Annotated in this window: 80 protein-coding genes (2 of these 80 only partly in view); 36 read left to right on the top strand and 44 right to left on the bottom strand. The window is 40.1% G+C overall.

Annotation, left to right across the window (positions count from 1 at the left end):
- The 5 genes from R3E32_10455 to R3E32_10435 all read right to left on the bottom strand — a co-directional run.
- On the bottom strand, positions 1 to 884 hold the 5' portion of the coding sequence (locus R3E32_10455) for a phosphotransferase family protein (GenBank protein ID MEZ4885136.1). 202 nt of this gene lie to the left of the window's left edge; the window shows 884 of its 1,086 coding nt (coding positions 1-884); the start codon lies at positions 882 to 884; the stop codon falls past the left edge of the window.
- A 176-nt stretch (positions 885 to 1,060) separates the two neighbouring features.
- On the bottom strand, positions 1,061 to 1,792 hold the full coding sequence (locus tag R3E32_10450) for a histidine phosphatase family protein (protein ID MEZ4885135.1): 732 nt from the start codon (positions 1,790 to 1,792) through the stop codon (positions 1,061 to 1,063).
- Between the two features lie 91 nt (positions 1,793 to 1,883).
- Complete coding sequence (locus tag R3E32_10445; GenBank protein MEZ4885134.1) at positions 1,884 to 2,660, bottom strand: enoyl-CoA hydratase-related protein; 777 nt, start codon at positions 2,658 to 2,660, stop codon at positions 1,884 to 1,886.
- Positions 2,661 to 2,835: 175 nt separating this feature from the next.
- Complete coding sequence (locus tag R3E32_10440) at positions 2,836 to 5,757, bottom strand: TonB-dependent receptor (protein ID MEZ4885133.1); 2,922 nt, start codon at positions 5,755 to 5,757, stop codon at positions 2,836 to 2,838.
- A gap of 384 nt (positions 5,758 to 6,141) precedes the next feature.
- On the bottom strand, positions 6,142 to 7,179 hold the full coding sequence (locus R3E32_10435; protein MEZ4885132.1) for an SMP-30/gluconolactonase/LRE family protein: 1,038 nt from the start codon (positions 7,177 to 7,179) through the stop codon (positions 6,142 to 6,144).
- 508 nt (positions 7,180 to 7,687) lie between these two features.
- Between R3E32_10435 and R3E32_10430 the strand changes: the two genes are divergently transcribed.
- Entirely contained in the window at positions 7,688 to 9,466 is a 1,779-nt protein-coding gene (locus R3E32_10430; protein MEZ4885131.1) for an N-6 DNA methylase, read from the top strand.
- Positions 9,456 to 10,538, top strand: a complete 1,083-nt coding sequence (locus R3E32_10425; protein MEZ4885130.1) for a DNA adenine methylase — start codon at positions 9,456 to 9,458, stop codon at positions 10,536 to 10,538. The genes R3E32_10430 and R3E32_10425 overlap by 11 nt, the downstream gene beginning before the upstream one ends.
- Here the strand turns inward: R3E32_10425 and R3E32_10420 are convergent.
- The 4 genes from R3E32_10420 to R3E32_10405 all read right to left on the bottom strand — a co-directional run bounded on the left by R3E32_10420 (position 10,535) and on the right by R3E32_10405 (position 14,789).
- Positions 10,535 to 11,578, bottom strand: a complete 1,044-nt coding sequence (locus tag R3E32_10420) for a hypothetical protein (GenBank protein ID MEZ4885129.1) — start codon at positions 11,576 to 11,578, stop codon at positions 10,535 to 10,537. The two genes, R3E32_10425 and R3E32_10420, sit on opposite strands and share 4 nt — an antisense overlap.
- A gap of 37 nt (positions 11,579 to 11,615) precedes the next feature.
- Positions 11,616 to 12,392 (bottom strand): glucose 1-dehydrogenase, encoded by a 777-nt coding sequence (locus tag R3E32_10415; GenBank protein MEZ4885128.1) that lies wholly within the window; start codon positions 12,390 to 12,392, stop codon positions 11,616 to 11,618.
- Positions 12,393 to 12,493: 101 nt separating this feature from the next.
- Positions 12,494 to 13,675, bottom strand: a complete 1,182-nt coding sequence (locus tag R3E32_10410) for an acetyl-CoA C-acyltransferase (GenBank protein MEZ4885127.1) — start codon at positions 13,673 to 13,675, stop codon at positions 12,494 to 12,496.
- Positions 13,676 to 13,964: 289 nt separating this feature from the next.
- Complete coding sequence (locus R3E32_10405; GenBank protein MEZ4885126.1) at positions 13,965 to 14,789, bottom strand: class II aldolase/adducin family protein; 825 nt, start codon at positions 14,787 to 14,789, stop codon at positions 13,965 to 13,967.
- Between the two features lie 95 nt (positions 14,790 to 14,884).
- Here R3E32_10405 and R3E32_10400 point away from each other — a divergent pair, with 95 nt between their 5' ends.
- The 3 genes from R3E32_10400 (at position 14,885) to R3E32_10390 (ending at position 19,042) form a co-directional block, all read left to right on the top strand.
- The gene (locus R3E32_10400; protein MEZ4885125.1) at positions 14,885 to 15,529 is read left to right on the top strand and encodes a TetR/AcrR family transcriptional regulator; all 645 of its coding nucleotides are present in this window, start codon (positions 14,885 to 14,887) and stop codon (positions 15,527 to 15,529) included.
- A 193-nt stretch (positions 15,530 to 15,722) separates the two neighbouring features.
- Positions 15,723 to 17,723: a hypothetical protein gene (locus R3E32_10395; protein ID MEZ4885124.1), complete on the top strand. Its 2,001-nt coding sequence runs from the start codon at positions 15,723 to 15,725 to the stop codon at positions 17,721 to 17,723.
- A 167-nt stretch (positions 17,724 to 17,890) separates the two neighbouring features.
- The gene (locus R3E32_10390; GenBank protein MEZ4885123.1) at positions 17,891 to 19,042 is read left to right on the top strand and encodes an RICIN domain-containing protein; all 1,152 of its coding nucleotides are present in this window, start codon (positions 17,891 to 17,893) and stop codon (positions 19,040 to 19,042) included.
- A gap of 13 nt (positions 19,043 to 19,055) precedes the next feature.
- Here the strand turns inward: R3E32_10390 and R3E32_10385 are convergent, their stop codons facing one another.
- On the bottom strand, positions 19,056 to 19,187 hold the full coding sequence (locus R3E32_10385; protein MEZ4885122.1) for a hypothetical protein: 132 nt from the start codon (positions 19,185 to 19,187) through the stop codon (positions 19,056 to 19,058).
- Positions 19,188 to 19,432: 245 nt separating this feature from the next.
- On the opposite strand from R3E32_10385, the gene R3E32_10380 reads away from it, so the two are divergent.
- Entirely contained in the window at positions 19,433 to 20,833 is a 1,401-nt protein-coding gene (locus R3E32_10380) for a HAMP domain-containing sensor histidine kinase (protein MEZ4885121.1), read from the top strand.
- A gap of 4 nt (positions 20,834 to 20,837) precedes the next feature.
- Positions 20,838 to 21,518 carry a response regulator transcription factor gene (locus tag R3E32_10375; GenBank protein ID MEZ4885120.1) on the top strand — a complete coding sequence of 227 codons (681 nt, stop codon included), beginning with the start codon at positions 20,838 to 20,840 and terminating at the stop codon, positions 21,516 to 21,518.
- 64 nt (positions 21,519 to 21,582) lie between these two features.
- Here the strand turns inward: R3E32_10375 and R3E32_10370 are convergent, their stop codons facing one another.
- Both R3E32_10370 and R3E32_10365 read right to left on the bottom strand, forming a co-directional pair.
- Positions 21,583 to 24,795 carry a two-component regulator propeller domain-containing protein gene (locus R3E32_10370; protein ID MEZ4885119.1) on the bottom strand — a complete coding sequence of 1,071 codons (3,213 nt, stop codon included), beginning with the start codon at positions 24,793 to 24,795 and terminating at the stop codon, positions 21,583 to 21,585.
- 80 nt (positions 24,796 to 24,875) lie between these two features.
- Positions 24,876 to 25,529: a hypothetical protein gene (locus R3E32_10365; GenBank protein ID MEZ4885118.1), complete on the bottom strand. Its 654-nt coding sequence runs from the start codon at positions 25,527 to 25,529 to the stop codon at positions 24,876 to 24,878.
- Positions 25,530 to 25,757: 228 nt separating this feature from the next.
- Between R3E32_10365 and R3E32_10360 the strand changes: the two genes are divergently transcribed.
- Together R3E32_10360 and R3E32_10355 are read left to right on the top strand one after the other, a co-directional pair.
- A complete protein-coding gene (locus tag R3E32_10360) occupies positions 25,758 to 26,759 on the top strand; it encodes an alpha/beta hydrolase (protein ID MEZ4885117.1) in 1,002 nt (333 codons plus the stop codon).
- 12 nt (positions 26,760 to 26,771) lie between these two features.
- Complete coding sequence (locus tag R3E32_10355; protein ID MEZ4885116.1) at positions 26,772 to 27,605, top strand: sulfurtransferase; 834 nt, start codon at positions 26,772 to 26,774, stop codon at positions 27,603 to 27,605.
- 82 nt (positions 27,606 to 27,687) lie between these two features.
- Here R3E32_10355 and R3E32_10350 read toward each other — a convergent pair whose 3' ends face one another.
- Both R3E32_10350 and R3E32_10345 read right to left on the bottom strand, forming a co-directional pair.
- The gene (locus R3E32_10350; protein MEZ4885115.1) at positions 27,688 to 28,335 is read right to left on the bottom strand and encodes an SdpI family protein; all 648 of its coding nucleotides are present in this window, start codon (positions 28,333 to 28,335) and stop codon (positions 27,688 to 27,690) included.
- A gap of 33 nt (positions 28,336 to 28,368) precedes the next feature.
- Positions 28,369 to 28,635, bottom strand: a complete 267-nt coding sequence (locus R3E32_10345; GenBank protein ID MEZ4885114.1) for an autorepressor SdpR family transcription factor — start codon at positions 28,633 to 28,635, stop codon at positions 28,369 to 28,371.
- Positions 28,636 to 28,919: 284 nt separating this feature from the next.
- Here R3E32_10345 and R3E32_10340 point away from each other — a divergent pair, with 284 nt between their 5' ends.
- Together R3E32_10340 and R3E32_10335 are read left to right on the top strand one after the other, a co-directional pair.
- Positions 28,920 to 29,513, top strand: coding sequence for a sigma-70 family RNA polymerase sigma factor (locus R3E32_10340; GenBank protein MEZ4885113.1), 594 nt, complete (start codon positions 28,920 to 28,922; stop codon positions 29,511 to 29,513).
- Positions 29,514 to 29,520: 7 nt separating this feature from the next.
- Complete coding sequence (locus R3E32_10335) at positions 29,521 to 30,153, top strand: hypothetical protein (protein MEZ4885112.1); 633 nt, start codon at positions 29,521 to 29,523, stop codon at positions 30,151 to 30,153.
- Positions 30,154 to 30,232: 79 nt separating this feature from the next.
- On the opposite strand, the gene R3E32_10330 is transcribed toward R3E32_10335, so the two are convergent.
- The 6 genes from R3E32_10330 to R3E32_10305 form a co-directional block, all read right to left on the bottom strand.
- On the bottom strand, positions 30,233 to 30,934 hold the full coding sequence (locus R3E32_10330) for a hypothetical protein (protein MEZ4885111.1): 702 nt from the start codon (positions 30,932 to 30,934) through the stop codon (positions 30,233 to 30,235).
- A gap of 339 nt (positions 30,935 to 31,273) precedes the next feature.
- Positions 31,274 to 31,531, bottom strand: coding sequence for a hypothetical protein (locus R3E32_10325; GenBank protein ID MEZ4885110.1), 258 nt, complete (start codon positions 31,529 to 31,531; stop codon positions 31,274 to 31,276).
- Positions 31,532 to 32,068: 537 nt separating this feature from the next.
- Positions 32,069 to 32,974, bottom strand: coding sequence for a PorP/SprF family type IX secretion system membrane protein (locus R3E32_10320; GenBank protein ID MEZ4885109.1), 906 nt, complete (start codon positions 32,972 to 32,974; stop codon positions 32,069 to 32,071).
- Positions 32,975 to 33,112: 138 nt separating this feature from the next.
- Positions 33,113 to 42,490 carry a cadherin domain-containing protein gene (locus tag R3E32_10315; GenBank protein MEZ4885108.1) on the bottom strand — a complete coding sequence of 3,126 codons (9,378 nt, stop codon included), beginning with the start codon at positions 42,488 to 42,490 and terminating at the stop codon, positions 33,113 to 33,115.
- Between the two features lie 274 nt (positions 42,491 to 42,764).
- Positions 42,765 to 52,127 (bottom strand): LamG domain-containing protein, encoded by a 9,363-nt coding sequence (locus R3E32_10310; protein ID MEZ4885107.1) that lies wholly within the window; start codon positions 52,125 to 52,127, stop codon positions 42,765 to 42,767.
- Between the two features lie 738 nt (positions 52,128 to 52,865).
- The gene (locus R3E32_10305) at positions 52,866 to 53,255 is read right to left on the bottom strand and encodes a helix-turn-helix transcriptional regulator (GenBank protein ID MEZ4885106.1); all 390 of its coding nucleotides are present in this window, start codon (positions 53,253 to 53,255) and stop codon (positions 52,866 to 52,868) included.
- Between the two features lie 112 nt (positions 53,256 to 53,367).
- Here R3E32_10305 and R3E32_10300 point away from each other — a divergent pair, with 112 nt between their 5' ends.
- Positions 53,368 to 56,577: a CHAT domain-containing tetratricopeptide repeat protein gene (locus R3E32_10300; GenBank protein MEZ4885105.1), complete on the top strand. Its 3,210-nt coding sequence runs from the start codon at positions 53,368 to 53,370 to the stop codon at positions 56,575 to 56,577.
- 21 nt (positions 56,578 to 56,598) lie between these two features.
- Here R3E32_10300 and R3E32_10295 read toward each other — a convergent pair whose 3' ends face one another.
- Complete coding sequence (locus R3E32_10295; protein ID MEZ4885104.1) at positions 56,599 to 57,300, bottom strand: response regulator transcription factor; 702 nt, start codon at positions 57,298 to 57,300, stop codon at positions 56,599 to 56,601.
- Between the two features lie 162 nt (positions 57,301 to 57,462).
- Here R3E32_10295 and R3E32_10290 point away from each other — a divergent pair, with 162 nt between their 5' ends.
- Positions 57,463 to 58,749: a DUF6624 domain-containing protein gene (locus tag R3E32_10290; GenBank protein MEZ4885103.1), complete on the top strand. Its 1,287-nt coding sequence runs from the start codon at positions 57,463 to 57,465 to the stop codon at positions 58,747 to 58,749.
- A 14-nt stretch (positions 58,750 to 58,763) separates the two neighbouring features.
- On the opposite strand, the gene R3E32_10285 is transcribed toward R3E32_10290, so the two are convergent.
- From R3E32_10285 to R3E32_10255, 7 genes are all read right to left on the bottom strand, one after another.
- Positions 58,764 to 59,453, bottom strand: coding sequence for a sulfite exporter TauE/SafE family protein (locus tag R3E32_10285; protein ID MEZ4885102.1), 690 nt, complete (start codon positions 59,451 to 59,453; stop codon positions 58,764 to 58,766).
- 142 nt (positions 59,454 to 59,595) lie between these two features.
- On the bottom strand, positions 59,596 to 59,904 hold the full coding sequence (locus R3E32_10280; GenBank protein MEZ4885101.1) for an isoamylase early set domain-containing protein: 309 nt from the start codon (positions 59,902 to 59,904) through the stop codon (positions 59,596 to 59,598).
- Positions 59,905 to 60,057: 153 nt separating this feature from the next.
- Positions 60,058 to 60,603 (bottom strand): methyltransferase, encoded by a 546-nt coding sequence (locus R3E32_10275; protein MEZ4885100.1) that lies wholly within the window; start codon positions 60,601 to 60,603, stop codon positions 60,058 to 60,060.
- 308 nt (positions 60,604 to 60,911) lie between these two features.
- Positions 60,912 to 61,637 (bottom strand): carboxy-S-adenosyl-L-methionine synthase CmoA, encoded by a 726-nt coding sequence (gene cmoA, locus R3E32_10270; protein ID MEZ4885099.1) that lies wholly within the window; start codon positions 61,635 to 61,637, stop codon positions 60,912 to 60,914.
- Positions 61,638 to 61,665: 28 nt separating this feature from the next.
- Positions 61,666 to 62,253, bottom strand: coding sequence for a 3-isopropylmalate dehydratase small subunit (gene leuD, locus R3E32_10265; GenBank protein ID MEZ4885098.1), 588 nt, complete (start codon positions 62,251 to 62,253; stop codon positions 61,666 to 61,668).
- Positions 62,254 to 62,460: 207 nt separating this feature from the next.
- A complete protein-coding gene (gene leuC, locus R3E32_10260) occupies positions 62,461 to 63,873 on the bottom strand; it encodes a 3-isopropylmalate dehydratase large subunit (GenBank protein ID MEZ4885097.1) in 1,413 nt (470 codons plus the stop codon).
- Between the two features lie 425 nt (positions 63,874 to 64,298).
- Complete coding sequence (locus R3E32_10255; protein MEZ4885096.1) at positions 64,299 to 65,468, bottom strand: 2-isopropylmalate synthase; 1,170 nt, start codon at positions 65,466 to 65,468, stop codon at positions 64,299 to 64,301.
- 297 nt (positions 65,469 to 65,765) lie between these two features.
- On the opposite strand from R3E32_10255, the gene R3E32_10250 reads away from it, so the two are divergent.
- The gene (locus tag R3E32_10250; protein MEZ4885095.1) at positions 65,766 to 67,313 is read left to right on the top strand and encodes a hypothetical protein; all 1,548 of its coding nucleotides are present in this window, start codon (positions 65,766 to 65,768) and stop codon (positions 67,311 to 67,313) included.
- 37 nt (positions 67,314 to 67,350) lie between these two features.
- Entirely contained in the window at positions 67,351 to 68,532 is a 1,182-nt protein-coding gene (locus R3E32_10245; GenBank protein MEZ4885094.1) for a porin family protein, read from the top strand.
- 3 nt (positions 68,533 to 68,535) lie between these two features.
- Here the strand turns inward: R3E32_10245 and R3E32_10240 are convergent, their stop codons facing one another.
- From R3E32_10240 to R3E32_10215, 6 genes are all read right to left on the bottom strand, one after another.
- The gene (locus R3E32_10240; GenBank protein ID MEZ4885093.1) at positions 68,536 to 70,116 is read right to left on the bottom strand and encodes a hypothetical protein; all 1,581 of its coding nucleotides are present in this window, start codon (positions 70,114 to 70,116) and stop codon (positions 68,536 to 68,538) included.
- A gap of 3 nt (positions 70,117 to 70,119) precedes the next feature.
- Positions 70,120 to 71,532, bottom strand: a complete 1,413-nt coding sequence (locus R3E32_10235; protein ID MEZ4885092.1) for a Mov34/MPN/PAD-1 family protein — start codon at positions 71,530 to 71,532, stop codon at positions 70,120 to 70,122.
- A 209-nt stretch (positions 71,533 to 71,741) separates the two neighbouring features.
- Positions 71,742 to 72,416, bottom strand: coding sequence for a ubiquitin-conjugating enzyme E2 (locus tag R3E32_10230; protein ID MEZ4885091.1), 675 nt, complete (start codon positions 72,414 to 72,416; stop codon positions 71,742 to 71,744).
- Positions 72,417 to 72,451: 35 nt separating this feature from the next.
- Positions 72,452 to 73,693 (bottom strand): hypothetical protein, encoded by a 1,242-nt coding sequence (locus R3E32_10225; GenBank protein ID MEZ4885090.1) that lies wholly within the window; start codon positions 73,691 to 73,693, stop codon positions 72,452 to 72,454.
- 322 nt (positions 73,694 to 74,015) lie between these two features.
- Positions 74,016 to 74,300 carry an EsaB/YukD family protein gene (locus R3E32_10220; GenBank protein ID MEZ4885089.1) on the bottom strand — a complete coding sequence of 95 codons (285 nt, stop codon included), beginning with the start codon at positions 74,298 to 74,300 and terminating at the stop codon, positions 74,016 to 74,018.
- Between the two features lie 51 nt (positions 74,301 to 74,351).
- Positions 74,352 to 75,650: an MltA domain-containing protein gene (locus R3E32_10215; GenBank protein ID MEZ4885088.1), complete on the bottom strand. Its 1,299-nt coding sequence runs from the start codon at positions 75,648 to 75,650 to the stop codon at positions 74,352 to 74,354.
- 627 nt (positions 75,651 to 76,277) lie between these two features.
- Here R3E32_10215 and R3E32_10210 point away from each other — a divergent pair.
- The 4 genes from R3E32_10210 to R3E32_10195 all read left to right on the top strand — a co-directional run bounded on the left by R3E32_10210 (position 76,278) and on the right by R3E32_10195 (position 83,726).
- The gene (locus tag R3E32_10210; protein MEZ4885087.1) at positions 76,278 to 78,287 is read left to right on the top strand and encodes a T9SS type A sorting domain-containing protein; all 2,010 of its coding nucleotides are present in this window, start codon (positions 76,278 to 76,280) and stop codon (positions 78,285 to 78,287) included.
- Between the two features lie 66 nt (positions 78,288 to 78,353).
- The gene (locus tag R3E32_10205; GenBank protein MEZ4885086.1) at positions 78,354 to 79,871 is read left to right on the top strand and encodes a hypothetical protein; all 1,518 of its coding nucleotides are present in this window, start codon (positions 78,354 to 78,356) and stop codon (positions 79,869 to 79,871) included.
- A gap of 101 nt (positions 79,872 to 79,972) precedes the next feature.
- Positions 79,973 to 82,819: an excinuclease ABC subunit UvrA gene (gene uvrA / locus R3E32_10200; protein MEZ4885085.1), complete on the top strand. Its 2,847-nt coding sequence runs from the start codon at positions 79,973 to 79,975 to the stop codon at positions 82,817 to 82,819.
- A 133-nt stretch (positions 82,820 to 82,952) separates the two neighbouring features.
- On the top strand, positions 82,953 to 83,726 hold the full coding sequence (locus tag R3E32_10195; GenBank protein ID MEZ4885084.1) for a VCBS repeat-containing protein: 774 nt from the start codon (positions 82,953 to 82,955) through the stop codon (positions 83,724 to 83,726).
- Positions 83,727 to 83,770: 44 nt separating this feature from the next.
- Here the strand turns inward: R3E32_10195 and R3E32_10190 are convergent, their stop codons facing one another.
- Positions 83,771 to 84,178 carry a hypothetical protein gene (locus tag R3E32_10190; GenBank protein ID MEZ4885083.1) on the bottom strand — a complete coding sequence of 136 codons (408 nt, stop codon included), beginning with the start codon at positions 84,176 to 84,178 and terminating at the stop codon, positions 83,771 to 83,773.
- A 271-nt stretch (positions 84,179 to 84,449) separates the two neighbouring features.
- On the opposite strand from R3E32_10190, the gene R3E32_10185 reads away from it, so the two are divergent.
- From R3E32_10185 to R3E32_10170, 4 genes are all read left to right on the top strand, one after another.
- Positions 84,450 to 85,778, top strand: a complete 1,329-nt coding sequence (locus R3E32_10185) for a S8 family serine peptidase (protein ID MEZ4885082.1) — start codon at positions 84,450 to 84,452, stop codon at positions 85,776 to 85,778.
- 33 nt (positions 85,779 to 85,811) lie between these two features.
- Positions 85,812 to 86,045 (top strand): Kazal-type serine protease inhibitor domain-containing protein, encoded by a 234-nt coding sequence (locus tag R3E32_10180; GenBank protein MEZ4885081.1) that lies wholly within the window; start codon positions 85,812 to 85,814, stop codon positions 86,043 to 86,045.
- A gap of 189 nt (positions 86,046 to 86,234) precedes the next feature.
- Complete coding sequence (locus R3E32_10175) at positions 86,235 to 86,732, top strand: hypothetical protein (protein ID MEZ4885080.1); 498 nt, start codon at positions 86,235 to 86,237, stop codon at positions 86,730 to 86,732.
- A 72-nt stretch (positions 86,733 to 86,804) separates the two neighbouring features.
- On the top strand, positions 86,805 to 87,677 hold the full coding sequence (locus R3E32_10170) for a UbiA family prenyltransferase (GenBank protein MEZ4885079.1): 873 nt from the start codon (positions 86,805 to 86,807) through the stop codon (positions 87,675 to 87,677).
- Here the strand turns inward: R3E32_10170 and R3E32_10165 are convergent.
- Positions 87,674 to 89,272 (bottom strand): AAA family ATPase, encoded by a 1,599-nt coding sequence (locus R3E32_10165; GenBank protein MEZ4885078.1) that lies wholly within the window; start codon positions 89,270 to 89,272, stop codon positions 87,674 to 87,676. The genes R3E32_10170 and R3E32_10165 overlap by 4 nt on opposite strands.
- A gap of 102 nt (positions 89,273 to 89,374) precedes the next feature.
- Here R3E32_10165 and R3E32_10160 point away from each other — a divergent pair, with 102 nt between their 5' ends.
- The 4 genes from R3E32_10160 (at position 89,375) to R3E32_10145 (ending at position 96,501) form a co-directional block, all read left to right on the top strand.
- Positions 89,375 to 92,614, top strand: coding sequence for an HAD-IB family hydrolase (locus R3E32_10160; protein ID MEZ4885077.1), 3,240 nt, complete (start codon positions 89,375 to 89,377; stop codon positions 92,612 to 92,614).
- A 186-nt stretch (positions 92,615 to 92,800) separates the two neighbouring features.
- A complete protein-coding gene (egtB, locus tag R3E32_10155; GenBank protein MEZ4885076.1) occupies positions 92,801 to 94,060 on the top strand; it encodes an ergothioneine biosynthesis protein EgtB in 1,260 nt (419 codons plus the stop codon).
- Positions 94,061 to 94,110: 50 nt separating this feature from the next.
- Positions 94,111 to 95,100, top strand: a complete 990-nt coding sequence (gene egtD / locus R3E32_10150; GenBank protein MEZ4885075.1) for an L-histidine N(alpha)-methyltransferase — start codon at positions 94,111 to 94,113, stop codon at positions 95,098 to 95,100.
- 6 nt (positions 95,101 to 95,106) lie between these two features.
- The gene (locus R3E32_10145) at positions 95,107 to 96,501 is read left to right on the top strand and encodes a hypothetical protein (GenBank protein MEZ4885074.1); all 1,395 of its coding nucleotides are present in this window, start codon (positions 95,107 to 95,109) and stop codon (positions 96,499 to 96,501) included.
- Between the two features lie 148 nt (positions 96,502 to 96,649).
- Here R3E32_10145 and priA read toward each other — a convergent pair whose 3' ends face one another.
- From priA to rlmN, 3 genes are all read right to left on the bottom strand, one after another.
- Entirely contained in the window at positions 96,650 to 99,109 is a 2,460-nt protein-coding gene (priA, locus tag R3E32_10140) for a primosomal protein N' (protein ID MEZ4885073.1), read from the bottom strand.
- A gap of 145 nt (positions 99,110 to 99,254) precedes the next feature.
- On the bottom strand, positions 99,255 to 100,028 hold the full coding sequence (locus R3E32_10135) for a class I SAM-dependent methyltransferase (GenBank protein MEZ4885072.1): 774 nt from the start codon (positions 100,026 to 100,028) through the stop codon (positions 99,255 to 99,257).
- 367 nt (positions 100,029 to 100,395) lie between these two features.
- Positions 100,396 to 101,433 carry a 23S rRNA (adenine(2503)-C(2))-methyltransferase RlmN gene (gene rlmN, locus R3E32_10130; protein MEZ4885071.1) on the bottom strand — a complete coding sequence of 346 codons (1,038 nt, stop codon included), beginning with the start codon at positions 101,431 to 101,433 and terminating at the stop codon, positions 100,396 to 100,398.
- 106 nt (positions 101,434 to 101,539) lie between these two features.
- Between rlmN and R3E32_10125 the strand changes: the two genes are divergently transcribed.
- The 3 genes from R3E32_10125 to apaG are packed head-to-tail and all read left to right on the top strand — an operon-like array spanning position 101,540 to position 103,487.
- Entirely contained in the window at positions 101,540 to 102,415 is an 876-nt protein-coding gene (locus R3E32_10125; protein ID MEZ4885070.1) for a YicC/YloC family endoribonuclease, read from the top strand.
- 47 nt (positions 102,416 to 102,462) lie between these two features.
- On the top strand, positions 102,463 to 103,080 hold the full coding sequence (gene gmk / locus R3E32_10120; GenBank protein MEZ4885069.1) for a guanylate kinase: 618 nt from the start codon (positions 102,463 to 102,465) through the stop codon (positions 103,078 to 103,080).
- Positions 103,081 to 103,097: 17 nt separating this feature from the next.
- A complete protein-coding gene (gene apaG, locus R3E32_10115; GenBank protein MEZ4885068.1) occupies positions 103,098 to 103,487 on the top strand; it encodes a Co2+/Mg2+ efflux protein ApaG in 390 nt (129 codons plus the stop codon).
- A 74-nt stretch (positions 103,488 to 103,561) separates the two neighbouring features.
- Here the strand turns inward: apaG and R3E32_10110 are convergent, their stop codons facing one another.
- Positions 103,562 to 104,386, bottom strand: coding sequence for a hypothetical protein (locus tag R3E32_10110; GenBank protein ID MEZ4885067.1), 825 nt, complete (start codon positions 104,384 to 104,386; stop codon positions 103,562 to 103,564).
- A gap of 303 nt (positions 104,387 to 104,689) precedes the next feature.
- Complete coding sequence (locus tag R3E32_10105) at positions 104,690 to 105,160, bottom strand: FKBP-type peptidyl-prolyl cis-trans isomerase (protein MEZ4885066.1); 471 nt, start codon at positions 105,158 to 105,160, stop codon at positions 104,690 to 104,692.
- A gap of 208 nt (positions 105,161 to 105,368) precedes the next feature.
- On the opposite strand from R3E32_10105, the gene R3E32_10100 reads away from it, so the two are divergent.
- Both R3E32_10100 and R3E32_10095 read left to right on the top strand, forming a co-directional pair.
- Entirely contained in the window at positions 105,369 to 106,925 is a 1,557-nt protein-coding gene (locus tag R3E32_10100; GenBank protein MEZ4885065.1) for a glycosyltransferase family 39 protein, read from the top strand.
- Between the two features lie 54 nt (positions 106,926 to 106,979).
- On the top strand, positions 106,980 to 108,182 hold the full coding sequence (locus R3E32_10095; GenBank protein MEZ4885064.1) for an MFS transporter: 1,203 nt from the start codon (positions 106,980 to 106,982) through the stop codon (positions 108,180 to 108,182).
- 78 nt (positions 108,183 to 108,260) lie between these two features.
- On the opposite strand, the gene R3E32_10090 is transcribed toward R3E32_10095, so the two are convergent.
- A complete protein-coding gene (locus R3E32_10090) occupies positions 108,261 to 108,845 on the bottom strand; it encodes a hypothetical protein (GenBank protein ID MEZ4885063.1) in 585 nt (194 codons plus the stop codon).
- A gap of 100 nt (positions 108,846 to 108,945) precedes the next feature.
- Here R3E32_10090 and R3E32_10085 point away from each other — a divergent pair, with 100 nt between their 5' ends.
- The 3 genes from R3E32_10085 to R3E32_10075 all read left to right on the top strand — a co-directional run bounded on the left by R3E32_10085 (position 108,946) and on the right by R3E32_10075 (position 113,543).
- On the top strand, positions 108,946 to 111,111 hold the full coding sequence (locus tag R3E32_10085) for a tetratricopeptide repeat protein (protein MEZ4885062.1): 2,166 nt from the start codon (positions 108,946 to 108,948) through the stop codon (positions 111,109 to 111,111).
- Positions 111,112 to 111,203: 92 nt separating this feature from the next.
- Positions 111,204 to 112,280 carry a TIGR03032 family protein gene (locus tag R3E32_10080; GenBank protein ID MEZ4885061.1) on the top strand — a complete coding sequence of 359 codons (1,077 nt, stop codon included), beginning with the start codon at positions 111,204 to 111,206 and terminating at the stop codon, positions 112,278 to 112,280.
- A gap of 186 nt (positions 112,281 to 112,466) precedes the next feature.
- Positions 112,467 to 113,543, top strand: coding sequence for a TIGR03032 family protein (locus R3E32_10075; protein ID MEZ4885060.1), 1,077 nt, complete (start codon positions 112,467 to 112,469; stop codon positions 113,541 to 113,543).
- Positions 113,544 to 113,650: 107 nt separating this feature from the next.
- Here the strand turns inward: R3E32_10075 and R3E32_10070 are convergent, their stop codons facing one another.
- Positions 113,651 to 114,070, bottom strand: coding sequence for a hypothetical protein (locus R3E32_10070; protein MEZ4885059.1), 420 nt, complete (start codon positions 114,068 to 114,070; stop codon positions 113,651 to 113,653).
- 55 nt (positions 114,071 to 114,125) lie between these two features.
- Complete coding sequence (locus R3E32_10065) at positions 114,126 to 115,154, bottom strand: DUF4846 domain-containing protein (protein ID MEZ4885058.1); 1,029 nt, start codon at positions 115,152 to 115,154, stop codon at positions 114,126 to 114,128.
- Between the two features lie 34 nt (positions 115,155 to 115,188).
- On the opposite strand from R3E32_10065, the gene R3E32_10060 reads away from it, so the two are divergent.
- On the top strand, positions 115,189 to 115,343 hold the beginning of the coding sequence (locus R3E32_10060; GenBank protein MEZ4885057.1) for a TlpA disulfide reductase family protein. The gene runs 1,204 nt beyond the window's last position; only the first 155 of its 1,359 coding nucleotides appear in the window; its start codon is at positions 115,189 to 115,191; its stop codon lies off the right edge, out of view.

Raw genomic sequence — 115,343 nt, 5'->3', positions numbered from 1 at the left:
CTTTTTTCGGCATACAATTGCAGCATCCCTTCCCTCGATGGATTGCCCTTCAAAATCGAAGGATTCGGAAAAGCATTTCGCATGATAGAAGGGTCATCGTGATTCATCCAATATGCCATCGTTGTACCTAAGTCCATCAAAGGATCGCCGATTGTACTCATTTCCCAATCCAAAATCGCCACAATTTTGGTCAAATCGCTGGCAGCCAATACTACATTGTCGTGTTTGAAATCGTTGTGAATCAAGGATGCACCTGTTTCTTTGGGGATGTTGTTGTTGAGCCATCTTGCAGCCTGTTCAATGACAGGCATCTCATCGGTTTGGGCTTTGAAGTAGCGTCTTGTCCAACCTTCCACTTGTCGGGTCACATAGCCCTCGGGTTTCCCCAAATTGCTGAGACCTATTTTTTCATAGTCCAAAGCATGAAGTTCTACCATCGTATCCATCAACGAATCTGCAATCTTGAAAATTTCTGTTTCCTCCATTTTCTTTGCAGGCCCGCCGTCGCCTCGAAGTATTACCCCTTGTACCCGTTCCATTACATAAAACTCTGCTCCAATGATGCTTTCGTTATTTGTGTAAATCAATGGTTTGGGAGCTTTTTTGTAGGATTTTGACAAGGCAGACAAAACCTTGTATTCTCGGCTCATATCGTGTGCTGATTTCACATTTGCACCAAAAGGAGGTCGCCTCAAGACCATCTGCTGCTCGCCTAATTTGAGGAGATAGGTCAAATTGGAAGCTCCACCAGGAAATTGTTCTATGGTCAATTCACCGCTCACCTCCTCCAAATTTGCCAATAGGTATTTTTGGAGAGAGGGAATATCAAGTTCTTCCCCTTGACGGATGTTTGTAGCTTGGTCTATTAAGTTTGTTTGTTGCATTGTTAGCATGGATTTATGGCTTCATGGTTGTATGGTCACATGGTTTTATGGTTTTATGGTCGCATGGTTTTATGGTCGCATGGTTTTATGGTCACATGGTTTTATGGTCACATGGTTTTATGGTCGCATGGTTTTATTTTCTAAATCAACCATTTAACAATTTAGTCATTCATCAATTAAACAAATGTGACGAGTTCTTTCTCCTTCAAATGTGGAACTGTATTGAAGGACTTCAATCCAATTTTGCCTTTTGAAAACATAAATTCGGTAATAGCCGTATTTTGAACTGCACTGTTCAATTCCATTATTTTTTCTTCCTTTCCCATCTGCAAAACTTCACCCGTTGCAGCCGAAACCGTGCCGCCAGAAGTAAAAGCTCCAATGGTCAAACCCCGTCCGTCTTCGTTGTCCTTCAGTATTTGCTGCAAACCACGCCTTACCATCTCTCTAAAGTCTTGCCAAGATTGTAGGTGTTCGGGGTGATTGCCATTGAAGTCACCCCTCGCCCAAAGTTCCAGCGTGTGGTGAAACATTCTGAGGTGGTTTCGTTTCAACATTTTTGGATTTGCTTTCACTTCAGCATCCCATATTTGCAGTTTTTCATCCGTTTCCAGTAAGGTTGGAAGCATGTGCCGATAAACGGCAGGGCCTCGGTGTTCAATCAATTCGGGCATCAAAATCGGTTCGGGAATGTGAATACCTTTTTCTTGATACGCTTCTTGCACCATTTGCAAGGTTTGGTGGTGCCGCTTCAATGGGCCGACATAAATTTTGTCAAATCGCACACCTTCTGCCACCAAATATTCTCCCAAAACCTTTGATTGACGGTAGCCCAAATCTGATAACTGGTCGTAGTTTTTCGCCATGAAAGAGGCTTGGGCGTGTCGTATAAATAGTAGTTTGCTCATTTTGTTAAGACGAAAGATTTTAGACGAAAGACAGAAGATTTGAGTAGTAAGTAGAGAATCTCACGTCTTACATCTTGTGTCTTGTGTCCGATTATTCTCCTTTAAAGTTCGGTTTGCGTTTTTCCATAAATGCTTTACCGCCTTCTTGAAAATCATGGCTGGATAATCCAATCACCTGCTGTTCGGCTTCATAAGCGATGGTATCTAATAGACTGTGATTGGCTGCAAATCGAAGGGTTTTTTTGGTCAGCGCAAAACCAAGCGTTGGGCGATCTGCCCATGTGTTGGCAAATGTCATTGCAGTTTCCATCAATTCATCTTCTGGTACTACTTTGGTTGCCAAGCCCAATCGCTGACATTCTGATGCGGAAATTTTTTCTCCTCCTGCTGCAATTTCCATGGCTTTTGCCAACCCTACTGCTCTTACCAAAAACCACGAAGAACCTGCATCTGGGGTCAAGCCAATATTGATAAACGCATAGCGAATATTAGCGGTGTCTGCCATGATTCGAAAATCACACGCCAATCCAAAACCAATGCCTGCTCCTGCCATCGAGCCATGAACCGCAGCAATGACAGGTTTTTCCATCTCTGCCAAACGACGAACCACATTGCCATAGTTCATATTGAGGTGATCCCGCACTTGTCTCGGACTGCGCTCTAATCCGCTACCCAAATCTGCTCCCGCACAAAAACCTTTTCCATTGCCATATATGACTACTGCTCTTACTTCTTTGTCTATCATTGCAGCATCGAGAGCTTCTCCAAAGTCGGATAATAATTCATCTGTAATAGCATTGTAGTTATTCGGACGATTGAGGGTAATGATTCCCACTTTGCCTTCTTTTCGGTAGAGAGCTGTTTTCATGTTGGTGTTTGTTTCTTTTAGGAGAAGCGAATTTAGTACAAAAATACTAAAAATGGCGGTTTTCACCTTACATTTTGCAGAATAAAAAAGCCCCTGAAAAATATTTACTTTTCAGGGGCTTAAGGAATCATTTGACTTCGAGAAAGAGGCTCTTTCGTCTAAAGTCTAACATAAACTATTTGTTTCCAAAAGTATAAGTCAATTTAGCCAATACCCTTCTACCAATTTTTGGCATGTTGGTCCAGTATCGGTATTCGTTGTTGAACAAGTTGGTAGCGGTCAAATCAACGGCAAGACCATTGGTAAATTTGTAGCCAACTGCTGCATCTATTAAGTTTCTCACTTCTGTATCTCCTGCAAATTGTCCTGCATCTGCAAAGTAAGAATCATCATGCTGAAAAGCTATGTTTCCTCTGATTCCTGACTCAGGAGTATAGGTAACACCCAAACGGTATTTGTTCTTAGGAATATTCAAATAAGTTGGCAATGCATCGCCTTCTACACCTATTACATTCTGCATAAACGAATTGGTACTAAGCCAAGAATAGTTAAAAAACGCAGACAAATCTTGATCAAAGTAGTATTCTAAGCCCAAATCTGCCCCCCAATAGTCTCTTTCATCAAAGGTACGGTATCCTGCTGCTAAGTGAGTTATTCCATTATCTGGTACTTGATCAGTTTGAGCAGTTGCATGGAAAGGCAAAGCTGCAAAAACTTGTGCCAAGGAAGCACCACCAAAAGCAGCACTAGGAGTATTGATAGCTCCGTCACCGCCTTGTGTATAAGCACCTGCAATAACTGGGGTCAGCTGTCCTGTAATAAATGCTGCTTGTCCGGCTGCTTGCGCTTCTGGTAAACCTGCACCTATTAGAGCAGCAGTCAATGCAGCTTCTAAGGGGCCGCCAGCTCCACCAACACTTGCAGAAACGGCTGTTCCCAAATCACCAGGTAGTTGATCCAAGCCAGAGAATCTATAGGCAGGGGAAATAGCAGTAAATTGAGAATTATTTTTCTCTTTAATGTAGTAAAGGTCAAATGTGACACCTAATTTGTTTGCCACCAAACCTTTGTAGCCAAATTCCCAAGTATCTTGAACTGCAATCGTCGAAATTGGAGCATCAATCAATCCCAATGGAGAGCCATTGAAGATATTGAATCCTGGAGACAACGATCCAGTTGTTCCCAAAGTTGCAGGATTGACATTATTCAATACTCCCTCAATAACAGGTATAAATGGAGCTAAATCAGGAAAACCTGCTGCTATACCAGCAGAAAGTCCAGCTACTACTTGGTCATTTACCAAAGCATAAGGAACTCCCAAAGGCAATCCTGGTGTACCTACAGGTACGTCAGGAAGCGCACCATTGAACCAAGAAATCATACCATTGTTAAAGGTTTGTGGTGTTTTGTTGCCATACAACCAAATATCAAAAGAACGAGGAATGATAGTGGACAATGGGAAGTCAATGTTCAATTGAAGATTGGAAACTGTAGAGTTTGCTTGGTTGTAAGAAGCTCTGAAAGTATGTGCTGCACTTGCTTTATAAACCAAAGCTGCTCTTGGAGCAAATGCGCTCTCGTCAATAAAGTTGAATTGGTCAAAACGTCCTGCCACTACCATATCGAGTTTATCTGCCAACTTGAGTTTTCCTTGTAAGTATCCACCTATTACTGAAAAGTCGTCATCGTCTTCGTTTCTACCATAAACCAAGTTTTCGGTATCCTGTCCTGCATAACGATAGTCAAACCCTGCTGTCCAATTGGAATTCAACAAATTGGGCATATCAAAGTTGTATTGTAATTGTGCTTCCAATTGAGTTCTACCAATAGGAGAGGTGTTTCCTGTTTGGTACAGAAAGGTTGGGTTTTCATCGCTTCCGCCATCATTGTTTACAAAAAATACCTGTCCAAACAACCCACCAGCTTGTACTCTTGCTTGAGACCAAATTTCAGTTGCTTGTGCCAATCCTTCACCTTGCTCATTGTAGAAAACAGAAGAAGCTTGATTGAAACCACCAGAAACAAACACACTCAAATTATCTTTAGGTCTAAATTCTAAAGTAGCATTAGCAGACGTATTGAACCAATCATTTTGCATAGGATTGCCATCACCATCATCATCTAAGTCATCAAGCGTCAATAAGACTGTTGGTGTACCAAAAGCATCTACAATATCATTACTAATAGCTGGTTTAACGATAGTAGTCTGGAATTTTGCGATTTGTGCAGCATCATCAGGATCATTTGGGTCTAGTGTAAACTCATCTCCTCTTTGGTAACGAGCGTTGATTTTATAACCAAATTTGCCTGATTCATTTCTACCTGCATGGCGAACATTCATTCCATAGGTAGCCAATGAACCTCCTACAACTTCTACCGATGTGCCGGGAAAATCAATCGGATTTTTGGTGATGAAGTGAACTACTCCTTGTGTAACACCAGGACCATACAATGCAGAACCTGGACCACGAACAACTTCAATTCTTTGGAGGTCAATGTTACTGATACCACTGTTGTCTGTCTGGAAAGTTCCAATACCAGGGCCTACTAAACTACGGTAATCCATAATTGGGAATACCGAAGTACCAAACAAACCCGCACCGCCACGCATAGAGATGTTGATTCTATTGGCAGACTGCTGTTGGATTTGCACACCCGGCGTATTAATCAAGTTACGAGTTGGATCCGTAGCATTCGCACTGACCTCCAATTTCCGAGCAGTCAATACAGACACTGAAGCAGGAGCTTCTTGTACCTTTTCACGTTTACGAGAAGCAGAAATCACTACCTCTTGTCCAAGCATAAGACCTTCAACTAAACTGATATTTAGTTTGGTATTAGGAGCGGTAACATTGACAGTTTGTGCTTCATAGCCTACATAACTGACTTCAACCTCCCAAGGTAGAGGTTTGCTATTGGTCAAAGAAAAATTACCGTCAATGTCTGTAATGGTACCGATAGTCGTACCTTTAATAACGACATTTACCCCGATCAGGGCATCTTTAGAGTCACTATCGGTAACAGTACCTGATATAGTGGTCTGAGAAAAAGCAGGCACTGTGATAAACAGTGCGATAAGTAGTAATAAATTTCGCATCATAATGTTTGAATTTAGAATTCATTTGAATGTATTAAGAAAAATATCTTTATTTGTAGTTTGTTTAATGTTTACTTTATCAACTATTTTCTAATTTAGAAAAATATGGGTATAGAATAAATGAAAATTAAAAATACAATTCAAAATCAACTTTTTATGAGTTCGATTTTGTGAGATTATTTTGAAAATACCCCTAAGATAAGATAAGAATAGTTCCCTTCAAATATAGAAACTAAGTACAACAATACAAAGATTTGGATAAAAGATTTCAGGAGTAATAGATAAAACAACTATCTCAATGAATTTTGATTAAAAGTAGGAACAAAGTTGAAGACTACAAAAGTTTTCAACCAAGTTTTGACAAAATGGAAATTTATTTGACCTTTAGTACTTTTCGTTTTCTCTTTTTATAATCAAAAAATGTTTATCCATTACTGTACCTACAAAAAGGAATTTCCCATCAGTTGCAGCTACTGAGCTTCCTGAGGATTTTAAGCCATCATCTAACAGTGGTTTTTCTATAATATATTTGTTCTTAGATGCGTATGTTATTTTTAAAACTTCAGAAGGAGCTTTGTTTTCTTCAAAATTAGCATAAGCTGTATAGGCCATCAAACTCGGATGTGCACCAATCCACAAACCTCCATTTGTATCTATTTCGATGTTATCTACGCCTGTATTGCAATTTATATTTTCCACAAAAATTAAATTTCCATCTGCTTCAACCTCATATACTTTCACCAAAAAATCTCTCGTTGATGCGACAAACAACAAATCTCTATTTTTGTCCCAATTGATGCCATTTGCATACGCCATTCCCTTCGCAACTTCCATGAATTCTTTTCCATTGAAGTACATTACATTTGCTGTTGCCATCCCCAAATAACCTTCAGCTAATTTCCCCAGCATTGGCTTATAGAAGTGATCATTGGTAAAGTAAAACCTATCTTCTTCTACTGCAACAATGTCATTAGGACTAACCATCTTGTCATCCTTCAATGTTTCTAAGTACTTCAAACTATCGCCCTCCAAGCTAAATACTTCAATGCTGTGTTTATCCTCCACATGATTGATTACCCACAATTTGTAATGCGTTGAATCCAATTGCAGCAAAGAAATACCATGCGGGTGAAATTCTTGTTTGAAATCTCCCGAAATCAACTTTACTTCAAAAGGCTCTTTCTTCAAATCCATCCAATAAATACCCCCTTGTTTAGGCCGTCCTTTTTTGGTCGCTGCTCTATCATCAGACGAAATAAGCATGAAGTTCCCATCCTTGCTAATAGTCATGTCTTCTGCTCCCACCAAATCTATTTGCTGCGCTATCTCACCTTGCATGTAGGGGGCGATTGTACGAAAATATCCCGTAGAATGAAGGGTATAAACTACAAATGCCACGAACAATACGAATAAGAGAGTCAAAAATTGAATTAGTTTTTTCATTTTACCTTTCGCACCCTAAAAATTGATATTAAATTGATTGAGAAGAATTTAAAGTTGCATTATGGTATGCAAAGATTCAGTTTAATATGGTTGAGGTTTTGAATTATTGGGGTTTGGTATCAAATATATGCAAATAACTGAACATCTCAGGCATGATTGATGGTCAAAATCGAATAAAAATATTAAGGACTGCCAATAAAATAGTTTCCTGATTTCAGAAGTATAGATAGGGAACTTAAATTTGGCTGACATTCATAAGCATCCGTAAAGTTCTATTAGCCTTGATTATAATGGAATTATATTTTACACATAAACACGTGCATTTAGAAAATTCACACATCTATTTTTAGGAGTTACAAAAAAAAACGTTTTCCTTTATCACAAATCTTATTTTTATAAAATTATTGAATTATTTGGTATAATGAGCCTATTATTGTAAATTCGCTACTAAAATTAGTAATAATTAAAATTTAAAAACCAATTAACTTTGATAACTCATAATGTTATTGATTATCCTACCTCTTTTTATAGCAGAGAAGGGCAAAAAGAGAATGGAGTATTTTACACCCCATTATTTCTTGCTAAATATCTTATAAGGAAAGTTATCAAATATGTTGGTAATGTGGAAGAAATATCAGCGATATTAGATCCTGCTTGTGGTGATAGTGTTTTGCTTAGAAGTTTTGCTTATGAATGGTTAAAATATCAACCCAATTCTTTGCCTTCAATTTTTGGAATAGACAAAGATATAAATGCTATTTTAAGTTCTAATTCAAAATTTACAGATGAGCCTTTAGACTTATTTGATTCAAAATTTATCAATCGAGATGCCTTGTTTCCTATTACAAGAAAAAATTCTATTGAAGGCTGGGAAGAATTGAAGAATGAGTGGGAAATTGAGAATGGCTTTGACGTTGTATTAAGCAATCCACCTTGGGGAGCATCTTTGGAGGGTTATGATAATCTTGCTTTAAACTTCAATTTTACTTTAGCAAAAGGTCAATTTGATATTTATGATTTGTTTGTTGAATTAATTCTAAATCAATTGAATAAAAATGGAATTTATGGCTTGATACTTCCAGATTCTGTTTTTGGTCAAGAACATACGAATTTGCGATGTTTATTGTCTAAAAATACAACTATTCATTTAATTGCAAGATTGGGAGAAAAAATATTTCCTGAAATCAATAGAGCTTGTGTAGTTATTATAGGTAAAAATACTAAAGCAAATGAAAAGCATAAAGTAGATTGTTTTCGTTTAGAGGCAAGTTATAAGAAAAAGGTACTAATAAATGAACTATCCCTTGAAGAGGTCGAAAAAGATTTTTTGCATCAAGTTCCCCAAAGTAGGTTTAGAGAAAATGAAAACTATCTGTTTGACATTGATTTAAAGATAATAGAGGAAACGATTTTTAATAAGATAGAAAAAGAAAGTTCACCTCTAAAAACTTATATAAAGAGTACAAGAGGGGCTGAAATTTCCAAGAAGGGAATTGTTTATCAATGTCCAAATTGCAACTTATGGATGCCTTACCCAAAATCAAAAATTCCCAAATGTAGCAATTGCAAGTCTGCCTTAAATCTGGAAAATGCTGATTCCGAAAAAATTATACTCAATCACAATGGCATTGGAAATGTCAAATTGAAGGTTGGGGAAGATTTATTTCGTTTTACTTCTCTTTCTAAAAGTTGGATAAATACCCTCAAAAAAGGGATCAACTATAAAAAAATGAGTATCTATGAGGGAGATAAGATTTTGGTGCGAAAAACGGGCGTAGGAATCACTGCAAGCATGGATTATGAAAATGCTATTACCAATCAAGTTGTTTACATTTTGAAGCTGAATCCATTTTTTGAAACAAAACTTTCCTTAGAATTTGTTTTAGCCATCCTCAATTCAAGGGCTATGACCTATTATTTAATCAAAAAATATGGTGAGAATCAATGGAGAAGCCATCCCTACTTGACACAAACAATGGTCGGGAATCTGCCTTTTCCAAAAATAGATTTGAAGAATGAAAAGATTCAAAAAACAATAAATCAGGTGACAAAGTTGGTAAGAAATGAAGTGATTGATTCTAAAGAAAAAAATATTCCCCTAAAAATTGATTTACAAATTGAAAAAATAGTTGCTCAGTTATTTGGATTGGATAAAGATGATTACAAAACAATTTTTAAAACACTTACTTCTTCTGAACAATTGATTCCTATCAAACGGCTCTTGAATTGTAGTGTAAACGACATATTTAAAACCAATGGGGTATAGATACATCGGTTCTAAAGATAAACTTTCTGATATTATTATTTCAGAAATTAAAATCAAGAAAAAGAACGCTAAACACATTATTGATTTGATGGCAGGAACAGGACTTTTTTCATTGGCACTTCGTGAAAATGGCTTTCAGGTTTCAGCTGCAGATATGATGACCTACTCTTTTCACCACTTAAATGTTCATTTGTTTTTAAGTGAAACTCCTCAATTTGAAGGTATTGAAGCCATAAAAGAAATCAAGGATTGTAAAACTCAAAATTTATTTGGTAGCACAAGTAATTATGAAACGGTTTTAAATTATTTGAATAATCTAAAACCCCAAAAAGGTTATTTTTACAAAGAATTTAGCCCCGAAGGAATCCCCTCAAATACAACCAAACCCCGAAAATACTTTACTTCAAAAAACGCTGCAAAAATTGATGCAATCAGAAAAGAAATCAAATGTCTTCGTAAAAAGAATATGATAACAGATTATGAGCATTCTCTTTTATTGCATGATTTAATTATGGCAGCAAATGATATTGCAAATATAGCGGGAACTTATGGGCATTATTTATCCAAATTCGTAAAGAGAGCCAATTCTTCTATCTTGCTTCAACCAGCCTCCTTTTCAGATATTGGCAAATTAGATGGACACCAAGTTTTTAAAGGTTATGCAGAAGATATTGCCAGTCAACTGTATGGCGATGTATGTTATATTGACCCACCTTACATAAAGCGGCAGTATGCTGCAAATTACCACGTACTTGAAACACTTGCTAGAGAAGATGAGCCAGAAGCGATAGGAGATAGTGGGCTTCGACCTTGGAGAGACCAGTATTCAAATTTCTGTTCTAAGGTTAAAATCCGAGGTTCTTTTGATAAAATTCTAAGACAAGTAAACTGTGACGATTTTCTTATCAGTTACAGCGAAGATGGTTTATTGCACATTGACGAATTGGTTGATTTTTTGTCAAGTTACGGCATCGTTACCAAGAAGAATATTGAATACAAGCGTTTCAAAAGCAATAATAGTAAGAAGAAGACAACTTTAAATGAGTTTTTAATTCACCTACATCGAAATTAATCTTCCAAAGATTTATCAACTGTTTTGAGGTGTTCGGGATGCCAAATGATTTCGTACTGTGTTCCATTGATTTTGATGGGGAGGCGGTTATCCTTGATTTTCGACAAGTCAATAGGTGACACATTAGCGTAATGCAACATTTTGTGAATCAAGGGACTCACCACAATCGCATTTGCATAGGAATCCGAACCATTTTCTCCCAAAGGAATCAAGTGGTGAACTTCAGAATACCATTCTCCGCTTTTCTTTTTAAAAGTAAGTGATGTTCCCGAAATTTGGCAATGTCCTTTGTACAGTTTTTTCAGATTTGCAACTATTTTATTATTCCTCTGCCGAATTTTTAAAACCTTTTCTCTAATCTCTGGAACTTCAATAAAATCAGCAATATCAAGCTTGGGAGAAGTGTCTTGGTTTAGCAAATCTTCTTCTGCATCCTCCTCTGTTTTTAGAAGATTTCTAATGGTCTTTGCATCAAAATAAAATGCCCAGTCTTTGTTTTCAGTATCAAGCAATAATTTAGAGGTAAACTCGATGTAACCAGCATCTTCCTCAAACATCCTTTTGAGAGCATCATTTATTTGCCAGTTTCGGGGAATGTCGTTTTTCAAAAACCAACCAGCCCAATATTCCCCATCTATCGTTTTAGCAATGTAAACAACAAGGTTGTCAATATTGGGATTGTAGTCAACGGGAAATGAACTGTCAGGATGCCATGAAGCTATCCTATTCGACTTTTTGCTGTGAATCTTTTGAGAAGCAATGCTTACAGAAGCAGCCCTTCGTTGGTAAATTCTTAACTTTTGAGATTTTTTTATCCCCAAACTGTTTACAGTAAAATCCCATTGAGGTCTATCCCTTGTGCCAATCCCTGTTTCTTGTCCAAGAAAATCAAACCATTTTTGAAGTGGAATATTTCTAGTGGGGAAATCAATATAAGACTGACCACCACCGCCTTTTTCCTCTCCACCAGTTTTATTGATGTGACGAAAATCAGCATAGGTCATTCGCCTAAAAACCAAGCTGTCCACTCTTTTTTCCATTGAATTAGTAATTTTAGATGACTAATGTTTTCCCAAATTACCCTGCAATCATGTGACCTCCATCAGCCGTAAAAACTCCGCCTGTAGTGTAACTCGACGCATCCGAAGCCAAGAACAAAGCCAGCCCAGCCATTTCATCGGGTTGCGCCATACGGCCTGCGGGTAAGTGTTTTTCGACTTGCTTCAAAATAGCCTCATTTTGCCAAAGAGCCGAGCTAAATTTGGTTTGAATCAGACCAGGACAAAGCGCATTGGAGCGAATTCCATCCTTACCCCATTCCTTAGCTTGGTTTTGGGTAAGCATAATCATTGCCGCCTTGCTCACGCTGTACATCCCCAAACCAAAAGAAGGTTTCATTCCTTCAACTGAAGCAATGTTGATGACCGAACCACCACCTCGACTTTTCATACTTGAATAGCACATATTGGCCAACAACATACACGCTTTTACATTGATATTCATTATTTTGTCAAATAATTCTCCCGTTGCATTTACTATTGGGCCATAGACAGGATTCGTTGCAGCATTGTTCACCAAGATGTCGACACCACCATAGACTTCAATGGTTTTGTTCACCAGATTTTGCAGTTGATCTTCTCGACCGACATGGCAAGCAATTCCCCTAGCCTCCAAACCGTCTGCTTTGAAGCTATCTGCAACTGCGTCCACAGATGCTTGATTGCGACTACTTACCACGACTTTTGCGCCAAATTCAGCCAAACCTCTTGCGATGGATTCACCTATACCTTTTGAAGCACCTGTCACAATTGCTACTTTTCCTTCCAGATTGAATTGATTTTTTACTCTGTTCATTTGTCTTTTTTTTAGAAGTGAGAAGTAGGATAAAAGACGCAATATTAAAAATTTATATTATATTTTTTTGTCTTGCGTCTTATGTCTTACGTCTTAAAAATTCAATAAACTTCAAACAATCCCGCAGCTCCCATACCCCCGCCTACACACATCGTACAGACTACGTATTTTGCGCCCCGTCTTTTGCCTTCAATCAGTGCATGACCGACCATTCTCGAACCCGTCATGCCGTAAGGGTGTCCAATCGAAATCGCTCCACCGTTCACATTCAACAATTCATCTGGAATACCCAAGCGGTCTCTGCAATAAATCACCTGCACTGCAAAAGCCTCGTTCAATTCCCACAAACCAATGTCGCTTACCTTCAAACCGTGTTGTTTCAACAATTTCGGCACTGCAAAAACAGGTCCAATGCCCATTTCGTCTGGTTCGCAACCTGCAACAGCCATTCCACGATATGCACCCAAAGGCTTCAATCCTTGCTGCTCGGCTAATTTGCTGTCCATCAACACACAAGCAGAAGCTCCATCCGACAATTGACTGGCATTTCCCGCAGTAATCGTACCGCCTTCATTCACCAAACGAAGCCCTTGAAGTCCTTCAAGCGTTGTGCTTGGACGGTTTCCTTCGTCTTTAGCAAGCGTCACTTCATGAAAAGAAATTTCCTTGGTTTCCTTGTTCATCACACCCATATTTGCAGTGACGGGCACTATTTCATCGTCAAATTTTCCTGCAACTTGAGCCGCAGCCGTTCTTTGCTGACTTTGAAAGCCATATTCGTCCTGTGCATCTCGGCTGATGTTGTAGCGTTTTGCTACGATTTCTGCCGTTTGAAGCATAGGCATGTAAATAGCAGAATATTTGGCTACCAAAGCTTTGTCCACCATTCGATAGCGGTTCATGTGTTCGTTTTGTACCAAACTAATGGACTCCAATCCACCTCCGACAACGATTTGCATGCCATCTACCATGATTTGTTTGGCTGCCGTAGCAATGGCCATCATGCCTGAAGAACATTGACGGTCAATACTCATCCCTGCAACTGTGACTGGCAGCCCGCCTGCTAATCCCGCCAAACGTCCTATATTGGGACTGGCACTTCCTTGTGGCATGGCGCAACCCATGATGCAATCGTCCACCATTGCAGGATTGATGCCCGCTTTTTTGATGGCTGCTTCAATAGCCCATCCACCCAAAGTAGGAACTTGTGTGTTGTTGAATGTACCTCGGTAGGCCTTGCCGATGCCTGTACGTGCGGTAGATACTATTACTGCTTCTCTCATATTGTTATTTTTTTTAAAAAAATAATTGTTTGTTTTGAAGGTTGAATGGCATTAGTTGATTGAATACCTAACGAACTATTACAGTGATTAGTAAATTAGTGATTAGTTTTTAAAACTATTAATTGTCAGTTCTTTGTGCAAAAAATGAGTGGCCACCTATCTGGTTTATGTTGTATTAGTGATGTTATTTTATGAAACATAAGCGATTCTATACAAGTATTACATCTAACCATCTAACCATCTAACCATCTAACCATCTAACCATCTAACCATCTAACCATCTAACCATCTAACCATCTAACACATCTTCCGCTACTTTTGGCGCTGGAACATCCATAAAATCAGGTTGTTGTCGACATATATCTTGCCACAAAGGTTGAAAGCTAAAAAAGCCTGCAATGGGGAAACCGATTTCATGGTCACGGGTTTTCAAAGCCGTTTCGTGGCCTATTTTTATGATATGGTTACCTGTTGATTCGGCTAAAATTTGAGATTGACAGCATCTTTCCATGCTAATGAACCACCAAGCTGTTTCTTCAACACTGTGTCCAACAGTTAGCAATCCATGATTTTGCAGAATAACGGCTTTTTTATCACCCAAAGCTTCACCAATTCTGGCACCTTCACTCGAATCATTGACTACCCCTGTATAATCATCAAATAGTCCGTGATCGTGGTAAAAAGCACAAGAATCTTGGGTAATTGGATCTAATAAACGTCCGAAAGTGGACCAAGTTTTGCCGTAAATCGAATGTGCATGTGCTGCTGCAATCACGTCTGGGCGGGCTTTGTGTACTTCGGAGTGAATGGCAAAAGCTGCTTTGTTCAAAAATTTGTGCTTTCCTGCAATGATTTCACCTTCCTCATTGACGAGAATAAGATCGGATATTTTGATTTGATTGAAGGACAAACCGAATGGATTGACCCAAAAACAATCGGTATGCTCTGGGTCACGAACAGTGATGTGTCCTGCTACTCCTTCCGAAAAACCAAATTTGCCGAATATACGGTAAGCACCTGCTAATCTGCTTTTTCGGTAGTAACGCTCTGCTTCTAAACTGTCAAATTGAGGGATGATACCTGCGGGTAATTGAATTGGAGGGTTTTTGACCATGATTGTTTGTTTTTAGTGTGTTGAAGATATGCAAATTTAGTACAAAAATACTAAAAAAATTGCTTCGTTGAAGGCTAAACTTTACTTTTGTGAGGATGAAAGGAACGAAAAAAAATATTATTCAAACGGCGATTGATTTGTTCAATCAGAGAGGAGTCGGCAATGTTCGTGTGCGTGACATTGCAGATGCGGCGGAACTAAGCCCAGGTAACTTGACCTATCATTTTAAGACCAAAAAAGACATCATAGATTCGGTGTATCGTTATATGTTGAAGCAATTGAGTGAGATAAAAAAAGTTTTTTTGAAGTCTTCTAATGCGGTGACGATTACCAAAGATTACCTCAAATTTCAACTTCAATTTCGCTTTTTTTATCGTGATATTTTGGAGATTATCCACCTTTATCCAGAAATCAAAGACTCTTTCAAAGAACAAATATTTCATCTTATTCGCTTCAATAGAAAGGTATTGTATGTAGGAGTGGACATGGGTTATTTGATTGAAGAACCTTCCGAGGGACTCTACGATTCGTTGGCGAGAAATTCGTGGGCAATTCAAAATTCTTGGCTCTTAGCACGAGAAATTTTGGGGGAAGAGACGATTAGCATTGCAGGAGGAGTAAAGTCAATCATGGATTTACATTATCCTTATTTGACCGAAAAAGGAAGGGCTTTTTACTACCACACGAAAGAAGAATTGAAGCAATGGGTAGAGTCAGAGATATTGGAAATGGATAATTAAAGAAATTTAGAAAAAATACATTTTTTTTGAGGTTTTTGTCGGAAACTTAATTCGCAATTCGTCTAATTGGTTTGGAGACTGAAATGGATTTTGGGTAGCTAAAATGCAATATTTAGTGGTTATTTCCTTATCTTTAATTTCTGATTGCAACTACTCCCACCATTTTTTTTAATACTCCTTAAATCTCAACTACATGAATCGCATCAAAACTTTTTTTGTGCTGTTGGTTATTACTTGCAGCTTTCTAACATTTGCTCCTAAAGACAGTCTTGCTCAAAAGCCAAAAGCAGATGTGTTTACCAAACCGCTTAAAGCCTACAATCCTACGAGTAAAATAAAGTCAAACGTAGTGAATGGGATGAATGTCAATTATCTGGAGTTTGGTCAAAACAGCAAGATATTGGGTGTTTATCAACAAATTGGCGAAAAAACTTGGCAAGAAACTGGAGTAGCAAAAGGTGCATCGAGTTTTAGGTTTGAAGAAGTCAATCGTGATGAGTGGTCTGTTTATTTGCAAGATATATCCCGTAGCACCTACATTCAATTGGATTTGCATACCAAAAAAGTGATGTACGGTGGTGAAGCAAACCAAGCAAAACGCCCTTTGTACGACATCTTGAACGTGGCTGTCAAGCCTCCTACCAAACCGTATCAACCAGAAGGTAAACCAAATATAGAATTGGTCAATGGTAAGAATGTAAATTATGTAGAATTTGGTCGAAATGGTGCGCAGTTAGGTGTTTACAGGCAAGTAGCTGCAAAATCATGGAAGGAAATAGGTTCTGCAAAAGGTGCTGGCACATTTGAATTTAGAGAAATGAACCGAGATGAATGGTCTGTTTATTTGAAGGATGAAGGACGAAATGTAGCTATTCAACTGGATTTACACACCAAAAAAGTAATGTACAGCGATGCAAGAAATCAGCAAAAACAACCTTTGTATGAAATTATGAATGTATCGGCTAAAGTAAACGGTTGGCTTGTTCAAGAAGTTACTTTTGAAAATAACGGTGGTGCAAAAGGAAAATTTATTCAAAAAGACGGCAAAGGTTGGATTGAAGTAGATTTATTGGATGGACAAACCAAGTTTAATTTTGTGGAAGAGCAAAGGGATGATTGGTCGGTCTATCTTTTTGACAAATCTCGAAACGCTCATGTACAACTGGATTTACACACTAGAATCGTGTCTTTTGCTACTGGAACAGAAAAAAAATATCCGATTTATAAAATTGTGGATGCAAAAAGTGTGAAAGAATCAGAACCCTATACGCCTAATACGAATCCTACACAACCCACTATTCGCCCACCTGTTCCACAAGTTTTTAGCCACGTTTCGACCAAAACAAATACAATCGGTAATTCTACGATACTTGATAATAGGGAAACAAATAATAATCAAAATGCCATTGTTTTCATCACTCCCAACTGGAAATCTCCTTACAATCCAACCACCGTAGGCGTGTATTGGCACAACGACAAATGGAGGATATTTAACCAAGATCGCACAAAGAATATTCCAGAAGACTATCGCTTCAATGTATTGGCGTATCCAAATGCAGGCCCTAATGTGTTTGTTCACAAAGCCACCAAAGAAAATATTTTTGGCTCCAAACAACACATTACACGCATCAAACATCCTTACAGTGACGGAGATAGAGATGCAAAATTAATTGTCACGCAAAATTATGGTGATAATGCCAAAGGTGTTTACAACAATCATCCAATTGGGGTTTACTACGAGAAAGGTTTTTGGACAATTTTCAATCAAGATATGACTCCAATGCCTGAGAATGCCCAATTTAATGTGTTGATTTTGAAGAAAAGCGAAGATGTTGGATTGAAGGGCGCAAGTCTTTTGAACCATAAATCGACTAAGGACAAACTTTTGAAGGGCTATCAACACGTATCTGTGATGGAAAATACTGCGACAAATGGAGATTCAAATCTGTTGATTTTTATAACTTCAAGTTGGAATACAAGTGTTTACAACAAGCACAATTCAGGTGTGTATTATCATAGCGATAAATGGACGGTATATAACTGTGATAAAGAAGCCCTGTCCGAAAATGCCTACTTCAATGTCTTGGTGATAGACCCTACAAAAATGAATAATCAGGTGATTGAGCAGAAAAGCAATACGATACAAAAATTCAACAACAATAGTATCAACAACAAAACCAAAATCAATAATTAGTGGAAGTTGTAGAATGAAAGACATAGGCATAAAAGCCAATGGTTTATATGCTGCTTTGATTCTGCTCTCTATTCTTTTAATGATTCTTTGACAAATGCCGTGAAAGGACTTCCTAAGCCTTTGTTCTCTCCAAGAGAATTTTAATTAAACATTAAAACCTACAAAACATGAAATTAACAAATTCTTTTTTCTTGCATTTACTCACCCTACTCACTTTAGGCCTTGGTATATTTTCCAGTTTATTGGTTGCACAAAACAATGATAATCCAATAGATCCCAGTTATTGGTATCGGCTCACCAATATGTGGCAAGGTGATGACTTGGCCTTAGATATTGTGAATGATGGAAAATGTAACTGCCAACTTCAATTGGCGAAAACAGCAAATGTAAGCGGTCAATATTGGAAATTGACTCCTGTACAAGATGGATGGTACAAACTAACGACTGCTTTTCAGAAAGAAGATAAATGTTTGGACATTGTAAACGATGGTCAAAACAACCGCCCTCAACTAGCTAAAAGTGGTAATTACAGTGGACAATATTGGCGGATAGTACCTACAAATGATGGTTTTTTTCAACTCTATACCATGTGGCAAACCGAGAATAAAGTATTGGATGTGATGAACGATGGTAAAAACACTGTATTGTTGGGAGAAAAAAAAGGATACAGTGGACAGTTTTGGAAACTGACAAAAATTCGCCCGATTCAGTCAGAAATGGCGGATAATAGAAGAAAGTCTTCAAATTCTTCCACTGCTGCAGATGCTAATAAGCAAACAAACGGCCGTATCAATGCGCCATCTCGAAACAATACTAGAGGAAATAGTGATGTTAGAACTACGAATGCAGCACAAAAAGCAAGTCAGCAAAAACAACCCAATCTTTTGAATGCAGAATCATTTAGAGGCGGCAATGTGGAAATTGCCGCAGCGATAGCTCCAAAAAATACTTTACTCACTGGTACACAACTAAAATTGAGTGCACCTCCTTCAGATTGGGAAGCCTTCGATCAACCTATCAGGTTGAGGCTATTGGAATCAATTGTCATCAATGGTGAAGAATTGTTACATCGAGGTACATACGTTCAGGCCAATGTGAGTAGTACCAACAACAACCAAAACCCAAGTGAAGTTTCGGTAAAATTGCTTGCAATTGAAACGTCAGAAGGGTTGGTTAACATCAAAACAAATGATATAAAGGTGAGTAAGTTTAATAATAAGTCCTTCGACCTGTTGTATCTTGGTTCAGATGGAAACTTTGAAGTGCCTATCGAAACGGGAATCTATATTCAAGAAAATGTTCCGTTGAATTTGAAGTAAAACAATTGATCTTTCAATAACTTTGTAAGATGACAAACGCCGTAAGTTCTCTAAACTTGCGGCGTTTGTCGTTGAAAATGAATGATTCTCCAAAGAAAGAAGGAGTAATATTAAGCACCGCCATTGTTACCAAAGGCAATCGCATGACGGCGCTGTTGTGCCTTAAGCGTGCTGCACAAACAGATTGCTTAAAGAGAAATATTTTTGGGTGAATTTGTATGTTAATAATTGGAGTTGTGACAAAGATTTCCTATTTCTACCTACGAAAACCTTGACTATAAGGTTTCATTCAATGATGGTTCGTTTGTTAATGAATTGTTAAAGACTTGAAAATCTATTTTTTAGCGTTTTTTTAGATTAAGTTTGTAGATTGCTTGCTTACTTTTATTTATGATCAATAGCCCTAACATACGAATAGCGATTATTTTCTCAGCTTTAGCATTGATTGCTTTGATGGGAGTGCAGTATTTTTTGGTGTCAAACACGTATCAGTTGAAGAATAAGGAGTTTGTTATCACATACCGAAACTCCATTTTTGATGCCTATGAAGATTGTATTAGTGGAGGAGTGTTTTACAATGATGCTCACACACTGATAGATAGCATAGCTACAGATTTTACCGTTGCATTGACGGTAATTCAATCCAAGGAGGAATTGGATAAGCTGCAAAAGCAGTTTTACCAACGGTTGATAGCGAATTTGAAATACTACAACGATTTAGATGCGTTTTTTGCAGGATACAAATACACAAATGATATTTCATCTAATTTTGATTACCAAATAGTGGTTCGACACGTAGGGATTTTGTTGGGTACAACAAGTGAGCTTGTGATTTTTGAAAAAGAAGGGGACAAAGAAGGCTTACTGCTTCTAGGTAATTTACAAGATTTAAGCACAGACAACCACATCATGGATACACGGTCTGTGGTTGGCAATAAATGCTTGATTGACTATGCCTTGTATGTAGATACGCCTGCAAGGAATTCTTTGTTAATCAAAGAAATGTATGGAATTTTTACGCTTTCGATACTGACCATACTGACTATTTTAGTGGTGTTTATTTACACGATTTATCATTGGCGCAAACAGAAAAAAATGTCGGATATGAAGAGTGATTTTATCAACAATATCAGTCATGAGTTGAAAACGCCTTTGGCAACAATTGCTGTGGCCAATAAAAGCCTGCAAAATGGTAAAATCGTTAACAACCCTGTGCTTGCTGCAAACATGGTGGAAGTGATTGATCGTCAATCCAAAAGACTGCAAAAATTGATCAATCAAGTTTTGGATTTGACCATTTGGGAGCGAACAAATCCTACTTTGGAGAAAGAACCTGTGGAAATGAATAGTTTTTTGGCAACCATTGTAGCAGATTTTAAATTGAAGCAAACCGATAAGCCTTTGGATCTGGAGGTCGATTTATCTGCAAATCAAGACATCATAAACATAGATAAATTTCACCTTACCACAGTTATCTCCAATCTTTTGGACAATGCTTTGAAGTACAGCGGAGAAAACCCTATTATTAGGGTCAAAACGAATGATAATGGCGAATATCTGCAAATAAGTATTGAAGACAAAGGTATGGGAATGGACAGGGAAACCCAACAACATATTTTTGACAAATTTTATAGAGGACAAAAAGGGAATCTACATACAGTAAAGGGCTTGGGTTTGGGTTTGTATTATGTCCGCAAAAGCATAGAATCACATGGGGGTACGATTGAAGTAGAGAGCAAAAAAGGGAAAGGAAGTATTTTTAGAATCCAACTGCCAAGACAAAATTTCTAAACAGATGAATCAGAATCTATTACTTGTCGAAGACGATACCGATTTGGGTAATGTCATGAAACACTACTTGGAAGCACATGAATTTGAAGTGGAGCTTTGTAGAAATGGTTTGGAGGGGCTGAATAGCTTCAAAACCAATAGGTTTGACCTCTGTATTTTGGATATTATGATGCCAGAAATGGATGGTTTTGATCTTGCGAAACGCATCAAAAACTTGGATGAGGAAGTACCTTTTATCTTTCTGACTGCCAAAAATCAGAAATGGGATCGGGTGAAAGGTTTGGCTTTGGGGGCAGATGATTACATCACCAAACCTTTTGAGATTGACGAATTGGTGCTTCGGATTCAAAATATTTTGCGGCGTACCAACCGCACAAAAATGGATGTGTTGCAACAAATAGGAGTTTTTTCTTTTGATCGTACCAATCTGTTATTGAAGGGGGAAAGGGGCGAGTTTTCTTTAACCCTGCAAGAAGCCAAACTTCTGCAACTTTTGTGGGACAACCGAAATGAAGTGGTTACACGAGAGGCTATTTTGACGCGACTTTGGGGTGAGAATGATTATTTTGCGGGTCGTAGCATGGACGTTTTTATCAGCCGCCTCCGAAAATATTTGAGTTCTGATGATAGTGTGCAAATTGAAAATAGGAGAGGAGTGGGTTTTGCATTGAAGGTGTCGAAGTGAATTTTTTCCTACGCAGACTACAAAAGTTTTCAAAACTTTTGTAGTCTTTCAAAATAAACCACTCTTAGAAATATGTCTTCACATCTTCATCCAAATCACACTGTAAGACAATTGCCGTGCCTTGATTATGGGGTTGAATCGCTAAATCGGCATTGATGCGCTCGGCTCGATCTTGGATATTGAGTAGCCCATTTCCTTCCTTCACCTTTGGAATTTCAAATCCATGACCATCGTCTTTGAAGGAGATTTGCAGATGGCCATTGCCATTGTAGTCAAACGCCAGCAAGGTATTGTGACAGCCGGCATGTTTGAGTGTATTGTTCATTGCTTCTTTGAAAATCAACACGATATGTCGTTTGTAGTGCATTGGTAACTTGCGGGTTTTGAGCAGTGGGCGGATGCCTTCGGAGTGGAAATGTATGCCCGTTTTGTCGAAAAGTTCATCTCCAAAATCTTTGAGCATAATCGCCAAATCGTAAATGGAATCTTTGGAAGGGTCTAAAGCCCACAACAAATCTTTCATCGAAAAATACAACTCATTGGAGGTTTTGATAACCTTATCCAAATGTGGACTTACTTCATTATCAATCTTTCCTGTCAATTTGTCTTTCACAATTTCGCTGAATAAAGAAATAACCGTCAATTTATGTCCCAACTCATCGTGAAAATCTGCAGCTGCATTTTTGCGAATTTTTTCGATTTCCACCACTTTCTCAATTTTTCGCTTCACACTCGATTGATGCAAATACCATAAAATCGCTAAAATGAGCAATGCAATCAACCGATAAAACCATCCTGTCATCCAAAATGGAGGTAAAATCGCAATTTGGACGGCTGCTCCTTGCTCGTTCCAAATTCCATCTCCATTACAAGCCTTGACTCTAAAAGTGTATGTACCAGGCGACAAGTCCGAAAAATTTACTTGGCGATTCGTACCAACAGAAATCCAATCTTCGTGCAACCCTTCGAGGAGGTAAGCATATTGACACTCATTGGGATGGATGTAGTCTATTGCCATAAATTCCATCGAAAAATGACTTTTGCCATAAGGTAGTTTGATGGTCTGATTGGGTTGGTAAAGCAGGTTGAGTTGTTTGTTTTTGTCATAATTTAGGGAGGTAATCCAAATTTTTGGAGGGATGGTATCGTATTGAATTTCACTGGGATAAAAACGACTGATGCCATTGATGCCTCCAAAAATCATTTCCCCATCATAAGCCATTGTGAAAGCCCCTCCATTGAACTCATTGTTTTGCAGCCCATCTTGCATGGTGTAATTGTCAAATGTTTTTTCTGTGGGATCAAATTTGGTGATGCCACCGTTGCTACTCATCCAGAAATTACCCGTTTTTGGATCTTTCAAAAAGCCATATACCATGTTGTTCGACAACCCATCTTTTTCTGTCAGTGCTCCAAAATGTAAATCCTCTCCTTGTCGTAATATTTTGACAATTCCACTACTTGTTGCCGCCCAAATATTACCTGCATCATCTTGTTCCAAATCGGCAATATAATTGTCCCACAAACTGTTGGGATTGTTTTCGTTGTGGTGGTATATTTTCAGATTCGGCTGAATGGCACAATTGTGCCAAGCTGTTTCAAAATCTTCAATCACAATCAAACCTTGCAGCGTTCCTATCCAAAGATTGCCGCTTTCGTCCTGCAAAAAATCGGTTACTTTGTAGCCTTTGGATTCAAATGCCAAAGTGTCGAGTATAATTGGACAACCAAGTATTTCGTCACTGATGGGGTCAAATACGCTCATACCTGACCATGTACCGATATACAACAACCCATTTGGAGCAGCATAAACACAGGAAGCAGATTGGTCTTTGCAGTCTTCAGAAGTTTGGTAACGCTTGAATGAGAACTGATTGGGTTCAGGTTCGGTTACTTTGTAGAGTCCATGATTAGAACCTACCCATAAATTGTCGGCTTGATCACTGATAATGGTAGTGCAAAAGTTTTCCTTCAATGAATGGTCAGATTTTTTATTGGCAGAAAGAAGCTGGTGTTGTTCGTTTGCTACATCATACACCAAAAGTCCGTCTTCAGTTCCCATCCAAATCCTGTCTTTTTGGTCTTTGAAGGTGCAAAAAACAGCACTATTTTCGACCCATTGGTTGAAAGGTCTTTCCTTCAAATGGATGCTTTTGAAGCGTTTGGTGATGGGAGTTAGTTTGTTCAATCCGCCAACCATTGTACCGACCCAGATTATTCCTTGGTTTAGTTGGTCTTCAAAAATGGTTTCTATATAGTTGGTGGAAAGTGAATTGTCTTTGTCGAAAGCAGTATAATGATTGAACTTCAATTGTTGTGTTGCCTTGTTTTTGGTAGGTAAAGAATTGGCTTTGATGCAGCTGATTCCATTGCCATTGGTTGCAATCCATAGATCACCATTTGAAGCGCAGATGATGCGTCTAATTCTATTGTTCGGCAAGCTGTTGGGCTGTTCAGTTTCGTGGTAAAATCGCTCAAAAGTTTGACTTTCTTCTATGTATCTATTCAACCCAAAGCCAGTGGCTATCCAAAAATTTCCGTTTTGATCAGTAGCAAAATCATTGATGTAGTAGGAGGAAATACTGTTGGGGTTTTGCTCATCATATTCAAAAGAAACGATAGGCGCATCCTTCAATTGGTTGCTTTTGGAAAATTCGTATTTCAGCAGTTTGTTGAGACCATTTACCCACAAATCCCCTCTCGCATCTTCGTACAATGCCCGAACAAAATTTTGATTTTCACCCCGTTCTTGATTGGAGTCGTACAAAAAACGCTGAAAACGAACTCGATAATTTTTGGAATCTGAGCCTTTTGTTTCCATCAAACTGAAGCCATTTGCAGTGCCTACCCATATTCCACGTTTACCTTCGTGTAAACTCAAAATGCGCTGGCTATTAAGGGTATTACTGTCTATTGGATGGTGATAAAATCTTCTGAAGTGATCGTTGATAGGGTCGTACAAATGCAGACCACCCCAAGCGGTGCCTACCCACAATTGACCATTTTTGTCGGTCAAAACAGCTGTTATAGAATTGTTTCGCAATGAGGTGCTGTCAAAAGGTTGGGGTTTATATACCTTGAAGGTATATCCGTCATAGCGGTTCAGTCCATCTTGTGTCCCAAACCACATAAAACCTTTGTGGTCTTGGGTGATGGAATAAACGATGCTTTGTGAAAGTCCGTCTTCGAGTGAAAGATGTTCAATTTTGTAGTCTTGCGCCCAAAGACTTGAGGTTGTGAAGCACCAGATAACGATGAAAAATAGTTTGAATTTCATAACTGGTAAAGATGCACCAATTTCATGCACCAATGCACTACATAAAAAGGGTGGAGAGGAGTAATTTTATGTCCTCCCAATTAATGCACAACCGTTTCGTGTATGTTGCTGAGCCATTGCACCAAACCAGTGGCTGCGGTACTTTGATTGTAGCGGTTATTGGTGCCAGATTGTTGTAAAATGATACGAGCGAAAGGAGATTTTGTAGTGCCATTACCACAATTATTTCCACAACCTGTATTGCTGGTGTATGTTTCTCCATTGGAATCGTATTGAATGGCGTAAAAGGTGCTTGTTCCTTCTTTCTCACTTCCCGACTGATTGGTAGAAAGAATTCCATAAGAAGCATCGCTAATTTGTTTGTACTTTGCCACCAATTCTTCTGCTTCTATACTTGTTCCATTTGGTTTTGAATAGGCATACAGATTTAGTAAGTCAGTTCGAGTACAAGATCCTTTGTCGGTAATATCAGATGAATTGTTTATGCTGCTCAACTCATACGTTTTTACCTCTCCTTTTTTGTCAATCAACCATCCATTTGAAACACCTATTGTAGGATTGTCATAAGAGTATTGAAATAAAATGTCTTGGCTGACGTGCAATGCCAAGAACTCTGCTGCAGTCAGTTGAGTAGGAACTACTTCAATAATGGATTCTTCTTTGGTACAAGAAGTGAAAGCCAATAAAATAAACAAACCGACCATAAAAAAAGAAGGGTATTTGTATAATTGCATATTAAGTAGTGTTTGAAGGTGAAGAGAAATTGATTGGAATACTAAAAATAAAAAATATTAGGGAGAGTAACAATTCGAATTGCCGAGTTGTCGCTGAGCAGCTATTTTTGTTGAAGTAAGAAGTCTTTGGAGTTTGATGCTTCAAATTGAGTTTGTACTTTTATTTTGAAGTTTTGTGTGGGATTGGATTATTCGTAATTTCACCTCTTCAACCATTCGCCATTTTCGATGAAACTTCCGATTCGCAAACGTTTTGTATTGCTCCTTATTTTGGTCTTGTTGGTAGTTGTTTTCCTACTCGGCCCCAAACCACAATACCCTGTTATTGAAGCGAAAATAACAGCTTTGGATATGCCTTTAACAGAAATAGAGGCCTATATTCATCAGAAAGAAGCAGCGTTTTCATTGAAGCCAGACAATGAGGCACGGATAATTTGGGCAGATTCCATACCCACCAAAACGTCTTATAGTATTGTTTTTGTGCATGGATTTTCGGCCAGCCCAATGGCAGGTTCTCCAGTTGTTCAAGAAACCGCAGCTCGCTATGGCTACAATTTGTACCTGACTCGTTTGGCAGGACATGGTATAGACAATGAAGAAAGTTTTGTAGATATAAGTCCCAAAGATTTGATAGAGAGTGTAAAAGAGGCTATTGCTATTGGCAATCTTATTGGTGAGAAAACCATTGTCATGGCTTCTTCCACAGGTGCAACTCTCAGTGCTTACTTAGCAGCCTTCAATCCTTCCAATGTAGATGCCTTGCTTTTTTACGCTCCGCTCATTAGCTTGGCAGATGGGTCTGGAAAATTGCTTTCCTATCCTTGGGGTTTACAGATTGCCCGCAAGGTTTTTGGAAGCAAGTACCACAAGATTCAAACAGATGCTCCGAATATTGAAAAATACTGGACGATGCAATACCGTTTGGAAGGATTGGTAGCCGTTCAACATCTTTTGGACGAAACGATGAAACCATCTGTCTTTGAACACATTAAATTACCTCTTTTGGTCGCTTATTATGACAAAGACGAAGTGAACCGAGACCACATCATTTCAATTGAAGGAGTCAAGAAATTTTATGATTCGGTTTCTACACCCACAGGCCAGAAAACATTGATAGCACTTTCAGAAGCCAATGGTCATGTACTGCTGTCTGATATACAATCAAATAACTTGAATCAAGTGAGAGAAGAAACTTTCAAGTTTTTGGATAAATTACTGCAAACTCAATAAAATCATTTAATCATGACCTATTCCACATTAATTTCCGCCCAAGAATTGAACGCAAATATGTCTGATGAAAATTGGGTCATTATAGACTGTCGGTTCTCATTAGCAGACACTGAATACGGTAAAAATGCCTACCACCAAAGCCATATTCCAAATGCCTTGTATGCACACTTAGACAAAGATCTGTCGTCACCCATAATTCCCCAAAAAACAGGTCGTCATCCCTTACCCAGCACAGAAAAAATAGTCGAAATGTTCTCCAATTGGGGTATTAGCAATGACACGCAAGTAGTGGTATATGACGACAAAGGCGGAGGAATTGCGGCTCGGTTGTGGTGGATGCTGCAATGGTTAGGACATGAAAAAGTAGCCGTTTTGGATGGTGCTTGGCAACATTGGCTGGCTGCAAATTACCCCACGACTGCCATCATTACACCTCCAAAGCGTCGAGTATTTACCCCAAAACTGCAAGCGGAACGGATGGTCGCACTGGATTTTGTGGAAAAAACGGTGGAAGGCAACGACTATTTACTGATAGACTCAAGGGCCGCCGAACGTTATCGAGGTGAAGTAGAACCCATTGATTTTCGGGCGGGTCACATACCCACTGCTATCAATGCACCTTTTGCAGAAAATTTGGGAGTAGATGGTTTGTTTTTATCCAAACTTCAATTGCAGCAGCGATTCGACGATTTGCAGGCAGGTATTCCTTCCGAAAATACAATATTTTACTGTGGTTCAGGCGTTACCGCTTGCCACAACTTGCTTGCCCTAAAACACGCAGGTTTGGGCAATGGTAAGTTGTATATTGGGTCATGGAGCGAATGGATTAACCACCATGATGATTGATCCACTCACTTCTGAAGTTTACCTCTAAAAAAACAAGAGGCTATTTCGCCAATAGCTAATTTAGTATAGAATGAAACTCCCTTCAATTCAACTCCTTGTATCTCAAATAAGAATACACTACTGGCACGATTCCAATCACAAGGACATACACAACGAACAAACCGACAAAGGTTTTTCCAACTGCAAAAAAGCCGAGTAGCAACATCACAATAGAAGCCATTACCCACAGTTTGCCGCCAAATCGATGGGTTTTTAACCAAACTTCTTCATTCTCAAGTGTCCACGGTGTGCGAATACCCATGAAATAGTTAGGACGCATTTTACCCAAATAGTTACCGATGACCAAAAATAAGCCAATCAATGAATACATGATCCAATTGGTGCTGTTGTCAATCATGCCCAGTATGGTCAGCAGCATGATGCAGAAAACCAAAAACAACAAGCCTACCAGTATTCCTATCATAATGTGATAGGTTTTGCTGAATTGTTCGATGCTCTTTTTGGGGTCAATTTTGGGAATTGCCCAAAGCAGCAAGAAAACGCCGATATTGACGAAAGGCAAAATGAGGATGCTCCATTTGTTGCCAAAACTATCTGCTTCTCCGTCAATATTCCAATGTGTAGGGATAATTTCAGGAATTTGGTTCCAAAAAAACAGCACCAATACAAAAGGCAATACCAACAATACGATGCTCAAAAGATGCTCTTTCCAGAAGTTGTTTGTGTTCATTTTGATAAGGTTATTTGATTGATTGAATAGTGTTTACGATTTGTTTTTGTCCACCAAATCCATAAGCCATTTCACGGTATCTTCCAACACCGAAGTACTCAAAGAATAGGTAACATACTGTCCTTTTTTAACGCTGACGACCAAATCCGCCCGTTTCAACAAGTCGAGGTGGTAAGAAATGCTCGGTTTGCTCATCTCAAAAGCATCCGCTATTTCTCCTGCTGTCAGGTCTTTGTCTTTCAACATTTCTAAAATTTGTCGCCTCGTTGGGTCGTCTAATGCTTTGAATAATGCTGTCATGTCATTGGATAATTCAATATTTAGGTAATTAGAAAAATATCTAAATACTATACAGTCGAAGGTGAAAAAAAGTTCATTTGGTGCATAAAATAATTTTTTCCTCTTTTTTTTTTAAAAAATGCTTACTGCTGTTAATGTTTTCTCTTTTTCTGCAACTGTATAAATAGAGGACTTTTCGCAAGAAATGTTTTTTTTGATGTAAATTTGCGTTTCATCTTTAAGAATCCAACACAAAGATAGTGTGTCGTGTATCGGGATTTATGCAAAAGATAAAATAAAAATTTATGGAAAAAAATCAACATAGTAATTCGATACGAGTAGGCTCTGTTGCTTGGATAGCAGAAATAAAAAAAGGAAATTCTCAGTTAATACAAGACTTGTATAAAACATACAAGAAGGAGTTTGTAGTATGGATTCAAGGTCAAACCAATTGCAGTGAAGATTTTTCCGTAGATGTGTTTCAGGATAGTGTTGTGGCATTGTATGAGAACATCAAGAAAGGTAAAATAGTCGCTTTCAATAAAAGTGTAAAGCATTATTTGTTTGGTATTGGGCGGAAGGTATATTATATGCACTTGAGGAAATACAAAATGGAACTGGCTAAAACAGTTTCATTTGAAGAAAATGGTCTTGATTTGGATACATTGAAGGTTGAGGTTGTGCCAAATGAATTTGACGAAAAAAATACCATGTTAAGCTTGTTGCTGAAAATGAAAGAGCCGTGTAAATCTATTTTGTATTTGTATTACTACAAAGAGATGAGAATAAATGAAGTGGCTGAAAGATTGAAGTACAAGAATGAAAATGTGGTACGTGTTCAAAAAGGACGGTGTATGAATGCTTTGCGGAAGGTGTATAACAAAAATAAAGATAGTTAAATCCACTATGAAAAATATTGATCCCCAATTATTAGAGTTGATAGAACGTTATGTTGCAGATGAGCTTTCGGAAGCAGAGCGCATGGTGTTTGAAAATCAATTGGAACAAGACCCAGAAATAGGAGAGGCATTGGACTTTTTTATGGCTTTTGAAGCCGAAAAAGAAGATTTTGGCAGAATACTGATGAAAGAAGAGCTGCGAAAAATAGATGCGGCAATGGAACAAAAAGCGAAACCTGCAGCCCTTTCCATCATTGCGGAAGAGGTTTTGCAGAAAATAGCAGACCTAACCCACAAAACCATAGAGGAAGTCAGCCGTTTGTTTCAGCCCATTCCCGAGTACCATGTTTTGCAGTTGGCAACGGATAGGTCGGATACTGTGAAGGTGAAAACTCCCCCCATTGGAGAAGATTACACGAACGGAACGCTAATCTTTGAACTTGAACAACCAGGCAATTATGTCATCATCGTTGAAAACAATCGAAGGGCAATCGTCTTCCAAAAAAGACTTCAAAAGAATGAAAGAATGACTCAAATAGAGGTGTCAGGCTATCCGATGGGGGTCTATTATTGGAAGCTGACCGAACTTTCTAAAGATTGGATGCAAGTAGGTCATTTTTTTGTGACGCTTGTAGAATAAACAAAATGAAAAGCCGCTGTTCAACTTTCGACGAACAACGGCTAAACTAATTTTTGAGAGTAAATTAATTCTTTCTTTATCAGCTTTTCTTCTGCAATTCAGCACCCCGAACCATTGGCTGTACCAGATACAAAGTACCCGCAGTCATCAACAACAAAGCCAAGATGATTAAGCTCCATTGGGAGAGAGTCGGAATAGCTGCAGTAGAAGCAGAATGAACATAACCAGGGCAACCCACTACACCACCTGTTACACAAAAACTACCTCCACCAGCGTTTTCCAATACAAAACCATCAAAGTTCCCTATGAAAGTGGCAGGAGAGCTTGATATAGTTCCAGTAGGAGCACTAAGGGTTCCGTCTATACTCGCTATGGTAAAGCTACCTGTAAAAGACAATTCGAAGTAGGTGGTAGTCTGCCTAAATGCTATCCCAATTGTTTCTCCTGCATTTTTACACATTCCACTTGCACTTACAGAGAGATCGGATGAACTTGAAAGACTCAAACCCGCACAGTCTGGATCACCGCTTTCTCCACAAACTGTAGCAAGAGGTCCAATCTCACCACCAATAGTACCGAAATTACCCGTAGGAATATCTCCATAACCATTGCTTTCTCCTGCAATAAATGTTAGGGTTTCTGTTCCGCCACCACTACAATCAGCAGAGGGAACAACTCCAATCAACTCAATTGCAGCATGTGCATGTCCAACTGACGAACCTCCATCATCATTATTCCAAACCAAATTCACATTTCCTCCTGTTCCTACCGCAGAACCCATGTGCATGACAGTATTGTCATCTATTTCTGTATGATTAGGTGTCCAAGGACCACCAGCATTTGGAAATAGGACATCTACTGCTAAATTATTGACAGAGGTAGTGGCAATAGAGAGACTAGAAGAAGAATCTCCTGAATTGTTGGAATCACTTACACCATTAGACTTGTACGGATTTGATTATGATAGAGTTATGTGAAAAGTGATTTGTTGTGTGCAATTATTTTCCTCTTGAAAAACATTTGTTATAATCAAAATATAGGACTCTTTTTCAAAACATTTGTTTATGAGTGTTTTAAGCATAAAATAATAAATCATTAAATATTTTCAATAATTTATTATTCACTGATTATCGAGCCGAACAAGTCTATTGTTCACAACCGCTGTTTGATGGACATTCTGAAACGAAACAGCCGCTAAAGTTACCCCACTATTGGCTACTATGTCGGAAGGACCGACTGCTGCTCCTGAACCCAAGGCTAGATACCAAAGTGAAACCTCAATAAAAGCATCTTCTACAATAGCTTGTGTCATGGCAGTACCTCCATAGGTGACAGAAGTAGGTACATTATTACTAAAACTTGCTACCGCAACTACCAAAACTCGATTGTTACCACTCGGGACTGTGAAATCGCTTAAAGTTATAGGGTCAGCAACCGGACTTGATGCTATTGTAAAATTGGAATCAGTTGTGACTTGTGCTTGTAGAAATGAAATCAGTTGTGACTTGTGCTTGTAGAAATGAAATCGAACAAAAACACACACAAATAAATGTAAAAATTAAACTACGCATAAGTTTTATGTTTTATGAATGAATAAAAAAATGATTTTCCAAAAATTTGACAAATAGCCTCCAACAGCCGAAGCCATTGAAGGCTGAATTACTGCCTAAGAAAAAATGCTGTTTTCAGAGTGTAGTGACGCTATCTCTATCGTTGCTTTTTTTTCAAAAACATTAACAGCCTTTTTTCTTATGACAGAAAAATGACAGAGTTATTCGTTTTTGAACAAATGAAGCCTTGAACAAAAATCTACTACTGAAAGGAATTTTCTGCACTCGATTGATTCTGTTCAAACTACGTAGGATGAGATTCCTTTTCGTAATCTATTCCTGTTCAAAGCGATACAATCACAAACCTACTCCTCCACAGGCGCATCTACTTCCACACCCTTCCCTTTATTTGGAAAGCTAAAACTCAACTTCAACTCATGCCCACCACTTGACAAATCGTTCAACATGCCGCCACTCGCACTATAGGCATAACCCAAGTCCAATTTGTTCAATTTCACTCCTGCGCCAGCAATCAAACTTTTGTTGCTGCGATAGCCCGCCATCGCCCAAAACTTCTCCTTCACTTCCAACTGAGCCGTTCCCTGCCATTGGTTTTTGCTATTCGGCAATACCTGATAGATCACATTTGGCTTCAAAGCCAATTGATTGCCCACCGCCAACTTCACCGAACCGTGCGCCACCACAAAGTCGGTCAAACTGCCTTCGTGTGATACCAAAGTTGGAATCGAAACACCCAATTCCAATCCCTGCTGCGTCTGCCGATATACCGCACCAGCACCCGCCATAAATTTGTAGCCACCAAAATTGTCCGCCATCAAAGTAGGGTCGTCTAAATCCACATATTGTCCGTCCAACGAACCCATGTCAATGTCCGTTTTGCGGAAACCACCCGACACACCGAGTGTAACCGATTCATTTTCGCTCATCGAAATTTGATAGGCATACATCCCCTCCAAAAGCAGGGTCGAAAAAACACCCCTTGTATCGGAGGTCAATCTTCCTCCAACACCTGTATTTTCGTCCAAAGGCTTCAAAAAACTAATCGCCGTATTGCTCGGCGCACCATCAATGCCACTCAACAAGCTGCGGTGAAAAACCGTCAACTTAGAGTCTTCGCCCTGTTTGGCATAAGCAGGGTTGATTTGTGTTTGGTCAATTGTCTGAGCGTAATAGGCATCCGACAAATGTTGTGCTTGCATTTGCAGCACAGTTGCTAAAAAAATGATGCTTGTAATAAATATATTTTTCATGATGTTGTGTTGTTATTTTTTTGTTAAAGTAACCGCCAAATTTATTTGGCTGGTTAAAAAATAAAAGGTGTCATCAATCATCAAACTCCTGATGACACCTTATTCAAGTCAGCCAAATAAATTTGGCAACTACATTGATTACTTCCCAATCGAAATAGTGCCTTTAAACACCTCCTCCGAATCATTCACATTCCTAAACAAGTAGTAATACACACCCGTCGGCAAAACTTCACCATTATAAGTGCCATCCCAATCGTTTTGATAACCACTTGCTTGATAGAAAATCTCCTCACCATTCGCATTGAAAATCGTCAATTCAAAATCCGCATAGAGTTCCACATTTTGCACTTCAAAATAATCGTTGGAGCCATCACCGTTTGGCGACAAATAGTTGTTGGCAGGCAAAATTTGACTCGTTTCAATCAAGTCTTCAATCTTCACTTCAATGGTTTTAGAAGCTGATAACACAGGACTTCCATTGTCATTGACCACAATTTCTAGAGTGTAGGAAGTTTGTGATTCGTAGTCCAGTCGGTTGGTCGCTACAGTCAGTTCACCCGTTGCAGCATCCAATTGGAAAGGCACATCATTTGCGTTCACCAATTCAAAAGTCAGCGTTTGACCCAAATCTTCATCCGTAGCCTCAATTGTACCAACTGTTGAAGCCTGTGCCGTATTTTCTGCAATGCTCAAAGACTCGGTCACGATTTGTGGCATTTCATTGACATTCAGCACTTCAATCGTAAATGCTTGCTCAAACGTGCTGCCTTTGGAGTCGGTTGTTTTTACTGCAATTTGCAGCGTAGGATTCAACTCATAATTGAAGATAATCGCCGATACCAACTGTCCCCCTTCAATTTTAAACCATTCGCTGTGAGGCGCATTTTCATTCGTCACCAATTCAAAACTGTGTTCATCATCCACATCCGCATCTTCTGCCAACAAACTACCTACGATTGTTCCACTCGCTTCGTTTTCACGAATGCGGAGGTTGGACAATAAAACAGCCGTTGGAGCATTGTTCACATCTGTGACTTGGATATTGAAGGTCTGGGTAAACGTTTTGCCCTCAATGTCAGAAGTCGCTACCCGAATTGAATAACTGTCTTTCTGGTTGATGTCCAATGCAGTATTCAACAACAAATCTGCCCCTGCAATGCTAAAAGAAGCATTGTCGACACTTCCAGCACCCGCCACCAAATTGTAGGTATGCACATCGCCCGCATCAATATCGGTTGTAAAGAAAGTACCAATCAAAGCACCCATTGCCGCATTTTCGCTGACCACATTGTTGCTAATCGTCAAAGCCGTAGGCGCATCGTTGGCATTCGTCACGCTGACACTCAAAATTTGGGTCAAAGTGCCACCACGCATATCGTCTGCCATCACTTCAATAAAGTAAGTTGGTTGTGCTTCAAAATCCAAAACCTTGAAGGTGCGAAGCTCATTGTTCACTATCGAAAAATGGTCGTTGTTGTTGCCACTTCCACTGTTCACCAACTGGAATTGATGGCTGTCGGTCGCATCTTGGTCTGAAGCGGTGAAGCTACCAATGTAAGTTCCAATCGCTTGATTCTCTGCAATTGAAGCGGGAGAAAGGCTGATTGCAGCAGGCGCATCATTGGCATCGGTGATTTGGATGGTAAATACTCGGCTGATTCCATTTTGTTGTCCATCCGAACTTTGCACCAAAATGGAATAGGTGTTTTTGGATTCAAAATCAAAGACTGCATTGCTCACCAATTCTTTTCCCTGAATGCTGAACAAAGCATTGTCTTCGCCGCCCATTCCTTCAATCAATTCGTAGCTATGCACATCGTCACCATCGGGGTCAAGCGTACTGAGTGTGCCGACACTTGTTCCAATTGCTTGATTCTCTGCAATGCTTTGGCTCGATAGGTTCAATTCGGTAGGAGTATCGTTTTCGTCTTTGACCGTGATGATGAAAGCCTTTGCTACCGTTTTGCCTTGAGCATCCGTACTTCTGATGCGGATTCGCAATTCGGGCTGCGTTTCCAAGTCAAAAATGGCATTGCTCAACAGTTGATTGTCTGCAATCGCAAACAAATCATTGTTTTCTGCGCCCAAACCAGTCACCAAACTGAAGGTATGACTGTCTGAAATATCTTCATCCGTACTGCTCAACAAACCCACCAAAGTTCCAACGGCTTGATTTTCTGCAATACTTTCGTTCGACAAACTCAAATTGCTCGGCGCATCGTTGGCATCCAAAATGGTAATTTGAAAAGACTGTTGTTTCGTTCCTCCTCGGTTGTCGTCCGTTTCCACATCTATCCAGTAGGTTTCTTTTCCTTCAAAATTGAAGGTCGCATTGGTGAGCAATTCACCGCCTACGATAGAAAATAGCTCGTTGTCATTGGCTTGCAACTCCACAAAACGGTAGGTATAGCTATCATTCGCATCTTCGTCTGTAGTCGAAAAACTGCCAATCAGCACGCCAATGGCTTGATTTTCTGCAAAACTCTGATTCGACAATGCGATTGCAGTCGGTTGGTCGTTTTCATCTGTCACTGCAATGGTGAAGTTCTGCTCAAAACTGCTTCCGTTCTCATCCTCCGTTTTCACCACAATCTGATAGCTGTTTTTCACCTCATAGTTGAATACCGCATTGGTCAATAAGGCATCGCCGTCAATGGCAAATTGATCATTGTCCAATAATCCTGCTGCCAATGTGTAGGTGAAGTTGCCCGTTCCGTCAATGTCCTGTGTGCTGAGTTTGCCGACAATCGTACCAATTACCTGATTTTCGGGAACATTGTTTCGGGTAATGCTGATAGCCGTTGGGGCATCATCGTCCGTATTCGTAACCGTGATGGTCATTTGAAGGGAGTAAGTGCCGCCATTTCCATCATTGGTTTCTACCTCAATGGTGTGGAAAGCTTTGGTTTCAAAATCCAATACTGTGTTGGTTCTGAGTGTATTGCCTTCAATGGTAAAATTGGAGTTGTCGTTTTCGTTGCTGTTGATGAATTTGTAGGCGAAAGAATCCCCTGTATCCTCATCTACCGTAGAAAATGTGCCAATGAACACTCCAACAGATTGGTTTTCCGAAACCATTGCATTGCTCAATTTCAAAAGTGTTGGCGCATCGTTTTCATCTGTCACTGCAATGGTGAAGGCTTGTTGGAATGTTCCGCCATTCCCATCATTGGTCTGCAATCGGATATTGTAGCTGTTTTTTACCTCAAAATTGAAGGCTACCGTAGTCACCAATTGTTTGCCGATTATTGCAAAACTGCTGTTGTCTTGGCTTCCTGTGCCATTCACCAATTGATAGGTGAATTGGTCAAGGGCATCGGGGTCTTGTGTCGAAAGTTGACTAATGATAGTTCCTATGGGTTGATTTTCTGCTATTTGTTGGACTTCCATCAAAAGAGCAGTAGGGGCATCGTTGGTATCTGTTATCAAGATATTGAAGATGCGAGTAATTGCACTACCTGCACTGTCCGTTGTTCGGATGCGGATAGAATAGGCATCTTTCACATCCAAGTCAAACACGGCGTTGGATTTTAATTCACTTCCAACGATTTTGAATTGAGCATTGTCATTGCTGCCTTCGCCTGCCACCAAACTGTAGGTAAAACTTTCGTTGGCATCTTCATCTGCTGTTTCCAAAAATCCTACGGTGCTGTTAATTGGTAGGTTCTCTGCAATCGTATTGGAGGTCAATTGAAGCTCGCTCGGTGCATCGTTTTGGTCGATAATGCTCACTACAAATTCCTGTGTGAAAGAGCCACCTTTGCCATCGTTTACTACAATGGCGATTTGGTAAAACGACTGATCTTCAAAGTTAAATGCCGCCTTAGATTTCAATTGATTGCCTTCAATCACAAAATACGTATTGTCTTCATTTCCTGCCACAAAAGTATAGGCAAGTGCATCGGCTGCATCTTCATCCGAAGTACTCAAAGTACCAATCAAAGTGCCGCCAGCCTTGTTTTCCGCAATGCTGTTTTGATTCAACTGCATGGCAGTAGGTGCATCGTTGGCATCTAAAACCTTGATAGAAAACACGACTTCCAATTTTCCGCCATTGCCATCATCGGTCAATACCCGAATGCTGTAATTCGCCTGCTGTTCGTAGTTGAACACTTTGTTGCTCAACAATTGATTGCCACTGATGACAAAACGAGAATTGTCTGTTGCGCCCGTTCCTGCAATCAGTTTGTAAGTAAAATTGTCCAATTCATCGGGATCTGTTGTTGAAAGTGTGCCGATAAGCGTACCCACTGCTTTATTCTCTTCAATGTTGAGATTGCTCAAAGCAATAGCCGTAGGTGCATCGTTGGCATCGGTGATGTTGATGGCAAATATTTTCTCCAAACTACCGCCCTTTCCGTCACTTGTGCGTACTCTGATGGAATACGTTTCTTTGGTGTCCAAATCAAACACGACATTGCTGACCAATTCATTGCCAATGATTTTAAAACTCGCATTGTCGTTTGCTCCAATACCTGCTACCAAACTATAGCTAAAATCGTCGTTGCTGTCTTCGTCCGTCGTCGAAAGAAAACCCACATTGCTGCCTACTGATAGGTTTTCGGCAATGGTGTGTGAAGATAGTTCCAAAGCAGTTGGTTGGTCGTTGGCATTGGTGATGTTGATGGTGAATTGCTGGGTAAATGTTCCACCTTGTCCATCGTTGGTTTGCACTTCAATGTGATAGACATTTTGTGCCTCAAAATTGAAGTGTTCGTTGGTGTAGAGAGTATTGTCGGTAATTGAGAAAAAGGCATTGTCGTTGGAATCGCTGTTGATGAAGGTGTAAACAAAACTGTTGTTGCTGTCTTCGTCCACCGTTGCGAAATTCCCAATGGGTGTGCTGAGTGCCACGTTTTCACTGACCAGATTGTTGTTGAGATTCAAGCCAATCGGCAGGTCGTTGGCATTAGTGATTTGTACTACAAAACTTGCCTCAAAACTGCCTCCATTGCCATCATCTGTTTGAATGCGAATGGTATAGCTGTTTTTGACTTCGTAGTTGAACACGACTGCGCTGACCAATTGATTGTCGACAATGTGGAAACTGCCATTGTCGTTGTCGCCACTGCCCGACACCAAGCTGTAGGTGAAGGTATCATTGGCATCTACATCTGCGGTGCTCAAGCTTCCGACTACTGTTTCGATGGGTTGATTTTCAGCGATGAATTGGCTCGACATACTCATGGCAGTAGGTGCATCGTTGGCATCGGTGATGGTGATGGTCCATGCTTTTTCATAAGTCGCATCTGCTTTGTCACGGACTTGTGCCCTGATTTGATAGGTGCTTTTGGTGTCTAGGTCAAACATGGTGGCACTTTGGAGTTCATTGCCTACGATTTGAAAATACTCGTTGTCGTCGTCGTTGATGCCACTGACCAAACTGTAAGTAAATTGCTCATTGAAGTCCTCGTCCGTAGCCGTGAAATTTCCGACTTTACTGCCACTTGCCAAGTTCTCGGCAATGGTGTTGGACGACAATTGAAGGGCTGTCGGTGCATCGTTGGCATTCAAAATGGTAATCAAAAAACTCTTAGTATAAGAAGCATTGCCTTTGTCCGTTACTTTGATATTGACGTAATATTCGGTTTGTGCTTCGTAATTGAAGGCTTCAAAAGTGCGTAGTTCATTGCCGACTAATTGGAATTTTTGGTTGTTGTGGCTGCCTTCATTTACAAAACTATAGGTGAAGGTTTCGTTTGTATCTTCATCTGTTGCAGTAAACGCACCTATCAGGGAATTGACAGGTTGGTTTTCTTCAATTGTTGCCTGGTTGATTGCGAGCATCGTAGGCGCATCGTTGGCATTTTGAATCGAAATGGTGAACACTTCTTCAAACATGCCGCCATTTCCATCATTGGTTTGCACTCGGATGTTGTATTGGTTTTTGGCTTCAAAGTTGAAACTTTCCTTTGCCAAAAGTTGGTTGCCGTTGATGGCAAAACTGCTGTTGTCGTTGCTGCCTTGTCCGCCTACCAAGGTGTAGGTAAATGTATCATTGGCATCTTCATCGGTTGTGCTGAAGATGCTGATAACTGCATTGATTGCATTGTTTTCGCTTAGGCTCGGATTGGCGAGCGAAAGGGCAGTAGGTGCATCGTTGGCATCGGTGATGAGGATGGTAAATATTTGGTCGAAATAGGCTTCTGATTTGTCATAGGTTCGCACCAAAATCGAGTAGCTGCTTTTGGTGTCCAAATCAAACATTTCGGCACTTATCAGTTGGTTTCCTTCAATTTTGAAACTTGCATTGTCCTCTCCTCCAAATCCGCTGACAAGCGCATAGGTAAAGTTGTCCTCTGCGTCTTCATCGGTCGTGTTGAAGTAGCCAACATTGCTGCTTTCGGGTAGGTTTTCGGCAATGGTATTGGACGACAATTGAAGAGCAGTCGGCGCATCGTTGGCATCGTTGACATTGATGATAAATTGTTGGGTATAGATACCGCCCTTTCCATCATTGGTTTGCACATACACAAAATATACTTGTTGTGTTTCGTAGTCAAAGGTTTCAAAGCTGCGAAGTTCGTCTTCTACAATGATGAATTGGTTGTTGTTGTTTGGTGTGATGTTCGCAAAACTGTAGAAATGCGTGTCAAAAATATCGGGGTCGACCGTATTGAATACTCCGATGGAAGTCGCAAAGGGTGCGTTTTCGGAAATGTTGGTATTGTTGATGGTCAATTCTACGGGATTTTCATTCGCATCCAAAATGTGAATCGTTGCCTGTTTTTCAAAGCTGCCACCACTGTTGTCTTGTGTGCGGAGGCGAATCGAGTAGGTGTTTTTGGATTCGTAATCGAAAGAAACATTTGCCAGTAACAGTCCTCCAACGATGCTGAAACTACTGTTGTCGTTACTGCCTTCACCGCTGACCAAACTGTAAAAATGGTTGTCGTTGGGGTCTTCGTCCATCGTCGACAAGCTACTGACAACGGTTGAGACGGCGAGGTTTTCTTGGAAATAGATATTCTCTAACTCTAGGTTGTAGGGAGCGTCATTGGCATCGGTAACTTGAATAACTTGGGCTTGTTCGTGGAATTTGCCACCACTATCCGTAGTCCGCAAGCGAATGAAGTAGGTAGCTTTGTCTTCAAAATTGAAGGTTTCCGCAGTTTGCAATTGTTGTCCTACAATCTGAAAACTGCCATTGTCTTCGCTTCCTCCTCCTGCTACTAAGCTGTAAGTAAAGGTTTCATTGTCGTCAATGTCGGTACTGCTAAGAGTCGCTACAATGGTTCCCACCTCTTTGTTTTCTTTTACATTGCTGCTGCTCATAGATAGGGCAGTCGGTGCATCGTTGGCATTGGTGATTTTGATAAAAAACTGTTTCGTCAATGTGCCTCCATTGCCGTCATTGGTCTCAATATATACGATGTAGGTCGAGTCGGTTTCGTAGTCGAATACGGTATTGGTACGGAGTGTATTGCCAAATACATAGAATGCATCGTGGTCGTTGGGTAGTTGGTTGACAAAACTGTAGGTGTGTACGTCTGCCAAGTCCTCATCCGATGTATTGAACGTACCGACTACCGTTCCTTCTGCCAGGTTTTCGGCTACTTGAAGGCTGCTCATCGTCAATTGACTTGGCATATCGTTGATGTCTTTGATGGTGATGATGAAAGAAGTAGAATAGGTTTCGTTGTCTTTGTCGGTGGTTTGTACTCGAATCGTATAGAGGGATTTGGTTTCAAAATTGAAGGAAGATGCCGCCAAAATTTTGTTGCCTTGAACGATGAAACTGCTGTTGTCATCATCGCCCGAACCGCTGACCAATTGATACGCATGGTTGTCTATGGCATCTTCGTCTGTGGTCGATAATGAACCAATAAAGGTCAATTTGGCTTCGTTTTCGTTGATGGCTGAGTTATCCAATGCCATTGCAGTGGGACCATCGTTGGTATCGTTGATGGTAATAGCAATGATTTCTTCATACGTGCCACCATTGCCGTCATCGGTTTGCACTCGAATACTGTAGGTGCTTTTGGCTTCAAAGTCAAACATTTCATCGGTAAACAATTGACCATTGACCACTTGAAAGCTGCCGTTGTCTGCATCGCCATCACCTGCCACCAAACTATAGGTGAAACTATCGCCACTGTCTTCGTCCGTTGTGCTAAAGGCTGCGACAAAAGTGTTGGAATCTTTGTTCTCTTCTACATCGTAGCTCGACAAACTGATGTCGGTTGGAGCATCGTTGACATCGGTGATGGTGATGGTAAAAGTTTCTTCATAAGTGCCACCATTGCCATCATCGGTTTGAAGGCGAATGGTATAGCTGTCTTTTACTTCAAAATTGAATACTTCGTTGCTCACCAAATCTTCTGCTGCAATGCTAAAACTTGCATTGTCGTCATCCCCTTCTCCATTGACCAAAGTGTAAGTGTGAAAATCCGCTACATCTTGGTCGATGCTGCTCATGGTCGCTATCCAAGTAGCAAGGCTTTCGTTTTCTGCAATGCTGTTGTTGTCCAATGTCATTGCAGTTGGGAAGTCATTGGCATCGGTAATCGTGATGGTAAATTGCTCTTGGTAAGTACCTCCGTTGTTGTCCTCGGTTTGCAACCGAATGGTATAGCTGTCTTTGGTTTCAAAATCAAATGTTTCGTCTGCCACCAAATCTTCTCCGTCAATCGCAAAAGACTCATTGTCGTCGTCACCATCTCCTGGCACCAAACTGTAAGTATGTGTATCATCGGGGTCGGTATCGGTTGAAGTCAAACTCCCAATAAAAGTATCCATATCTTCATTTTCTGCAACTTCTGAGTTGGACAAATCGATATCGGTCGGAGGGTCGTTGCCGTCATTGACAATGATGGTGAAGGCTTCTTCATAGCTGCATCCTCCACTGTCCGTAGTTTGGACTCGAATCAGATAGCTATCCTTTGTTTCCATGTCAAATACTTCTGCGCTTTCTAAATCGGCTCCATCAATGGTAAAACTGGCATTGTCGGTGTCTCCTTCGCCACTGACCAAAGAGTAAGCAAAGGTCTGTCCATCGTCTTCATCTGCCGTAGTGAAAGCTCCAACGACTGTTCCGATAGGCTGGTTTTCTTGTATCCCCGAACTACTGATATTGATATCGGTAGGAGGGTTGTTTTCTTGAATGGTAGTTGGTTTGTTGACTGTACCAATAATGGCATTGCTCACAAACTCTATGGTGCTGACCGCATCATACACGGTGTCGGCACTGTCATCGTAGATTTTTAGGCTAAGGGTTTCGCCCGAAGAAGCATTGCTATAGGCGGTCAAGAATACATAATAACTGCCAAACTGATTGATGACATTGGCGACTCCTCTGCAATTGTCGGCACTGTCAAAAATTCCTACTAAGTCATTGGTGTCAGTAGAACGCTCACAGCCCAAATTCAACTCGGCAGTGATGGTCATGGTATTGGCATAACCTGCAGGATTGACCGACCATGTAGGGGTTTGGGATAATAAAACAGGGGATGGAGCAACTATAAGGATGAGTAGTGCATATAATATTCCCCATAATGAATTGTATATGGTTTTCATTTTTTAATGTTATTTTTTGTTTGATCTAAAAGATGTGTTTAGTAAAACTTCAAATTCAAAGTACAAACTCAACTTCAAAATGTACTTGTAGTACTTTGCTATTCATTTTTAGATTTGAATGTAGATGTGAGGTAGATGCCCCAAGCTGACCATTGCAAATTGCAGCAAAAGGGCATCCCCACATCTAATAATCAAAGGCTTGTCTTTGGTAAGTAAGAAGCAAGAAGTAAGAAGCAAGAGGCAAGAATTGAAATTTGTATCTCGCTTTTTGCATCTAATTCGACTTCAAAGCCTTGTGTGTATGCGTGAACTGTGGCGTGCGAACCAATACAACATACATACCCAATGGATAATCTGCTGCATCCCAATTCACCGTCCAATTTCCTCTGCCTTTTTGCTCCTTCAATAAGGTGGCAATCGGCTTGCCTGCCATGTCATACACAATGACTTCAACATCACTACTTTCCTCCAACGTAAATTCAATTTCTAATTCGCTGTCGAAAGGAACGGGCTTCACTTGACTGAAATAACCATCTTGCGGTAAATTATCAAGTAGTTTGTTACAAGCTAATTCGCTGGTGGTTTTGTAGTAGCCGTTGGTGATGATGCCGTCTTGCTCATAGAACAAACCTTCTTCTATTTCCAACTCGATGCCCGTTTCTTCGTGAACGAGTTTGAGTGTCAAATCCTGGGGTTTGTTGTCGCCATAAACTGTCAAGTAGGTGAAGTATTGTTCCGTTTCGTTGTCGTACCACAATTTGCCGATACCTCTACATTCTTCTCCGTCAAATGCTCCGACTCGAAGGTCGTCTGTGATGTTGGGTAGGTCGCACCATTCTACTTGTCCGATGATGGTCATGTTGGATGGATAGGAGTGGCGGTCGATTTCCCAATGCTCGCTGAAAGCCAAAGTGCTTGGAGTAGAGTCGGCAGTTTTGCCTCCTCCAACGCCAGATGCAGGGAAAATCACTGTGCCTGCATTCGCTGCATTAAGCATATAGCCTTGGTTGGGTTCGAGGTGCGTCAAGCTTCCGACCCATCCCAAATTGTGGTCGTAAATCGCAAAGGCAAATTGACCTTTGATGAGGTCGCCATCTGTTGCAGTGAAAGTGGTCAAAGCTGCATTGACACTTAGGTTTCGCAAGCCGATGTAGCTAATCCAGTTCCAACCTTCTTCAATATCAATAGGTTGACTTGTTGGGTCAATTACGGCACCTGTGTAAATCAAATCGTTGTCGCCACTGATTTGCAGTTTGTACAGTTCATCGTTTTGAATACCACCACTGTTGCTCAATCCACCGCCCCAACTGTTGAAGCTTTCTTCATATTGGTCAAAGAAGCGGAATCCTTTGATGACATCACCTGTTGAAGCACTGAGTGTTTCCAACATTTTGTTGATGTTGCTTGCATTGGAGCTTTGCAAATTGAAGGAAATCCAGTTCCAACCTGTGCTGATAGGAATGGTTTGGTAAATTTCTGCGGGTGCTTCAAAAATTTGCGGAGCAGAAGGTGTGCCAATATAGGTGTCGGAAGCAAAGTCGAGTTGAGGAGTAATGTTTACATACACCCTGCCTTGACTTGCATCCCAAAAACGGAACTCTACGGTTTCGCTGCCAACATTGTTGCTGTAAATATCCATGAAAGCCAAGAATTTGTCATAGGCTTCTACGTACTGCAATTGTGCTTTTCCTCTGATTTCATCGTTTACTACGGCATATAAAATGTCTTCATCGTCGGTAGAGAAAATCTCACCTTGTTTCACCTGACCTACTACGTTCATCGTGAACGCATAATCGGCAGGAGTCACATTCCAGGTAGGAGGTGCTTGTGATACTTTGAGTTCTAAAACCAAAATTTCGGAGAAACCAAAGTCGGTGTTCAACTGCAAATCTTGTGTGTATTCACCAATGTTTAAGCTTGGATCAACAGTAAAGGTAACGTTCAAATAACTGTTTGGAGGAACAGCACCTACTCTTGGGCTAGAGGTTAACCAGTTGGGTAGGTTGTCGATGGAAAAGCTCTTCAATTCTCCGCCTTGGTTCAAGATTTTGGTCGTAAAACTCAAGGGTTCGCCCAAAGGCTTCTCGAAATACAATTGTTGTTCTTCCCAAACGGTTTGATTCTTATCGACATAGGCTATCCAAGTAGCAGGTGACTGCATCTTGTTTCCCTGAAGGTCGAACACGTCTTTTACGGTGATGTCCAAGGTGACGTTTTCAATCAAAGCAGGTGGGTCGGTTGGTGTCAAGATGATTTTGTCGTTGTTGACGCTGTATATGAAGTTGACTTTCTGAACAGGTCTTGGCAAACGAATAGGAGGTGTTTGTGTGTCGTATGCACCACCATTTGCGGTCAAATGATTGGAGTGTTGAGATAGATCGTTGAGGGTTTCAATCAATACATTTACTCCAGCCTCTTGTTCGTAGTCTTCAAATGCCCAGTAGGCTTCTAATCCCAATTCGTCGCCTTTTTGTTTGTTGGTCATGTCTCGTACAATCTGTTCTTGCTTGCGAGAAGTATTCCACAAACGCACTTCGTCCATGCTTCCTGTAAAGTGTCGGTCTTGGTAGTTTTGGTTGAAGTCTGACCATCCTCGACATCCTACGAATAACTTGGCTCCGCCAAATCCTCCCCAGTCATCGCTGTCGAGTGTGTTTTGAAGGTTGCCATCTATGAAAGCAGAAATATCAGACAAACGATTGACGACCAAAGCAAAATGGTGCCATTGTCCATCAAAGAAATTGTCGGTGACGGCTTCAAAACTGTTGTCTTGGTTGGTCACAAAAATTTTGCCGTTGGCATCTGTGCCAATGCTCCAAGAAGTCAGGTTGTCGCTGCCATCTCCTTTTCCATTGCTGAGGAAGTTGATGTTGTTGCCATTGGTGCTGTTGAACCAAAACTCAATGGTGAGGTCGGTTTCGTTGTTGTAAGACAATGTTCCTGCGGGAGTGCTGAGGTAGTCGCTGCCATTGAAGGCATAAGAACGTCCAAAAGGCTCAACTGTCCAAGTGGTATTTTCGAGTGTTGCATGGCGTTCTCGGATACGTTCTTCGGTATCTGTTCCCATCGCTTCGTCCATTTGCCAAACACCCAAAATACCTGCTTCTCTGCCTGTCAATAAGACAAATCTACGGGCGGCAATGTCGGCTTCGTCTCTTGCCTTGCCCCACAATCGGAGTTCGTGGATGTTGCCGTCAAAGTGTCGGGGTGCGCCTGCCAAACTGTGTCCTACTGCAATGCGTCCTGTTCCTTCATATTGAGGATAAACGGTTTCGGTGACTTCCACATAGGAATCTACAAATATTTCGATGACATTCAATAGGGCATCGTAGCTATAGACTACATGGTGCCAATCGGTGTCGGTGATAGTAGATACGGTGTTGACCGTTTCTCCTGCAATGGTCATGGTCAATTGATTGTTGCTGTTGAAGCCTGCAAAAATAGCCTGTCCTGTGTTTACCCCTTGTGAGAACACACATTCTTCGCCATTGGCTCCGCCTCTACGCATCCACATTTCGACGGAGAACGAACCTGCGGTGAGATTGATGCCTTCGGGTATGGTCATTTTGCTGTCTGTGCCATTGAAGTAAACGCTGGTGCCATGGGTCAATTCTGCGCCATTCAATACGCCTCGAATGTCAAAATTCTGAATGGTCAAAGCTCCTGCTTCGATGGGTTCATTGAATTGAATCAGTATGTCATCGTTGGGCGACAAAATACCATCGCCAGGAGAGGGTGTGCCGAAGGGATGTGGATTGACTCGGTCAATGATGCCTACATAGTTGTCGGAGGATTCATCGGCTAAAGCACATTCAGTAACCGCACGGACGTAGTAGTTGGCATCGGTGATCTGTGATACATCCCAATCATAGGTGATATAGGGTTGATTTTGAGGGATAGAGAGTGCCTCGGGTGTTGGTTTGTCGGCTTCGTTTCTGTAGTAGGTTTCCAAGCCTATCCAATCGGGGTCGGAAATAGGGCGGTATTGGAAGCGGACTTTTTTGAAGTCAGGATAGTTGATGTCGTAGCCACCGATGATGATGGGTAGGGTATCATTGAAGCCGTTGTTTACGACCCATTGGTCTTCTGGTTCGATGAGTTCTACCTCTGTACAAACGGGTAGGTAATGCACAGAAAATGTGATGGTATCTGCCAAGTCTTTTTCTTGACTCGTGGCATTTTGGAACTGACAGAGTGAGTGTAAGATGACTTGTATGCTGTCGTATTCGTAAACGGCTGGGCCTCTTTCCACCGTCAAGACTTTGTTGAAAGCTCCATTGGGAGGAACGGCAAATTCTCGGTTGGGGTCTTCTCCATCTACTCGAATGATGGCTCCAAAGGGGTTGGTGTCCTCCAATACTTGCAGCTTAAACACTTGTTGGTCGCCTGTTTCGCTGTTGTTTCCAATACTCAAATTGAAGGAAGCCATTTCATCGGCAGGCACATTGACCATGATAGAAGGACTGATTTCTAAGACGGGTACTTCTCGTTGGAGGGTACGTTCACTGAGGGTAGTGCCAGGCTGGTAAAACTTGGTGACAATTTCTTCTTCGTGTGGACACATACTTTCTCCTGCTCTTGTTTTGAATACAGGTCCCCATCCTCTGTCACTTTTTGCCACATCTACCGAAAAGAAATCTCCCAAGTCATCGCTTAACTCGTAACCGAAAGTTGTCGTATTATCTGTTGTCAGTCCTAGTCCTGCGCCTACTGATATGCCAACTGCGATTTTGCCTGTGGCAGTTACTCCTACACCCCCAATTTTACCTCCCATCTCCAATTCGGCTTCCTTGGATATGTTGAACTCAAACCCCAATTTATGCTCTGTGGTAAAATTGAATCCTTTGGATTTTTCAACCGTTACTCCTCCATTGAAGGAAATATTCTCATCTACATCATTTAAGGATATCACTTTATCTTTTTCATTGAAGTAAATGGCTTGTTCCCATAATCGGATTTGCTGATTGTACCATCTCACTGAATCTTCATTTGGATTTCCTCCTGTATAAGTATAACTCATTCCGTCAAGGTCTCCTATATTGGTATAGCTGTAAAATGGACTTCCTTCCTGTGCGAAAACTCCCCCATCATCAGAAGTCACATATCCGTTTGGTTCATCTTTCCATCTTGGGTCATCATTATTGGCTCCATATAGATCATGGTCTATGGATACATGAGAAGTATGACTGGAACTGTTGGACAAATAGTAGTTTCTGAGGTTGGTTAAGTCGGGAATCAAATAATTTTCGATGTGGTTTTGGTCATAAATAAACTCTGTTCCAAAACCATTTGGCACGACCCAAAAAGATTCTCTTTTGGCAATTTTATAGCCATTGCTGGCAAAATTGGTGCAATCTACTCCAGGGTAATTACACAGTGAGTCGGGAACGATGGAGAATTTTTCTGCCAACCCAAAAATAATGTTCATGGATTTGCCCATATAAATATCGCTGGATGCGCCTACCAATTCGGCATCTCCTCGTGTTGAGATTTTTTGACTACTCTGCCATGTTTCAACATATTCCCCTGATCCATTTATTTTTTTCTCTATATTTACTGTACTTGTAAAAGCATTTTCTGCATCTGTTTCTACTGTAAACCCAACACCCGTTGAAAAGTCAGCTCCCAAGTCAATCTTCTTGGATACACTCGAAGATTTGCTTCCTGCTAAAGACCAACTTTGTGAGAAAGAAATGCTTTGTTCCTTTTCAAAAAAAGCGGAACTACCGCTTCCTGGCGGGTCTCTCAAAACCATATCTACTATTTGAGGGCCTTCGGTAACAAAACTATTGCCTATAGAACGGCTACCAAACACATATCCTCTGAATATATTGTCTCCTCCTGTAGGCGGGTTTGTGACAGGCTCCCATTTTGTTTGGAACGACCCTACTTGCAGTAATACCTCCAAGGTCTTTGTATAACTGTATTCGGGAATACTGTTGTTGGGTAGCGGATTGGGGTTTCCTGCTTGAAAGGTGTAAAGCGTATCGCCGTCTTGGACAGGGAAGCTAACAGACTGTTTTAGTGCCAATTTGTTGTCAATAAGCAATGTCCCTTCCTTCAATGGGTCTTTGTAAACAACTTCGCTTCCACTGTCAAAATTAGCATATTGTTCAAAAGCTTCAATCGCCATGGTGTATTCCCCTGCTTGTTTGAAGACGGGATTGTGGAAAGGATGGGCTACAATATCCAAGATAAACTCTGTGTCGTTTTCATCGGTATAAGTGAGTTCCTTTTCACCTGTAAACGCCCCTGTCTTGTCTTCATTGAAAACTTGCAGTTCGGGTTGGGTTCTGTAAATGTAGTCGTTCTGTAAGTGATACCTTGCTGTATCTACACTCACTACTTCACTTGTTCCATTGGCATAAACTGTGTTGGTTTCTACTTGAAGGGGCAAGGGGTTCGATAAATTGACTAAATCCAAGACTCCAAAATCAATGATAGGATTGCTTGCAATGCTCAATTCATCTACGATGTACTTCAATGGCGGAAGTTTCACCATGTATTCTCCTGTTTGGGCATCTGTAGTGATGGTCTGCTCGCTACACCCATTGCCCTGTTGGGATTTGAAGGTAATGGTGGCTTGTCCGATGTTGTTGACAGACTTGCCAAAACCAATCGGCTTGTCGGATTCGGTTTTTCCACCGACTACTCGACCAACTATAGTAATCAAAGTAGAGTCAATAAATTCAATTCCACTGACTACATCTTGGAAATCATAGGTACCTTCTGCGGGCCAGCGACCTACTTCAAAATCGTGCAATGTTTTTTCTACAGTTATATAATGCTTTCCAATGGGCACTTGTATTTCGAACAAACCATTGTCGTCGGTCAAAACGGGCAATCCATCTTTTACGACTACTTCTCCATCAATTTTTACCAATACTTCTTTGGCAAAACAGGTCGTGCCTTTATATCGCACCGAACCTGTGACTTTGAAAGAGGAAATGTCTGTAAAGTCGGTATTGTTGTGAACGACTGCGCCATCTCCAATGAATAGGATGCGCTGTGAAGGGTCGAATTGATGTACGCCTTTGATGGGTACGATGGTGAAGTTTTCGCCATTGCCTTCGTAGCGCACGTTTTCGATGATGTAAGAACCGTTTTTGTCGGTGTAACCCACTACGCCCAATTGGGAGGCTGTGGGAATGGTGTTGCTCCAAGTGGCAAAAAGCCTTGCTCCATGTGCTTCGTTGAATACATTGGGGCTGATTTCGGTGGCATCGAATAAGAAAGGCCCCGTGCCTTCGTCAAATCTCCAATAACCAATCAAACCGTTTTCGCTATTGGCGAGGGTGCGTGCATGGTCTTGTTCCATTTCCAGGTTGTTTCTGCCATAGTCCAACAGCACCAATTCATCGAGGCTGCCATTGAAGTAACCGTCTGGTGAGTTTCCACCTAAATATAAATTTGCAGTGGAAGGAGTCAATAAACCCATGACATTAACAGAGTCTTTAGGCACTCCGTTTACAAACAGTTTGAGCCATTCGCCATCATAAGAGCCTCCAATGTGGCTGTATTGATTGGCGAGGAAAGGGGCGGTGCTTTTGAGGTTTTGTTCTGAGCCATTGATGTGGGTCCAAAACTCGACTTCGTTGCTGCTTTGAAGGTAGCGTATGCCAAAGCCGTTGCTGCCATTGGATTTGTGTAGTAGGGTCATATTTTGGTCGAGCGCCAAAGGATGCGCCCATACGCCCACGGTGAATCCTCCTGTGGGAGCGTGTAAGTTGTCGTGTGGAATTTGTGCGTATTGGTCGGTGCCATTGAAGCCCAGGCTGTGTCCTGATGCGCCATCTACGCTACTCGCCACGACTTTGACTCCTTCTACCGCTATACCGCCTTCATAGTTGATGTTGCCACTCACGATGCCCGAAGGACTGCGAAAGCCCACTTCTTGGTCGCTCATGGTGTAAATAAATTCGTTTTCGCAAGAGCCTTGTCCGATGATGGTGTATTCCAATATGGTATTGGCTTCGGCATCGTAGTCGCTGTAGATATTGGTGTTGGCGGGAAGGGTGGCTATCAATATGGAGTCTTCGTCGCTGTTGTAAACCTTGCGGTAAATCTTGAAGTAGTCCAATCGCTCGGCATCTTCTGAGGTCCACTCCAATCTGACTTCCCCTGGTCGGTAGCCTTTGGAGGCAAATAGATTGCCTTGTTGGATGACTTGGGTGAGGTCGGGTATCAATTTTACGCCTGCCGACTGCTGTGAAATGGAACTTCCACATTCGTTTTCGGCTTTGACTTTGTAGAAATAGGTTTGGCAGTTGGTGACGGTGTTGTCTTCAAAACTGGTCGTGCCTGCTTCAAATTCGTATTCGTCGAATCCTCCTCCGAGAAGCAAACGGCGCAAGTAAAATTTGTCTTCCAATGAGTTGTCTTCCCAGTTGACATGTACTTCATTGCCGACTATATTGGCGGTGACGTTGGTGGCAACGGTGGGTTTGTCGGGTGCAAAGCCTTGAACTACGCTCGAGAAAGGGGATGGTCCACAATCGTTGTAGGCGGCAATGCGGTAGAAGTAGTCGATGTTTCTTTGAATATTGGTCTCATCTTCATAGCTGCGGAGGTCTTTCTCGTTGATGTCGAAGGTTTCGTCAATAACAGCAAAATCTTCGGTGGTCGAACGCTCGATGGTGAATCCCAAAAAGTCGGTGAAGTTCCAAGACCAACTCAATTCTACAATTCCTTCACAATTGCTTTCAGAGGCATTCAAACTACTGGGTGAATCAGCAGGACCTAATTTGGTACTCCCTGAAATACTTGCACCACTACTTTTACCTGAAGCTATTCGATTGATATAATAATTATGAGTGCCTGTGGGCGCACTGGTGTCTGTATAGGTAGTAGAAGTGCCTGATATCGTAGCTACTGATGTTCCACTTCGAATAATTTGTATGTTTGAGCTTGAACCACAATGTGTGCCTGTATTGGACCAAGACAACTTAACGCTATTACAATCAACCGCTTGGGTTGAAAGAGATGAGGGAGCAGATATATTGCCGTATGGGTATATAGATTTAGAAATTCTTTGATTCCCAGGAAAGTCAATACTCATATAGCCTCCAATGACATTTATAGCAACAGTACCGAAACTCAATTCTACTTGATAGGGAGGAGTTAATCCTCCAACATTGGGTATAGGAAAGCTAACAGCAATGATATTATCTGCATCATTGTCACAACTAAAACTTCCTCCATTTTGGGTGGCATAATACATGGAGGTAGTTCCGCAATGATTTGTATTGATTGGAGAAGGCCAGGGCGAAGGCCATGAAGAACCCGTCCAAGCAAATGCGCCATTTTGATTGACTACATATCCCACTGGATAAAAAATGGCTGATGCTAGACCAGGTATCAGATACTCAATACCAACTCTTATTGCATTTAGATTAAATGGATTATTTGATATATCATTAAAAGCATCATGGTCGTATTTTACGACAATTTTGTCTGTACAGGGGTCATAATATGCTTGCATTGTATTTAGAAAGGCACTTGCTGATTGTGCTTCTAAATGACCTGTATTGAATAGAAAAATGCCTAACAAACAGGCATATTTTATCAAGGGCTTCAATAGATTTAATGGATTCCGATGAATCTGTTTTAGGGGGCGTGGTAAAATTTTGTTTTTCATTTGTTCCTTGTTTAAATTTTAATAGTGTATTTTAAAATGTTTGTTTAGTGTTCTTGTAAAAGCATACTTTCTCCATTCCAATTGAAGGCTATTTTGAAAATTGCTTCGATTGGTGTGGGCTTCGCTACTATTGTGAATGGCTTAGTAAGCGAGGAGCATTCTGTCTGCAATAGCTATACTTTCTCCATGGCGTAAAGTACACCTATTGCAGTGTTCAAATTATGGGTGGATAAAATGGGCTTGTAGGGGCTTTTTATGTTTTCATATATAGAGTTGCGCTTTCTTTGAAAAACATTAACAGCTTTTTTTCTTATGACAAAAAAATGACATGATGTTTTTTTATTGGCTGTTAATGCTCTTGGATTTATTCTGTTAGCCTTGAACACGAATTACTTACGAAAAAAATACTTTCAGTAGTTGATTCGTGTTCGAGGCTTCAATATTAGAGTTGCGCTTTTTTGCAAAAACATTAACAGCTTTTTTTCTTATGACAAAAAAATGACATGATTTTTTGTCTGTTGTTAATTTAGGGGTGGATGTGGGGTTTTGAGTTGGGTTTGTTTCGAGTTCTTAGAATAAATATTATCTAGGTAGTATTTATATGTAAAACATAAATATTTAGGGGATGTAAAGCGTTGCAAATATATGGTCTATTTTAGTGATAGACACACCACAAATGCGACAAAATTATTTTAATGCTTTTGTTAATGTCATAATTTTGTCAACTTTTTAAATCAATCAAGAAGTTTTTGTATGTTTTTTTGATTTTACCAAAGTAATCAATGTAAGAGGACTGTAGCCAAACCTCTGCTTGAAGAGGTTTGAGAAATAACTGGTTTTAGAGAATCCAACTAGATTGCTGATTTGGGCGACATTTCCAAAATTTTGTTCGGTTATGAGTTTGTGCGCCCGATTCAATCTCAGTTCATTGATGTATTGTTTTGGAGATTTGCCTGTTAGGTATTTTAACTTTCGTTCGAGTGTTCGTTTACTGATGTTGAGTTCTTGACCCAAATCTTCCGTTTTAAATTCATTGTTATGAGCATGACGCAAAATTAGTTCACGCAAATTTTGTAGCCAAATTTTGTTTTGATTATAGATTTTTTCGGATATTGGAGGTTGCTTCATAATGATTTGTAATTTTTAGCAGATATTCGTTCAAATTTTTACATCACACACCTCTATCGTTGCTTTTTTTAGCAAAAACATTAACAGTGGTCTAAAAAAAAAATTAAAAAAAATGTTTGAAAAGAATTTATTGAGGGAAGGTGTGGAGAATCGGCAAGGGGATTTGAAGCGGGCGGAGGAGTTATTGCAGCAAGGAAAGCCTAATAAAAGAGAGGAGGTGATTGATGGTGTTATGGTGGCCACACTGAAGAAGGCTATGTGCCTCTTTGAGAAGTGGGGGGAAAAGGAGAAAATGGCGGAGGGCTATGAGTATTTGGGAAATTACCAATATGAAATCAATCAATTTAAGGAAGCTATTTCTTTTTATGAGCAGAGTTTGGCACTACGATTAGAGCTTTATGGCGAAGTGCATGAAACATTGTGTGTGCTTTACTTCAAAATTGGAGATGTAAATAACTTTCTCCATAATTTTAATCATGCAAAAACATCTTTGGATAAGGCATTGACAATCTGCAATCAGTTGTATGAAAGTGAAAATGAACTTGCCGCCTATATTTATTTTTCTTTAGGGGTGTGGCACAATTATCAACATCAGTATATCCCCGCCATTAATTTTTTTCAACTCTCTCTTCAAAATGGCGAATCAGATAGTTCTTACCCTATTGAACGAATTGCAAATACCTACCAAAACATTGGATATACTTACTCTAAACTTACCAACTACGAAAAAGCCAGGCACTATTTAAAAAAAGGAATTGATTTATTTCAAAAAAACTATCCTCCTAATCACTCCGACTTTCATTATGCTTTCTACAATTATGCAAATCTTTTTCTTAATATAGGAGACTATCACAGAGCAGAACTATATGCAAAAAAAGCGATTGAGATAGGAGAGTATCACCAAAGCCCTCATCTACTTTATTCTTATGGGACACTAATGAAGGTCTATATAAATCATACAAAGTATGATAAAGCTATGCAAGTTGGAGAATTGTTGGTGTCGTTTTCGATTGAAAATAAGTTAGATAAGCATGGCGCAATTGTTTTTAGTTATTCCGAATTGGCAAAGTGTTACCTAAAGGTCGGCAAGCAACAAGAAGCATATACCTTGACAAATAAATGTATATCACTTTCGCAGGAATTATTTGATAAGGATCGTTCCAAGCTCGCTTTTTCCTTTCAGAGTATGGGTATTTATCATACAGAAGAAGGAAACTATGATCAAGCTGAAAGCTATTTTTCAAAAGCTTTAGGCATACTTGATGATTCTGGTGACGATACTAAAGTCCCAAAAGTATCCATTAGCAAATCATTGGGAAAATTGTATATGAAGAAGCATAATTATTGGGCAGCCATAAAATGTTATCATGAAGTCCTAATAGCCCTTATTGAAACCGATGTTCGTTTGGATAACTACTACGCCTATCCTGTATTAAATTCTAATGCTACCAACTTCGATAATTATTTGCAGTCTGTTGATGGAGTAGTAATGTTGTTGCAAAAAGCAGATTCATTTTTCCAATATTTTTTGCAGAATACCCAAGAACAAAAAGACCTTCAAGCTTCGTTTGATGGTTACAAATTGGCTTTTTCTTGTTTAGACTATATTCGGCAATCTTTCCAATCCGACCAGTCTAAATTAATGGCTCTCAAACATATTAGCCCTAAATTAGATAAGGCAATTAAGCCAGCTTACCAGTTATTTATGCTAACGCAAGACAAGACTTATTTGAATCGTGTCTTCGCTTTTTCCGAAAAAAACAAGGCATACTTAATGTTAAACAGCAAACAAGAAAAAACTGCCAAACAACTAACTGTACTGCCAACTGAACTCTTAGAAAAAGAGCAGGAAATGCAGTCTCAACTGATAATGCTCCAAAAAAACATTCAAATCCTCAAACAGCAAGGGCAGAATATCAACCAACAAGTGCTTCAACAATGGGAGAACAGCTATTTTGATGTCTTCAATCAATTCGAATCCCTCAAAAAGCAACTCGAAACCGACTATCCCGACTACTACCTCCAAAAATACAGCACCGAAACTGTCACTATTGAGGCTCTTCAATCCGTACTTGTAGAAAACCAAACGGCATTGAGTTATTTCATCAGAGAAGAAAAAATCTATCTCTTTACCATTACTCTCGATGAATACGAAGTCTTTGCGATGGATAAACCCAACAATTGGGAAAGTTTGATTCAAAAATACCTTCAAAGCATCAAATTTGACCAAAAAGACACCTTCCATCAACTCAGCTTTGAACTCTACCAGATTCTACTTCAAGAAGCCACACATCACCTTATTGACCCTTTTGAAGACGAAGCCAAACAGGTATTCATCATCCCTCATGCCGAGCTGCATTATCTGCCTTTTGAAACGCTTATCATTTCAGATGCTCCCGCTTCAACGCCCTACAATGAATTGGACTACCTACTGAATCACTGTCAAATCAGCTATCACTATTCGGCTACTCTACTCTATCTTGACCTTCAAAAACAAAACGATGCCATTGCCGAACCTGCACCTACCGACATTGCTTTCACTGGCTTTGCACCTGTGTATGAAACAACTTCGGAGAGCCAAAAGCAGGCGATTCAACAACTGCAAAAAGAGGACTATGAATATGCTACTGCGGTCAATCGCTCTGAGGCAGTGAGAAGTGATGGCAGTTGGATGCCTTTGCCCTACTCCAAAATTGAAGTAGAAAACATCTCTTTGCTTTTTGAAGAAAAAGGACTCAACAATCAATCTTTTTTCTACGAAACAGCCAACAAAAAGAATTTGGAAGCGCAAATCGGTAAGAGTCGTTTTGTGTTGATTGCAGCGCATGGGATTGTGAATGACGAATATCCAGAGTTGTCGGGTTTGGTTTTGGCTTTGGGGGAAACGGTGGACGATGGACGACTGACGGTGGAAGGGGAACAGAACCTGAGGGTTTCGGAGGGATTGGAGGAACGGAGTTTGGCTCAAACGGCTGTGGAAGACAGTGTTTTGAATATGAAAGAGGTGGCAATGATTCCGATGTCGGCAGATTTGGTGGTGTTGAGCAGTTGTGAGAGTGGGATAGGGGAACTGCACAAGGGCGAGGGCATGATGGCGGTGAATCGGGGATTTTTGGCGAGTGGAGCGAAGAATGTGGTGTCGACGCTCTTCAAAGTAAACGATCGAGCGAGTAGTGAATTGACGACCTTGCTGTTTGCTCATATTCTTGAAGGGGATGGTTTTGCTACAGCTTTGCAGAAAGCGAAGTTGGAGATGCTGCAAAAAGAAAGAATGAGTCCTAAGTTTTGGAGCGGCTTTGTGTTGTTTGGGAAGGGGAAGTAGGCAAATTCAATCAATACAACATCATTCATCCGAAAACCGATATCCTACTCCCCAAGTCGTCAAAATATAGGTAGGGTTGTTGATGTCGGGTTCAATTTTGGCTCGCAAACGGTTGATGTGAGAATTGACGGTATGTTCGTAGCCATTGTATTCATAGCCCCACACCAATCTAAGAATGCGCTGCCTTGAATAACTTTTGCCAGGGTTAGAAGCCATTAGGTAGAGCAGGTCAAACTCTTTCGGAGTCAATTCAATGCGTTGGTTATTCAGCAATACCTTCCGCATTTCGACATCAATCTCCAAGTTGCCATAATGCAGCTTTTTCTTCAATGCAGTGCTACCTTCCTCTTTCGTCATTTTCACCCGCCGAAAAATGGCCTTTACTCTTGCAATAAACTCCCTAACACTGAAGGGTTTGGTTAGGTAATCATCTGCCCCCATTTCTAATCCCAAAATCTTGTCAATTTCCTCTGACTTGGCTGTAAGCATTAAAATAGGGGTATTGATACGTTGAGTCCGAAGTTTTTGACACACATCCATCCCATTCATACTCGGCAACATCAAGTCCAGAATAATCAAATCAAATACTTCTTCACTTGCTTGCAGATAACCCAATCTGCCATCATGTACTTTAAAAATTTCGCAGTCTAAATCCCTTAAATGGATAGCCAACAATTCTACAATTTCAGGGTCATCTTCAATGATTAATACTCTCTTATTCATCGTTTATGGTTGTTTGAAACACAAAATTAAGGGTTAAATATCACGATTTGATAACAAAATTAAAAGTAACGAATCCTATTTTTAGCTGTCTAACTGTATGACAAAGTAATTATACCTTCAAAATCGTTTCAAACCCTTATCTTAGCACTAAAGTAGAAAAGCATGAAGATTATCCTACAAACCTTATTAATGTGTATTTGTTTTTTTGCCATCAATACGTTGAACGCACAAGATTTCGACCAATTGATAGCGGAGGCAGAACAGGCATATCAAGCAAAAAAGTATGAGATTGCAGGAAAAAACTATCTAAAAGCGTTTGAATTGACTGATTCCGTAAATGTATCTAAAAATGATTTCTACAATGCTGCATGTGTCTTTGCACTGCAAAACGATAAAAACCACGCTTTTGAACTTCTCACCAAAGCCATTGAAGCAGGGTGGCAGGATATGGCATGGCTGCAAAAAGATAGTGATCTCCAAAACCTTAGAGAAGATACTGAATGGCAATCTATTTTAGAGAAAACAAAAGTAAAAATAGCAGCTTTTGAAGCGAGTATAAAGTATCCCGAACTAAGAAAAAAACTGCTGCAAATGAAGGAAGACGACCAAAAATATCGGCGTTTAATGCTTCAACTGCAAAAGGACAAACAGCAAAATGCTGAAAAAATCGAACAACTCATTGTTCAAATTACGGAATTGGATACAAAACATACAGCTTTAATGGAACAGACGGTCACCAAAATTGGTTGGCCCAAAATATCAGATGTTGGAGAAGACGGCTCGAATGCTGCATGGATATTGGTTCAACACGCCGATAAACGGCCTGATTTTCAAAACAAATGCCTCGACTTGCTCAAAGAAGCTGTCAATGCACAGGAGGCTAAAAGTTCCAATTATGCCTACCTATACGACCGAGTGCAAGTGGCATACAATGACAAACAAGTGTATGGCTCACAAACACAAAGGAATACATTAACAAACGAACTGGAATTTGTGCCTATCAAAAACGAACATGAAGTAAACAACAGAAGGGAAGCAATGGGCTTGAGTGACATAGAAAGTTATGCAAAACGCCTTGAAATAGACTATAAATTGTTGTCAGAAGAGGAAGCCAAAGCCAAAGCGGAAGCCCAAACAGAAGAATACATCGAATTGACTGCCAAAGGAGAAATTTCTTATGAAGAGGAGGACTACGAAAATGCTCAACGCTTTTATCGCCGAATGATGCAACTCAATGGAAACATTGAAACTGAGGATATTTACCGAGCTGCTTGTGCTGCTGCCCTCAGTGAAACCGAAAAACAATCTACATTTTATTTCCTCAACAAAGCCATCCTCAAAGGTTGGAATGACCTATCCAAGTTGAAGGCAGAAAAGGCTTTTGAAGGACTGCACAGCACACCTGAATGGCTGCAATTGATAGCGATTTTGGAAACGGCTAAGAAGTAATGATTTATTACAATTTATTGAAGCAAAATCAACAATGCTCCTAAAAGTGTCATGACGATAATGTATTTTTGGAAAAAAGCATTGCTGATCAGTTCTATCAATTTGATTCCCATCAAAAAACCTGCAATGACAAAAGGGGCGAGGTAGAGATTGTGCGTCAAAGTAGTCAAATTGACCGTTTCCCAAACCCAAATGTGAAAAGGAAGTTTGAACAAATTGATGAAGAAGAACAACCATGCTGCAGTGCCAATAAATGCTCGTTTGGGCAACTGCATGGCAAGGAAATAAATGTTGGAAAACGTACCTGCAAGATTGCCTACCATAGTGCAAAACCCTGCCCCCAATCCCATCACAATTGCAAATATTTTGCCATCGGGTATTCTATCTTTTGGTATTTTGCCGATCAACACCATCATCGTGCCACTTAGCAAAATGATAGCTGCCATCACTTGTCTGAATAGTTCGGTCGAGAGTTTGTTGCCTACCAAAACGCCAATTACAACTCCAACTGCCATTGCAGGGAAAAGCCGAAAAAGGATTTTCCAATTGGCATCTTTTCGATAGTAAATGATGGCGAAAATATCACCCAAGATGAGCAAAGGTAGAAGAATACCTGTTGAAGTTTTGCTTTCATAAGCCAGTGCCATTAATGTAACCACCACAAAACCAAGTCCCTTGAAGCCCGATTTGGAGAAGCCTAAGATGGCAGAAGCAACAATGGCGGTGATAAAAGAAGATTCGATAAGGATAGGTTTTTGGAGATGAAAAAAGCGGCTACAAATTCTGAGAAGAACTTATAACCGCTTGTTGTTTTTATCGCATTTCTTATTTTAGAAAAAACTGTGATTAGCAAACAACAACAGAATTTTCGGTTCCGAAAGGAGAAAGCTCATATTTGTCTGCTTCCAAGTCTTTTTCCCATTTATTGTCGTCAATCAAGTAAAGGAACTGGTATTCTTTGCCAGCCTCTAAATCCAAAGTAGTTTTGAAACTACCGTTTTTTAGGGGAGTCATAGCGATTGCTGATGCTTGTTCCCACTCATTGAAGTCGCCCAATAGTTTTACTGATTCGGCTTCTACAGCTGCTTCTTTGGGCAAATTGAAGGTTACTTTACAAACTGGTTTGCTTTTAAGAAATTGCTTTTTAAGACTCATGATATTTACGTTTAATTAAAAAATACTCAATAACAAGTGTAGAAATTATGTTTTTGACAATTAAACCGCAAAATTACGACTTTTTTCGCAAAAAAGAAAGATAGAACGTTAAGAAATGATTATCATTTAGTAAGGTAAACGGTAAATAAAGGCTTAATTACTTACTAGTCTTTTGGTTTTTTTCAAGAATTTGATGTAGAGATAAACGAAAGTAACCAGCAACAAGCAAGCAAGGTAATAAGGAAGATTTTGTTCTAATAATTCAGAACTATCTGTGTATTGGTGTTTTGCAGTCAATAACAATACACCAATCATCCATGTATAAGTTGAGTTGTATTCCTTCAAAATGAAGCGTTTCCATTTGAAGTTTGCATTGCTGAGGGTATCACCCAATCCTTTCCAACTAATCCACCATCTGCTGACATCTTTTGTATAGTCGTCGAAGCCTGAACCAAATTTATTGCGTAGAAAATTTTCTTCTGCCAATACAATGGCTTGGTAAAAAAACATAAAAAGTGGCATGAGAATAAATACAAAATAAATGGAATTGGAACAGATACCCAAGCCCAAAAGCACCAGCAGATTGCCAACGTATAAGGGGTTTCTGCAATGGGAGAAAATGCCCGTTGTCACCAAGTCTTCGGCATATACCCGCCTATCTCTACCACCTCTGATGATGTAGTCTAAACCAATGGTCATACCACGAATGATTTGACCCAACAAAATAACCAATAGACCAAGGCCGATGGCTGTCCAATAATTTTGAAATAGGGCAGGGGAGGGCAGAAAAAGAAAAATATAGAAGACGGGAAATAGAAAGTTTCTATAATGAAATAAAAAATTGCCGAGTTTAACCATGGTTGGGAAGGGAAATGAAAATGAAAATTAAAATGCTCATCAAAAAATAAAGTCGGATTTCAAAACAGAAGTATTTTGTCCTTCAATGAATTGTTTGACTTGAACTTGAATTTGTTTTTTGAAGTTGAGTTTGAGTTTTTCCTGCTGTACTATTTCACTGCAATCAATCCGCTGAAATTGTACCACTTAAAGAAAGTTTCGCAATATCGGAAGCCGTGATTTTTGATCATCTCAATATTTTCATTGAGTTTGTACGGAATGAGCACATTTTCGAGGGCTTCTCTTTTTTGCGAAATCTCCATCTCGCTATAGTCGTGTCGCTTTTTCATATCGTAGTAATATTTGATAAACAAACGATTGAAAAGCGAATCTTCTCCCAATACTTTTTCAATGATAATCAAGCAGCCGTTTGGATTCAATTGACGGTAAATGTCTGCAATCAATCGCTCACGATACAGTGGACGGACAAATTGAAGGGTAAGGCACAATATGGCAACCGATGCGTTTTCCATTTCTACACCCTTGTTCAAATCTGCATACTCCAATTTGAAGGGGCGAGTAATACCTGCCGTTTTGAAGTTGTTGTGGCATTTTTCGAGCATCTCAGGAGAATTGTCCAGACCAATTATTTGTACAGTTGGTGCAATTACCCTATCTAAATTGATGAGCGTTGTGCCAGTCGAACAGCCCAAATCATAGATATTGGAGTCTTCCGCAGCAAAATCTCTGACCATTTCGGTCATCATTCGCTGCATTTCGAGGTAAAATGGAACTGAACGAGTCACCATATCATCAAAAACAGATACGACCGAGTCTCCAAATTTAAAATCGCCTATTGCCGAATATTCTTTGTCGAAGATTTTATCTTTTTCCATGGCGGCAAAATTAATGAAATATTTACTTTCAACTCAAAGATTCTTCAAAAGCTTCAATTTCTGCCCGACTATTCAATAAATAATCAATGTCATCAAAACCGTTCAGCAAACATTCCTTTTTGTAGGCACTGATGTCAAATCGTTCGGTATCACCTGTTTCTAAGAGTTCAATCTCTTGTGCTTCTAAATCTACCCGAACTTTCGCATCGGAGTCTTTCTCTACTGCTGCAAACAATTTTTGCAGAAAAGCATCGGAAACCTGCACAGGAAGCAAGCCATTGTTGAGTGCATTGTTTTTGAAAATATCGGCAAAAAAGCTGGAAACCACCACTTTGAAGCCATAATCTGCAATCGCCCATGCAGCGTGTTCTCGACTCGATCCGCAGCCAAAGTTTTTGCCGCCCACCAATATTGCACCACTGTATTGCTCTTGATTCAATGGAAAGTCAGGTTTGGGGTTGTTTTGATTGTCAAACCGCCAATCACGGAACAAGTTGTTGCCAAAACCTTCACGAGTCGTTGCTTTCAAGAAGCGTGCAGGAATGATTTGGTCGGTGTCAACATCTTCAATGGCTATTGGCACAAAAGAAGATACAATTGTATGAAATTTTTGCATTGTTGTTTTTATTTGAATAATTTCTTGAGCATTTCAATCGAACACAGAGGCACGGAGACACAGAGGATTAATTATAAAATAGCTTTAAGAAAATAAAAATAGAACTCTACTTTCTTTAAGCAAAAAATCTCCAACTCTCCGTTCATGATTCAAGGTCAAAAATTAAAAAATCCCTGTGTCTCAGAGTCTCTGTGTTCAAAAAAAAAATTAGGCATTGACCTTCAACAACTCTCTCACATCCGTGATTTTTCCACGAATTGCAGTAGCCGCCGCCGTCAAAGGACTCGCCAAAATAGTTCTTGCGCCAGGCCCTTGCCGACCTTCAAAATTGCGGTTAGACGTTGATACACAATATTCTCCTTTCGGAATCTTGTCTTCATTCATTCCCAAACAAGCCGAGCAACCTGCTTGCCGCAATTCAAAACCTGCTGCTTCAAAAATCTTGTCTAAACCTTCCTCTTTCGCTTGAGCTTCCACTTGTTTAGAGCCAGGAACGATGAAAGCATACACATTGTCTGCTTTTTGGCGACCTTGGACAATATCCGCGACCATTCGTAGGTCTTCAATGCGAGAGTTGGTGCAACTGCCAATAAAAACATAGTTCACCTCCTTGCCCAAAAGCGATTCATCGGGCTGCAAATCCATATAAACCAACGACTTTTTGAAGGAAATATGGCTTTCAGAATCTATTTGTTGAAGCGAAGGAACATTTTCGGTGATTTTGATACCCATCCCTGGGTTTGTTCCATATGTCACCATTGGTTCAATGTCTGCTGCATCAAAATAGTATTCCTTATCAAAAACCGCATCCTCGTCGGAATACAGGTTTTCCCAATGCTCCACAGCCTTGTCAAAATCAGCACCTTGTGGTGCAAATTCCCTTCCTTTGATATAAGCAAAAGTGGTTTCATCTGGTGCAATCATGCCACCCCTTGCGCCCATTTCGATGCTCATATTGCAGATAGTCATGCGGGCTTCCATCGAAAGGGAGCGAATTGCAGAACCTGCAAACTCTATGAAATACCCCGTTGCACCGCTTGCAGTGATTTTGGAGAGAATATACAGTACAATATCTTTGGACACCACACCCTTCTCCAATTCTCCTTCAATGTTGATTCTCATTCGTTTGGGCTTGCCCTGCATGATGCACTGTGTGGCCAAAACCATTTCAACCTCACTCGTACCAATACCAAAAGCAATGTTTCCGAATGCACCATGCGTAGAAGTATGACTATCACCACAAACGATGGTCATGCCAGGTTGAGTGACTCCCAATTCAGGCCCAATCACATGCACAATCCCTTGATAAGGATGGTCTAAACCGTAGAGTTCTACGCCATGTTTTTTGCAGTTTTCAGTCAAGGTATCGACTTGAAAACGGGAAAGCATATCTTTGATAGGAAGGTGCTGATTGAGGGTCGGAACGTTGTGATCTGCCGTTGCGACTGTTTGTTTGGGTCGGGCTACGGTGATGCCTCGCTTATCCAAACCTGCAAAGGCTTGTGGGCTGGTAACTTCGTGAATGAAATGGCAATCAATATACAATACATCGGGGCCACCTTCAATGGACTTAACTATGTGGGCATCCCATATTTTATCGAATAGTGTTTTTTGCGACATGGAGTTGTGTTGGAATAGTTTGTTTTATCTAAAAATATTTTGTCTAATACGCTGTAAAGTAGTAAATCAAAATTAAAATGACAATTAAAATGAAAAACACACTGATAAACAGTTGTTTGAGAAATTTTAATTGTTAAGATAAATATGGCTGAATTATAAGGGGGTAGCCCTGACACTATTTGTAGGAAAATCTATAAGGATAGAAACATAGGAGCGTAGCTTCGGCACGTATAAATAACTGGTTTTTATGGCGTCGAGGCTACACCCCTCCTGAAAATCTATTCATTATCATTTCTACAAATAGTGTCGCAGCGCTGCTGCTGAAATATAAAGAATCTTATGTTGCAGTGTATTACTCAAGACTACAAAAGTTTTTAAAACTTTTGTAGTCTGTTTTCACGGTAACGAAGAGTTTCTTGTATATCCTAAACTGCAACCGCTACTTTTTCTTCAAAAAAATTTGCCAATTCGTGCAAATCTTCGTCTTTGACTTCTCTTTTACTATCGGCTACCTTCAAAAATTGTTCGTAAATGAGTGCCAAATCTTCTTTACCATAGTCATAACCCAACCGCTGCATACGGTGAAGCAAAGCTGCACGACCGCTTCGAGCCGTCAATACAATCAAAGTACCATCTGCACCAACTTCTGCTGGATCAATGATTTCATAACTTTCTCGGTGTTTGATAACTCCATCTTGGTGAATACCAGACGAATGAGCAAAAGCATTTGCGCCAACTACTGCTTTGTTGGCTTGTACAGGCATGTGCATCAAATCAGAAACCATTTTGCTGATAGGACACAATAAGCGTGTATTGATATTCGTATCCAGCTTCAATTCAGGATGTTGGCGCATGATCATCACTACTTCCTCCAATGAGGTATTGCCCGCTCTTTCGCCAATGCCATTGATGGTACACTCGATTTGGCGTGCGCCATTTTGGACGGCTGCAATCGAATTGGCAGTAGCCAAGCCCAAATCGTTGTGGCAGTGGGCGGAGATGATGGCTTTGTGAATATTGGGCACATTCTCCATCAAGTAGCGAATTTTTGCGCCATACATTTCGGGCAAACAGTAGCCCGTTGTATCGGGAATATTGACGACCGTAGCTCCTGCTTTGATAACTGCTTCAACGACTTGTGCAAGGTATTCATTGTCAGTTCTTCCCGCATCTTCGGCATAAAATTCTACATCTTCTACAAATGATTTGGCGTATTTGACACATCCAATTGCACGTTCCAATATGTCGGCTCTTGTACTTCGGAGTTTGTGTTGGATGTGTATGTCAGAAGTGCCAATACCTGTGTGGATACGAGGACGTTTGGCATATTTTAGCGCATCACCTGCTACTTTAATATCTTGTTTTACAGCTCTTGAAAGACCGCATATAGTCGGTAGTTTGACTGCTTTAGAAATTTCTACTACTGCTTCAAAATCCCCTGGGCTAGAAATGGGGAATCCCGCTTCAATGATGTCGACACCTAATTGCTCCAAATGCCGAGCAATTTCGATTTTTTCTTCCATGTTCAATTTGCTGCCAGGGACTTGTTCGCCATCTCTTAGGGTCGTATCAAAGATATAAATTCGTTCGGACATATTGTTTACTGAATTTTGTTGAAGTAATCCATATAGACTTTTGAAGTTCAGAATCCTATTGCATGGTGAATGGGAAACATAAAAGTAGATGTGCTGTTACATCAAACGTCAAAAGTCTTTGTGGTCTCTGCCAATATTTTTTAGCTTTGTAGCTATAATAGATTAGCATTGAAGTACAAAACTATGGCAAAAAGGTTCAACTTTCAAACCTAAATTTGGGCTTTACTACATGGTTCAAGTGTTTTTTGTTTGCTTTAATTTTCTGATAAACATAGAATTGCATTTAATTTAGCTACAATGCCTAACCAACAAACAGATGCCCTATATCAGTTGATCAAAACCCTTTCGAGGGCAGAAAAACGGCATTTCAAAGTGTATGTGAGTCGAACACAAAGTAGCGAAAATGCCAAATTCATTCAGTTGTTTGATGTCTTGGACAAGATGAAAAGCTATGATGAATCGAAAATTTCGGACAAGGCTCCTGAAATCAAACGTGTTCAGATTCCCAACCTCAAATCTCACCTCTACAAGCAAATTCTATTGAGTTTGCGGCTGCAACACTTTCACCACAACATAGATATGGAGATTCGGCAACAACTGGATTATGCCAAATTGCTCTACAACAAAGGCCTGTATATGCAGAGTTTGAAGCTATTGGACAAAACGAAAACGACAGCGATGGAGGCCCAACAAAATATGCTTTGTGTAGAAATCATTGAGTTTGAGAAGCTAATTGAATCGCAATACATCACCCGAAGCATTGAAGGACGCGCCGAACAATTGACCAAAGAATCTCGCCAAATAGATGAAGTCATTTACCGCAGCAATCGTTTGTCCGATCTTGCATTGCAGTTGTATGGACTCTATATCAAAATGGGACACATTCGGAATGAGGAGGATGAGAAAGAAGTAGAAACTTTTTTTGAAGAACAATTGGCGCAAATTGAAGGGGCAAACTCTTGTGAGTTGAGTTTTTATGAGAAACTGCATTTGTACCGTTCTTATGTGTGGTATTTTTACATTTTGCAGAATTTTCCGTATTGCTATCGGTATGCGGATAAGTGGGTGAATTTGTTTTTGAAGAACCCCATCATGATTGAATTAGAGCCGTTTCACTACGTCAAAGGCTTGAACAATTTGTTGGCGGCTTTGTACAATACCCGCTATTATACGAAGTTTGTGGAAGTGCTGCAATTGTTGAAGGAGTTTGGGGAACATGATGTGGTGAAGCGGAATGAAAATATTGAGATTCAGGTATTTTTGTTTACTTCAATTCACCGCATCAACAAGCATTTTTTGGAAGGTACGTTTACAGAAGCAAAGGAATTGGTGCCTGCTATTGAAGCGAATATAAAGAAACTGGGGCGAAAACTGGACAAACATCGAATTTTGGTATTTTACTACAAAATTGCTTGTATCTATTTTGCGAGTGATGATTATGATACTGCAATTGATTATTTGAATGAAATTGTCAATCAGGGAAATGTGCAACTAAGGGAGGATATTCATTGTTTTGCTCGGATTTTGTTACTTATTTCACATTTTGAATTGGAACACAATACGCTGATAGAGAGTCAGGTGAAGTCGACTTATCGCTTTTTGAAGAAGATGAATGACTTTCACGGGATGCAAGAAGCAATCCTTCAATTTCTCCGCCGATTGCCCAAAATTTTTCCGAACCAATTGCAGGATGGTTTTGTAACTTTGCATAAGACTTTGGTAGATTTATCCGATGTTCCTTACGAAAAACGTACTTTTTTGTATTTCGATATTATTTCGTGGTTGGAGAGCAAGATTGAAGGGCGACCTGTTGAGGAGGTGATTCGAGGGAAGTTTTTGAAGTGAGAAGGAATTGATAATTAAAATTAAAATAAGAGTGAAAATGAAAAATGCATTTGACAATCAGGTTTTTATTTGCAGTTTCAAAACGGGGTATCTATTGTGCTTTTTTGCATTAATGTTTTGTTTATCCATTTCATTAAAAGCTCAGAACTATGCAGATATGGTCGTATCCTATTCCAACGATACACTCAGAGGTAGTGTGAAAATGACTGTTGAAGATGGCTCTGAAATTTTATTTAAGTCCGACAAGAAAAATGATTTTTTGATATATACACCTTATGATATTCAATTGATTAGATTGGAGAATAGAACTTTATTCAAGTCTAAGACCTTGCCTACAAAAGATGGCGAAGAAGCGAAGAAGGTTTTTGCTTCTTATTTGGTAGAAGGAAAGATAAGTTTATATAGAATAGGAAAAGAATTTTATGTAGAAAAAGCCGAGGATGGGATGATTCTTCTGGAAAACAATGAAATATTTGTTTCACAAAATAAATATAGAAAAAATAATAAGCATATTGGTGTGTTGCAATATTTAATGTCAGATTGTTCTGAAATGTCTTCTAAATTGGATAATGTAGATTTGAAATATGAAGATATGATGAAAGCAGTTTCTCGCTACAATCAATGTATGGATGCAACGGCAAATAGTGTTGTCCATAAAAATCCAAATAAGGTTAGAACTGTTTTTGGATTGAAAGCTGGATTAACTTGGAGCGATGTTGCATATCTTTCTGAAGCACATAGATATTACAATTTCAATTTTGATAAAAGAACTGGTGTGAGTTTCGGAGGTTTCATGAATGTGGTTTTTAATGAAAAACTGGCATTGGGTGTTTCCTTATTGTTTATCAAAAAAGGAGCTTCTTTTGCTCAACCCACGATTTATCCTTGGACGGAATATGTGAATTTTGACCTACAATATCTACAGCTGCCAGTGGATTTTATCTATACTTTGCCATTGAAAAGGAAGATAAAGCCGTTTGTTTCTTTAGGAGGTGTAGTTGGTTATGCTTTGAAGAATGAAGGAAGCACAGAAACATTTATGGTTCAACCGATTGAAGTCGCTACTAAAGAGTTTGGTTATCGGGCTGGAATTGGGATGGACGTAGGTGGCAAAATTAGGATTGGTGGAATATATGAGAAAACTATTGCGAATAACTTATATGCTCTTAATGAATTTGCAAATATTGTTTACAAACTATCAGTAGAGTATGTATTCTAAGTACTACTCTTCGTCTTTCCAATTAAACATATTCTTCAATGCTGATCGAATACCGCCTCTTTGATCCTCATCGTGGTGTGCCTCCAATTGGTAATTGCCGATTTGTTGCCTTTCTTCCTCAAACATTTTCATCCGTTTTTTGATTTCTTGGTCGGCGATTTCTTGCGCCACTTTTTCGATGTATTTCGGATTGCTCGCCACGTTTGTTTCTTGCAGGGTTTTGGTGAGTTTGTCCATTTGTTGAGGGATGTTTGCTTGGATTTGAGACAAGCTGCTGCCCAAGTTTTTCATTTCGATAGCAAGTACCTTTATTTGTTCGACTTCTTGATGGGTCACTTCCTCCATCGTAGAACTAAAGTGGGTGAGGTAAGTGGACATTTTGTCGAGATTCGTTTCAAATTTATTGACATTCAGCCCAAAACGGTTTAGCACACTTTGCAGATTGTTGAGGTTTTGTTTGGTCAATTGAACAAGAGCTTCCACGTCCATTTTGAAGGAACGCTGTTGTTCTTTGGAAAGTTGGATGATTTCTTGCAGCCAATCTCCCACATTAAATTCGGTTTCCTGAATTTTTTTGCTGATTCTTTCGAGAGTGATGTTGTGAAGGTTGAGGGCTTCTATGATTTTGTATTGACTTTCACCCGCTTTTTCTTCGTTTTCTTTGTAGGCCTTCACCAATTGTGTCAAGGTCTGCAAATCCCCGTGCAGCATTTCCTGTGCTTCCACGAAACCTTCTGTACTCGCTTGCATACTTCTACTGTATTGACTCATGTATTCGTAATCCTTGGAAATGTTGGTAGAAATTTGTTCCACTTTCGTGACAATTTCGTTGACTGCAATGGTGTTTTTGGTGACGGTATCTATCAGCAAGCCAATATTGAAGTCTTTTTTGGCGGGATTGAAAACGGGAATCAATTGGGTGGTAGAAAAAACTTCCAACTTGGCAAAAAACTGCTGCTTGATCCAGTTGAGCGGTAATAGGAGTAGGCTCAAAAATACAGTTGCCAATACACCCCAAAAGCTGGTCAATAAGGCACTTTTCATCGGAATCAACATACCCATCATTTGATTGGAGGCATCAGTATAGGAAGTTAGCAAGGTTTGAATGGTGGCTGTGTTGATCTCGGAGAAGATAAAACTGGCATAACCAACCGATTGTGCGAATCCAAATAGCGTTCCTAAGAGTCCCAAAATGACCATTGCAGAACGGGCATAGCGCAAATAGTTGGTCGAAAAACGGGCATCTTCTTCCAAAATGTCGGTATCGGTCAATACATCTTGTTTTACCTCTTGTGCTTGACGGGCGAGGTAATATATGGTGGACAAGCGATTGCAGGCGATGCTTTCGGTTTTGCAGTCTTTTTTGAGTATTTCATAAAGGCTTTCTCGGGTGAGGCTGGCTTGCTGTGTCCAATCTATTTCGTGGTGAAAATTGTAGTTTAGTTTTTTGAAAGCCTCGTTTTCAGTCACTTGAAAGCGAACAATTTCTCTGACGACCACAAACACCGCTACAATAAATAGAACGGTGATGGTATAAATGAGGAATTGCCCAAATGAAGATTCTATGATGTAAAGTCCTGACATTTTTTAATAGGGTTTTTCATACAAAAACAAGTTTCTAAAATAATCATAAGGAATGTTTTTGTCGAAATTATAGGCTACAATATACGCATTTTCTACATCTAACACGGTTTTTGCAGACTCGTCTTTTTGTTCTTCTAAGGCTTTGGTACGCAAAACGATGCCAAAATGATGGTTTTTATCAAAGAGCTTTTGGTGCATGGTCGTAAAACGAAAAACGTCTAAATAAGGTTTATGGCTTGCAAAAAACCACCCTAAAATATTGGTTATTCCTTTTTTGCGCTGTTCCTCAATAGCATGGGCGATGCTGTTGAAGGGCAATAAATCGGTTGTAGGTTCGGTTATGACCGCTTCGTAAGCATCTACAAAGTAGAGCTTTTGCAGTTTGTCGTAATGCAAATTGCCTCTTAAAAAGCCCAATACTTGTTGTTTTTGCTCTAAGGCAAGCGTCAATTGGTTTTCTACATTGCGGTGAATGAATATTTCGTAGGGAAAAGATTCCAATTCGGGCGATTTTTGGAGGGGTACAAAATAGCGGTAGAGCCGAAATTCTCGGTTGCGGTAGTGCATGTCGTAGAGTGGGCAGACTCGTGGAATATATAGGGGTTTGTCTATGCGGTGCGTGGTTTTTTCGATGGTGATGCGGGTGGGCTCATCGGAGGAATGTGATTGTATATCAATCCGTTGCGGTTTTTTTTGAAGGTCATCGGTAACTTGGCTTTCAAAAACCTGAATTTTGGGAATAATCTGGTTTTTTGTATCGAGCTGCAATTGTGTATTGTATTTGGCGGCAAGCGGGTTGCGGGTTTTGGCAGTGTGTAGTGCAAATTTGGTGTCATCGGTGTGAAAAATTCGGTAACCTGTGCGCCGAGAGAGTTCGCTGCCTATCCAAAAAAACACGCCGTCTTCTTCTCGCACTGGGTCGACGACCATCGCTATTTGGAAGGGGTCTTTGAAAATGCCTTTGAAGGTTTTTGCATCGGTTTTGGAGAGGAAAACGCCATAGTTGGGGTGTGTGTGGTAGAGCCCTAAACGGAGAATATTGGGATATTGGGCTTCAATCTGGGTGACGTATTCTTCCAAATCATCGTAGAATTGACCAGTGAATCGAAGCATGGTCGGAGTGGAGAAATATTCAGGAGGTTGGTTGAATACATCCGTCACTACAATGAATTCATTGCCATTGTCGCTTCCATAATATCCAAGCATAGCCCCTCCTAATTCATTGTGGAAATCGAGACGCACGTGTTCCCACAGTTTTTGGTAGGCTTCGTAGTGTATAAAAACACTCAGCATATCGTCATTTGTCTTGGTAACATTGGTGGGGGGCTGCCGAATATTGAAGAAATCGGGATGTTGCAGGGGAAACTGCATAGACAAAGGAGAGATTTTCTTTTCGCTGATGATTCGGATTTTCACTTCGATATTTTTTTTGTGGAAATAGAGGAAATCAGGAATTCAATTTTTTGAGCATTAAGTAGGGATGCCAATAAAGTAGTTTCCCAATTTGGAGCAAAGACTTCCGAAATTTTTGCTTTGAAAAGAACTTGGCAGCAATAATAACCCACTGTACTTTTGAGATTAAAATTTCGGAAGTCTACATCAGTAACTTTTTTTGCAAAAAATATTCAGAACTCACTCCCATTCTTGCGTCGAATTCGAATGGGAATCGGTTCAGGTTCGGGGATAGATGGCAGTGAATCTGCTGAATTCCCAAAAGCGGTCATATAACTCGGTTTATCTGATTTCACCGTCACCCGAATTTTCTGCAATCTGCGTTGTTCCAAAGTTGCAGGTCGAACAGCAGCAGGTAAATTATTTTGTTCCTCTTCTTGTGGTTCCAAAACGGTTTCATCAAGAGGTATTTGATGTGCAGCAATCCATTGCTCATCACATTCATAGTTGGCAGGGCTTTTTAGATTGTACGAATCCGCTTTGAAAGCAATCATTTTGGCTACATCCAAAATTAGGTCATCAATGTGAATGGCAGGTTGCCAATTGTTCAAAAACCAACCATGACACACATCTCCATTTTTATACACGTTTGGGTGAAACAAACCTCTGAGAATCGCAAATTTAGGAGGTGCAGAAAATGGATAACGCTCAGGAAAACTCAATCGAACAAGGTGGCCATTCGTTGTATTTCCCTGTTTGTTTAGATAACCATTTAGACAAAATTCCAGTATATATTCCGTTGGAGGCAAGCCCCTTGTGTTGGAAATTTGAAAATAACCCACCTTTTCTGCCAACTCCGTAATTTTTCGTTGGTCTTCCAAAAGTCGCATATCTCTCGCTCTACCCATGTGTTTTATAAAGTTGGGGGTTGTATAATTGCTGATTATAACGGATTGCTGTGATTTCGATATCCTCCTAACGAAGCCGCGATTAACAAATTCTGTAACCAGTCATGATGATAGACAAATCCGTTGAGTCTTGCCGCAGGACTGATTAAGACAGCTGATTCATCCCAAGCCTGTAAACAAGAGGGTGAAAAATTATGAAGAAGGGCAAAAGCTCTGAAATTATGAGTAGTGCTAAGTATATCTCCATGAAACATTTGGGAGTTGTTGGCATGTCTATTCATTGCCCTCATGGATCTATCTATCATGTTGGAGGTTTTGTGTGCTTTGGGAAAGTCAAAATGTGCTAACCACTTGTTTTTCTTTTTACAGAGTTTAAGAATATTATCTTTCATGGGGCAGGAAGGCACATTCTTAGCTGTCCATTCCCGAAGCCTTCTTATATGTTGTGCGAATTGTCTTTTTGAAGTAGTTCGATAAGCCTTCCACACCTTATCTGCTGCTGTATTGAAATAGTCTTGAATCTTTTTTGTAGCTCTGTCTCTAATTTTTAGAAAGGCGTGTAAGAAACATTCAATGACTTGAATATTTGGATAGAGTTTTTGCCATGCGTTCTGTGTAGCTGTCCACCCATCTGTATTTACTGTATTAGGTTGGTAGTCAGATGACACATCCTCTGCTTCTTGTTTGAATACACCATAAGCTTCTTCCAAAGAATCCGCATCTGCGCCAGAAGAAACTTCCATACCTAAAAAACAGTTTTGTCCCACAGTTGTAGCCACATAAGCTTTTTTACCTTGTATTTTTACATGGTGTTCATCTGCTAAAATATCGGAAGGTAATTTTTCTGGGTCATGGATGGTTGTGCCTACAATGCTATAATCACTAAAACAATTATAGAGGCGATATACCCACATCGCATTGTATCCAAAAGCAAATGCCAATGCCCAGAAAGGAACACCGAACCGCTTTAAGAACAAGCCTTTAGAAGCTATATACGTCTTCGCTCTGCAATAAGGCAGAATGAAACTTGGGCGTATTTGATAATTTTGTCCCGCTACTTTTATTTTTCGCATTTGGATATTCATTTTTTTCGACGGCCGAGTTTTGCCGTTAAGCACATAACCTTTAGTCATTTGTGCAGGAAATAACTCGGGGCTTGTTGCCCATATTTCGCTAATTATTTGGCGAGCTATTTTTGGGTCGTTTAAAAATGAATCGTATTTATTTTCCAAAATCGGTAATACAATCGTACAATTTTTGTTAATTTGAGATGCCATTGAATTTGCACTTGTTTGGTTCGTACTTTAAACATAAGCTTTTTCAGTGGCTTTTTTATTATCACAGCAAAACGTTACAATCAGTATAATTGAATGTTTGTTGGTAATAAATTGCAGTGAAAAAGTAGGCTCTTTTACAAAATCTACCGTTTGAGAATTTTATTTTTTTAGATTTGGGACGAATGAGAAGATATGTAATAAGTGGGATATATATAGCTAAAAATACGAGGTTTTATAGTTTGTTTACTATAAAAAAACGTTTGATTATCAAGTTGATATGCCTCATATCTCCTTTCTTGCGTCTCTTATCCAAAATCTACTATTACTCATACTTTGTTTCTCTCCAATCCTCTGTACTCCCCTGTATTGTTTCATACTTCAAAATACACAGGTCAGCCTCCTTCGTAAATCGAGATGATAAAGTATCCTGTTCCAAATAATCAAAAGATTGCGTTTTGTTCTGCAATTGCCGCTGCTCGGCGTGTTCTATACCCAGCGTTTCCGTAATCGCAGGCAATAGTTCTTTGACAGAAACATCATCGGGCAGTTCCAGTTCAACCTCTCTACCTGTTGTGCTGTCTTTAAGAGTAATTGTGATGTAAGCCATACCGCTATTTTAGACAAAGTTTTGGACATATCCAAAAAAAAAATTAAATACTTATTCTTTAGCTAACAACAACCACACCTCACTGTATGTTTTCATACTTTGTGCCTCCCTCACTGCTGCTTCTCCCACACCACAATATAAATCCAGATGGGCATCTCCTCTGATTGCCCCCCCTTTATCCTGCGGCAACAATATCCTCCACTCTGCTTTTTGGTGTCGTCCTTTGCGGGGAAGTTTGGCGAGCAAAACCGCACCATAAGGAATGTAGCGGATATCTACTGCCACCGAATGTTTGGCCGTCAGTTCCACCCCCGCAGCACCTGTTGGCGATTTTGGTGATTTTTTGAAGAACGTATAAGAAGGATTGCGAAACAATATCGGGCGAATGCTATCAGGATTCTCTTTGAACCAATGTTTTACATTCTGCATATCCACCCCAACCGATGAAACATACCTTTGCGACACCAAATAATTTTGCACCCCACGATACGGATGTCCATTCTGCCCATCATACAACAACAACTCCCGCACACTATCTTGGTACTCCACATAAGCCGAACCCTGCAAATTCATAAAATAATTGTCGAGTAAACTCTTCGTCCAAGCCACCTCCAAATCTCTACCAACCAGCTTCATATCACCATCAATCTCCTGTCGTGTAGGCAACTCACCCTGCCAAACACTTGCATCGGGTTTTCGGTAGATAGGATACTGAAACGTCTTACTCCACGTCCTGCTCCCTTCAATAACAGGCGTATAATAAGCCGTTGTTTTCACACGCCCATTCTCATTTTTTCCCTTCAATTGGTAGGTGTCAAACAGTTCACACAAAGAAGCCTCACCATCCTCCTTTGCCAGCCATTCTTGCAGCTGGTCAATCGTAGTGCGAAGCTGCAAATTTGTGCGTTCAATCCCATCAAAACTGTACTTTTTGCGCTTGCTTTCCCGCTTCAAACAGCGCTTGTGTTGCTTCAATGCATCACTCAATTCCTCTTTTGAAGCCTTGATGTCTGTCAACACTTCACATTCTTCCACTTCAAAATTTGTTTGCCTAAAAATGCCATTTTCGCTGACCTTCAATGTCTTTTCAAGTGCACCTTCACTGTTTTCCAGAAGTGAATCCGTTTGCAGAAAAGTCGTTTCGCTGCTATCTGCAATGGATACAACAACACTCTCTTCGCTGCAAGAATCCTCCTGCGAAGGATAAGAAGGCAAAAACGAAGCCGCACTCATTCCCCCTGCAAAAGCGGCATTGTATGTGAGGCGTTGGTAGTAAAAATAACCCTGTTGGCAGGCAATCAAGCCTGCTATCAGCAGCAAAAAAAGGAGGATGGATTGGGTGGATTTCATAGGGTGACAAAGATAATGAAAAGGATACACAAAGAAAATTCCTTTTTTAACATTGAAGGAAAACAAAAAAACGGCAAAACAATTGTTGCTTTAGTAGCGCATTTTTCAATATAATTGCTTAATTTTCAGTTTTATATGGAATAATTGCCTGCAATCCGTGAAGAAGAAAATGGACTGTTGTGTGTCAATGAACATCGAACTTGTTTATTTTTTAAGTGTTGATTTTCAATATTTTATGTTCAAATAGTAATGTAATGACAAACCAAAAGATGCACAAACTGTGTCAAGTTCTTGGTTTTCTGTCCTTTGTATTGTAGCTTTAATGACTTATATTTGAAGGAAATAAGGTAATAGCATGTAAATAAACATTCTATGAAAATTGTTTTAAATATTTACTTTTCCTAATCTCAAAATTATTTTTACAATGAAACAAATCCAACTTTTTTCTTTGAAGGCATTTTATATATTATGCCCCCCCCCCTATGTTTGGTAAATAGTAAGCTGTTAACTCTATCTAAAAACCTATTTCTGTCAGTTCTTTTTCTATTTATATCTTGGCAAATTCAAGCGCAAACACAAAATTAACAAGAAACTTATACGGTTACAGTTACAGAAGACAATTGTAGTGTGGTAGATGAAATCACTGTGGATGGTAACAATTTAGGAACACAAAATGCCTATGTATTGACGACCAATGAAATTTGGACAAATGAACGAAACATTAGTGGCTTGATGGTAGTTCCTGCAAATATGGATTTGATTATAGAAGGCACAACCATTCACTTCATGGACGACAATTCGGGTATTTTAGTAGAAGAAGGCGGTTATCTAAAAATAGATAATGCGGTCTTGAGAGGAAATCCCTGCGTAGTAAGTGCATGGAAGGGAATACAGGTAGAAGGTCAACCCAATACAGCCCAACCTACAGGATATTCTACCAATGGAAGCACAAGCCACGGAACCATAATCATCAGAAATGGCAGTACCATTCAAGATGCACACATTGGCGTATTGGTTCAAAACACGGGAACGAACTCAGGAGGAGGCATATTGAGTGTCCGAAACTCTAATTTTACCAACAATCGAATCGGTATTGTTATGAATGCAACAGGTGTTGGCACCAATTTAAGAGGCAGTATATGGGAAAATACCTTTACCAACAATGCACCTTTTGTAGGTGGCGGCGGCGGTGGATATACCCATATCTATTTGAATCGTTTGGGGAGTCACTTCAATATTTTTGGTAATACTTTTACTTCCAATGGTGTTGCAAATGTCACCAGTATTTACAGTTTTTCTTCTTATTTGCTCTCTGTTTTCAATACCTTTGAAGAGGTCTATAAAGGCGTAGATGTCTATAATACAGATGGTATGCCCGATGTACGCATCAATGGCAACGACTTTGTAGATACTTTTAAAGGAATCACCCTCAACCGTGTTCCGCTCGCCTCTATTTTCCAAAATACCTTCGACATTCCCAATCAAACTCAATCGGGAGATTTTCCCTACGGTATTATGACGCTCGGTAGTACGGAGTTTGGGATAAGAGAGAATACCTTCAACACCACAAGCAGCACAGGAACTTATGGTGCTATTTTCCGCAATGCCACCAATGGAGCAGAAGTGTTGGAAAATACTTTCGATGGCAATTTTATGGTCGCTACGGGTTTTGAACAAGAGGACTCTGGGATTGAATTGAACTGCAATACCTATCAGAACGATGCAGTGAGAGATTGGTACATGGGACAAAATTGTTTTTTGACACCACAAGGAGAGTGCCAATTTGATGAAAATGGAGTTGCTTTTGTAAATGAATGGAATACGGGAAATAGTTTGAACATAGTAAACGATTCTCCCAATATCTTAGAATTGGAACACGCTCCTGGTTCAGAAGCACTCAACAATGACCCTGCCAATGCTGTACAGCAATTTTTATGTGATCAGTTTGTTTCCTTGTGTGACGGTGCAGATGACAACGATGATAGAAACAATGTAATGTTGGCTTCAAGGATTAGAGAACATTTGAAAAAGGATGAGATACAATCGGCTCTCAATCTATTGATAGGCGAAGGAGAAACTTGGAGCAATCGTCTATTGGTTCAAGCCTATATCGGTATGGAAGATTGGACACAAGCCCAATACAGAGTCAACTTGATTCCGCAAGATACGCCTGAAAATCTCGCTTTCCGAGACCTCTACACGATGATTATCAACGGTACAATTATTAGCAATGAATCGGCAGTCCGTGCTTATGCCAATAGTTCAGATGCAAAAGTAGTGACAATGACAGAAGCCCTGCTTGCCAATTATTTTGGAGATACCTATGTGCGAAATCCCGTAGCGATTCCAAGCGGAGGCAATAAAAAGGAAACAAATACAATGGAAGCTATACAGTTTAAATTGATTCCCAATCCCGCCAAAGAAGTACTGAACATTCATTTGCACAACTTCTCATTAACAGAAGAAGTAACTATCCGAATCTATGACCTTCAAGGTAAACTTTGGAAAACAGTAAAAACCATTTCGGATAATACTATTGCTGAGATAAACACAAGTAAAATACCCAACGGTATTTATATTTGTCAAGTCAGTAGCAAGAGTTTTAACAGTGTTCAAAAATTCTCTATTGTCCATTAATTTATTTTCTCATTTTCAGCCATTAGGAGCTAATACTCCTAATGGTTGTTTTATTTCTATTCCAATATGAAACTCATATATATAATCTCATTTCTTTTATTATACAACTTATTTATAAATGCTCAAAACACCTACTTCAACAAAGCTATAGGAAATGATACTGTTAGCTTATTAGCAGCTCCTAATTTGCCTGTTCAAGATGGTTATTTAGTAGCAGGTGGATTTTCTTCTTACAATAACTACAGAGCTATTTACATCAAAAAATTAGATTTTGATGGCAATCTACTTTGGACTAAAATTATAGATGATGAGCCTATTGGACCTATCAACGATGGAACTTCTATGATTAGGGTACAAAATAATTACAATCATTTCATACTTACATACCCCAAATTTAAAGATGAAACGTATGAAGATATGGATATAGCTGTTGTCAAATTTACTTTGAATGGAGAAATTCTTTGGCGTAAAGTTTACGGAGATGAAAATTGGCAGGGAACAAATGCTATTATCAATACAAAAGACAATGGCTTTTTGATTGCAGGATTTCAGCAACCTCAAGGTGGCGGTTACCCCAAGTTTTACTATTTCAAGATTGACAGCTTAGGCAATCAAGAATGGGTGAGAACCCATAGTCGAGCGGCAGGCGGAAGTGATGTGCCTGCTACAGTTTTACAGACGAAAGATGGAGGCTATATTCTTTCAGGCTATGCTTACTCCAATACCACGGATTACGATATGTACATTATCAAAACGAATTCCAATGGCATTATTGAATGGAAAAAAAGTTATGGTGGAGATGAAATAGATGGAACCGCACGATTATTAGCCTTGTTTCCAAATGGTTATTTTATGTCTGGGGCTATTCGAGAAAACGATGTAAAAAAATCCTATTTTGCTAAATTGGATGACTTGGGAAATATTATTTGGGAACGAATCTATCATTTTGATACCAACTATGAGGATGTTGTTTATACTTCAAGTTTTGAAACCAATCCCATACATACAGAGGATGGAGGATTTATTGGTGTGATGCTTTATGAAACCGAGGAATACATCTTTGGAAACTTATTGGTCAAACTAAATTCAAGAGGTGATACGGTTTGGACCAAACGCTTGACTCCTGACCCCAACAATGATGTCTATGTCAAGGATATAGAAATGACAGGAGACGGCTATATTATTTCGGGCTTTAACTATACGCATCAGCCACAGTATGGTTGGATTGTTAAGACGGATTTTGACGGAAATACTTGTTGGGAGTTGGGGTGTGATAGTACGGCGATTGTTACGAATATTGCCAATATGTCTCAAAAAAATCCCTATCAAGTCCAAATTTCACCCAACCCTGTTCGAGATAAGGCAACTGTTTCTTATCAATTGCCTTTGGATGGGCGATTGCAGTTGTATGATTTGCAGGGGCGATGGATTCGGGAGTGGTGGTTGCCTTCTGCGGTGGAAAGTATGCCGATGGAAGTGGGAGGTTTGGAAAGTGGATTGTATTTGTATCGGGTGAGCATTGAAGAGCTTGCCCCGAACTCTCGGGGGAAGGAGGTGAGCAGTGGGAAGTTGGTGGTCGAATAAAATTCCTTTTTTTAACATGGAAGGAAAACAAAAAAACGGCAAAACAATTGTTACTTTTGTAGCTTGTTTTTTCAACACAATCACATAATTTTCAATCCTACATGCAAGAATTGCCTGCAATCAGCGAAGAAGAAATTGAGTCATTGAATGTTTATGGTGCAAGGGTGCACAACCTCAAAAACATAGATGTTTTCATTCCTAGAAACAAATTGGTGGTCATCACAGGCATCAGCGGAAGCGGTAAGTCCTCGCTGGCTTTTGATACCATCTATGCAGAAGGGCAACGGCGCTATATGGAGAGTTTTTCGGCCTATGCTCGGCAATTCATCGGCAGCATGGAACGCCCTGATGTTGAGAATATTACAGGTTTAAGTCCCGTTATTTCGATTGAGCAAAAAACCACCAACAAAAACCCCAGATCTACGGTCGGCACCATTACCGAGATTTACGACTTCATGCGCCTACTCTTTGCCCGAACAGGCGATGCCTATTCCCACGCCACAGGCAAAAAAATGGTGCGTTTCACTGAGCCACAAATCGTTCAGCACGTTTTCAAGTACTTCAAAGACCAAAAAATCATCTTGCTTGCGCCCCTCGTCAAAGGACGAAAAGGACACTACCGAGAACTCTTCGAGCAACTCCGCAAGCAGCGCTATTTGAAGGTGCGAATAGATGGCGAAATAGTGGACATTGAACCCAAAATGCAGGTGGATCGCTACAAAATCCACGACATTGAAGTAGTGATAGACCGCCTCAAAATCGAACCCCAATTTGCCAGTCGGCTCACCAATTCTTTGGAAATCGCCATGCAAATGGGCAAAGGTTTGGTGATGATTTTGGAACACGAAACAGGAAAAACACACAACTTCAGCAAACTCTTGATGGACCCCGAATCAGGTGTATCTTACGATGAACCCTCTCCCAATACCTTTTCCTTCAATTCGCCCTACGGTGCTTGTCAAAACTGCAAAGGCTTGGGTTTCATACACGATGCAGATATGAAACTGGTCATTCCCGATGAAAATCTCAACATCAATGAGCAGGGAATTCGCCCCTATGGAGAAGTGCGGGACAACCATACCTTCAAAAAACTGCGGGCATTGAGCCAAAAATACGGCTTCACCTTTGCCACCCCCATCAAAGACCTACCCGAAGAAGCCCTCGAAATCTTGCTATATGGCACGAATGGCGAAAGCATCCCTGTCAATATTCAATTTGGCAAAGAACGGTGGTATGACTTGGATTTTGAAGGAGTAATCAATACCATCAAACGCTGCTATGCCGACAAAGATATTTCGGAGCGAATCAGGCGGTGGGCAGAGGCGTTTATGGTCAAAAAGAAATGCCCTGTCTGCAATGGTCAACGCTTGAAACAAGAGTCCCTGCACTTCAAAATCGTGGGCAAAAACATTGCAGACCTCTGTGAAATGGACATTGAAGAACTGCAAAACTGGTTCACCAACATTGAAGAAGATTTAACAGTGCGCCAAAAAACCATCGCCAAAGATATTTTGAAGGAAATCCGAGCGAGGTTGGGTTTTTTATTGAATGTTGGCTTGGACTATTTATCCCTCAATCGCCCTTCTCGCAGTCTTTCGGGAGGTGAATCACAGCGCATTCGTTTGGCCACCCAAATTGGCTCTAAATTGGTGGGTATCACCTATATACTCGATGAACCCAGCATCGGACTGCACCAAAGAGACAACCAGAAACTGATTGAAGCCCTCAAAGAATTGCGGGAAACAGGCAACAGTGTTTTGGTAGTCGAACACGACAAAGACATCATGATGGCGGCGGATTATGTGATTGACATTGGCCCTGGTGCAGGCAAACATGGGGGCGAAATTGTAGCAGCAGGCACACCCGCCGATTTTATCTTAAAGGGTACTTTGACAACCGAATACCTCAATGGCACTAAAAGAATAGAAGTGCCAAAAAAGAGGCGCAAAGGTAACGGCAAAACGCTGGTATTGAAGGGTGTGAAAGGCAACAACCTCCGAAATCTGGATGTCGAATTTCCGCTTGGCAAATTTATCTGTGTGACGGGGGTTTCGGGTAGCGGCAAATCTTCACTTATCAACGAAACACTCTATCCCATTCTAAACCAGCACTTTTATAGGGCTGTTAAAAAACCTTTGGCGTATGAAAGCATTGAAGGTTTGGAACATTTAGACAAGGTAATCGAAATTGACCAATCTCCCATTGGGCGTACTCCTCGCTCCAATCCTGCAACGTATATTGGTGTTTTTACTTTGATTCGCACTTTGTTTAGCCAATTGCCCGAAGCTCAAATTCGAGGCTACAAACCTGGTCGTTTTTCCTTCAATGTGAAAGGTGGACGTTGTGAAACCTGTCAAGGCGGCGGAATGAGGGTCATTGAAATGAATTTTTTGCCTGATGTGTATGTCGAGTGCGAAACCTGTATGGGCAGACGCTACAATCGGGAAACACTGGAGGTGCGCTATCGGGGAAAATCTATTTCGGATGTGCTGAACATGACCGTAGAAGAAGCCGTAGAATTCTTCGAACCCATGCCCAAAATTTTCCGTATGCTCAAAACCCTACAGGATGTAGGCTTGAACTACATCACACTCGGACAGCAAGCGACTACGCTTTCGGGTGGTGAGGCACAAAGGGTGAAACTGTCTTCCGAACTTCGCAAAAAAGATACGGGCAAAACCATGTATATCCTTGATGAACCAACGACTGGACTACATTTTGAAGATATTCGTTTGTTGCTCATAGTCTTGCAAAAATTGGTGGACAAGGGCAATACCGTAATGGTAATCGAACACAACATGGATGTTATCAAAGTGGCAGACTACATCATTGACATGGGACCTGAAGGTGGTTCTAAGGGTGGCAATATGGTTTGTAAGGGTACGCCTGAGGAGGTTGCAGTCCATCCGACAAGTTATACAGGGGAGTTTTTGAAGTTGGAGTTATAGAGAACTGGAGATATTTGCCTTCTTTTTGAAGCTCACATTATCACCTTCATTTTCCTTCTATACAATAACTATGAAAACCAATTCATTAATTTTTCTTCTTTTCATCATTTCTCTATTTGCTTGTAAAAAAGAAATGGAAAACCCCAATATTTTACTTCAATTGGCTGCTAATTATGAGCAGCTTCCTGAGCAAGAAATCGCTATCAGTTCGGACGGTCGGGTGTATGCACAATATGCGATGCCTACGGAGAGGTATCAACACGGTATTATGGGGGACAAAATTGAAGCGGGGCAATTGGTGGTAGTGGTAGAGGGTGTTTTTTATGAGTTGACGCTTTCCGGTGATTTTGTCTTTGAAGATATTCGCCCAAGATTGTATGATGTGGACGGTGATGGCGCATTGGAAATCATTACGATTAGAACTCATGTCTCAAAAGGTGCGGGCATTGCAATTTACAAAATAGTCAATGAACAACTAATTGAATATGCCCATGTTGAAGAAATCGGAACGCCTAATCGTTGGTTAAACATTGTAGCAATCAATGACTTGGACAATGATGAGAATGTTGAATTGGTATGGATACAAACTCCTCACATTGGAGGAATTCTGAAGGTGGCAAAGATAGAACAGGGAGTTCTTCAGGTTTTGGACGAAACCAGTCTGTATAGCAATCATGAGATTGGCCAACGGAATTTATGTTTGTCGGTTTTAACCGAACAGCTCGGCAAAAAGGTGTTTTATGTACCCAATCAAAATAGAAACAAGATAGTTGGGTTTACTTTTGAGAATGACCGATTACAAATTTTTGAAGAGATAAATCAATCCGTTGATTTCTCGAATACGCTATTTTCTCAATTTAATTTCGGCAATGCAATAGGGGAAGAAGATAACTGTATTAACCCTTAACTTCAATTTGGTTTCTTAGATTAATGCAACGAGTTTAGAAAACTTCAATTCACAAATTGCTCTTTCACTTCCTTCTTCAGCAACACATACAAAGCGTCCAACAAAAGAAAAGCAGGTACTAACAATTGCAACAAATACAACCACATATTGGTAGACTCAGTAGCGTACACCGACCCGACAATAGTACCCAAAACAGCTGCAATCAATGCGCCTCCCCCTAAAATTCCCGCAAAAATCACCGAAATCCACCAGATTCCTTTTCTAAAAGTACGCAATTGAAGGGCGAGGTAAACCATCATGGCTACCCTCACTCCTCCACGAATCACTTGTGAAGTAATGGCGGCATCTCCATCAGCACGAGCTATTATGTTCCAGATGGTTAGCAGTAATACAATGGCTGCATAAATGATAAAACTTCTTTTGACTCGGTTGATATTTGCTTGTAGGTTCATATTGACGAAAATAAAGAAACTATTTTAGATTGCCAAAACAAACCTCTCTATCTCATCACCCTTGCCTAAATATTTCGAGTCTTCATGTATCCTTTAGTTTATCTATAATAAATGCTTCAACCTAAAGTTATATGAAAAAATCAAATTCTATACCAGCTAATTTCTTTAACGGAAATGACATTTATTTGACAAACTCATTTATTTGTAGTAAATTTGAATCGCAGCCACTACTCACCAATAATTCATCTTCTAACCTAAAATCCGTTTATCTATGAAACGTTTAGTTATTCGTAGCGTGGCTATGCTTATTGTTTTAGCTGCTTGTTTTCAAAATGTTTTTGCCCAACCAAAAGAAGACAAAGCAGACTTCAAAATTCAGGAAATTCCTCTTCGAGAATCTGACCCAAAAGCCAAAATCATTCCTGGCAGTTACATCTTCATCTTCAATGATAAAGCTGTTCCGTCCTTCCTAGACAAGTACGGTGAAAAAATGTCTCAATCCAAAGAAAGGGAGGAAAAAGCAAAATTATTTGACCAATATGACCGAGAAGCGAGAGAAACGATATTAAAAATTGCAGAAAGTAGATTGAAGATTTCTCCGAAACAGATTGCAGAGGTTTATACAGGAAGCATCACAGGATTTTCTGTTAAAGACATGAATTCTCGACAAGCCAAGGAACTCCAAGAACAAGTCGCCAAAATGGACGAGTTTTTGGGTATGGGTGAAGATTTTGAAATGACCATCAATGTAGCTGCTGTAAGAGAAACTTCCGAAACAGAAGCCGAAGAACTGGTCTTGGCACAATCACCAAGTTGGGGAACCAATTATACAGGTTGGACCGACAAAACAGGCAGTCCGTATTGGGCGTGGATATTGGACACTGGGATTGACCTCGATCACCCTGATTTGAACGTGAGAGGCCCTTATGGAAAATCTTGCGTAGGTTACACCAACTCTGCCAACGACGACCACGGACACGGTTCTCATGTAGCGGGAATAGTGGCAGCCAAAAACAACAACATCGGCACAAGAGGCGTAGCAGCAGGAGCATGGGTTGTTCCCGTAAAGGTATGTACAAGTGGAGGGAGTTGTTCTTGGTCTGATATTTTGGAAGGATTGCAGCACGTAGCCAAATACTATATTGCAGGAGATGTATTGAACATGAGTTTGGGCAAAACTCCTCCTAACTGGTGGGATAGATTGTGGAACACTTCTTCTGCAAAATCGGAAACACAGATAAGAAGTTTGGGTTCGGCAGGTGTTCACATGGTTTTTGCTGCTGGCAACGATAACAAGCAAGCCAATACCAAATCCCCTGCTCGCTTGAATGGTACACGTCTTTACACCATTTCTGCAATGGATTGGAACTACAACATTGCCAGTTTTTCCAACTATGGCAATCCACCTGTTGATTATGCTGCGCCGGGCGTAAACATTCGTTCTTGCTACAAAAACGGCGGTTATGCTTATATGGACGGTACTTCAATGGCATCTCCTTATGTGGCAGGTATTTTGTTGTCCAACAATGGCACTATCAATTCTTCAAGGGTTCTGAATACCGACAAAGATTCAAACAAAGATAGAGTAGCGAAACGATAACCGAAACCCCAATTTAACATTTCAAACTCCAATATGATGACACATTTCGGGTATATATTTCTCAGTTTCTTCTTTTTGATTCTGTCACAACAACAGTGCGAAAAAGTAGATAAAACGTGTATTGACAAATCCAAAATTTCCAAAGATGCCTGTATTGAAGTCTATGATCCTGTTTGTGGCTGCGATGGAAAAACTTACTCCAATACTTGTTTTGCAACCAATGCAGGGCTTTTGAAGTGGGAAAAAGGAGAATGTGTGGATAAGTAAGGAAGCTTCAACAACTTTCTAAACCTCATCAGAATCACTCATAAACAAAGGGCAATACATCTTGTGTGTATTGCCCTTTGTTTTAAGTATTTTTGTATACAAACACCCTTTCTTCTTTGCAGCCTCGTGTTTCTTCGGAACCTCCATCAATTCCTTCACAGTTTCAATTCCTTCAGCAATTTGGTGAAAATGGAACACTACCCAAAAGCCTTGGATATTTATGAACAAAATCATGCAGAAATTCAAGCCTATCCCAAAGTCAAAAATCGTTTTTTATGCATCAAAGTAATGTGCTATGCTTTATCGAAGCAAACGGAGAAAGAGCTGCAATGTATTCCCGAAAATATTCGCCAATTACCACCAGACCAATACTATTATTTGCGATTCATTCAGTTGATTTTCTGGTATCAAATGGAGGATTGGGAAGGAAGTTTGCAGGAAACGGAGAATTTTTTGAAAGTATTGAATTATGTCAATGAACCACATTTTGATGCTGATTACAAACAATTAGCCTATTTTTACCTTGATTTCTTCAAAGCTATTTCAACTATTCCAATGACCCAAAAACAAAACCTAATCCAACTGCAAACAGCTCTCATTGTCTGCAAGAATAGTAAATCTGCACACAATGATTATTTGTTATTGATGTGGCTGGAAAAAGAAGTGGAAGAATTGTTAAATGGTTGAATTGCTGAAGAATCTTTTAGTACATCAAAACACAAAATCTCAAAACATTAATATCTCAACACAAATTTGTAAATGCCAAGATTCCTCAAAAAAATTGCCAACCTTCTGATTTACAGCGAAATACTCATTTCGTTGTGTGCCGTTGCGGCAACTTGTCAGACCTACTTATTGCTGCAAAAGCCGATTTTGTGGGATGAATTGTTGGCAATAGTGGGACTGTCGACAATGGCTTGTTATGTGTTGGCACGGTTGGCAAGTTTGGAGGAAATGAACCAAATGTTTCGCCAGCCCCAAAATCGAACCCAACTTTTTTACCTCTTGTGTGTCTTAATGTTCACTACTTCAACGGCTTGCTTCTACCTCTTTTGGCAACTCAAAAGCACCGTACAAATTGTATTGGTAAGTGCAGCAGCCATCACCGTTCTTTATACCTTGCCATTGATTCCGAGCAAATCAGGTTGGAAAAAACTGAGAGATATAGGGATGTTGAAAATCTTTTTAATCGCCTTTATTTGGACCATCAGCACTGCCGTTCTCCCTGTTCTTCAATGCAATGCCTCCTTTCAAGACCCACATACTTGGTTGGTAATCCTCGAAAAAGCCCTATTCATTTTTGCGATTACCTTGCCCTTCGACATACGAGACATGGACTACGACCAAAGCCGCAATCTCAAAACCATTCCGCAGGTTATTGGAGTAGAAAAGACAATAGAATTAGCCTATTTTTGTTTGGCAGCCTTGGGGTTGATTGCACTCATCAACTACTTATTTTTACCCAGTCATCCACAAGTATCTATTTTCATTGCCCTATTGATTTCCTATCGTTCTACGGCAGTCTTGATTCAGCAAACCAAAACCGATAGACCCGACCAGTTTTATACAGGATTGTTGGATGCGACTATTTTGTTGCAGTTTTTGTTGGTTTGGGGAGGAGGTCAGTTTTAGTTTCTAACCCATTCTTCAGCTTCCCAAGAGGCTACATTGCGTTCATTTTTAGAAAAACCAACACCAACAAGAAAAATCGTTTTTGGGGAATTCTGATAAGCAGCAGCGTATTTTCGGGCTTTAATTTGAGCAATGGCATTTTGAGCAGGTTCATCCAATTTGAACTCCATCAAATATAGATAATGATCCGTTTCCGCTAACAAATCCAATCGCCCTTGATGTCGAGTGATTTCGGCTTGCACATACAAACCCATAAAAGCCGTTATCAAATAAATGATGGTCTGAAAATAACCCTCCCAAACTTCAAACTTAGTTTGTTGATTGTTTTTCTTTTTGGGCGAAAAATGGTAGGACAAATCTGAAAGCAAAACAGTCAACTGGTCAATGAATATATCTATCCTACCTTCCTCCAAAGCGTCCTGCATTTTCAACAAAGCAACCCCTACTACCGAACTGGTTTGATGGGTAAATTCTTCCAATAGATTATATACCAGCGACTTGTGGACTTCAATATTTGGATAACCCAAAAAATAACTCTTTTCGTATCCTCTCCTTTTGACTTTTTTGATGGTTAGATAACCCGTTTGAAATAGCAAACCAATGATGTCCAAATTTTGAAGTGTATATTTGTCAAAGAAGCTTTCGGGAACTTTTTTGTTTTCAAGTTCCATAGGGTCAATATGCTTATCTCTTATGCTTTTCACCAAAAAAGTAGGCGTACCCGTAGCAAACCAAAAATTACCAAAATTATATTTTCCAAAAAAACTAAGCAAAGAATAAGGATTGTACAAACGAGTTTCTCCATCAAAAGAGTAGCCGTTGTACCACAGCTTAATTCCCTTCAAAATCTTCTCTTTTGACATTTTAAATTTTCCAGTTGCTTTTTGAATATAGTCTTCAAAATAAACCAACAATTCTTCTTGTGTAATTCCTAATAAGTCAGAACTAACTGGGTCAATCGTTAAATCCGTCAAGTTATTCAAATCCGAAAACAAACTAACTTTGCTAAACTTAGAAACACCTGTGATAAATAAGAAGTGAATGTAATTTTTTGTATCCAAGCCTTTTAAGGGGCTAAAAAAATCTCTCAATATCTCTTGATTCCTTTTAGCCTTCACTTTATCTGTCAAAAAATCAACAATAGGTTTGTCATATTCATCAATTAAAACCACAACAGATTTGCCTCTTTGAGCAATCTGCTCCACCAAAGATTTGAATTGCAGCGAAAGAGACAGAGGAGGCACCTCAACTTTGTATTCCTTTGCATATTGTTGAATTTCATAAATAAGGCTTTCTTCCAAAGTTTCTACCTCATACCCATAATCCGCAAAATTAAACTGCAAAATAGGATACGTTTCCCAATCATAATCGGTCTTTTGTCCAATGTATAGATTTTTGAACAAGTCTTTTTCTCCCCAAAAAATATACTTAAAAGTGGACAACAAAAGGGATTTTCCAAAACGGCGAGGGCGTGAAAGAAAATACAATCTTCCCGATGATAGCAACTCGTATATGGGGCGAGTTTTATCAACGTAAATCAAATCTTCTTCAATGATAGCTTTAAAATTCTGTCTTCCTGTGGGTAATCCTTTCATATTCCAAAGATAACGAAATTTAGGTTAATAGAGAATTGAAATTCATCACAAAATCCGTTTAACTTTACACTTCATTTTCTTCAATACAGCCTCAATATTCCTATGAAAAAAATCCTCAATACCCCACAATTTCAAGCCATCTTAACGCAATACGCCGAACAAAAAGGCGAATCACTCAACAAAGTGACCAGAGAAGCCAAACGCTACCTCAAAGAACTCTACACCGTTCACCAGCCACTTGCCAACATTTTCGGCACCGAAACCGCCTCCTACATCCTATCAAGAGGCTACGACAAAACCATAGATGTAAACCCCTCCGAAATCAAGGCATTGACCAAACTCATGCGGCAGCACCCCATCGCCTTTGTGATGACCCACAAAACTTACATAGACATGATGGTATTGGCTGTTGTATTGGCTCGACATGGGCTGCCTTTTCCATACACCTTTAGTGGTATCAATATGAGTTTCTTGGGCTTGGGGCAATTGGGCAGGCAAACAGGAGTGATTTTCATACGTCGTTCTTTCAAAGACAACCTACTCTACAAAGCCACTTTGCGCTATTTCATTGCGAGTTTGATTGAAGAAAAGGGGCATTTTATGTGGGCGATTGAAGGCACACGCTCTCGCACAGGCAAATTGGTTTGGCCCAAAATGGGCATCCTCAAATACATTATGGAGGGCGAACAAGACTCCAAAAGAGAGGTCAAATACATTCCTGTTTCCATTGTATATGACCTCATTCCAGACGTAAAAGAAATGACCGAAGAAGGGCGAGGCAAAATCAAAAAGCCCGAAAGTCTCTCTTGGTTTCTGAACTATATCCGGAAAATGGGTGATAGTTTTGGTAAAATTTCGGTGCGCTTGGGTGAGCCTATTGAAATACCGAAATATGATGAAGTCCAACGGCAATACACTTTGAAAGATGCAAAAGACTTCAACAGCGTTTCCAGATTTGCCCTTCAATTGGTACACAAAATCAACGAAATCACACCCGTCACGACCACTTCACTGATTTGTACCACTCTATTGAGTAAATACGCACTCTCCAAACGTGCCATCGAAAGCGACATTGCAGCCTTGATGCAATTGATTGAAAACCAAGAACCCAATGCCCTGGTCGACAGAGGACGAGCCATTGGAGAAAGCGTACAAATCGCTTTGAGCCTACTCACCAAAGCCAACATTGTGCAGCAACAAGGTGAAAGTTTGCACGCACAATTCAACATTGCAGCAGACCACTACTTGCCCGCTACATATTATGCAAATATGGCGGTACATCACCTCTTTCATCGAGCATTCACCGAGTTGGCACTCCTCAAAATTGCAGACCTACCGACTGAAAAACGGACGCTTGCCTTTTGGAAAGAAATCATGGCATTGCGGGATATTTTCAAATTTGAGTTTTTCTACTCCAACAAAGCTCAATTCACAGATGAAATTGAAAACGACCTTTCACTTTTGGATACCGATTGGCAACAAAATCTTTTGAAACAAGACTCCATCATGGAACTGCTTCAACAGCAAAAAGTACTCGTTGCGCCTGTTGTGCTGTACCATTACATTGAAGCGTATAAAGTCGTGGTTTATGGACTTCAAAAATGGGAGGTTATACAAGATTTTGAAGAAAAGAAATTTATCGAAGATTGTTTGGTACTGGGTGAAAAACTGCATTGGCAAGGGCAGATTCATAGACTCGAATCGGTTTCTAAGCCTTTTATTCTGAATGGACTGCGGTTGGCGAGAAATCTTCAATTGGTGCCTTCAATAGAAGACAACAAACAAGCCGAAATAGCGGAATCTTTGTTGCAATTGGATGACCTGGCAGCACGTCTCAAAACCCTGCAAAGCATCATTTTGGAGAGTCCGATGGAAAATGCTCCGCTTGTACCGATTGAGCGAGACATCGTACCAGGTTCTAAGACCGAAAGCATTGTGCAAGAAATCATTGAAGGAGAATCGGGTGCACACATTGGAGCTTTTTTCGATTTGGACAGAACGCTCATCAGCGGTTTTTCTGCAAAAGAATTTTTCCAAACCCGTTTGTTGAGTGGGCGGGTGACTCCAAGAGAATTGATTGCACAGTTTGCAGGAGTGTTGGTCTATGCGACTGGAAACCGCAATTTTGCGAGCCTTGCAGCCGTGAGCGCACAGGGTGTGAAGGGCGTTAAAGAGCAGGTTTTCATTGAAGTAGGAGAGGAGGTGTATTCTAAATATTTAGCCCATTCGATTTACCCCGAATCTCGTGCGCTTGTTGCAGCACACGTTGCGAAAGGACATACTGTGGCAATCATTTCGGCAGCAACTCCTTATCAGGTCAATCCGATAGCGAGGGATATGGGCATTGAGCATGTGATGTGTACTCGGATGGAGGTCGTTGGCGATACGTTCACTGGCAAGGTCATTGAGCCTGCTTGTTGGGGCGAAGGCAAGGCGTTTGCAGCCCAAGAATTGACAAGGGAATTTGATTTGGATTTGAGCAAAAGCTATTTTTATACGGACAGTGCGGAGGATATGCCTTTGATGGATATTGTGGGTAATCCTCGTGCCATGAATCCTGATGCAAAACTCGCATCAGTGGCTTACGAAAACGATTGGCCGATCTATCGATTCAATGAGGAAGTTCCTTCAAAGTTGACGAGTTGGGTGCGTACAGGATTGACTGCAAGTACTTTGTTTCCTGCGGTAATGACAGGGATAGCCACAGGAGCGAAAAATTTGTCTTGGACAGATGGGGTCAATTCGATGATGGCGGCGGTTGGAGATTTGGGAACGGCAATGTCGGGCATGAAACTTTTGGTAAAGGGTGAATACCATCTTTGGTCGCACCGTCCTGCGGTGTTTTTGTTCAATCATCAGAGTAGTGCGGATATGTTTATCACTGCCAAACTACTGCGAAAAGATGCACGGGCGGTTGCCAAAAAAGAACTGAAGAACACACCGATTATGGGGCAATTGATGCAGGCTTCGGGGGTGATTTTTGTGGATAGAAGTAACAAGGAGAAGGCGATTGAAGCTCTTGCACCTGCGGTCGAAGCTTTGAAGAATGGTACTTCGATTATGATTGCGCCCGAAGGTACAAGGAGTTATGATTATACTTTGGGTAAATTTAAAAAAGGAGCTTTTCACTTAGCAATGCAAGCGGGTGTGCCGATTGTGCCGATTGTGATTAAAAATGCACACGATGCTATGCCTCGTGGCACAAATTTGATGCGACCTGCTACGGTGGAAGTAGTGGTGTTGCCACCTATTCTGATTGAAGATTGGACGCTTGAAAACTTGGATGAACGCATTGCAGAAGTGCGTGGGATGTATTTGAAGGAGTTGGGGCAGGAGGATTAAGCAAGGTCAGGTATTTTTTTTAAAAAAAAGACTAATTGTTATATGCGTTATTATTAAAAAGTGTTTTTTTGTTCTATTTTAGGGCGATTTATTTTTTTCAAAAAAAATGTTGTTTTTTTTTTCAATTGGACTCCTTCAAAACGTCTATTGTAATAACCATTTATTTAAAACGCAAAAAGTAGTACAATGAGTGTATTCACACCTACCAAACCTATTCTCCTACAATACCAAAAAGTGCGAAAACATACAGAATTTATTTGTCAGCCGTTGATGGTCGAAGATTATGTCGTACAAGCAATGGCTGATGTAAGCCCCCCAAAATGGCACATTGGTCATGTCACTTGGTTTTTTGAAACCTTCGTATTGATGCCAAATAAAAAAGGCTATCGCATTTACAATGAGCAGTATCCTTTTGTCTTCAACAGTTATTATGAGGCTGCTGGGGCAAGGGTTGTGAGAACGAACCGTGGGAATTTGAGTCGTCCGAGTGTGGAGGATATTTACAAATACAGAGCCTATGTGGACCAACAGATGCAAGAATGGCTTTCCGAAACAGATTTGACAAAGGAATTACATGATTTGGTGACGATTGGACTGAATCACGAACAGCAGCATCAAGAGTTGTTGTTAACGGACATCAAGTACATCTTGGGCAACAATCCACTTTTTCCGAAATACAAAGAAATCATTGCTGCGCCTACTAACAACCAACTTACCGACGGTTGGCTATCTGTTGAAGGTGGTAAATATGTGATTGGTTATCAAGGTGATGATTTTTACTACGACAATGAAAAGGGTGTGCATACTATATTTTTGCACAATTATGAGGTGCAGGATAGATTGGTGACAAATGGTGAGTTTATCGAATTTATTGAAGCGGGGGGCTATCAACAATACCAACATTGGTTGTCGGCAGGTTGGTCTTGGGTGAATGAAAACAAGGCGACACAGCCGATGTATTGGTACAAAATTGAAGGACAATGGTATTTGTACAAACTTTCGGGACTGCAACAAGTTAATCCTTACGAACCTGTTACACACGTCAATTTTTTTGAAGCAGATGCCTTTGCACGTTGGAAGGGAAAACGCTTGCCTACCGAATTTGAATGGGAGGTGGCTTGTAGGCACTATGCTCCAACGATTGCTGCGGAAGCCAATTTTTCGGACAGAGCAACATTGCATCCCATTGTGCAACAAAACGGTAACAATCAGATGTATGGAGATGTTTGGGAATGGACAAACAGTTCTTATTTGGCTTACCCTTACTACGAAAAAGTAGATGGTGCATTGGGGGAATACAATGGCAAGTTTATGATTGATCAAATGGTCTTGCGTGGCGGCTCGTGTGCTACTTCTCAAAACCACATTCGACCAACTTACCGTAATTTCTTTCCGACACATAGCCAATGGCAGTTTATGGGTTTTAGGTTGGCAGACTATGTATAGTAGAGCTTCAAATCCAAATTAAAAACTTAAATTTTAAAATACATTGATTCATGGGAAATTCTAACTCACAAGAATCCATTCAAATAGTAAGCATTGACCGCCAATTTGCAGAAGATGTTCGGTCAGGACTTTCGTCTTCTCCTAAAACATTGCCTCCCAAATATTTCTATGATGAAAAAGGAGATGCCATTTTTCAGCAAATCATGGAATTGGAGGAGTACTATCCTACTCGCTGTGAATATTCGATTTTTGATACCTACAAAAAGGACTGGCTTCAATTGTTTCAAAATACAGGCAAACCCTTTAGGTTGATTGAGTTTGGAGCGGGTGATGGCTACAAAACGAAAATATTGTTGGATGCTTTTACCCAAACAAAAGCCAATTTTCAGTTTGTACCCATTGATATTTCTGCAAATATATTGAAGATGTTGGAGGGTGATTTGACTGAATCTTATCCAAATTTGGATGTTCAGCCCTTCAATGGTGACTATTTTGAAGCCTTGGAAAGTTTGGAAACAGACACAATCTATCGAAAAGTGGTCTTGTTTTTGGGCGGCAACATCGGCAATTTCATAGAATCAGAAGCTATTTCCTTTTTGAGCGAAATTCAGCAGAGACTGTCAAAAGACGACCTTTTGTTGATGGGCGTTGACTTGAAAAAAAATCCGAAGACCATTCTGGATGCTTACCATGATAAAGAAGGTGTGACGGAAGCCTTCAATCACAATCTGTTGACACGTATCAACAAGGAATTGGGTGGGAATTTCAAACTGGAAAATTTCATTCATTTTCCAACCTACAATCCCTTGACAGGTGATACAAAAAGTTATTTGGTGGCCAACAAGACGCATGAAGTGCATATTGAAGCCCTTGACCAGACTTTTTTCTTTGAAGCTTGGGAAGCAATTGATACCGAAATCTCTAAAAAATATGCCCTAAGCGGGGTAGAGAGGTTGGCGCAAAAAGCGGGATTTGAAGTGGTTAAACACTATTTTGACTCCCAAAAATATTTTGTAGATACGGTTTGGCGCAAAAAATAATACACCATGAATACCATCACACTTGACAGCATCACGAGGGCAAAACACCAACTATCCATTGTTTATTTTTTCAATGACTACCGTTTTGAAGTATCTCTTTGGTACGAGGGTGTGGATTTGTTGGAACTCGAAAATAAGTATGGAAAGGAGTATTTGGAGTGGATTTATTTTCACATTGCCGCTTTTGAGTTCAACAAATTGATTTCTTTGAAGCCCGAACAAGTGGATTTTGGTTGCTATCAAAAATATTGTACCGAAGATTTTTTCACGCTTTGGACGAGCATACAGCACAAAGTATGGGCGCAGTGGCGTTACGAAAATAACATTCCACACTACAAAGAGCCTACATTGGCGCACGATTATGCAAAATCAGAGGATGTTCCTGCTAAAGTGAGCAATGATATTGGCACAACGGAGGTATTGGTATTTTGTGGCGGAGGGAAGGATTCGTTGGTTTCGGCACGGATTTTTGAGACATTGGACATCCCTTATGCTTCTTTTGTCTATTCGAGTTCGATTTATGGAACTGCCCAAAAGCAACATCGAATCATTGACGGACTGCTGAATGGGCTGAAACCTGCAAAGATTCACCGTCAATATGTATATGATAGTTTTGTGGACTGTCCGATATTGGATTTGGATGCCTCGATTCAATCGGCATCCTTGACGGCTGCCGAAACGCCGAGTTCTATCTTTGCTTCTTTGCCGTTGATTTTATCGGAGGGCTATCAATACATCGCTTTGGGGCATGAAAAATCTGCCAATGTTGGGAATTTAATCTGGGATGTGACAGGGGAAGATGTGAACCATCAATGGGGGAAGTCCTATGCTGCGGAAGTGATGATCAACAGCTACATCAAAAATTGTTTGGTGGACAACTTTCATTATTTTAGCATCCTCCAACCTATTTATGACGTTCTTATCTTCAACCTTTTGCGAGAAAGTTTGGACTTGGTTGAACATACTCATTCTTGTAATATAGACAAACCGTGGTGCAAAAAATGCCCTAAATGTGCCTATGTATGGCTCAATTATATGGCGTACTTGCCTACTTCAATCGTCAATGAAATGTTTGGGGAGGTAAACCTATTCGACATTGAAGAAAACCAAATTTGGTTCAAACAGATGTTGGGATTGGGCGAACACACTCCTTTTGAGTGCATCGGACAGATTGAAGAAAGCAGATTGGCTTTTCATATCTGCAAAAAGAAAGGATTGCAGGGAAAAGCATTGGAGCTATACGATGATTTTAAGGATATTGATTTCCAAAAGATTGCAATCCATTTTACTGCCGTAGATGACCAACAAACAGGTTATCCTGACAAATGGAAACGACAAATCTTGCGGAGAATGAATGAGGTTTCGGCTACAAGCGTGGAGTATATAGCTCGGTATTTTTGAACTTTGGACGAAAGACAAAAGAAGTAAATGTTTGGTTATGAGTAAATTGCATTTCCAATACGATTTCGCTTAATTCCTTTACTGTCAATGAATTAAAACTTTTGTTTTATGTCTTTAATATTTCGTCTAAAGTCTAAATGTATTTTGCCTAAGGATCTACATCCGTCTGTACGACCACCGACTTAAATCGCTTATCTGATTTCATATTTGCAATGGTCTGGTGAATGTACTCCTTGTAATACACTACTTTATTGTCTTTCGGAAGTTTGATTACAATGTGGCGAAGATAGTACAAGCGAATACGGGACACAGGCGGAACCGTTGGTCCCAAAATCATTCTGGGCAGTCCTTCCTTCAAATAACGGGCCAGCAGATTGGCGGCTTCATTCACCTTATCATTGTCTTTGTGCTTGACCGTCAGGCGAATCATGCGCACATAAGGAGGATATTTGTAGCGGTTGCGGTCGTGTAGTTCGCTTTTGAAGAAATTGATGTAGTCGTGATAAAGTACAAATTTCAAGGTATTGTGGTTTGGGTTTAGGGTTTGAATGAGTACTTTACCCCGTTTTTTGCGCCGTCCTGCCCGTCCACTCACTTGAAGCATCAATTGAAAGGCCCGTTCAGTAGCTCGAAAGTCTGGAAAATTCAATAAATGATCGGCACTAATAATCCCTACAATACTCACATTGTCAAAATCCAAACCTTTTGTGACCATTTGCGTGCCTACCAATATTTTCACTTTTCCGTCCTGAAAATTGTTGATGATGCGCTCAGAACCGTGTTTGGTTCGAGCCGTTTCCAAATCCAGTCTTCCAATCTTGGTATCAGGAAAATACAATTGCAGTTCATCTTCAATTTTTTCTGTTCCAAAACCCTGAATCTTCAAATGTGTGCTACCACACGCATCACATTTTGATACCAATTTTCGGGTATAACCGCAGTAATGACATTTGAGGTGATTGGCGTATTTGTGGTAGGTGAGACTCACATCGCATTGATGGCATTTTGGAATCCATCCGCAATCGTGACAGATGTGATAGGGCGAGTAACCCCGCCTGTTTTGAAATAAAATTACTTGTTCATTGTTGCTGATAACGTGTTTGATTTCTTTGAGCAAGAGGTTGGTAAAGTGCGATTTCATTTCATTTTGGCGAATCGCTTCACTCACATTTACAATCACAATTTGTGGCGGTTCGACTCCTCCAAAACGCTCAGTCATTTCGACAAAGGCATATTTTTTGAGAATCGCAGCATTGTAATAGCTTTCAATGGAAGGTGTTGCAGAACCCAAAATGGTTTTTGCACCATACAAATACGCCAAGTAAATCGAAGCATCCCGAGCATGGTATCGTGGATTTGGGTCATATTGTTTGAAAGACTGATCGTGTTCTTCGTCCACGATTACCAGCCCCAAATCTGCAAAAGGTAAAAACATGGAAGAACGTGCGCCAACGATGACTTTGTATTCATTTCTCAATACTTTTTGCCAAATTTCGATGCGTTCCTGAAAGTTAAATTTGGAGTGATACACCCCAATTTCACCACCGAAAACTTTGCGGAGGCGGGAAATCATCTGCGAAGTCAGCGCAATTTCGGGCATCAAAAACAGCACTTGCCTACCTTCTGATACTACTTCTTGCATGATTTTGATATACACCTGCGTTTTGCCACTTGAAGTAATGCCGTGAAGCAGAGCCACATTTTTTTCTTTGAAACCCGCTTTGATTTTGAAGTAAGCTTCCTCTTGATGGTCAGATAGTTCGTAGGACAAAGTTTCCCCTTCAAAATCATCTTCTAGACGGCTCACTTCTACCTCTACTGCTTCAAATACACCTTTGTCAATGAGGGTTTTCAATTGTGAACTACTGGCATCGGCTTTGGTCAACACTGCTTTTTTATCCAACAAATCATGGTGGCTTTCATTGCTCAACTGAATGTATGCCATGATGATGGACTGTTGTTTGTACGCCCGTTTGATTTCTTCAAAAAACTCCTCCAATTTGCTTTCGTCTTTGTAGGTTTCCGAAAGGCGTATGCAAGTTTTTGTTTTGGGCTTGTAGGTATGCTGTAATTCTTCTTTGGCAATGATTACGCTCTTTTCGAGCAGCGACTTGATGATGTAAAAAACGTTTTTCAATTCCAAAATGTCCTGCACATCTGCAATGGTAATTTCTTCTTGGTTGGTCAATGCTTCTGCAATGAGGTACTCTCGGTCATCTAAGAGTGAAAAATCGTCATTGAAGCTGGGATTGAGCATCAATTTGGTTTCACTCGACAATTTGAAGCCCGAAGGAAGTGCATTGAACATCACCTCGCCTTCGGTACACATATAGTATTCTGCTAGCCATTCCCAAAAAACGATTTGTTTGGTCGTCAAAATAGGCTCATCGTCCAATACATTCAAAATGGGTTTGGGTTCATAATCCCCTTCCTCCATCTCTTTTTCATAAATTTCCTTGACGATTCCTGCATAAATTCGCTTCACGCCAAACTGCACTTCTACCCGTTTGCCGACTGCAATTTTGTCTTTCCATTCTTCGGTGACTTCATAAGAATATTTGAGTGGAATGGCAAGCGGAAGGATGATGTGGGCGAGGGTTTTGGTCATGGGAAAAAGAAGATAAAATGAATGTGAAAATACTTTTTTTCAACTGATACTTGTAGCAAAAAGTTCATTTTTTTGGTAAAATGTGTGTTCTGATAGGGTTTTACCGAAAATATTCGAGAATGCCTATTGAAAAAATCTCGTAACGCTACTTTTTCCTTGCTATCCAAATATATTCTCTTGCCAAGCGATAACGTTCCAAAAGTGCCTTGTCCATATCCATTTGGAATCTATCCAAATGCACTTCAAAACCAGCTTTCTCCAAACGTTCTTTTTTGTCCATGCCATAAATGCGAACATGATCGGCTTGGTGAAACAATCGGATGCGTTCTTTTGGGTCTGTAATCGTTGGGTCTTCAATGGTTTGGCGTTCTTCGTTTGGCAACATGGGGGTTTCTAAAATGGCCCAGCCATCTGGCTTCAATACTCTATAAAGCTCACTCATGGCTTTGGCATCGTCAGGAATATGCTCCAATACGTGGTTGCAGATAATGACATCAAAGGTGTTGTCATTGAAAGTGATATTGGTGATGTCCATTTTGACCATTGCAGTAGGCATGTCCAAATCGGCACTGATATAGTCAATGTTTGGTGCGTTTTTCAACCATTTTTGAAACTGATGCTCGGGTGCAAAATGTAGGACTTTGAGTTTTGCAGTTGACAAATTGGTTTTTTCGTGGAAATAGAGCCACAAACCTCGGTGACGCTCCAAAGATAAACACCAGCGACACAAGACATTCTCCCGTTTGTGTTGTCCATAACTGGCGAAACTGCTGAAAGTGGATTTGCAGCAAGGACATTCTACTTGATTGCCTCGATGCAAGGGTATTGTGGCTCGCATAGCGTAGAGTCCCGCTTCTCGCAAGTATTTTTTGGGAATGATTTTTTCTGCGGTTTGTTTTAATTGATGTGTTGAAAACATTTGGGAAATTAAAATCTAAATGAAAAGTTAAATGAAAATGGAGTCATCAAAGATTACAAAAATTTTCAAAACTTTTGTAATCTGAACAGCATCGGGTGCATCCCAAATTGTCGTAAGTGGTGTCGGTACGCTGTACCTTTTATTGACTCCTTCAATAATGTCCTACAAACAGGGTCGGAGCTACGCTCCTAAAAAATTGCATATCAGGAGCGTAGCTCCGACTCTGTTTGTAGAGTGTGGAAGATAAAATGTTTTGAGGTGCGTAGCACCGTCACCAGTTGTCAAATAATTTTTCAAAATATGACAATTTGGGATGCACCCACAGCATCCAATTTTTCGTCCCTCGTAAACCGTCTGTCGTCCATCGTCACTTATTAGCCAACTGTCCACAAGCTGCGTCAATGTCTTTGCCTCGGCTTCGGCGAAGGGTAGCGGTAATGCCTTGTGATTCGACATATTTTTGAAATTTCTCCAAACGGTCTTCTGTAGTTTTGAAGAAATCCAAACCTGCAACGGTGTTGTATTCGATGATATTGACTTTTGAAGGAATGATTTTGCAGAATTTGACAAGCTCTTCGGCATCTTCTATGCTGTCATTGAAGGAGTTGAAGGCGATGTATTCATAGGTGACTTGTCTGCCTAATTTTTCGTAATAATATCGAAGAGCATCCGCCAATACTTCTAAGGAGTTGGTTTCATTGATTGCCATTATTTCGTTGCGTTTGGTGTCGTTGGCAGCGTGAAGCGAAACGGCAAGATTGAATTTGGTGTCATCATCAGCTAATTTTCTGATCATTTTGGAGATGCCTGCTGTTGAGACTGTTATGCGTTTGGCAGACATATTGAGGCCGTCGGGTGCAGTGATGCGCTCGGTGCTTCTTACTACTTCTTTGTAGTTGAGTAGGGGTTCGCCCATACCCATATAGACGATGTTGGTGAGGGGCTGATTGTAGCGTTTTTCGGCTTCTTGTTTGATAAAGACTACTTGGTCAAAAATTTCATCTGCGGTCAAATTGCGTTTTCTGTCCAACAGTCCCGTGGCACAGAAACTGCAAGCCAAACTACAGCCGACCTGCGAAGATACGCAAGCGGTCATGCGGGTCAAATCGGGTGAAGGAATCAATACGCCTTCCACAATATGGGAGTCAAATAATTGAAAACCAAACTTGACGGTTCCATCATTGCTTACCTGTTTCTTGGCAATTTGGACGGGAAGAATGGCATATTGTTCTCTGAGTTGCTCAATCAGTTTTTTGGGAATATTCAACATTTCGTCGAAACTGTGAGCAGCTTTTTGCCAAAGCCAGTGGTAAATCTGTTTCGCCCTGAAGGGTTTATCGCCCAGTTCTATCACTACTTGTTGCAGCTGTTCGAGGGATAGAGAGCGTATGTTTTTTTTGTTCATGGTAGAAGCCGCCTATTTTATTTGACTTGATGACTGCAAAATTACAGTAAATTGCTGAAACGGTATGTTTTCAAACTAAAATCGTACATTTGCGGAAATTTATCGTATGCTTTATTCAATGACAGGTTATGGCAAAGCCGTTGGTAATTTGCCTGATAAGGTGTTAACTGTTGAGATTCGTTCTGTAAATAGTAAAAGTTTTGATGTAAGCGTTCGCTTGCCTCAACTATATAGAAGTAAGGAGCTGATTCTTAGAAAATTACTTTCCAATAAATTGTTGAGGGGAAAGATAGATGTGTATTTTACCGTTGAAGATTTGGCAGGTGTTCAGAGTTATACTATCAACAAACAGGTTATTAAATCTTATTTCAAGGAGTTGGCAGATTTAAGTGATGAATTGAGCCTTCCCAAAGACGATTTATTGACGGTTATTATGCGTATTCCTGATATTTTGACGACTGCTAAAATGGATGTGAGTAGTGAGGAGTGGGAACGGGTGATGAAAGTTGTAGAGGAGGCATTGACTAATTTTCAGCAATTTAGGAAAACGGAGGGAGATAGTACTGCGACAGATTTGAAAAATCGAGTAGAAAGCATACAGAACAACTTATCTGAAATAGAAGCCTTGGTTCCAGAGCGAATGGCGACAATCAAAGACCGTATTCAAAACTCACTGAATGAAATCGTTGGTAGGGAAAAAGTGGATATGAATCGCTTTGAGCAGGAACTTATTTACTACCTTGAGAAGTTAGATATTAATGAGGAAGTGGTGAGACTGACGAGTCACTGCACACATTTCTTAAAGGAGTTGGAGTTTCAAAAGATGATGAAAGGTAAAAAACTCGGTTTCATTGCTCAAGAGATGGGTAGGGAAATTAATACGATTGGTTCTAAGGCAAATCATGCTAAAATTCAATCTTTTGTGATTCAAATGAAAGATGATTTAGAAAAGATAAAAGAGCAACTTTTGAATATTGTTTGATGTTGAAGTAAGAGAGACTTTAATTAACTTAAAACAAAATCACAGCCGTGAAAAGTAAACTTATTGTATTTACCGCTCCTTCTGGGGCAGGCAAAACCACATTGGTCAAGCACTTATTGAATAAGATTGATAACCTTGCCTTTTCGGTTTCTGCCACTACTCGCAGTCGCAGGGAAGGTGAAAAAAACGATAAAGATTATTACTTTTTGACAAAGGAAGAGTTTGAAGAGAAGTTGAGAAATAATGAGTTTTTGGAGTATCAAGAGGTGTATGATGGTAATTTCTATGGCACCTTGATTGAAGAAGTGAACCGCTTATTGGATGAAGGAAAGCATGTTATTTTTGATGTGGACGTTGAAGGTGCTTTGAACATCAAAAAATACTACGGCAAACGAGCAATAACTGTTTTTGTACAAGCTCCTTCATTGGGCGTGCTTCGAGAACGACTGCAACGGCGCAACTCTGAATCTGCAGAAACTTTGGAAATGAGGGTTGAAAAAGCGAGTAGAGAAAATGAATATGCTCCAAAGTTTGACAAAGTAGTGGTCAATGATATTTTGGAAATAGCAAAAACAGATGCTTACGAGATTGTCAAAAATTTTTTGATCAATAAAAAAGACCTAAGAAAAAAAAAGTTGAAGAAAGCTACCGTTGAAGAGGTTTAAGATAATTTTTATAGATTATGCAAACAGCTATTACACAGGGGATAAAGGTAAGTGTGGAGGTGTTTTATCATGCCCAACAATCACAACCTGCTGCTGCCCAACATGTATTTGCGTATCGGATTACGATTGAGAATCAAAGTAAACTTACTGTACAATTGTTGAGAAGGCACTGGTATATTTTTGATACGGGACAGATGACTACACGTGAAGTAGAGGGGGAAGGAGTCGTTGGACAGCAGCCTATCTTAGAACCCAACGAACGCCATCAATATGTGTCAGGATGCCATCTTCATTCTGAAATGGGTTGGATGAGGGGTACTTTTCTCATGCAGCGGTTTAGCGACGAAAAAAACTTTGAAGTAGAGATTCCTACTTTCAAAATGATTGTTCCTGCCAAAATGAATTGAAGAAAATGGCCACAGACTCTTGAATTTTCCTGATAATAACAGATTGTTCTGAATGCTTCAATGAGTGTATAAAATTATTCTGGTTCTTTAGCCCAAGCAATCATCCATTCCATAATCGTAATTCTATTTTCGCTATAAATTTCCCTTTTTTCTTCCAAGCTCAAGTCTTTTGCTACGACATAATCATAAGTCTTTGCTTTTTCAATAGCGTCAATACTCTTGACAAATTCGAGTCTGTGGGTATCTTGTAAAAGGTTTGTAAGGTAGGTTGAAATGGTCATATCAAAACAATCGTGCATTTCAATCAAAAAATCACAATGTTTTAGATTGCCTATATTTTGAGGCGTAAATAAATATTTCTCAGCCCCTTCACAATCACACACAATCAAGGTTTTTCCTTCAAAACTCCTATTGCCCAAATCTGTAGCAGTATATTCTCCTCCAATAATCACCCTGTCATTTACCTTATTCAGTGCAGCCATTTCTCGACACAACTTCTGCTCCTTCTCGTCTGTATCATAAGCATATACCGTAGTTTCAGGCATTCTCATGGCCATACCTACTGCATAATATCCTTCTGCACAACCAATATTGATGATTTCTGCATAATTTTGAGCGCATAATTCATCAATACAATCATGGATTTCTTGCTCATAACTGCCTATAAGTTTAGGATACAACAAATCGGCTTCAAAATCCAAGGAAGGATAGGTAAGTCCTTTAAAAGGACCATTTTGTACTTTCAAATCGGTAAAAAGGTAATCAAACTTGCCCTTACTTTCTATGACCGTTCGCTCATACTTCATAAAACTTCCTAAAGCCGCAATAGGCTTCAATAAGCTCCAACTGATATTGTTTTTTATAAAAGGTCTAAAGATGCTTTTTAGAGCGTTTTTCATTGTTTTACATTTTTTACAAAATGGAAGAATTGAATAAATGACAACGGGTGCATCCCAAATTGTCGAAAGGTGGTGTCGGTACGTAGTACCTTTTATTGACTCATCCAATAATGTCCTACAAATAGGAGCGGAGCTACGCTTCTGATAAGCAATCTCTTAGGAGCATAGTTCCGTCTCTGTTTGTAGCGCGTGGAAGATAAAAGTTTTTAAGGTGCATAGCACCGTCACCATTTGTCAAATAATTTTCAAAACGTGATAATTTGAGATGCACTCTGACAACGTGATTAATCACTAATCACTGTACTAATTAAAATCAAACAATTCTATGTCAAAAATGATGATAGTATTGGGAGGAATGTCACCATTACCCGTTGAGCCATAAGCCAATTCAAAAGGAACAATTAGTTTGCCCGTAGTTCCTCTTTTGAACAACAACATACCTTCTCTCCATCCTGAAATAACCGAATTAAGCCCAAAAGAAGATGGTTTTCCCCGTGCATAAGACGAATCAAAGACGGTTCCATCAGCCAAAGTACCTCGATAGTGAACTGTAACGATTGAAGTGCTAACTGGATGTGGTCCAACGCCTTCTTCTTCGATAATGTAGTACAATCCAGAAGCGGTTTTTGTAGCAACAGTTGTCAAGCCATTGGCGCTCAAATAGGCTTGAATTTGGTTTTCACTGCTGACAGTAGCATTGGGTATATCGCTATCACAAGCTGCAATGAAACCCATGCATAGAACGGAGAAGAAAATAATAATTTGCTTATACATAAATATTGATTTTTTGAAATTTGAAGTTTAACTAACCCTCAAAACGTATTCACTCCTATTTTAGATGCCACAAAATTAGCAATTATGTGGTAAATAAGAACCTATTGTTTTGTAGCATAAGTTTTTTATATTTTTATCTTTACAAAATATTTGCAGCTTTTTGATTCAGTTATTTGAGATTTAGAGGGAGTCAATAAATTTTTGAACAATGGTATTTTATTCCAGCGAAGTTAATTTTGCTCTTATTGCTGCGGCACTTCCTGCTCTGGCAAGCTTATATGTTTTCTTTTTTAAGAAAAACCACAAGCTCGCCCTATTTCTGTTGGGTTTATCAGGTCTGATGCTAAGATTTGCCATTGCATCCTTTGATCCCTACCTTCAAGAATGGGATGAAAGATATCATGCTTTAGTAGCCAAAAACTTAATGGACTTTCCCTTTCGCCCTATGTTGCGAATAGACCCGATTTTGGAATACCAAAAAGATGCTTGGTGTTGCAACCATATATGGGTACACAAGCAGCCCTTGTTTATGTGGCAAATGGCAGTTTCCATGAAAATATTTGGCGTTAACGAAATTGCCATGAGACTGCCATCTGTTATAATGGGCACACTTTCCATTTTTATGATTTTTGAAATCGCAAAGTTTTGGACTAAAGACGGTACAGTTGCTTATCTGTCCAGCTTTCTATTCACCTTTTCTTATTATCAACTCGAACTCACCTCTGGCAGGTTTAGTTTGGATCAAAACGATGCCGCATTTGCTTTTTATGTTACTGCAAGTATATGGGCATTTGTGAAATATTTGAAAACCAATTATTCTATCAAATGGGTGGTGATAGTAGGTATGCTGGTTGGAGGAGCAGTTCTCAACAAATGGCTAACAGGCTTGTTGATATTTGGAGGATGGGGCTTGTATATTCTTCTGTCAGAAGGATGGATAAAAGATTACCGCAAATGGCTTCACCTATTGCTCGCCTTTTTTGTCAGTTTGGTGGTGTTTATGCCGTGGCAAATATACATCTTACACGCTTTTCCCGAAGAAAGTGCTATCATGTATGAACACAATAGGCGGCATATTTTTGAACCCTTGGATGGGCATATCGGCGATATTTGGTTTCACTTCAATCAAATGAAAGTAACGTATGGAAGATTTCTGCTCATTTTCATTCCATTGGGAATCATTCAACTCTTTCGAGATAAAAAAGTGTCAAAATCTTTAACAATCTCATTTGTCTCAATGGGCATTATCATTTATTTGTTTTTTTCTGCTATCGTACAAACAAAAATGCCCGCCTTCACTTTCCCCGTTCATAGTTTGATTTGGACAATGATTGCCTTTGGAATTTATTCGGTGTCTGAGTTAGTTTTCAATAAATTGGCTATTTACCAAAAATATTTTCTGTATGTATTTCTTTATGTATGTATGGGTATCTATACCTTGAAGCCTTGGGAAATAGCAAAATATAGAGATGTTCATAATGAAATGAGAAATACGAAAATCTACAATACTGCAATCTATAAGAATCTTTCTAAAGAAAAAATCGAAGGAAGGGTGATTTTGAATTGTAAAGCATTTGAAGACACTGACGTGATGTTTTATCAGGATGTAAACGCCTATCATTGGTATCCCGAACAGCATACATTGGATAGTTTATTGGAGATAGGCTATCAATTTGCCGCTTTTCAAAACCATACCAATCAAGGACTTCCCGAATACATTTCCAATAATAAAGATATTTTGATTATCAGGGAACAAATTAAATAAAAAAATTATGCAGCAATTAGGAACTAAGCACATCGTTTGTTTGTAGTTTAGCCTATGACAAATATAGCATCCAATCTATACAAACTCTATTGGCTCAAAATATCGAAGTGGTTTTTGTTGGTCATGCCTATAATTGTTCCTTTCTATCAAAACAATGGTTTGGATGTGCAGCAGGTGATGACCATTCAATCCATTTTCTCCATAGCCGTTGTATTGATGGAGGTGCCTTCAGGTTATTTGGGAGATGTGTTGGGGCGCAAAAAATCGTTGGTCATAGGCAGTATTTTGATTTTTGTAGGCTATTTATTTTACAGTCTCACCAGCAGTTTTGTAGGTTTTCTCCTTGCAGCAATTACCCTCGGCATTGGCACAAGTTTCATTTCGGGATCAGATTCCGCTTTATTGTATGATACATTGCAACAACTCAACCGCACCACAGACTATATGCGATTGGAAGGAAAATACTACGCCATTGGCAATTTTGCAGAAGCCATTGCAGGAATAACAGGAGGATTGTTGGCTGCACATTTCACTTTAGCTTTCCCTTTTTACTGTCAAACCGCCATTTCTGCAATTGGAATTTTTGCAGCAATGACCCTCATTGAACCCGAAAGGGCAAAGGTTTTTTCTGCCAATACCAACTGGCAAAACATAAAACAAACCATTCATTATGCCTTCATTGCCAACCGAGAACTGCGATGGATACTCATTTATGCTTCGGTCATGGCAGGCGCAACGATTACGATTGCTTGGTTTGCACAGCCCTACTTTCTATTTGCAGAAGTGCCTTTGATTTATTTCGGCATCCTTTGGACAGCCTTGAACGTTACCGTAGGAATAGCCTCTTGGTTTGCCCATAAACTGGAAAATTATTTTCGGGCATTCGGTTTGATGTTGGGCGTTTGTGTGTTGATTGTAGGAGGATATTTGGGTGCAGCTTTTTCTCCTGCAATGGTAGGCATCGTCTTTTTATTTGTGGTTTACATCGGGCGAGGCATTGCCACACCAACTTTCAACAACTTCATCAACAGCCACACTACATCTGATATGCGGGCAACCGTTTTGTCGCTTCGATCCTTCATGTTTCGCTTGATTTTTGCTGTGCTTGCGCCTTTTATGGGTTGGATTACAGATGTCTATACAGTGCAAGAAGCTTTGATGGTGGCGGGAGTTATTTTTATGGTGGTCAGCGTGGTTAGTTTGGCGGTTATTTGGCGGATGAATAAGCATGAAATAGATACAACAAAAAAAGGCTAAACCTTCTTCTTTCATTGAAGAAAATTTAGCCTTTGAGATTCAGAATTTTGAATTTGAATTTGAACTTGACTTTGAACTTTAGTTCAAAGTCCTTCTGCCCTTCAATCCACCATCAGTAGGTTTCGTTTCAGTGGGCGTAGTTGTGGGCTGAGGCTTTACAATCACTCTGGGCTGAGTAGTCGGTTTGGTTGTTGGAGTAGTCGTTGGTTTGGTCGTTGGTGTAGTAGGAGTCGGAATGGTCGTATTTCCACGTCGATTCACAATCACCTTACCATCAGGACTTGTTCCCGTTCGGTTATCCGTTCTCGTTCCACCATTTTCATTTCCACATTTGCGTCCTCTTTCGCCATTGTATTCTCCACGATTTTCTCTTTGGTATTTGCCTCGTTCTCTGATTTCACGCACATCTTTTGCTTGTTTTCCATGCAATTGACCATCTTTGTGGTATTCTTTGTTGTGTCTTTGATGCTTGGCTTTGTGTGCTTCTATTTCTTCTTTGGTCATGTATTTGTAGTAATCCTTTCCATCTTGTTTGTCCTTTTTATAGGATTCTTTTTCTGCTTTTTTCTCCAATACCCATTGAGGTTGCCCCTGTGCAAAAATAGTGGTATTGCCGAATGTGATCAAAGCAATAACCGAAAGTAAACCAATGATTTGTTTCATAAAGATATGATTGTTTAGAAAGTTGGTAAAAAGTGGGAGGGAGGCATACGTGCTTATTTAGACTTGGAGAAAGGCAGAGTGTTTAAATAAGAAATAGGAAATGTTTGAGAATAAACTTCAAAAGTTTACTGCAACCAAACTCTTCAACGAATCCGATTTTTTCCTTAAATTTACCGCCATGCAAACACTCTTTCAACAGGCACAACAGGCGATGCAGCAAGGACAATTTGCAGTAGCTGTTCAGCGATTCCACCAAATTCTGCAACAGCAACCTACCAATGCCAATGCTCTTCATTTATTGGGCATCTGCCACAGTCAGCAAGGGCAACACCAAGAAGCCATTCAATACATTTCGCAAGCCATTCAGCAGCAATTACATCCCATGTTTTACCACAACCTCGGAAGAGTACATCTCCAATTGCAGCAATACGAACAGGCCATCGGTTGCTTTAGAATGACCACCACCTTAGCCCCCGCTTCAGCCGAAGCATGGTTTATGTATGCCAACGCATTGAAGAAAATCGGACGCATCAAGGAAGCAGAACAGAAATACAAAAAGGCAATCAAAGCCGATCCAAATCATGTCACATCATGGTACAACTGGGGCAATCTCCTCTTGGAAATAGGTCAATATACTGCTGCCAAGGAAAAATATGAAACGTGTATCTCCATTGATCCTCGTTATGTCCCTGCCTACAATAATTTGGGGAGTGTTTGGGAACAATTGCAGGAAAGCGAACATGCGGCCAAATATTTTAGAAGGGCCTTAAAAAGAGATTCCAATTATGTAGAATCAAGGCGAAACTTGGCTTCCAATCTCGAAAAAAGAGGCTACTTCAATGAAGCCCAACAACAACTGCAAATTTTAGCAGAACAACAACCCAACAACGATTGGCTGCAATGGCAAATCAATGGGATGCAGCCCATGATTTACCAAAGTGATGCAGAAATCAGTCATTACCGTCAAAAATTATTAAACCAACTTCAAATAGCTCTTAAAAATCCACCTGTATTTCAGCCCGATATATGGCAAGAACACAGCCCTCAGCCCCCTTTTATCTGCAATTACCAAGGGCGATTCGAGAAACCTTTGAAGGAAAAATACGGAGAGTTTTGGGAGAATTATTTCCAAAAAATCCGTCAACAATTGCAGGCCACAACCATTCCTTCAAAAACGGGAGATGGTCGCCCACATATTGGGTTTGTCGTCACCAATGGACACGAAGGAGTCTTTTTGAAGTGTATGCGAGGAATCATAGACCACATCAACACCCGAAAATTTAAGGTCAGTATCGTATGTAGCTACCCCTCAGGTCAGCCGATTTTGACCCAAAAAATCAAACGCAAAGACATCGAATACCTTTCTCTTCCCAGAAAAATTACTGAGGCGGTTTCAGTACTTCAACAGGCCAATTTTGACCTTTTGCATTATTGGGAAGTCGGCACCGATTTTACCAACTATTTTCTACCCTATTTTGGCTTGGCAAAAGTACAGTCCATGACTTGGGGAACACCTGCTACTAGCGGCATTCCACAGATAGATTACTATGTATCCTGCAAACTCTTGGAAACACCCGAAAGTCAAAACCACTATACCGAAAAATTAGTAGAATTGGAGCGTTTACCCACCTACTACTATGCGCCCGATTTACCCGCAAAGCCGAAAACAAGAGTTGATTTTCAACTACTCGAAGATGTGCCTTTGTATGCCTGTGTGCAGAACCTCCGCAAAGTTCACCCTGATATGGATACACTTTTCAAGGAAATATTGAAGCGAGACAAAAAGGGTATCTTGTTATTCATTTACGACAAAGAACCACAAGTCACCGAACTACTTCGCCAAAGATTGCAGCGAAATATTGCAGAAGCGAAAGACCGTATTGTATTTTTGGAGCGAATGTCAGAAGCCGATTATTTGAGTTTACTGCAATTGACCACTGTTTTGTTGGATAGTTTGCATTACACAGGTGGGGCAAATACGTCTTATGATGCTTTTGCAGTCGGCACGCCTTATGTAACTTTACCCACAGAATATCATCGTGGTCGTTATGGTTTGGCTGCTTATCAACAAATTGGCGTATTGGATGCAGTGGCAAAAGATGAAGCGGACTATGTTCGATTGGCGGTGGAGATTGCGAATAATGTTGATTTTCGAAAAACTCTTAGGGGTAAAATTTTATCCAATAAACACAAAGTGTTTGAAGATATACAAGCAGTGCGAGAGTTGGAGGCGTTTTTTGACAATGCATTGAGAACCCATCCCTAACCTCTCCCAAAAGGGGACTTTAGCCCTTTGAAGTTGAAGGAATTTTCGTATATCAAAGAATAAATTAAATTTGAAAAATCATTAAAATAAATATGCAACAACCTCCTCATCCTTTTAGCTGTATTTATTCTCCAAATGTAGCCGAACTGCTACTGCAATTGGATTGTTCATTGGCAATTACGACCTATCAAGCAGGTAAACTCATTTTTATCAGCCCCAATGGGCCCAATGAATTGGTACAATTGCCGAGGGATTTCAAGAAAGCAATGGGTCTGGCAATAGACGGCAGACGCATTGCAATAGCGACCAAAAACGAAGTCGTGGTATTGGCAGATGCGCCAGGACTTGCCCCGAATTATCCTCCAAAACCCAAGACCTACGATGCTTTGTATGTGCCGAGAGCAGTGTATTACACAGGCGAAGTAGATGTGCATGATATGCACTGGGGTGCAGAAGGCTTGTATGCGGTGAATACCCGCTTTTCGTGTATTTCGGTCATTGACAATGAGTACAGTTTCACCCCCAAATGGAAACCTTCTTTCATCACCGATTTTGTGCCGACCGATAGGTGTCACCTCAATGGAATGGCGATGCAAAACGACCGCCCAAAATATGTAAGTGCATTGGGAACAACAGATACAGCCAAAGGTTGGCGATCCAACATCTTGAAAGGTGGGGTGATTATGGATGTGGAAAGTAGCGAAATTGTCGCACCCAATTTACCCATGCCTCATTCGCCTAGATTGTACAATGGCGAGCTATATGTGCTGTTGTCTGCAACTGGTCAAATAGCACACGTTGATGTGAACACTGGCAAGTATGAGGTGATTACCCAATTGCAGGGATTTGTCCGAGGAATGGCAAAATGGGGAGATTATTTATTCGTAGGAATGTCCAAACTTCGCCAAAATGCTTCAACTTTCCGAGATTTGCCAATTGCCCAAAAAGCACTGTATAGTGGCGTGGAAATCATTCATTTGCCAACAGGTGCTCCCGTAGGATATATTCGCTATCAATCGAGTGTGGAGGAATTGTATGACATTCAAGTATTACATGGTAAACTGCGTCCTGGAGTCTTGAACCATACCACCAATGTACATCGCTTGGCATTGAATACGCCGAGTCATGATTTTTGGTCACAGCAAACGCCAGAATTGGGACATGGATAACGATAAGGAACGAATAAAAATGCACTTTGCACTCAGCCATTTATGAAATAAACTTTGTAAAGTTATTTTTGAATCGTTCCTAAAAAAATAAATAAACCCATTGCTACTTTTTTTTACAAAATACACGAGATTCGCACTCAAAATATTTTCAAAAACCAATACAAAAATTCTAATTTATCTTAGAAAATGGAACAAACTTCTTCTTTTAGTTGCACCTATACTCCAAATGTAGCCGAATTGCTCATTCAACTGAATGGTTCTTTGGCAATGACTAGCCATCAAGCAGGAAAACTGATCTTTATTAGTCCTGACAAAGATGCTAAATTAATTCAAGCTTCCTTGGATCTCGAAAGACCGATGGGTTTGGTCATTGATGGCAAACGCATGACCATCACAACCAAACACGATGTTGGTGTATGGACGGATGCCCCAGGTTTGACCACCAATTATCCCTCCCAACCCAATACCTATGATGCATTGTATATGCCGAGAGCAACCTATCATACAGGGGCGATGGATCTTCACGATATGCACTGGGGAGCAGAAGGGTTGTATGCGGTGAATACTCGATTTTCATGTATTTCTTTGATTGACAATCAATACAGTTTTACACCAATTTGGAAACCTTCTTTTGTGACGGGGTATTCACCGACCGACCGATGCCACCTAAACGGTATGGCGATGCAAAACGATCGTCCAAAATATACCACAGCTCTGGGAACAACCAACGAAGGGAAAGGTTGGAGACCCAATTTATTGAAGGGAGGAGTGATTATAGATGTGGAAAGTAGTGAAATGGTGGCAACTAATTTACCTGTGCCTCATTCGCCCAGATTGTACGATGGCGAACTGTATGCGTTGTTGTCTGCAACAGGGCAAGTCGTTCATATTGATGTGAATACAGGCAAACATGAGGTAATTGTCCAGTTGCCAGGGTTTTTGAGGGGGATGACCAAATGGGGTGAATATTTGTTTGTAGGTCTATCCAAACTTCGCAAAAATGCTTCTACTTTTCGAGACTTGCCTGTTGCCCAAAACCCACTGCATTGTGGTGTAGAAATCATTCATTTGCCAACAGGTGTTTCGGTAGGGAATATTCGTTTTCCATCCGTTGTTGAGGAATTGTATGATGTTCAGGCATTGGAGGGAAAACTACGCCCTCATATTTTGAGCCAAACGTCACCCGAACGTTATTTGGCATTGAATACACCCAACTATGATGTTTGGATGCCTCCAAAAACAGAAGGGGAGAAAGGGGAGTAATCTAATGATTTGACATCAAATTTTGTTTTGAACAGACTTTTGAAGGAAATACGAATTTGTAATTCTCTTATGTTTTTAGGAGTAAGCTTCAAAAGTCTGCTACCGTATTATTCAATGAATATGCTTAAAAACTCTTCCTTCAATATCATGAGCCTATTGATAAATGCTATATTCTCAGTAAAATAGCGATTCTTCTTGAACAATATAAAGCGATATTGACCATGAATACCAAAACAATCCTTTTGAGAAATCTCTAAGTGATGGTAAGGAATGATCCATGAAAACTGATGCAGTCTTTTGTTGAAATGAATCAAAATACCTTTGGGACGCAGTTCGATATTGGCATAAGAAATGTCTGCATCCATAGAGAAATAAGGGGTGAAATGTGCGCTGTACTGCTCAACCATCATGCGTTTAGACCCGATACCGCCCATTTTGAAGCGTTGCCATAAAGAATAGGAATTGCCGAGATGTTGATTAATGGTACGGATAATGTCTTTATCCTGATAAGTGGTTTCAAATATCATTGCAGGGGGAGTTTGAAAAACAGTAACACTAAAAGCTGAAATTGGTTGAAAAAAACTAAAACCGCTTCAATTGTTCCTGCTCAAAAGTCCATTCAGGTGTAAACAACTTTCCTTCAAAATCAGCGGGATACCACGGAGTATTTTCTCCTACATTCGGATTCTTCAATATGTGCATTTCCTGAGCAGGCATATAACTCTGCGCCAATAGGAACACTTTTTCACCCGTTTCTCGATGCACCGCCACATCCATTACCATCACTGCATGACCAGGAAAACCGCCATAAATAAACACATCCCCAGCTTCAATATCTGCCAATTGGCGAACGGGCTTCATTTCTTTGCTCAAGGAGTGTGTGCCTGCAAACTGAAAAACTTTGGTCATGTATTTTTTGAAGTTTGCGTAGGAAGCATCGGGTTGTGCTTTCTGCAACCAGCTGACTTTGTTGCCGTTAATGACAGGACGAACCCCCTTTTTCCATGCTGGATAATCGCATTTGTCGCCATTGGTAAAATTGAAGTGAATCTTTTCCAACTGATTGGTCGCCAACAAATATTCAGCTCTCAAACGCATCACTGCATCCGCACATTGCTGCAAATCCTCCTTGCCTACATCCATGTTTATCACTGCAAATTGAGCTTGTTGGTTTCCTTTTTTTTGTCCATTGAAAAGATACACAGGAGGATTTCCTTCCTTCAATGGAATATTTCTCAACCATTCAGCAAAAGAATGGTTAGGTGCAGGCAAGCGTTCATAATCAGGAGGTGTTGCAATTCGGTTTGCCAACATATTGATAGTTTCATAATTTTGCAGCCACGGGAATTGGTATTTTTGGGGCATTGAAGTAGCAGGCGTTGCTGTTGTAGTTGCTACAAGATTTTTTCCATCAGTTGTATCAGCTTGCGTTTCCTTTGTCTTAATTGCAGGTGTAGCAGGAGCTTTTTTTTCAACCTTTGCAGTCGAATTAAAAACTTCTTTTTTTGTACTGGGTTTTGTAGAAGGAATCGTTGGAGAAAGTGCTTGGTTTTGATTATTTTGGCAACCCAATAAGCCAATACCTACTAACAATAATATTTTTCTAAACATCGTTCTTTTTTTATTTATAAAAATTCTGCCCAAGATGCAATACAGAAAATATCAAGTTCAAGAATCAAATGCCAATTCAAATCACAAAAAAATAAATATCAGCCGTTTAAAATTCATTTCTTCTTACTCGGCATTGAGTTTGCTTTTATTGGCAGCATTATTCTTTGTTTCCTGCAATAATAACAGCGA

This window comes from Chitinophagales bacterium, assembly GCA_041392475.1.
Lineage (GTDB): Bacteria > Bacteroidota > Bacteroidia > Chitinophagales > UBA2359 > JAUHXA01.
The sequence above is the reverse complement of the archived record's forward strand: the minus strand, read 5'-3'. Positions and strand labels throughout refer to the sequence as shown.

What these genes read in the sequence shown, in the direction of transcription:
- R3E32_10275 (MEZ4885100.1), bottom strand. Translation starts at nt 60,603, where the DNA reads ATGACCATTGGTTTAGACTACATCATCAGAGGTGGTAGAGATAGGCGG.
- R3E32_10195 (MEZ4885084.1), top strand. Translation starts at nt 82,953, where the DNA reads ATGGAAAACCCCAATATTTTACTTCAATTGGCTGCTAATTATGAGCAG.
- R3E32_10085 (MEZ4885062.1), top strand. Translation starts at nt 108,946, where the DNA reads ATGTTTGAGAATAAACTTCAAAAGTTTACTGCAACCAAACTCTTCAAC.
- R3E32_10255 (MEZ4885096.1), bottom strand. Translation starts at nt 65,468, where the DNA reads ATGTCCGAACGAATTTATATCTTTGATACGACCCTAAGAGATGGCGAA.
- R3E32_10340 (MEZ4885113.1), top strand. Translation starts at nt 28,920, where the DNA reads ATGGAAAAAAATCAACATAGTAATTCGATACGAGTAGGCTCTGTTGCT.
- egtD (MEZ4885075.1), top strand. Translation starts at nt 94,111, where the DNA reads ATGGGAAATTCTAACTCACAAGAATCCATTCAAATAGTAAGCATTGAC.
- leuD (MEZ4885098.1), bottom strand. Translation starts at nt 62,253, where the DNA reads ATGCAAAAATTTCATACAATTGTATCTTCTTTTGTGCCAATAGCCATT.
- R3E32_10215 (MEZ4885088.1), bottom strand. Translation starts at nt 75,650, where the DNA reads ATGAAATCCACCCAATCCATCCTCCTTTTTTTGCTGCTGATAGCAGGC.
- R3E32_10380 (MEZ4885121.1), top strand. Translation starts at nt 19,433, where the DNA reads ATGATCAATAGCCCTAACATACGAATAGCGATTATTTTCTCAGCTTTA.
- R3E32_10320 (MEZ4885109.1), bottom strand. Translation starts at nt 32,974, where the DNA reads ATGAAAAATATATTTATTACAAGCATCATTTTTTTAGCAACTGTGCTG.
- R3E32_10185 (MEZ4885082.1), top strand. Translation starts at nt 84,450, where the DNA reads ATGAAACGTTTAGTTATTCGTAGCGTGGCTATGCTTATTGTTTTAGCT.
- R3E32_10440 (MEZ4885133.1), bottom strand. Translation starts at nt 5,757, where the DNA reads ATGCGAAATTTATTACTACTTATCGCACTGTTTATCACAGTGCCTGCT.
- rlmN (MEZ4885071.1), bottom strand. Translation starts at nt 101,433, where the DNA reads ATGAACAAAAAAAACATACGCTCTCTATCCCTCGAACAGCTGCAACAA.
- R3E32_10125 (MEZ4885070.1), top strand. Translation starts at nt 101,540, where the DNA reads ATGCTTTATTCAATGACAGGTTATGGCAAAGCCGTTGGTAATTTGCCT.
- R3E32_10180 (MEZ4885081.1), top strand. Translation starts at nt 85,812, where the DNA reads ATGATGACACATTTCGGGTATATATTTCTCAGTTTCTTCTTTTTGATT.
- R3E32_10360 (MEZ4885117.1), top strand. Translation starts at nt 25,758, where the DNA reads ATGAAACTTCCGATTCGCAAACGTTTTGTATTGCTCCTTATTTTGGTC.
- R3E32_10450 (MEZ4885135.1), bottom strand. Translation starts at nt 1,792, where the DNA reads ATGAGCAAACTACTATTTATACGACACGCCCAAGCCTCTTTCATGGCG.
- R3E32_10230 (MEZ4885091.1), bottom strand. Translation starts at nt 72,416, where the DNA reads ATGGGTAGAGCGAGAGATATGCGACTTTTGGAAGACCAACGAAAAATT.
- R3E32_10245 (MEZ4885094.1), top strand. Translation starts at nt 67,351, where the DNA reads ATGAAAAATGCATTTGACAATCAGGTTTTTATTTGCAGTTTCAAAACG.
- R3E32_10310 (MEZ4885107.1), bottom strand. Translation starts at nt 52,127, where the DNA reads ATGAAAAACAAAATTTTACCACGCCCCCTAAAACAGATTCATCGGAAT.
- leuC (MEZ4885097.1), bottom strand. Translation starts at nt 63,873, where the DNA reads ATGTCGCAAAAAACACTATTCGATAAAATATGGGATGCCCACATAGTT.
- R3E32_10425 (MEZ4885130.1), top strand. Translation starts at nt 9,456, where the DNA reads ATGGGGTATAGATACATCGGTTCTAAAGATAAACTTTCTGATATTATT.
- R3E32_10410 (MEZ4885127.1), bottom strand. Translation starts at nt 13,675, where the DNA reads ATGAGAGAAGCAGTAATAGTATCTACCGCACGTACAGGCATCGGCAAG.
- R3E32_10295 (MEZ4885104.1), bottom strand. Translation starts at nt 57,300, where the DNA reads ATGAATAAGAGAGTATTAATCATTGAAGATGACCCTGAAATTGTAGAA.
- R3E32_10145 (MEZ4885074.1), top strand. Translation starts at nt 95,107, where the DNA reads ATGAATACCATCACACTTGACAGCATCACGAGGGCAAAACACCAACTA.
- R3E32_10090 (MEZ4885063.1), bottom strand. Translation starts at nt 108,845, where the DNA reads ATGAAACAAATCATTGGTTTACTTTCGGTTATTGCTTTGATCACATTC.
- R3E32_10375 (MEZ4885120.1), top strand. Translation starts at nt 20,838, where the DNA reads ATGAATCAGAATCTATTACTTGTCGAAGACGATACCGATTTGGGTAAT.
- R3E32_10165 (MEZ4885078.1), bottom strand. Translation starts at nt 89,272, where the DNA reads ATGAAAGGATTACCCACAGGAAGACAGAATTTTAAAGCTATCATTGAA.
- R3E32_10175 (MEZ4885080.1), top strand. Translation starts at nt 86,235, where the DNA reads ATGGAACACTACCCAAAAGCCTTGGATATTTATGAACAAAATCATGCA.
- cmoA (MEZ4885099.1), bottom strand. Translation starts at nt 61,637, where the DNA reads ATGGAAAAAGATAAAATCTTCGACAAAGAATATTCGGCAATAGGCGAT.
- R3E32_10100 (MEZ4885065.1), top strand. Translation starts at nt 105,369, where the DNA reads ATGGTATTTTATTCCAGCGAAGTTAATTTTGCTCTTATTGCTGCGGCA.
- R3E32_10335 (MEZ4885112.1), top strand. Translation starts at nt 29,521, where the DNA reads ATGAAAAATATTGATCCCCAATTATTAGAGTTGATAGAACGTTATGTT.
- R3E32_10105 (MEZ4885066.1), bottom strand. Translation starts at nt 105,160, where the DNA reads ATGTATAAGCAAATTATTATTTTCTTCTCCGTTCTATGCATGGGTTTC.
- uvrA (MEZ4885085.1), top strand. Translation starts at nt 79,973, where the DNA reads ATGCAAGAATTGCCTGCAATCAGCGAAGAAGAAATTGAGTCATTGAAT.
- R3E32_10300 (MEZ4885105.1), top strand. Translation starts at nt 53,368, where the DNA reads ATGTTTGAAAAGAATTTATTGAGGGAAGGTGTGGAGAATCGGCAAGGG.
- priA (MEZ4885073.1), bottom strand. Translation starts at nt 99,109, where the DNA reads ATGACCAAAACCCTCGCCCACATCATCCTTCCGCTTGCCATTCCACTC.
- R3E32_10080 (MEZ4885061.1), top strand. Translation starts at nt 111,204, where the DNA reads ATGCAACAACCTCCTCATCCTTTTAGCTGTATTTATTCTCCAAATGTA.
- R3E32_10110 (MEZ4885067.1), bottom strand. Translation starts at nt 104,386, where the DNA reads ATGAAAAACGCTCTAAAAAGCATCTTTAGACCTTTTATAAAAAACAAT.
- R3E32_10290 (MEZ4885103.1), top strand. Translation starts at nt 57,463, where the DNA reads ATGAAGATTATCCTACAAACCTTATTAATGTGTATTTGTTTTTTTGCC.
- R3E32_10250 (MEZ4885095.1), top strand. Translation starts at nt 65,766, where the DNA reads ATGCCTAACCAACAAACAGATGCCCTATATCAGTTGATCAAAACCCTT.
- R3E32_10135 (MEZ4885072.1), bottom strand. Translation starts at nt 100,028, where the DNA reads ATGTTTTCAACACATCAATTAAAACAAACCGCAGAAAAAATCATTCCC.
- R3E32_10205 (MEZ4885086.1), top strand. Translation starts at nt 78,354, where the DNA reads ATGAAACTCATATATATAATCTCATTTCTTTTATTATACAACTTATTT.
- R3E32_10190 (MEZ4885083.1), bottom strand. Translation starts at nt 84,178, where the DNA reads ATGAACCTACAAGCAAATATCAACCGAGTCAAAAGAAGTTTTATCATT.
- R3E32_10220 (MEZ4885089.1), bottom strand. Translation starts at nt 74,300, where the DNA reads ATGGCTTACATCACAATTACTCTTAAAGACAGCACAACAGGTAGAGAG.
- egtB (MEZ4885076.1), top strand. Translation starts at nt 92,801, where the DNA reads ATGAGTGTATTCACACCTACCAAACCTATTCTCCTACAATACCAAAAA.
- R3E32_10240 (MEZ4885093.1), bottom strand. Translation starts at nt 70,116, where the DNA reads ATGTCAGGACTTTACATCATAGAATCTTCATTTGGGCAATTCCTCATT.
- R3E32_10065 (MEZ4885058.1), bottom strand. Translation starts at nt 115,154, where the DNA reads ATGTTTAGAAAAATATTATTGTTAGTAGGTATTGGCTTATTGGGTTGC.
- R3E32_10420 (MEZ4885129.1), bottom strand. Translation starts at nt 11,578, where the DNA reads ATGGAAAAAAGAGTGGACAGCTTGGTTTTTAGGCGAATGACCTATGCT.
- R3E32_10350 (MEZ4885115.1), bottom strand. Translation starts at nt 28,335, where the DNA reads ATGAACACAAACAACTTCTGGAAAGAGCATCTTTTGAGCATCGTATTG.
- R3E32_10305 (MEZ4885106.1), bottom strand. Translation starts at nt 53,255, where the DNA reads ATGAAGCAACCTCCAATATCCGAAAAAATCTATAATCAAAACAAAATT.
- R3E32_10370 (MEZ4885119.1), bottom strand. Translation starts at nt 24,795, where the DNA reads ATGAAATTCAAACTATTTTTCATCGTTATCTGGTGCTTCACAACCTCA.
- R3E32_10070 (MEZ4885059.1), bottom strand. Translation starts at nt 114,070, where the DNA reads ATGATATTTGAAACCACTTATCAGGATAAAGACATTATCCGTACCATT.
- R3E32_10390 (MEZ4885123.1), top strand. Translation starts at nt 17,891, where the DNA reads ATGAAATTAACAAATTCTTTTTTCTTGCATTTACTCACCCTACTCACT.
- R3E32_10365 (MEZ4885118.1), bottom strand. Translation starts at nt 25,529, where the DNA reads ATGCAATTATACAAATACCCTTCTTTTTTTATGGTCGGTTTGTTTATT.
- R3E32_10355 (MEZ4885116.1), top strand. Translation starts at nt 26,772, where the DNA reads ATGACCTATTCCACATTAATTTCCGCCCAAGAATTGAACGCAAATATG.
- R3E32_10395 (MEZ4885124.1), top strand. Translation starts at nt 15,723, where the DNA reads ATGAATCGCATCAAAACTTTTTTTGTGCTGTTGGTTATTACTTGCAGC.
- R3E32_10170 (MEZ4885079.1), top strand. Translation starts at nt 86,805, where the DNA reads ATGCCAAGATTCCTCAAAAAAATTGCCAACCTTCTGATTTACAGCGAA.
- apaG (MEZ4885068.1), top strand. Translation starts at nt 103,098, where the DNA reads ATGCAAACAGCTATTACACAGGGGATAAAGGTAAGTGTGGAGGTGTTT.
- R3E32_10095 (MEZ4885064.1), top strand. Translation starts at nt 106,980, where the DNA reads ATGACAAATATAGCATCCAATCTATACAAACTCTATTGGCTCAAAATA.
- R3E32_10330 (MEZ4885111.1), bottom strand. Translation starts at nt 30,934, where the DNA reads ATGGGTTCTGCGGTAGGAACAGGAGGAAATGTGAATTTGGTTTGGAAT.
- R3E32_10385 (MEZ4885122.1), bottom strand. Translation starts at nt 19,187, where the DNA reads ATGCGATTGCCTTTGGTAACAATGGCGGTGCTTAATATTACTCCTTCT.
- R3E32_10315 (MEZ4885108.1), bottom strand. Translation starts at nt 42,490, where the DNA reads ATGAAAACCATATACAATTCATTATGGGGAATATTATATGCACTACTC.
- R3E32_10280 (MEZ4885101.1), bottom strand. Translation starts at nt 59,904, where the DNA reads ATGAGTCTTAAAAAGCAATTTCTTAAAAGCAAACCAGTTTGTAAAGTA.
- R3E32_10225 (MEZ4885090.1), bottom strand. Translation starts at nt 73,693, where the DNA reads ATGGCATCTCAAATTAACAAAAATTGTACGATTGTATTACCGATTTTG.
- R3E32_10075 (MEZ4885060.1), top strand. Translation starts at nt 112,467, where the DNA reads ATGGAACAAACTTCTTCTTTTAGTTGCACCTATACTCCAAATGTAGCC.
- R3E32_10415 (MEZ4885128.1), bottom strand. Translation starts at nt 12,392, where the DNA reads ATGAACAGAGTAAAAAATCAATTCAATCTGGAAGGAAAAGTAGCAATT.
- R3E32_10400 (MEZ4885125.1), top strand. Translation starts at nt 14,885, where the DNA reads ATGAAAGGAACGAAAAAAAATATTATTCAAACGGCGATTGATTTGTTC.
- R3E32_10445 (MEZ4885134.1), bottom strand. Translation starts at nt 2,660, where the DNA reads ATGAAAACAGCTCTCTACCGAAAAGAAGGCAAAGTGGGAATCATTACC.
- R3E32_10160 (MEZ4885077.1), top strand. Translation starts at nt 89,375, where the DNA reads ATGAAAAAAATCCTCAATACCCCACAATTTCAAGCCATCTTAACGCAA.
- R3E32_10345 (MEZ4885114.1), bottom strand. Translation starts at nt 28,635, where the DNA reads ATGACAGCATTATTCAAAGCATTAGACGACCCAACGAGGCGACAAATT.
- R3E32_10405 (MEZ4885126.1), bottom strand. Translation starts at nt 14,789, where the DNA reads ATGGTCAAAAACCCTCCAATTCAATTACCCGCAGGTATCATCCCTCAA.